We start from the raw sequence: 111,865 nt of genomic DNA, 5'->3' as shown, positions 1-111,865 counted from the left end.
GCCATGCACTTCCGGGCCGGCTCGGTGGGCATCGCCTTCATGGGCACCACCCTCCTCCAGCTCGTCGACGAGGGCGTGGTCGGCCTCGACGACCCGGTCTCCCGCTGGCTGCCCGACCTCCCGCACGGCGACGAGATCACCCTGCGGATGCTGGGCAGCTCCACCACCGGGATCGCCGACTACGTCACCGACCCGGACTTCCTCGCCGCGCTCTACGCGGCCCCCTTCCGGCAGTGGACGCCGCAGGAGCTGGTCGACATCGCGCTCGCCAGGCCGCGCTGGTACGACCCGGGCACCAACTGGAGCTACTCGCACGCCAACTTCGTGCTGCTCGGCGAAGCCCTGGAGAAGATCACCGGGATCCCGCTCGACCGCCTGCTCCAGCAGCGGATCTACCGCCCGCTCGGCCTGCACGAGACCTTCGACGGCACCACCCCCGAGATCCCGGCGCCCGTCCAGCACGCCTTCACCTCCGACCGGGGCATCTACGAGGAGTCCACCTTCTGGAACCCGTCCTGGACCACCGTCCCCGGGGCCGTCATCACCACCGACATCTGCGACCTGGCCCGCTCGGCGGTGGGCATCGGCGCCGGTGAGCTGCTCTCGCCGCACTCCTACCAGGAACTGCTGAACCCCGGCACGGTGGGCCTCGGCGGTGCGACCAAGACCTGCCCGGCGGACATCTGCCTGGAGAACACCGAACAGAGGCACTTCGGGTTCACCGCGATCGTCGTGAACGACTGGGTCCTCCAGAACCCCTCCTTCACCGGCTTCGCGGCCATCCAGGCCTACCTGCCCTGCGAGCGGCTGGCCATCGCGGTCTCCGTGACCAAGGGCCCGAACGCGCCGGACGTCAACTCCGCGGACACCATCGCGAGCCGCATCTCCGAGGCGCTCGCCCCGGACCACCCACTGCAGTTCGGCTGAGCACCCCCGGCGCGGGTGCCGCACCCCGGCACCCGCGCCCACCGAGAACCGGTGGCCCCCGGTGGCACCCGCCGCCAGGATGCCGGTATGCCGCAACCCGCCGAGCCGTCGCCCAGGCAGGGCGGTCAAGGGACGGCTACTCGCCGGGGTCCGGTCCGGTGTAAGCCGATGAGCGGAAGAGACGCGGGAACGCTCGGGAGCCGTGGCGCTGGTCGAGCCATGCCGTAAGTCCGCTCAGGTCTCCGCCGACCATGGCCGCGACTATCAGCCCGTGGAGCGTGTCCGCTGCTGTCCCGCCGATTTCCGTGAGGAACGTCAGGTACCGAGCACCGACCCCACGTTCATAGCCGGCCATGGCCAGGTTGAAGCGGGAGGCGACACCGGATGTAAAAGGGGCGAAGTCGGCAGCTTCCAGCTGTCCCGTGGTGTCGCGGAAGGCGAGCCGATCAGCCGGTTCGACGCGGTCGGCAAGACCGAGCCGCGCAGCCACTGTGTGAGCGAGTGTCCGGGCCTCCCGGTCCGTCGCTCCCTCCATCACGATGCCGAGGTTGCGAGTCGTCCCCGCGTCCGCCTGGTCCGGGGCCGAGTAGGTCCGGCCGTTGCCGTCCCGCCGGTTGATCCCGTACCGGTTGCGGATCACCTGGCCCTGGTGAAGCCGGTACTCGCGGAACGAGCCGAAGTGCAGGCAGTCATGGGCGTAGGACCGCAGCAGGTCGAGCGCCACCAGCTCCGGAGAGGACAGCCGGGCGTCACTCAGCCTGCCGTACCGGGTGATGACGGAGGCGAGTTGAAGGTGCCGGTATCCCTGGTCGGGGTGGTGGAAACCCCCGAAGGCATCGGGTCGAGTCGAGCGGACACCCACCCACACCCGGTCGATGGGCAGCAGCTGACCCAGGCCGAGCTGACGGTACCGGTCCGCCAGCAGGGCAGCGCCCTGCCGGAAGACCTCCCGCGCGGCCTCGTCAGCCCACGTGTCGAGCACCCAGTGCAGCAGCGAGAACGTGATGTTCGGATGAGCCTGACTCAGCGCAGCCGTGGCCCGCTGCGCCGCCAGTCGCTGAGCCAACTCGGAACGCTCGGCCACGCCGCCGGCCAGGTGCTCGTTCGGCCCCAGGCACGAGGGGGTGAGCGAGCGGCCGAGGTTCAGAGCCGCTGACGGCTGATCAACTGCCGGTGCGAGTCCTGAACTCCCTCGGGGAGATTGTCCGGTGAGAACCATCGAGCCTCCAAGACCTCGAACGAAGCGACCTTGATCCGTCCACTGACGTACAGCGCCTCGTAGGCGACTTCGACGCGCAGCTTGTAACCGCTCTTCAGGTGCGCCAGCTCGCACACCTTCACCACGAGCCCGGTCTCCTCCTGGACCTCACGGATGATCGTGTCCTCGAAGGACTCGCCCTTGTTCGCGTAGCCGGTCGGCAGGCCCCATTGCCGCCCCTCCGGCCACAGTCGGTGCTTCAGCAGCAGCACCCGGCCGTCCCGGTCGCGGACGACGCCCGTCACGCCGACCATGAACTTCGAGTGCCACAACCACAGAACGCGCCACTGCATCGGACCCCTGATGATCCGCCAGAGCTTGGCAACGATCTTCTTCATGGGTTAGCCCCTTCATCGGTCGGGCCACTCCCGCGCGCCGCTCGCGCGGTCGGCCCACGATCCCGCATCGCAGGCCACCAACACCAAGCCTGTGATCATTCGATCACTCTGGGTGTCCTCGGCGGTGGTGGTGTCGGTGGCGCCCGCGCTCCGCGTTCGGCGCCGCCTGGCGGGCCCGGCATCACGGCGCGCGGCTCAGCCCGGCCGGGCTGGCTTTCCACTGCTACGGACATGCCTGGCTCCCCTTCGCTCGGCTTTGTGGACGAAAGGCCAAGCTAGGGGAATTCCGGCTGACCGATCAATGAAATTCCCGTCAGCGACTAAAGATCTCGACGGAACATATCTGCCCACTCCGTCAGCTTCCCGCGCGCCTGTTCATCGAACAGTGCGTGGCCCTCGTACATGGCGAACATGTCCCGGTACTGCTGCACGTCCCTCGGGTCTCTCAGTACGATGATCCCCGTCTCGGTCTCGACGGTGGCGAGACTTCTGTCATAGACCGTGAACGTGTTGAGTGGGCAGTCGGGAATGTACTTGCCAAGCGGGATCACGCCGAGGCGAATGTTCGGCAGCCTGGACAGCGACATAAGCCGGTCGAGTTGAAGCGTCATCGCACGGGGCGGCAGGACAGCCCAGCGTGCGGCTTGTTCTGTGAGAATGAAGGTAAACGTCTTCGACTCGTCATAAATAACGGTCTGCCGGTCCAGCTTCTTGGCTACGGCCTTACTGGCGTCTCCCGGAACGTGGGCCAGGCTTGCCCGGATGTATTCAGGGGTGGCCAGTAGGGTCGTCAGCATTGAGAGCAGGAAATACCGAATCTCGGTGGACGACGCATCAAGCGCCGCGAGCTCGACCTGCTTCTTGTCCAGGCCCTTCTGTCGCAACGCACGGACGTCTTGCCACTCGGTGTTCGCCACCCTGGCCAGGTCCAACACTCGCCGAGCCAGCTCGGCCGGCACTTCGAGCGCCCGTAGGATCAGTTCCACATCCACCAGAGACGGAACCGATCGGCCGGTCTCGATCTTGCTGATTTTGGATTGCGTCATGCCACAACGCCGGGCAAGCCGGTCCCCTGAGAGACCGGCTTGATCCCGGAGTTCTTTGAGCGCCTTCGCCAGGTCGGATTTGCTCTGCCCAAGCTCGGCCGGATCTATTGCCACCCATGCTCTTTCACGTAGTCCGCAAAGGACACGGACTCGACTACCGCCAGCCGCTGCCATTCCCGATACTGCTGCACGTCACCGTCGAAGAGAACGCGATCGGTCTGCGTTCCGTCCGGCTCGTAGTTCATCAGGACCACGCTGGCGTCGTCGAACAACCAGAAGTCCTGATCAGGAAGTCCGGGATTCGGCCTGTCCGTCAGGTCGAGAATCCGGATATCCTCGCCCGCCTTTGCGTGCGGCTCGTAGTACATGAACTCGTACCGAAGATAGTCACTCAGCGGACGGGTAACGATGTGCACCCGTTGCACGGTACGACCGGCCGCGGTGTGAGCCCTGAGCCTGTCCGTCCACCCGGACGTGTAGGCGTCCGGGTCGATTCGATTCCCGGCCAGGAATTCCTCGATCTCTTCGGCCTCCCCCGCCACCTTGTAGGCGGGGAGAGTCTCAAGTCGGAACGCCGACTGGGAGAACCCGTGCAGGAGCTGCTGCCAGCTCTCACCATCCAAGGACACGAATGGCCTCCTTCACAACTGCCTCCGGCAGCTCCACGGCACCCTCGTGCGTCGGCACGGTCAGGTCGGCGTACTGGTCGCCCTGGAAGACGAGAGTGCCCCGGTCGGTGATGTAGACGTTGGGGCAGTCACCGTCCTTGCAGTCCCCGTTGCCGTCGCCCGTGATCCTCGTGTGAGCCATGGCCAACCCCCTTGAGTGCGGCCCCGGTTTGGGCCGGTGCGGGAAACGCTAGGGAAGGCTGGTGCCGCCTGTCCACGTACCGAGGGCACTATTCCCGTCCCGGACTAATGATCATGATCTGAAGTCTGGCCGAACAGGCCCTCTTGCGACGGCGTCGTTTCATCCGCCTCGCTCCCGTCAGCCACGGTGCTCAGGGGCCGAACGCGCCGGACGTCAGCTCCGCGGACACCATCGCGAGCCGCGTCTCCGAGGCGCTCGCCCCGGACCACCCGCCGCAGTTCGGCGGAGCACCCCCGGTCGCCGGCGCGGGTGCCGCACCCCGGCACCCGCGCCCACCGAAAACCGGTGGCCCCCGGTGGCCCCCGCCGCCAGGATGCCGGTATGCCGCAACCCGCCGAGCCGCCGCCCGCCGCACCGCAACCCGCCGGGCCGTTGCCTGCCGAGCTGCGGTCCTTGCTGCCGCTCCTGTTCCTGGACGTCGACGGTCCGCTGAACCCCTACGCCGCGAAGCCGCACAGGCGGCCCGAGGGCTACCTGACGCACCGGGTCAAGCCGGATTCCTGGGTCGCCCGATTCCCCCGCAGGCCGGGCCTGTACGTGCGCCCGCTGCGACTGTGGCTCAACCCGCGACACGGCCCGGAACTGCTCTCACTGCCCTGCGAGTTGGTCTGGGCGACCACATGGATGGACGAGGCGAACACCTGGATCGCCCCACTGCTCGGGCTGCCGCGCCTCCCGTTCGTCGACTGGCCGCAGCTGCACCAGGAGGACCCGGAGGGGCTGCACTGGAAGACCCGCCACCTGGTCGCCCGGGCGGCGGGGCGGCGCTTCGTCTGGGTGGACGACGAGTTGGGTCCGCAGGACGTCGAGTGGATCGCGGCGAACCATCCGGGGGAGGCGCTGGCCCTGCGGATCGACGCCCGACTCGGGTTGCGGGAGGGGGACTTCGCGACGGTGCGGGAGTGGGTGGCATGAGGGTCGGGGTGGTGGAGCGGCTGTGGCGGTACCCGGTGAAGTCGATGCTCGGGGAGGAGCTGCGGACGGCCGGGGTGTCGGAGCGCGGGATCGACGGGGACCGCGGCCGGGCGCTGGTGGACGTGGCCGGCGGGCGGGTGGTGAGTGCCAAGAACCCGCGGCTGTGGGCCGGGATGCTCGGGTTCACCGCCGTGCTGACGGCGGACGGGGTCGCCGTCAGTGGCCCCGACGGCCGGGCGGTCGGCGAGCGGGAGCTCTCCGAACTGCTGGGCCGGTTGGTCCGGTTGGTGGACGAGCCGCCACCCGGGGCGCTGCTGGAACGGGCCGTCCCGGAGGAGGTGCTGGCCCACGGCGTCGAGGCGGAGGTCGCCGTCACCGTCAACGGTCTCGGCCGGGCGGCCCCCGGCGGGACGTTCTTCGACTTCGCGCCGCTGCACCTGGTGACCACCTCGACCCTGGACGCCGTGCCGGCCGAGGCCGAGCGCTACCGCCCCAACCTGGTGATCCGTACCGAGGGGGAGGGCTTCGTCGAGAACGCCTGGGTGGGCCGCGAGGTACGGATCGGCCCGGACCTGCGGATCCGCGTGCTGGTCCCCACCCCGCGCTGCGCCGTCCCCACCCTCGCTCATGGCGAACTGCCGCGTAGCATGGCGGCGCTGAAGGCCCTCGCCGAGCAGAACCGGCTGGTCCCGATGGAGGGGATGCCCGCGCTGCCCTGCGCGGGCGTGTACGCGCAGGTGGTGGAGCCGGGAGCGGTGACGGTGGGGGACGCGGTCGAGCTGTGCTGATCACCGCGGCGGCGTCCGACGCCGGTCGAGGGCGGTCTCGGACCAGCTGAGGCCCCGGAGGAACGAGGCTGCGAGCGTCGTCCACCAGACGACGCCGGCGGTGCCGCGCTGGCCGGGGCCGACCAGCGCGGCCGCACCGAAGGCGAGCGCGATGCTGACGGCGAGGACGAGCGCGGCGACGGTCACTTCGAGGGGTGTCGGCCGGTTCACCGGTCCGTCCCTCGTCGGATGAGTGCGGCGAGCCGGATGACCACGTCGGGCCGGGCCCGGCCGAGTTCCACCAGTACCTCACCGGTGAAGAGGGACGGGCTGTCCACGCCGACTGACGGCAGGACGATGCTCGCGGACGCCAGGGCGTCGGTCAGCTCGGCGACGGCCGCCCTGGCGTCCTCGTGCCGCTGTCGGGCGTGACGGCCCGTACGGGATTGCATCGGTGCTCAACTCCGGTGCGGTGAGTACGGGTTCTGGTCGTCGTCGAGCAGGACGCGTACCCAGACGCGCTTGCCCGTACCGCGCCGTATGACCACCCCGAAGTCGAAGGCCAGCTCGCGGACGAGCTCGATCCCACGCCCGCCCTCGCTGAAGCGACGGGGGCGTCGGTCCCGGAGCGGGAGGTCGAAACGCGGATCCCACACTTCGAGCCGGCAGTCGCCCGCGAACTCCTGGAGGTGGAGCCGGACTTCGCCGACGCCCTGGCAGGCATGGACGATGGCATTGGTGACCAGCTCGGAGGTGATGAGTACGAGGTCGTCCACGCGGTCGCCGTCCCACCCCCATGCGGCGAGTTGGTGGCGGACCAGGTGGCGCGCGGTCCGTACGGAAGAGCTGTGCTCGGTGAGGGTGCCTTCCCACCTGTGGAGGGTCGGTCTGCTGAAGACGGTCACGGTCGGCCCTTCGTCCTCGCGTTGACAGAAGGGGGCCACCGGCCCCTGCGACTGACAGTAGGCGAGTGACTACAGGTGAATATGAATGGGTGGAATACGGTCTATCCGTCCAGCCGGAAGCGGTCCGACATGCGTCGCAACCTCTCACGGGTGGTGGCGCGTTCGGCGTAGACAATCTTGCGGAGGGTGGCTCGCGCGATCGGGTGGTTGCGGACGAGTTGAGGCGCGATCCGCTCGGCCGTCTCCAGATCTGCGAGGGCCCGGTCGCGGTTGCCGTCCCACAGCCAGGCCCGAGCCAGGTCCATGTGGTGATGGCCCCGCCGGGACTTGGGGAGCGCCGACACGTGCTGCGGGTCGGCGCGCTCGTTCAGCAGCAACGCCTTGGCGTGGTCCCCCATCTCCAACTGCACCGACACGGCGTGGATCTGCACATTTCCCAGGGAAAACGTCAGCGAGTGCCGGTCGAAGGTCGTCCTTCTGAGCGGCTCCATGCGCTGCGCAGCCCGACGGGCCTCCGCGACGCGGTCCTCGACCTGCTGTGCGTCACCCGCCCGGGCGGCCGACACCGCCGCCCGCAGATGCAGGCTTCCCCAGGCTCGGACGGCCAGCGGGTCGCCCGCCTGGTTCGGTTCCTCGATCGACCGCAGGGCTTTGTCCGACAGCGCGATCGCGTCGGACCAGTCGGCCGTGGCCCACATGTCCCAGACCCGCATCCAGTCGGCCACGGCGGGGAGCACGGCATCGCCGGACCTGGCGGCGGCCCAGGAGGCCCGCTCGCAAGCCATGGCCACGAGTTCGGGGTGTCCGAGCGCGTGGGCGGCGGTATGTGCGAATTTGCAGCAGACGGCGTAGAGGGAGAACGCCTCCTCCCGCTCGCGCCCGGTGGATACCTCTGCGAGCGCCCGCGACTCCCGCAGCAGATCCGGCAACATGCCGAGGATGGCGGTACTCGCCGCCTCGTCCCGCAGTCGGTGCAGCTGCTCGGTATCCCGCCACAGCTCACGGGAGGCGCGTGGAGGGCCGTCGAACACCGGCGCGAGGTCGTAGCGGCGCAACTCGCGCAGAATCGCCGCCGCGGAGATCTGCCATTGGTTCTCCGAGGAGTTCTCCGCGATGTATGGGCGCTCGATCAGGTCGTTCGGATGGCAATGCAGGGCGGAGGCCAGCTGATTGATGACCCCGGCCCGATCCAGCTCGATCCGCCCGGCCTCGACCTTCGAGACCCAGCCCTGGGTCCGACCGACTGCGGCTGCCAGATCCGCCTGTGGCATGCCGAGCCTCAGACGGGCGCGCCGGATGCGGTTTCCGATGGTCTCCTGCTCATCGAGCACTGCAGCCTCCCCATGTCGAACCGGGTCCGAGGGCGTCCCTCGAAGGGAAAGGTATCTGCCATGGGCGGTGGGGGCACAGTGGTTGAGAGCCGGGTTGCCGGTCCGTGCGGTTTCGGGCCCTGAGGGGTGCGGCCTGGTGTGTTTTGTGGTCTCAGTGACCATTCTTGATCGTGCTATCTGGCGAATCGGGCCGATGCTGCCTCCGGGCGGAGGATCGAGCAAGGAATCATCAAGGATCAGACGCCGGGGACGGCGTCCTTGGCGCTGGTGTGCCAGTTGGTGACGACCGGCTTGTCGACCCTGAGGGCGCCGACGGGAATGCTCACCGGGTTCGGGTCCCCCTTGCCGATGCCGATGATGACGTCCTTGAACTCGATGGCCTGGTTGGTGTTGGTGCTCTTCGGGTTGATCCCCGCGTAGGCGACGGTGGAGCCGCTGAGGGTGATCGGCGTGCCGACGGTCTGCTCGGCGTTGGCTGCCTCGATGCCGCCCGAGCCGAAGGCGATGACGGGGTGCTCGCCGGACAGGATGCAGGTGATGCCGGGCTTGGCCTTGGCGGAGATCTGGACGTAGCCGCCGGCCTGGGTCTCCAGCTTGGCGCTGAAGGTGAGGTCGTTGGCGCGGCAGGCCTGGCCCGAGCCGGTCTTGTCGCCCGCGCCCGGGGCGGGGGTCGACGGCTTCGCCGACTTGGAGGGTGCGGCGGAGGTCGGCGCGGCAGCAGGGGGAGCGGTGGTCGGAGCGGCGGAGGTCGGGGCGGCAGCCGGGGCGGCGGTCGTCGGGGCGCCGCCCACGGCCGCCGGCCCGTCGCTGTTGTCGGGGCCGCAGGCGGTGGCGGTGGCCGCGAGAGCGGTGACGGCAAGAGCGGCGAGGGCGATTCGCGAGCGCATGGAGGTCCCAACTTCCGTCTGTCCGGGGTGGATCGCTGTCTGCCTCCACGGTAGGTCGAGCTTGATCACCGGCTGGTGCTTGAAATGTCCCGGTCCTGTCCCAGGGGTTCAGGCGTCGGTCCGGGAGGTGCGCGGACTCGCGCCCAGCACCGCGTCGAGCGCCGCCAGGAAGCGGTCCGTCGTCGCGGGGTCCCGGACGGCGATGCGCAGCCAGTCCGGCCCCAGCCCGGGGAAGGTGTCGCCGCGCCGGACGGCGAAACCGTGCTCACGCAGCCGGGTGCGGACGGCTGCGGCCTCCGACAGTTCGACGAGGACGAAGGAGGCGGCGGGTTCGCCGTGCACCCGGACGGCGGGGAAGGCGGCGAGGCCCTTCAGCAGGTGGTCGCGGTGCCCGGCGAGGTCCCGGGCCGCCTGCTCGGCCTCGGCGAGGGCGGCCGGGGTGCTGCAGGCCTCGGCGGCGACGAGGGCCGGGGTGGAGACCGGCCAGAGCGGCTGGGCGGCGGCGAGCCCGGCGATCAGGGCGGCCGGGCCGAGCACGTAGCCGATCCGCAGGCCGGCCAGGCCCCAGGTCTTGGTGAGGCTGCGCAGCACGACCACCTGACCGGGCAAGTCCCGTACGGCGGCGAGGGATTCGGTTTCGCCGGGCACGGTGTCCATGAACGCTTCGTCGATCACCAGGGTGCGTCCGGGCCGGGCCAGGGCGGCGACGGCGGCGGCCGGGTGCAGGACGGAGGTCGGGTTGGTGGGGTTGCCGAGGACCACCAGGTCGGCCTCCTCCGGGACGGCCGCCAGTCGGAAGCCGTCCGCGGGGGAGAGCAGCACCCGGTGGACGGTGTGCCCGGCGTCCCGCAGGGCCGCCTCCGGCTCGGTGAACTGCGGGTGCACCACCGAGATGTGACGAGGCGTCAGAACGCGGGCGAGCAGCACGAAAGCCTCGGCCGCACCGGCCGTGAGCAGGACCTCCTCCACCGGCCGCCGGTGCCGGACCGCGACGGCCGCGCGGGCGGCGGCGGGGTCGGGGTAGACCGCGAGATCGCCGAGGGTGGCCGCGAGGCGCTCGCGCAGCCACGGCGGGGGCGTGCCGGTGCGGACGTTCACGGCCAGGTCGACCAGGCCGGCGGAGCGCACCTCCGCGTCGCCGTGGTGGCGCAGGTCGGGCTCGGTCCGGGGGGTGGCGCTGGTCACGAGGGATCTCCTGCACGGGGGAGGGGCGGGGCGGGGACGCGGACGAGGTCGTAGGGGCCGGGCTCCACCGGCGGGGCGGAGGCGTCCCCGGGGACGGCGAGGACGACGGCCTGCCCCTGGGTGGCGAGCGCGACGGCGGTGTCGAGGTGGTCCTCCGCGGTGAGCCGGCGGGCGGTCGGCCGCAGCACGGGGGCGAGGCGGTCGAGTACGCCGGGCGCACCGACCACCAGCGACGCGCGCCGCAGCTCCGCCGCACCGCGCCCGTCGAGCCGGCCGGGCCCGTCGAACCGGTCGGGCCCTTCAAGCCGGCCGGGCCCGTCGAACCGGTCGAACCGGTCGGGTTCGTCGAGGTGGAGGCCGACCACCGCCAGCCGCCCGTGAGTGGTCGCCGCGCGGGCGATCGCGGCCGTGGCCGCCCCCGACTTCCGCTTGGGCGCGACGAGCCGGCCACCGGGCGCGCCGAGCAGCGCCGCCGCCTCGGCGACGCTCGCGGTGCCGACGGCCGCCCGGACCCCGGCCGAGGGGTTGGGCACGCGCACCGCCGCCAGCGCGGCGGCCGGGTGGCCGACCACCGGCACGTCCAGCAGGGACGCGGCCCGGCGCACCGCCGGGTGGTCGGCCTTGCCGTCCACGGTGGCCAGCCGGGCGACGGACGCGGGGGCCAGCCCGGCGGCGGCCAGCGCCTCCAGGACCAGGTCGAGCACCTCGTCGGGCCGGGCCGCGCTCCCGGCGCCGACCCCGACGGTCAGGGTGCGCGGGTGCACCACCGGCGCGCCCCCGGCGGCGGCCAGGTCGGTGAACCGCGGCAGCCACCCGCCCGCAGGCTCCCCGGCGCCGACCGGCCGGGTGCCCAGGGCCGCCGACACCTCCGCGGCCAGCGCACGGGCCTCCTCGGCGCCCCCGGCCAGGGCGACGGCCCGGCGCCGCTCCGGATCCACGCAGACCAGAGCGGGCCGCCCCGCCAGGTCGGGCGGGCCCGCCGGAGCAGGCAGCCCCACGAGGTCGGGCGGGCCCGCACAGAGCAGCCCCACGACGGCCGGGACGGGCGCGAGACAGACCACCCGGCGGAACCGGCCCAGCGCCAGGCCCAGCACAGGCCCCAGCCCAGGCTCCAGCCGCTCCAGCGCCGACCCCAGCCCAGCCCCCAGGCCCTCCGGCAGCCGCTCGCCGCCGTCGGGCCCCGCCAGAGCCACCAGAGCCGCCGGGGTCACGGGCCCCGCCAGAGCCGCCGGCCACGCCGCCCGCAGCTCCGCGGCGAGCGTGCGGCCCGCCGTGTCGACGGCGACCAGACCGATCACGTTCCGCTCCCTCGGCGGCACAGCCGCTTTCCATCCGAAAGCCGCACGGTCAGGAGGCGGCGGCCGGGAAATCCCACCATGGTGGTGACGGACGGGTCAATCGGGACACCTGTGACATCCGCCGCCGCCCGGAGCCCCCGACACCGACGACGGGAGGGCCGCTGTTCGCCTGTTCTTCACTTTCCTTGCGCGGTCCACGCCACCGCCGCCCTCCTACTGTTTGCGGCGCTCTGAATCCCGCAGCCCCCCGACGCACGGAGGACACCCATGCCCTTCGCACGAATCCGCGACGCCGTCGCGCCCCGCTCCCGCCGCCCGCTGACCGCGCTCGCCGCCGGCCTCGGCCTGATGGCCGGCTCGCTCGGCCTCTGGGCCGCCACCGGCAGCACCGCGCAGGCCGCCGCCCTGCCGGCGCCCGACCACGTGGTCGTGGTGGTCCTGGAGAACCACGCCTACTCGCAGGTCATCGGCAGCTCCAGCGCGCCGTACATCAACGGCACGCTCAAGGCCGGCGGCGCCACCCTCACCCAGTCGTTCGGGCTGACGCACCCGAGCGAGCCCAACTACTACATGCTGTTCTCCGGCGCCACCCAGGGCCGCACCGACGACAGCTGCGTGCCGGTCGGCTCGATCAACAAGCCCAACCTGGCCTCCGAGCTGATCGCCGCCGGCAAGACCTGGGCCAGCTACAACGAGGGCCTGCCGAGCCAGGGTTCGACGACCTGCAGCAGCGGCAAGTACGCGCAGAAGCACAACCCCTGGTTCGGCTTCAGCAACGTGCCGACCAGCACCGCGTTCACCTTCACCCAGTTCCCCACCGACTACACCACGCTGCCGAAGGTCTCCTTCGTGGTGCCGGACCTCTGCAACGACATGCACGACTGCTCGGTCGGCACCGGCGACACCTGGGTGAAGAACAAGCTCGGCGCCTACGCGACCTGGGCCAAGACCCACAACAGCATCCTGGTCGTCACCTTCGACGAGGACAACAAGCTCTCCGGCAACCGCATCCCGACGGTCCTCTACGGCGAGCACGTCACGCCCGGCAGCACCACCGCCACCACCTACAACCACTACAACGTGCTGCGCACCGTGGAGGACCTCGCGGGGCTCACCAGCCACGCGGGCAACGCCGCCACCGCCGCCACCATCACCGGCATCTGGAACTGACGCCCGTGTACCTCGCGGACTCCCGCAGCTCGAAGGCCCCCGCCGCCCCGGCTCAGAAGCCGGGGCGGCGGGTGGCCGCCGCCGTCCCCGGAACCGTGCTGGTGCTGGGCACCGTCAGCCTGATCACCGACGTGTCCTCCGAGATGGTCAGCGCCGTCCTGCCGCTCTACCTGCTCACCGGGCTCGGCCTGTCCCCGCTCGGCTTCGGGCTGCTGGACGGCATCCAGAACGGCTTCAGCGCGCTGGTCCGGCTCACCGGCGGCCACCTCGCCGACCGGCGCGGCGCGGACGGCGCGGCGCGGCACAAGGCGGTCGCGGCGGTCGGCTACGGGCTGTCGGCACTCTGCAAACCGCTGCTGCTGCTCGTCCACACCGTGCCGCTGATCGGCGCCGTGATCGCGGTCGACCGCACCGGGAAGGGGCTGCGCACCGCACCCCGGGACGCGATGATCTCGCTGGCGACCGAACCCGAGCACCGCGGGCGGGCGTTCGGCGTGCATCGGGCGATGGACACCGCCGGCGCGCTGCTCGGACCGCTCACCGCCTTCCTGGTGCTGCGCCTCGCGGGCGGGCCGATGCTCGCTGACGACGGCGAACGGCACGGCTACGACGCGGTGTTCACGGTCAGCGCGTGCGTCGCGGTGCTCGGCGTCCTGGTGCTGCTGCTGTTCGTGCCGAGCCGGCTGCGGGCCGACGAGCCGCCGCGGACGGCCCCGTCGCTGCGGGACGGGCTCGCCCTGCTGCGGCGCCCGGAGCTGCGCCGACTCGCGCTCTGCGCGGTGCTGCTCGGTCTGACCACCGTCAGCGACTCCTTCCTCTACCTGCTCGTCCAGCGCAGGTTCGGCCTCGCCACCCACCTGTTCCCGCTGCTGCCGCTCGGCACCGCCGCCGCCTTCCTGCTGCTCGCCGTCCCGCTCGGCGCGCTCGCCGACCGGATCGGCCGCCGACGGCTGTTCCTGGCCGGGCACGGTCTGCTGCTGCTGGCCTACGGACTGCTGCTGTCGCCGCTGGGCGGCCTGCCGGCGGTGGTCTGCGTGCTGGTGCTGCACGGCGCGTTCTACGCGGCGACGGACGGCGTGCTCGCCGCCGCCGCGGCCGACGCGGTGCCCGCCGAGCAGCGCGGTGCCGGGCTCGCCCTGGTCGGGACGGGGCAGGCGCTCGCCCGGTTCGCCTGCTCGCTGGTCTTCGGTGCGCTGTGGAGCGCCGTCGGCGGTACCACCGCCCTGGCCTGGTCGGCCGCCGCGCTGGCCGGCTGCGTCATCGGGGCGTCCTTCGTCCTTCGCCCGGCTCCGGAGGGTCCGCAGTGAACCAGTCGCTCCAGACGCGCGGCCGGGTGGTGATCCTGCTGGTCGCCGTCCTGCTGCTGGGCTCGGTCGGCACCGGCGCGGTGCTGTACGCGTCCGACCGGTCGGCCCGCAAGGACCAGGTGCAGCCGGGCGGCCCGGTGGTCACCCGCGGCCCGGTCTCGCTGCAGGCCTCCGCCACCGGCCGTCAGCTGGTCTTCCGCAACATGGCCTGGGGCCCGCACCGCGACGAGCTGGCCACCGTGCCAGCCGACCACCCGGACGGCCCGCGGACCGCGTCCGGCGTGCAGTGCCTGCGGTTCCACGCGGCGGCGGGGACGGGCGTCTGCCTGCAGGCCGAGCGCGGGGCGCTGCAGGACAGCTACCGGGCGGTCGTCCTGGACGACCGGCTGCGCGAGCTGCGCTCCTTCCCGGCCGCCGGCATCCCGACCCGCTCCCGGGTCTCCCCCTCCGGGCACCTCGCCGCCTGGACGGTCTTCGTCAGCGGCGACTCCTACGCGGGCACGGCCTTCTCCACCCGGACCTCCATCGTGGACGTCCGGGACTGGAACCTCCGGGACAACCTGGAGGCCTTCGACGTGATCAAGGACGGCCGCCCGTACCAGGCGCCCGACCTCAACATCTGGGGCGTCACCTTCGCCGACGACAACGTTTTCTACGCGACCGTGGCCACCGGTGGCCAGACCTACCTGGTCCGCGGCGACCTCGGCGCGCGCACGCTGACCACGCTGCACCAGAACGTCGAGTGCCCCTCGCTGTCGCCGGACGGCACCCGGATCGCGTACAAGAAGCGGGTGCCCGGACTCCCGGACGACTCGCCCTGGCGGCTGTACGTGCTGGACCTCGCCACCATGACCGAGACCGCCACCGGGGAGCAGCGCAACATCGACGACCAGGCGGTCTGGTCCGACGCCTCGACCCTGCTCTACGCGCTGCCGGGCGACTTCGGGGCGGACCTCTGGACCGTCCCGGCGGCCGGCGGCGGGGAGCCGCGGCGGCTGCTGGAGGCGGCCGTGGCACCGGCATTCCTGGGCTGACCGGTCCGCGTCGCGCCGGGTGTGGGAGGCTGCGGGGGTGCCGCGGTCCGTGGACCGACGGTGCGTGTGGGCACCGGTACCCCGGGGGGAGCGGCCCACGCCGAGCAGAGCGAGGGCACCGGGGGTGCCGACTGACGGGGGAGCAGGACGGTGAAGGTGAGGGAGCCGGGCGGAGCGCGCGGGGGCGGCGGGCCGGCGGGGGAGCGGACACCGAGCGACTCCTGGCCGGCGCTGCACGGCCGGCCGGTGCTGCGGCGCTCGATCGCGGTGGGGCTGGTGCTCTGTGTGGCGTTCATGGGGGTGCTGCTGGTCCGGGGCGTGAACGCGCTGACGGTCGGGCGCGCGGTGCCCGAGACCGACCGGGACCGTGCCGAGCTGCTGGCGGGCCTGCACCCGTCGCAGCACCCGGGGGCGGGGCGGTACTACGTGCCGGTCGGCGCGGTGTACACGCGCACCCCGGAGGGCGTGCCGGTGGCCTATCTGCACTACCGGCTGGGCGGTGGGCGGCCCGTCGACGTCGCCGACTTCCTGCGCACCTACGACCTGCCCGCGCCCGGCCCGCGAGCCCCGCTGCCGCCCGACCTGACGGCGGCCCTCGGCGGGGACGAGCCGTCCGAGGCCCCGGAGCTGCCGGAGGTGGGGGCGGCGGCCGGGCTCGGTGAGTCGCCCTGGGCCTCGCCCTCGCCCGCGCTCCCGGAGCCGCCGGGACCGACGGCGAGCCCGAGCCCGACGGCGAACCCGAACCCGAATCCGAACCCGAACCCGAGTCCGAGTCCGAGCCCGACGCCGACCGCGCAGGCGGACCGGCAGCCCTCGCCCGAGGTCTCGCCGTCCTCCGCCCCGTGCACCCGCTCCGCGAAGCCGGCCCCGGACTCCCCGGACTCCGCGGAGGGCGACGAGGAGGAGGACGAGGAGGGGGACGACGAGGAGACGCGGACGCCGACCGCGGAGCCCCAGGCCGACGGGACACCCACCCCGACCGCGACCCCGACCGGGCCCCCGTCCCCGTCCGTGACCCCGTCCCCGGTGTTCGTACCGGCCGCAGCCGTGGCCGAGCCCGAGCCCGTACCGACGGCCGCGCCGAGCCCCTCGCCCACGGCCACCCGCACCGCGACCGCCGGCCGCCGGATCTACGTCTCGACCACCTCGGGCGGTCTCACCGGCGCCACCGACATCTACGTGCGCGCCTCCGGCTGAAACCCCCGGAAGTCCTCCCGGTTGAACCGAGTCCTCCCGCCGGGCCGGGTCACTCCACCGTGACGTCCACCTTCATCTCGTCCGCACCCGCCGTGCCGGCCACCGTGACGGTGACGCCGGTCCAGTGCCCGTCCGGCATGTTGAGCGCGGGGTTGGTCGTCTGGCCGACGCTGCGGTTGCTGCCGAAGGGGTAGAGGTCGTCGGCGTCGCCGCGGTTGCCCTGGCGGAAGATCGCCGCGAGGTCGCGCCGGCCGTCGGCCTGCAGGAGTTCGATGGCGAGGTTCTCCTCGTCCTCGACGTTGAGGATGTCCTCGTCGACCACGTAGACGGCGAGGCCCTCGTCCGGCAGGAACGCGTCCTGGCCCTTCTTGCGCCGGTACTCGACGACGATGTACTGCTTCTCCTTCATCGTCCGGGCGTTCTGGATGAACAGCATGCCGCCGCCCTCGGCGGCGGGCCGCAGGGTGATGTCGGGGGTGGTCCGGGTGATGCGCTGGGGGCTGGTCCAGCCGTGGAACATCCGGAGCATGCCGTTGGCGAAGACCGGGGTCTGGCCGTTGTCGCCCCAGTTGCCGGAGGCCATCAGGCAGTAGTCCCCGAGCCCGGCCGACTTGGTCAGGTCGAAGTCGCCGATGTCGTAGTAGTCGTCCCAACGGGCGGCCAGGTGGCCCCACTCATGGGCGCAGAGGCCGACGCTGCAGTCCTCGGGCACCGTGAGGAAGGTGCCCACCCGCAGGCCGGGGGCGACCTCCACACCCTCCGGGCCGGGGGGATCCAGGAACGGCGGGGGCGGCGGGACGTTCCACTTGAGGCTCCAGAAGTTGTTCTTGTTCCCCTTGGTGGCCTCGGCGCCGCGGCCCGCGTGGACGATGAACAGCGCGGTGACGAACCCCTCCTTGAGCGCGTCGAAGGGCCTGAAGTCGATGCCCTGGGCGACCGCGGCCGCGATGGTGTCCCGGGCCATGCCCTGGGAGTTGCGCGGGAAGTCGCCCTGGCCGGTCTGGCCGTCGACGTAGAAGGAGATCGGCTGCGGCAGCCGCAGCCAGCCGTGCACCTCGCCCACGACGTCGATGCCGTGGTCGCCGTCCGGGTCGAAACCGCTCAACTGCCGGTAGTAGTCGCGCAGACTGCCGCTGGGGAAGGTGTGGTTCTTGCTGAACAGCAGCTGCTCGTAGTGGCCCGGGGTGAACTCGCTCTGGTGCGGCTTGTCGGGGAAGTCCACCAGCAGGACGAGGGTGTGGACCTCGCCCTTCAGCTCCGTCTCGGGACGGGAGATCAGCTGCGCGCCGGCGGCCGGGGTGGTGCTGGTGGCGCCGTCGTCGAGGCCGACCATGCCGCCGCCGCGCCGTTCGGCCCGCCAGACCACGTAGAACTGGTCGAAGGTGACATCGGGCGGCAGCCGCCGGGACTGTTTGAGATTCAGGTACTCGGCATAGAGCTGCCCCAGCGACTTCGGGGAGAGAGGCGCGAGGCAGGGTTGGTCGGCGGGGTGAGGGTGGTGATGCAGCGGGGTTAAGGTGTGACGCATGGTGACGGCTCCCTAGGGCCGGCTCACGGGCGGGGCGTGTCCGCACGCTCCACAGGGTCCGCGGGCCGTCGGCGACCGGTCGGCACGCCGGGAGGCGGTCGGGTCACCGACACCGGTTGCGGCTGGAGCGATTTGCGGCTGTCTGTCCCTATTCTGACGCTCCGGACGGTGATAACACCAGACCCTTCGCCTGCCTACTGCAGGGGGATCGCGGCGGCCGCCGCCACGAACGAGGCCGCGAGCTGCGGTGATCCTGCCCAGTGAAGGTGCAGATACGAAGCGTGAACACCGCCGGCGGTGAAACCCTCGGTCCGCGACCCGGTCGGCAGCCGCCAGCCCCAGGCGGGCTGTTCGCCCGCACCGGGCTCGCAGACCGTCCGGTGGAACTCGTGGCCGCGGACCCGGGTGCCGGCCGGGCCCAGCGGCGAGTCGTGCAGGGCGACGGCCTCCCGGTACCCGAGGGTCAGCCGCTCGGTCATCCGGGCCGTGGTGTCCAGCACGCCGCACATCGGCAGGCCGTCCAACTCCCGCCCGAGGTAGAGCAGTCCGGCGCACTCGGCGGCGATTGGGGCACCCCGGCCGGCGAGCGCGGCGATCGCGCTGCGCAACCCCGCGTTCGCACTGAGCTCCCGGACGTACAGCTCGGGGAAGCCGCCGCCGATCACCAGGCCCGCGGTGCCCTCGGGCAGCGCGTCGGCGTGCAGCGGGTCGAACGGCACCACCTCGGCCCCGGCCGCCGCCAGCAGTTCGGCGTTCTCGGCGTACGAGAACGAGAACGCGGCGCCGCCGGCCATCGCGATCCGGGGCGCGCCGGCCACCGCGGCGACCTCGGCGGCCGGGTCCCAGGGCGCGCCGTCCAGCGGGGGAGCGGTCCGGGCCAGCGCCAGCAGCGCGTCCAGGTCCACCGAGGAGGCGACCAGTTCGCCCATGTCCCGGACGGCCTGCAGCGCCTGCGCGGAGCGCTCCACGGCGGGGATCAGGCCCAGGTGGCGGGACGGCGTGGCAACCGCCGCCGAGCGGCGCACGGCGCCCAGCACCGGCACCCCGGAGCCCTCCTCCAGGGCCTCGCGCAGCAGCTGCTCGTGCCGGTCGGAGGCGACCCGGTTGAGGATCACCCCGGCGAGCCGCACCTGCGGGTCCCAGGAGGCGAAGCCGTGCACCAGCGCGGCCACCGAGCGGGACTGCGAGGAGGCGTCCACCACCAGCACCACGGGCGCCTTCAGCAGCTTGGCGACGTGGGCGGTGGAGGCCAGCTCGCCGCGCCCCGACGCCCCGTCGAACAGCCCCATCACGCCCTCGACCACCGCCACGTCGGCCCCGGCCGCGCCGTGCAGGAACAGCGGCGCGATCCGCTCCGGCCCGCACATGAAGGAGTCCAGGTTGCGGCCCGGGCGCCCGGCGGCCAGCGCGTGGTAGCCCGGATCGATGTAGTCCGGGCCCACCTTGTGCGGCGACACCGCCAGACCGCGGGCGGCGAGCGCCGCGATCAGGCCGGTGGCGACGGTGGTCTTGCCGGAGCCGGAGGACGGCGCGGCGATGACGAGACGGGGGATGTTCACGTGTTCCGACTTACCACTCGATACCGCGCTGGCCCTTGCGGCCGGCGTCCATGGGGTGCTTCACCTTGGTCATCTCGGTGACCAGGTCGGCGAGTTCGGTGAGCGGCTCCTTGGCGTAGCGGCCGGTGATCACCACGTGCTGGCTGCCCGGGCGGTCCCTGAGCACGGCCACCACCTCGTCCACGTCGACCCAGCCCCAGTGCATCGGGTAGGTGAACTCGTCCAGCACGTAGAAGCGGTAGGTCTCGGCGGCCAGGTCGCGCTTGACCTGCTCCCAGCCCTCCTTGGCCGCCTCCTCGCTGGACTGCTCCATCTCGGTGGACCGCTGCACCCAGGACCAGCCCTCGCCCATCTTGTGCCAGTCCACCGTGCCGCCCTCACCGGAGGCGCCGAGCACGCGCAGCGCGTTCTCCTCGCCCACCTTCCACTTGGCGGACTTGACGAACTGGAACACCCCGATCGGCCAGCCCTGGTTCCAGGCCCGCAGCGCCATGCCGAAGGCGGCCGTGGACTTGCCCTTGCCCGGGCCGGTGTGCACGGCGGTGATCGGCAGCGTACGGCGCTGGCGGGTGGTCAGGCCGTCGTCGGGAACGTTCTCGGCTACGCCCTTGGGCATGGGGATCAGGCCGCCTTTCGGTGGAGGTCGGTGGTGCGGTGGGCCTGGACGAGCGCCGCCACGCCCTCGGCGCGCAGCTCCGCCAGGGAGACGGCGGAGGCGCCCAGACGGGCCGCCAGCTTGTGGGCGAGGCCGAGCCGCACCGGCCCGGACTCGCAGTCGAGCACCACGCTCGCGACACCCTGCGCGGCCAGCAGTCCGGCCGCCCGGTCGGCGGCGGGCAGCGCGTCGCGGCCGCCGGTGGCCCGGCCGTCGGTGACCACGACCAGCAGCGGGCGGCGGTGCGGATCGCGCATCCGCTCCACCCGCAGCACCTCGTGGGCGCGCAGCAGACCGGCCGCCAGCGGCGTCCGCCCGCCGGTCGGCAGGGACTCCAGCCGGGCCGCGCCCACCTCCACCGAGGAGGTCGGCGGCAGCGCCAGCTCGGCGCCGCTGCCGCGGAAGGTGACCAGGCCGACCTTGTCGCGCCGCTGGTAGGCGTCCATCAGCAGGGACAGCACCGCGCCCTTGACGGCGCCCATCCGCTGCCGGGCGGCCATCGAACCGGAGGCGTCCACCACGAACAGCACCAGGTTGGACTCCCGGCCCTGGCGCACCTGCTCGCGGAAGTCGTCCGGGCGCAGCTCCAGCGCCCGGCCGCTGCGCCCGCGCGCCGCCTGGTACGGGGCGGCGGCCTGCAGGGTGGCGCTCAGGTGCAGCCGGGCGAGCCGGCCCTGCGGGCGGCGGGCGCGGATGGTGTGCCCGCCGTCGGTCTCCGCGGGGGAGCGGCGGCCCTGGGCGCCCCGGCCGGTGCCGGGCACCTTGAACAGCCTGGTCCGGTACGGCTCGCCGGCCGCGACCGGGGCCGACTCGCGGGCGCCGCCCTGGCCCTGGCGGGGGAGCGGCTCCGCGTCGGCCGGCTGCTCCTGCTCCGGCTCGGAGGCGGCGGAGCCGTCGGGGGCGCCGGGGGCGTCCGCGGGCTCGGGTGCGCCGCCGCCCCCGCCGTTGTCGGGGCCGCCGCCGTCCGGGCCGGGCCCCTCGTCCTCGGGGCCGCCGCCGTCGGGTCCGTTGCCCTCGGGTCCGTTGCCCTCGGGGCCGTTGTCGGGCTCGGGCTGCTCCGGCTGCTCGGGCTCCGCGTGCTCCTCCAGCGTGCGGTCCAGCTGCTCCTCGTCCAGGCCGGGCGCGTCGAAGGGGTTGCGGCGGCGGCGGTGCGGCAGGGCCAGCTGGGCGGCCTTGCGGACGTCCTCCTCCAGCACCTCGGTGCGGCCCGCCCAGGCGGCCAGCGCGACGGCGGTGCGGGCCATCACGATGTCCGCGCGCAGCCCGTCCACCTCGAACGCCGCGCAGACGGCGGTGAGCTGGCGCAGCGCCGCGTCGGGCAGCTCGACCTTGGGCAGCAACTCCCGTGCGGTGGTGATCCGTTCGGCGAGCTCCCGCTCGTCCCCGGCGAACCGGGCGGCGAAGCCGGCCGGGTCGGCGTCGTACGCCAGCCGGCGGCGGACCACCTCGGCGCGCTCCGCCGGATCCCGGGTGGCGGCGATCTCCACGGTCAGACCGAACCGGTCGAGCAGCTGCGGACGCAGCTCGCCCTCCTCCGGGTTCATCGTGCCGACCAGCAGGAACCGCGCCGCGTGCCGGACCGAGACGCCCTCGCGCTCGACGTAGGAGCGGCCCATCGCGGCGGCGTCCAGCAGCAGGTCCACCACGTGGTCCTGGAGCAGGTTGACCTCGTCGATGTAGAGCACGCCGCGGTGGGCGCGGGCCAGCAGCCCCGGCTCGTACGCCTTGACGCCCTCGGACAGCGCCCGCTCCAGGTCCAGCGAGCCGACGATCCGGTCCTCGGTGACGCCGACCGGCAGCTCGACCAGCCGGGCGGGGCGCTCGGAGCCGACGGCGGCGTGCGCGCCGTCCGGGCACTGCGGGTCCGGCCCGGCCGGGTCGCAGGCGAAGCGGCAGCCGTCCACGGTGGCGATGGACGGCAGCAGGCCGGCCAGCGCGCGCACCATGGTGGACTTGGCGGTGCCCTTCTCGCCCCGGACCAGCACCCCGCCGACGGCCGGCGAGACGGCGTTGAGCAGCAGCCCGAGCCGCAGGTCGGCCATGCCGACGATGGCCGTGAAGGGATAGCGGACGTCACTCATGATTCTCCAAGAGGGCTCCGGGCGGGAGGAACGGCAGCGACCCCGCCGCCGGTACCCCGCCCTCGATCAGCTTCCACAGCGCGTCGGTGTCCGCGTGCTCCTCGATCAGGTCGCCCAGCCGGTCCAGCCGGGCCTCGCGCGCCTCGGCGAACGAGGTGTCCGGCGCGGGCACGAACGCCCGGCCCGCGGACCGCGCCACCTCGCGCAGCAGTTCGCGCCGGAAGCCGTCGTTCTCCAGCGCGCCGTGCCAGGTCGTGCCCCACACCGCCCCCACCCGGCAGCCGTCCAGGAAGGCGTCTCCCCCCTCGACGGCCACCACACCGTGGTGGATCTCGTACCCCTCGACCCGCTGCCCGTACGCCTCGCCGACCGGTCGGCCGAGCACCTTCTCGGCGCCGAAGCGGACCCGGGTCGGCAGCAGGCCCAGTCCGTCGACGGACCCGGCCTTCGACTCGACCTCGTCCACGATCGTGCGGGCCAGCATCTGGTAGCCGCCGCAGACGCCGAGGACCGGCAGCCCGGCCGCCGCCCGCGCCGCGAGGGCCGGCTCCAGGCCGCGCTCGCGCAGCCAGGCCAGGTCGGCGACGGTGGCCCGGGTGCCGGGCAGGATCACCAGGTCGGCGTCGGCCAGCTCCTCGGGCCGGGTGGCCCAGCGGACCAGGACGCCCGGCTCCTGGGCCAGCGCGTCCATGTCGGTGAAGTTGGACAGCCGCGGGAAGCGCAGCACGGCCACCCGCAGCACGTCCGCGCCGAGCGGCCCGCGGCCCTCGGTGCGGTCCACCACGGTGGTCAGGTCCAGCGAGTCCTCGGCGTCCAGCCAGAGCCCGGACAGCATCGGCAGGGTGCCGAGCACCGGTCGGCCGGTGAGCCGGTACAGCATGTCGAGGCCGGGGGCGAGCAGCCGCCCGTCGCCCCGGAACTTGTTGACGAACCAGCCCGCCACGTGCCGCTGGTCCTCGGCCGACAGCAGCGCCAGCGTCCCGTACATCGCGGCGAACACCCCGCCGCGGTCGATGTCGCCGACCACCACCACCGGCAGCCCGGCGGCGGTGGCCAGGCCCATGTTGGCGATGTCCCGGTCCCGCAGGTTGATCTCGGCGGGCGAGCCGGCGCCCTCGCAGACCACCACGTCGTAGCGGCTGCGCAGGTCCGCCAGGCACTCCAGGGCCCGCTCCAGCAGCAGGGGCTTGCGGTCGCGGTAGTCCAGCGCGCCGACCTCGGCGACCGCCCGGCCCAGCAGCACCACCTGGCTGCGGCCGTCCGCGCCCGGCTTGAGCAGCACCGGGTTCATCGCCGCCTCGGGCTCCACCCGGGCCGCCTGCGCCTGCATCGCCTGCGCGCGGCCGATCTCGGCGCCGTCGGCGGTGACGAAGGAGTTCAGCGACATGTTCTGGGCCTTGAACGGCGCCACCGCGACGCCCTGTCGGGCCAGCCAGCGGCAGATGCCCGCGGTGACCACGCTCTTGCCCGCGTCCGAGGTCGTCCCGGCGACCAGCAGCGCGTTGCTCATGCGCTCCCCCTCCGCTTCCGTGCCGTGAGCCCCGGCAGAAGTCCTGCCGCGGGTGTCGTCGTCCGGGCCGGCGGGCGTCCCGCCGTCAGCCCCGCCCGGAGGGCCTGCCCGAGGGCGTGCCCGGCGACGGCCGTCCCCAGGGCCAGCAGCCCCACCCGGCGGGAGAGCCGGCAGGCCCGCTCGATGTCGTCCACCGTCACCGGCCGCAGCTCGCCGCCCAGGACGGGCCGGTGCTCGACCCGGGAGCCGTAGGCCAGGGTGCCGCCCAGCCGCACGCCGACCGCCCCCGCGAAGGCCGACTCGGCCTGGCCCGCGTTGGGGCTGGGGTGCGCGGAGCCGTCCCGGCGCCAGACCCGCCAGGCGGTCCGGGGCTCCGGCGAGGCGGCGACGGTCAGCAGCGCGGTCAGCCGGGCGCCCGGCCAGCCCGCCACGTCGTCCAGCCGGGCCGAGGCCCAGCCGAACCGGGCGTAGCGCGGCGAGCGGTGACCGACCATCGCGTCCAGGGTGTTGACGGCGCGGAACGCCAGCAGCCCGGGCGTGCCCGCGAGCGCGCCCCAGACCAGGGCGTTCACCACGGCGTCGGCGGTGTTCTCGGCGACCGACTCGACCACCGCGCGGGCGATCTGCTGCTCGTCCAGCGCGCTCGGGTCGCGTCCGCACAGGTGCGGCAGCCGCCTGCGGGCCGCCGCGAGGTCGCCCGCGGACAGCGAGCGGCCGATGGTGCGGGCCTCCCGGGTCAGCGAGGTGCCGCCGAGGACCGTCCAGGTCGCGGCGGCGGTGAGCGCGGCCCGGCCGAGCGGCCGGCGGCCGAGCGTCCGGTCGGCGGCCACCGCGCCGGCCGCGACGGCGCCCACGCAGAGCGCGGTGTAGGCGGCGCCGGCGCCGCGGTGGTCGCGCCAGAGCGGCCGCTCCAGCCGGCCCGCCGCGGTGCCGAAGGCGGCCACCGGGTGGCCGCGCCGGGGATCGGCGAAGCGGGCGTCGGCGAGATGGCCGGCCACGGCGCCCAGCGCGAAGGCGGCGGCGCGGGTCAGCGGGCGCACGGCGGCGGGCAGCCGGGGGCTCGGTCGGTCGGGGCAGCCTGCATCGCGTGCGTGTCCTCACTCAGGGTCCGCGCCCTGGATCGACGTACCGGCGGCGAGAGTCTCCTGGCTTCCGGGTCCGAACGCACCCCCGGGCCTCCCAGCGGCTTCTGACGGCCTGCCGGCGGCTCCCCCTGCCCCGCTGACGGGTGCGGAGGTGACTCTCCGAACGTGCTCCCCGGTGACAGTGGCGGGACCGCGCCGGACTCGCACCGGCTTCCTCTGCATGCCTCCGTATTGGCTGAAGGATCCCATCACGCGGCCGAACCGGGAGTCAACCAAGGTCACGGAGGGTTTGGTCACACGCCCCGGAGGTTTCCCGCCCCCGTCGCTACCTCCGAGTCACGCCCCCCGCAGGGGCATGACAGCCTGTGTGATCGTCCAGCGCCCTGGAGACGCCTCCAGTCGCGCTTCGTGTGTTCGGCGGCTGGGGCACCGATGCACCAAGGCCTACCGTCTGGTCCCATGCGACGCAGACGGCCCCCGGCCGTGCCCCCGGTGCCCTTCTCGCCCACGGCCGCCCGCGCGCACCGCGCCGGGCTCGGGCTGACCCCGGCCCAGGTCGCCGAGGGCATGGCGGCGCACGGCGTCCGGCTGCTGCCCACCCACGTGCTCGGCTGGGAGAGCGGCGAGCTGCGCCCCACCGAGCAGGAGTTCATCGCGCTGGCCAGGGCGCTCTGGTGCCCGCCCGCCCAGCTGATGGGCACCCGCCCGGCCCGGCTGCGGGACTTCCGGGTCGCCCGGGAGCTCGACCAGGAGGCCGCCGCCCGGCGGATCGGCGTCCCGCTGCGGCACTACCAGGACGCCGAGGCCACCGGCCGCTGGGACGGCGACGAGGAGCAGACGTACGCGCTGGCACAGGTGCTCGGCCTGACGCTGCGCGAGCTGGTCGCGGTGACGGACCGCCGGGAGGAGCTGGACCGGCGGCTGCGACAGTGCGTGGACGGCCGCTGGCAGGCGCACACCCGGGCGATCGGCCGGATCGTGCCGGTGCCGGAGGACGACCTCGCCGCGGTGCTGACGGTGCTGCAGGGCGAGTACCAGGTCGCCTCGCACTGGGGCGCCGGCAGCTGGGGCTCCCCGGCCCCGGCGGCCCGCCCGGCGCAGCCGCGGGACCGCCCGGTCGACGAGCGGTTCTGGGAGCTGCTCGGGCGGCGGCGGACCGGCATCCCGGTCTGAGGCCTCCCGGTCCGAGGTCTCCCGGTCCGAGGTCTATCCGGGTCAAAGGTGTCCGGGTCCGAGGCCGGGACCGGTCCGACCCCGGGTGACCCGGACGGCCCTGTCCGGTGGCCGTCGCCCTCCCCCGCGAGTGGACTGGGGCTGATCCGACCGACTCCCGCCGGGCGTGCGACGCCGGGAGGCGACCGGTCCAGTCCGCGACCAACAGAGCGGGGAGCGAGTATGCGTTGGGGAACCGCAGCCGTCGTGGCGGCCGCCGTCGTCGGGACCGGGGCGGCCGTCCTGGTGATCGGCCGGAAGGCGTCCGAGCGGATGGTCCACCCGGCGGCCGCGCGGCGGCCGGCGGGCCCCGTGCTGGTGCAGAGCCTCGCCGCCGGGCGGGCCACCTTCACCCGCAGCCAGGCCAGCGCCCGCCCCGGCCGCTGGGCCGTCGAGTGGGGCGAGGACGGCCACGCGGTGGTCGGCGAGATCCTGCACCAGGACGGGCAGGGCGTCACCCGGCGGCTGGAGCGCGCCGAACGGGGCACCCTGAAGGCCGGCACCGCCGTCCGCTTCACCCCCGACGTCTACCGCGGCGACCCGACGAGCGCGCTCGGCCTGGACTTCACCGAGACCGCCGCCGAGGGCGAGCTGGGCGCCCTGCCCGCCTGGTGGCTGGACGGCAAGCGCGGTACCTGGGTGCTGCTGGTGCACGGCCCGGACACCGACCGCCGGCAGACCCTCCCGGTACTGCCCGTGCTGCACCGGTTCGGCCTGCCCGCCCTCGCCGTCACCTACCGCGGCGACCGGGGCGCACCCGCCTCCCCCGACGGCCTAGGGCACTTCGGCGAGACCGAGTGGCGCGACGTCGAGGCGGCGCTGCGGCTGGCGCTGGACGCCGGCGCGGGCCGGGTCATCCTCTACGGCTGGTCGCTGGGCGCCACGATGGTCCTGCAGACCGCCGCCCGCTCGGCCTGGGCCTCCGCGATCAGCGGTCTGATCCTGGACTCGCCGGTCCTCGACCTGCCGGCCACCGCGCGCCGCGGCGCCGCCCGGGCCGGGTTCGGCCCCCAGGCCGCCGAACTGGGCGCGCTGGCCGCCGAGGGCCGCACCGGCGTGGATCTGGCCGACTTCGCCCGGATCGCCGACGGTACCGACCTGCGGGTGCCCACTCTCGTCCTGCACAGCCCGGACGACCCGGTGGCCCCCTGGCGGTCCGCCGCCCGCCTCGCCGACCGCCGCGGCGACGTGGTCGGCCTCCAGGCCTTCCCCGGCGCCGACCACGCGGCCCTCTGGAACGCGGACCCCGACCACTACACCGAACTCCTGCGCCGCTGGCTCACCCCGCTGCTCTAGGGCCCGTCCTCGGCGCTGCTCCAGGGTCCGTCCTCGGCCCCGACGGGACCCGGCCCGAGCGGGCGGGGCCGAACCGGAGCGGGTCCGTCCGGGGCGGTGGCCGAACCGCTCCGGGACCGGGCGGACCGGGCCCGGCCCGCTGACCTGGCGTGCTCGTGTCACAAAGATCCGGCCAGGCGGTTTGGCCTCTGTTGCCCGATCTTGTGGACCCGCCGCGGCCCCCGCCCGAAGCCGGTGGCCGAGCGGATGTGACAGAAGGCCGGTACAAGGGGAAGACTGCTCGACGTGACGTCTCGGAACCCGCGCGACCGTGATGCCCCGCTCCCGCCGACGATCGGTACCGGTGCGACGGTGACCCGTCTCCCCGGTACGGCCCACCGACCCGCAGGCGCCAGGCCGGGCGGGTCCGGCGTACCCCGCCGACGAGGCCCCGCACCCGCCCCCGGCCGCGGCCGGGTCCCGGTGCCCGAGGGCTTCCCCGCCCCCGCCGAACTCGCCCCGCTGGCCCGCCGCATGCTGGTCGACGCCGTCCGGATCGCCCGCTGGGCCGGCGAGCTCGGCGAGGTCGACAAGCGCGGCGAACTGCTCCCCGAGGACGCCCGCGCGGCCGGCCGCGCACTCGCCATGACGGTGGGCGCCGCGGCCAGGGCCTGGGGCCAGGCCCTGCTGGTCGGCCTGGTCGAGGCCCGGGACGGCGGCGCCGCCCCCGGCTGGCGCCTGCACGCCTGGGAGCACGACGACGAGGCCGTGGTCCGCGGCTGGTCCGCGCTCTTCGACGCCTGGACGCTGCTCGCCCCGGTGCCGCCCGCCGCACTGCGCGGGGTCTTCGCGGTGCTCGCCGGGCAGGCCGTGGACCAGGCGCCGCAGCTGCTCTCCTTCCTGCACCTGGTGGCCGGCCCGGTCCCCGACAGCGAGCTGCTGGAGCTGCTCCGCCGCGGCCTGGACGAGCGCCGGGTCGGCGGCGGCACCGGGGCGCTGGGCCTGTCGCCCGTCCCGCACGCCGCCTCCGCCGTGTCGGCCGTCCGCGGCACCTGCCGCGAGCCGCAGATCGACACCCCGGCCGCGTCCGCCGACGTGGCCGCCGTCCTCGACTGGATGCTGGACGGCCTCGCCGCCGTCGGCGCGGTGGTCCGCGAGGACGACGCCGCCGAGCTGTCCCCGCTCGGGCACTGGGCGGTGCGGGCCAAGCTGGAGGAGATCTGCACCGTCGCCCAGACCGCCGCGGGGCACATCGAGCAGAGCGCCCTGGAACTGCTCAACGCCTGCGCCGACTACTCCCCGGGCCCGGCCCGCGCCGAGTACCGCGCCTGGGTGGCCGCCCGACCGGCCGACCGGGCCGTCGCCGAGCTGCTGGACGCCGCCCAGGGCGACGACGCGCTGGTGCGCGGCCTGGCCTTCGAGGCGCTGCGGGTGGCCGGCGGTACCGCCGAGCAGGCCGTCCGGGCCGCCGTGGACGAGCCGGTGCTGCGCCCGTACGCGCTGCTCTGGCTGGCCGAGCAGTCGGACGAGGGGGTCTCCCCGGCCGACGTGCTGGGCGCGGAGGACGCCGCCTGGCTCTGGGTGGACACCGCCGCCGCCGTCCTGGACCACGGTGAGACGGAGCTGCTGGTTGGCCACGTCGAGGGCGCCTCGGCCGGCGACCCGGTGCGGCTGTTCGCCCGCGCCCGGCAGTCCGGTCACCCCCGGGCCGCCTCGGTGCTGACCGCCGTCTCCGGCGTCCACCCCGACCCGGCCGTGGCCCGCGCGGCGCGCCGCTCGGCGTTCAGCGTCCACCGCGGCGGGGCCTGACCCACGGCATGACGAAGGGCCCGGATCCGTTCGAACGGATCCGGGCCCTTCGTCATGCCCCGGCGTGCTGCCCGGGCGGTGTGCTCCGGCGGGTCAGCCGACCCGCGACTCCGCGCGGCGGGCCCGCACGTCGCCGACCTTCTGGCCGACCTTGCGGCGGATGACCAGCAGCGGGGCCATGGCGGCCAGCGCGATCTGCGCGAAGGCACCGACGTGCAGCAGCATGTCGCCGCCCGGCAGACCGGTCGCCCAGGCCGCCAGGCAGCCGATGGAGACCACGATCCAGCAGAGCGTGGCGGTGGCCAGCAGCCCCTGCGGCTTCGGGTACTCGATCCGGCTCATCATCAGGTACGCGGTGCCGGCGATGGCGAGCAGACCCGGCAGGAACGGCGGGTCGAGCAGCACGATGGCGATCACCGTCATCGCGCCCATCGGGCAGGGCATGCCCTGGAACACCCCGGGCCGCATCTTCACGGCCGAGAAGCGGGCCAGCCGCAGCACCACGGACAGCAGCACCGTGAGCGCGATCAGCGCCGAGAGCCGGCTGTCGGAGCCCGGCGAGACCATGCCCCAGACCGCGACGAAGTAGGCCGGCGCGATACCGAAGCTGATCAGGTCGGCCAGGTTGTCGAGCTCGGCCCCGAGGGCGGAGGAGCGCAGCTTGCGCGCCACCAGCCCGTCGAAGAGGTCGCACATCGAGCCGATCAGCAGCAGCGTCACCGCGGTGGCGGCGCTGTGCCGGTCCGGCGCGACGTCCGGGTTGGTGATGTGCGGGACGAGCACCCCGGTGGTGATCGAGTAGATCGCCAGGAAGCCGCAGACGGCGTTCCCCAGGGTCAGGAAGTCGGCGGTGGACAGGTGCTGGGGAGAGCGCGGAGCACGGAGCTCGCGGTCGCGCGCCCAGCGGCGCCGGCGCAGGGCCGTCTCCTCGTCGTCCAGGCCGACGATCGTCTCAGGTTCAGTCACGGTCAAGGCGCGTCACCCCGGCTGTGGTCTTCTGGCCGACCTCGACGCCGACCTCGACGCCGGCCGGCAGGTAGGTGTCGACCCGGGACCCGAAGCGGATCAGACCGATCCGTTCGCCCTGCTCGACCTTGGTTCCGGCGTCCACGTACGGCACGATGCGACGGGCCACGGCCCCCGCGATCTGCACCATCTCGATGTCGCCGAGCTCGGTGTCGAAATGCCAGACGACCCGCTCGTTCTGGTCGCTGTCCTTGTTGAACGCGGGCACGAAACCGCCCGCGACGTGCTCGACGGACGTCACCGTGCCGGACAGCGGCGCCCGGTTGACGTGCACGTTGAGCGGGCTCATGAAGACCGCCACCCGGGTGCGGCCGTCCGGCCAGGCGTCGATGCTCTGCACCACGCCGTCAGCGGGGCAGATCACCGAGCCGGTGCCGATCTCACGCTCGGGGTCGCGGAAGAACCACAGCATGCCCGCGCTGAGCGCACAGGCGGGTACCGCCGCCAGGGCCCACTTGCCGCTGCGCCGGGTGAGGGCGGTGGTCACGGCGGCCGTGGCGAGGGTGGGGACGAACCAGGGGGTGGCTCCGCGCGCGATGGTCACGCGGGGTCGCCGACCGGCCGTCGTGGCTGCGAGGGCATCGCGGTCCGTGACGGAGGTGTGAGGGGACGGGCTGATGGGCATCGAAGACCTTTGTCGCGGGGGATCATGGCCGCTGGACGGGGGCCACCGCGGGGATCGAGTAATAAAGGGACGGCTGCTGTCCCGGTGGATGCTATCGGGAGCACACGGTGGGTGGGCAACCCGCCTGCACGTTCATGTGTCCTGTGCGAGGCGCCGATGCGCCTCCTGTGTATACGACCGTAGCTCGGCCTCGTCCCGTTCCCAAGGGTCCGGACAGACCTGGTGACACTTGTCTCAACGGGCGTGTCGGAGGAACCGCGCGCGCCGCAGGGCGCGCCGGGGCGGTGCTCGGGCATGTGGGAGCGGCCGCAGGGCGCGTCTCAGCAGCTACGCGCCCTGCGGCCGCTCCTCGGTGGCCGTACCGGGCCCAGGCGGACCAGGCCGGGCCCCAGCGGCACGGCACCGCGCCGGGACGGGCCCGCACGCCCGTCGACCGGCCGTCCTCCGGGGACCGCCTACTCGGCGATCCGGTACTCCTCCAGCAGACGACGACCGACGATCATCTTCTGGATCTCCGCAGTACCTTCACCGATGAGCAGCATCGGGGCCTCCCGGTAGAGGCGCTCGATCTCGTACTCCTTGGAGAAGCCGTAGCCGCCGTGGATCCGGAAGGAGTCCTCGACGACCTCCTTGCAGTACTCCGAGGCGAGGTACTTGGCCATGCCGGCCTCAAGGTCGTTGCGCTCGCCGCCGTCCTTCTTGCGGGCGGCCATCACCATCATCTGGTGGGCGGCCTCGACCTTGGTGGCCATCTCGGCGAGCTTGAACTGGATGGCCTGGTGCTCGGCGATCTTCTTGCCGAAGGTGGAGCGCTGCTGGGCGTAGGAGATGCCCAGCTCGAAGGCGCGCCGGGCGACACCGCAGCCGCGGGCGGCCACGTTGACCCGGCCGACCTCGACGCCGTCCATCATCTGGTAGAAGCCCTTGCCGGGGACGCCGCCGAGGACGCGGTCGGCCGGGATGCGGACGTCCTGCAGGACCAGCTCGGTGGTGTCGACGCCCTTGTAGCCCATCTTCTCGATCTTCCCCGGCACGGTGAGGCCGGGGACGGTCGGGTTCGGGCCGAAGCCGGCCGTCTTCTCGATCAGGAAGGTGGTCATGTTCTTGTACGGGCTGCTGCCGCCCTCGTCGGTCTTGCAGAGCACCGCGACGAGGGTGGAGGTGCCGCCGTTGGTGAGCCACATCTTCTGGCCGTTGAGGACGTAGTGGTCGCCGTCCTTCACACCCTTGGTGGAGATCGCCGAGACATCGGAGCCGAGGCCCGGCTCGGACATCGAGAAGGCGCCGCGGATTTCGCCGGCCGCCATCTTCGGCAGGAAGTAGTCCTTCTGTTCCTGGGTGCCGTGCGCGCTGATCATGTGCGCCACGATGAAGTGGGTGTTGACGATGCCGGAGACGGACATCCAGCCGCGGGCGATCTCCTCCACCACCAGGGCGTAGGTGAGCAGCGACTCGCCGAGGCCGCCGTACTCCTCGGGGATGGTCAGGCCGAAGAGGCCCAGCTGCTTCATCCCCTCGACGATGGCGGTCGGGTACTCGTCCTTGTGCTCCAGCTCCGTGGCGACCGGAATGATCTCCTTGTCGACGAAATCCCGCACGGTGGCGAGGATGTCCCGCTGGATCTCGGTGAGGCCGTCGGTCTGTGCGAGGCGTCCCATCGTGCGGCTCCTGTGGAGAAGAGAAGAGGGTGGGGGAGAGAGTGAGGGAGAGGGTGGGGCGAGCGGGGAAAGGCGGGGGGGGGGGTATTGCCGGGGGCCCTGCCGGCGTGGCTGCGGCAGCAGGGCCCCCGTTCCGGAGTGGGATCGGCCGATGACGGCGGCCTACCCGTCCGGGGTCCTGGAGGGGGGTTACGACAGCGGGACGGGACGGCCGGGCTGCTCCCCGCCGCGCTCCTTGATGTACGTCGCGGTCGGCACCATCACCTTGCGGCGGAAGATGCAGACGACCGTGCCGTCCTGCTTGTAGCCCTTGGTCTCGACGTAGACGATGCCCCGGTCGTCCTTGGACTTGGAGGGCCACTTGTCGAGCACGGTCGTTTCGCCGTAGAGGGTGTCGCCGTGGAAGGTCGGCGCGATGTGGCGCAGCGACTCGATCTCCAGGTTGGCGATCGCCTTGCCGGAGACGTCCGGGACGGACATGCCGAGCAGCAGCGAGTAGATGTAGTTGCCCACCACGACGTTCTTGCCGAAGTCCGTCGTCTTCTCCGCATAGTTGGTGTCCATGTGGAGCGGGTGGTGGTTCATGGTGAGCAGACAGAAGAGGTGGTCGTCGTACTCGGTGACCGTCTTGCCGGGCCAGTGCTTGTAGACCGCGCCGACCTCGAACTCTTCGTAGGTGCGTCCGAACTGCATCTCAGTGGTCCTTAGGAGGGGAGGTCAGGCCTGCGGGGGCTCGAACTTGGAGGTGCGCTGGAACCCGGCGGCGCGGCCCTTGCCGGCGATGACCAGGGCCATCTTGCGGCTGGCCTCGTCGATCATCTCGTCGCCGAGCATCGCGGAGCCCTTGGCGCCGCCCGCCGCGGAGGTGCACCAGTCGTAGGCGTCGAGGATCAGCTCGGAGTGGTCGTAGTCCTCCTGCGAGGGCGAGAAGATCTCGTTCGCGGCGCCGACCTGGTCCGGGTGGAGCACCCACTTGCCGTCGAAGCCGAGCGCGGCGGCGCGGCCGGCCACCTCGCGGTAGCCCTCCTGGTTGCGGATCTGCAGGTAGGGGCCGTCGATCGCCTGGAGGTCGTTGGCGCGGGCGGCCATCAGGATGCGCATCAGGATGTAGTGGTACGCGTCGGCCGGGTAGCCGGCCGGCTGCTCGCCGACCACCAGGGACTTCATGTTGATCGAGGCCATGAAGTCGGCCGGGCCGAAGATGATGGTCTCCAGGCGGGGGGAGGCCTCGGCGATCGCGTCGACGTTGATCAGGCCCTTGGCGTTCTCGATCTGCGCCTCGATGCCGATCTTGCCGACCTCGAAGCCCATGGTCTTCTCGATCTGGGTGAGCAGCAGGTCGAGCGCCTTGACCTGCCCGGCGTCCTGGACCTTGGGCAGCATGATGCAGTCGAGGTTCGGGCCGGCGCCCTCGACGACGGTGATCACGTCGCGGTAGGTCCAGTGGGTCGTCCAGTCGTTCACGCGGACGACCTTGGTCTTCTTGCCCCAGTCGCCGTTGTTCAGCGCGTCGACGATGTGGTGCCGGGCGCTCTCCTTGACCAGGGGGGCGCAGGCGTCCTCCAGGTCGAGGAAGACCTGGTCGGCGGGCAGGCCCTGGGCCTTCTCCAGGAAGCGCGGGTTGGAGCCCGGCACGGCGAGGCAGGAGCGGCGGGGGCGGAGCCTGTTGACGTTGGCCATGAGGGTGGGTCAGTCCTTCCGGGTCAGCTGGTGGTCGTCGCGGCGGGGGCGGGCGTCCACGGCTGGAGCCTGTTGGCGAGCCGGATCTCGTCCACGATCCGGCCGATGATGGTCGTGATGCCGAAGTCCTTCGGGGTGAACACGGCAGCGACGCCGGCGGCCTTGAGAGCCTCGCCGTCCGCTGCCGGGATGATGCCACCAACGATCACTGGCACATCCTCCACCCCGGCCCGGCGCAGCCGGTGCAGGACGTCGGGGACCAGCTCGGGGTGGGCCCCGGAGAGGATCGACAGGCCGACGCAGTGCACGTCCTCCGCGACGGCCGCGGAGACGATCTGCTCGGGCGTCAGCCGGATGCCCTGGTAGACCACCTCGAACCCGGCGTCGCGGGCCCGGACGGCGATCTGCTCGGCGCCGTTGGAGTGCCCGTCCAGGCCGGGCTTGCCGACCAGCAGGCGCAGCTTGCCGGTGCCCAGCTCGGCGGCGGTCGCGGTGACCGCCTCGCGGACGGCCGCCAGCTCGCCGCCGGGCTCGGCCGCCACCGCGACCGGGGCGCCGCCGACGCCGGTGGGCGCGCGGTACTCGCCGAAGACCTCGCGCAGGGCGAAGGACCACTCGCCGGTGGTGACCCCGGCGCGGGCGCAGGCGAGCGTGGCGGGCATCAGGTTGGCCTCGGTGACCGCGACGGTCTTGAGCTCGTCGAGGGCCAGTTGGGCGGCGGCCTCGTCGCGGCCTCCGCGCCACTGCTCCAGGGCGGCGAGCACGGACTGCTCGGAGGCCGGGTCGACCACCATGATCGCGGTGTCGAGGTCGGCCGTGAGCGGGCTCTCCTCGGTGGTGTCGAAGCAGTTCACCCCGATGATCTTGTCCTCGCCGGACTCGATCCGGGCCCGGCGGGCGGCGTGCGAGGCGACCAGGTTGGACTTGAGGTAGCCGGACTCGACGGCCGGGATGACCCCGCCCATCCCCAGCACCTTGGCGATCTCGGCCTCCGCGCCGGCCAGCAGCGCGGCGGTCTTGGTCTCGATCACCTCGGAGCCGTTGAAGATGTCCCCGTACTCCAGCAGGTCGGACTCGTAGGCGAGCACCTGCTGGATGCGCAGCGACCACTGCTGGTCCCACGGGCGGGGCAGGCCGAGCGCCTCGTTCCAGGCGGGCAGCTGGACGGCCCGGGCGCGGGCGTCCTTGGAGAGCGTGACGGCGAGCATCTCCAGCACGATCCGCTGGACGTTGTTCTCCGGCTGCGCCTCGGTCAGGCCCAGCGAGTTGACCTGGACGCCGTAGCGGAAGCGGCGCTGCTTGGCGTCCTGGATGCCGTAGCGCTCCAGCGTGACCTTCTCCCAGAGCTGGGCGAAGGCGCGCATCTTGCACATCTCCTCGACGAAGCGCACGCCGGCGTTCACGAAGAAGGAGATCCGGGCGACCACCTCGCCCATCCGCTCGGCCGGCACCTGGCCGGAGTCGCGGACGGCGTCCAGCACCGAGATCGCGGTGCACATCGCGTAGGCGATCTCCTGGACCGGGGTGGCCCCGGCCTCCTGGAGGTGGTAGCTGCAGATGTTGATCGGGTTCCACTTGGGGATGTTCCCGACCGTGTAGGCGATCATGTCGGTGATCAGGCGGACCGACGGCCCGGGCGGGAAGACGTGCGTCCCGCGCGAGAGGTACTCCTTGACGATGTCGTTCTGGGTGGTGCCGGTGAGCTTGGCGATGTCGGCGCCCTGCTCCTCGGCGACCACCTGGTAGAGCGCCAGCAGCCACATCGCGGTGGCGTTGATCGTCATGGAGGTGTTGGTCTGTTCGAGCGGGATGCCGTCGAACAGGGTGCGCATGTCCCCGACGTGGCCGACCGGCACGCCGACCCGGCCGACCTCGCCGCGGGCGAGGATGTGGTCGGAGTCGTAGCCCGTCTGGGTCGGCAGGTCGAACGCCACCGAGAGGCCGGTCTGGCCCTTGGCGAGGTTCTTCCGGTACAGCGCGTTGGAGTCGCTCGCGGTCGAGTGCCCCGCGTAGGTCCGCATCAGCCAGGGCCGATCACGCTTCTGATCAGTCATCGGATCGCCTTAGATGTCACGGCTGGGCCGGTCGGCCCGCTCGGAGGCCTCGCGGAACAGGTTGATCGCGGGCAGGTGCTTCGCGCGCAGCTCGGCGTCGCGCACGCCCAGACCCTCGGTGGGGGCCAGGCAGAGCACGCCGACCTTGCCCTGGTGCTTGTTCTGGTGGACGTCGAGCGCGGCCTGGCCGGACTGGTCGAGGGTGTAGACCTTGGACACCGTCGGGTGGATCTTGCCCTTGGCCACCAGGCGGTTGGCCTCCCAGGCCTCGCGGTAGTTGGCGAAGTGGGAGCCGACGATCTTCTTCAGCGACATCCACAGGTAGCGGTTGTCGTACTGGTGCATGTAGCCGGAGGTCGAGGCGCAGGTCACGATGGTGCCGCCCTTGCGGGTGACGTACACCGAGGCGCCGAAGGTCTCGCGGCCCGGGTGCTCGAAGACGATGTCCACGTCCTCGCCGCCGGTCAGCTCGCGGATCCGGCCGCCCAGGCGCTTCCACTCGCGCGGGTCCTGGGTGTGCTCGTCCTTCCAGAACCGGTAGCCCTCGGCGGAGCGGTCGATGATCGCCTCGGCGCCCATCGCCCGGCAGATCTCGGCCTTCTGGTCGTTGGAGACCACGCAGATCGGGGTGGCGCCGCCGGCCAGCGCGTACTGGGTGGCGTAGGAGCCGAGGCCGCCGCTGGCGCCCCAGATCAGCACGTTGTCGCCCTGCTTCATGCCCGCGCCGTTGCGCGAGACCAGCTGGCGGTAGGCGGTGGAGTTGACCAGGCCGGGGGAGGCGGCCTCCTCCCAGGTCAGGTGGGCGGGCTTGGGCATCAGCTGGTTGGTCTTCACCAGGGCCAGCTGGGCCAGGCCGCCGAAGTTGGTCTCGAAGCCCCAGATCCGCTGCTCCGGGTCCATCATCGTGTCGTTGTGGCCGTCGGAGGACTCCAGCTCGACCGACAGGCAGTGGGCGACCACCTCGTCGCCCGGCTTCCAGGCGTTGACGCCGGCGCCGGTGCGCAGCACCACGCCCGCGAGGTCCGAGCCGAGCACGTGGTACGGCAGGTCGTGGCGCTTGGTGAGCGGCGACAGCCGCCCGTAGCGCTCCAGGAACCCGAAGGTGGAGACCGGCTCGAAGATCGAGCTCCACACGGTGTTGTAGTTCACGGCGCTGGCCATGACGGCGACCAGCGCCTCGCCCGGGCCCAGCTCGGGCAGGGCGACCTCGTCGAGGTGGAGGGACTTGCGGGGGTCCTTGTCGCGGCTGTCGAGGCCGGCGAACATCTGCTCCTCGTCCTTGTGGAGCGTCACGGCCCGGTAGGACTCCGGCAGCTTGAGCGCGGCGAAGTCCGCGGAGCTGCTGTCGGAGCTGAGGATCGCGTCGAGGATTTCCTTCATGGCTGCCTCCGAAGGCGTACCTGTGTGAGGGGCACAGGGCGTCTGGGGGAGCCGGGAGCGGACACCGGCTTCGCTGAGATGGGTGGTGGGTGGGTTCGGCTGTGGGCCTGGCTGCTGCTCGCCCCCGGGGTGTGGGAGCGCCGGACGACGGCGCGCCGAGGTGGGGAGCCGCGGCGCCGCGACTGGTGGGTAACAAGGTAGTGGCACCCTGTGCCACTCGTAAAGACACCGGGTGTCATCAATTCAGGTGAATCAAATCCCCGTTCGACCGCCCCGGCGCGGGCCTCGCACGGGCATGGGAAGGGCCCGTACCGGCACTCCGGTACGGGCCCTGAAAAACTGCTCCGACCTGCGGAAACGCTCCCGATCAGGCCTCTCGCGCGCCACTCAGCGCGGCTCTGATGCTGTCCACCACCACGTCCAGCGGGGCGTCGGTTCGGGCCACTGTGATGAGTACCTCACCTCCGGGGCTGGCACTCAGTGCGCTCATGGCGGCGGCCTCCATCGGCGTCACACTGGCACCGGGTGCCACCAGGGACCCACGCCGGCGGGCGCCGGGTGCGGCGGACGCCCAGAAGGTGCCCCGGATCACCTCGAAGGAGTGGTCCAGCTGCGCCTCCACGTCGCCCCGGCCGCCGGCCCGCAGCCAGCGCCGCAGCACGTGGTTGTGCGCCGCCACGACCGCCGCCGCCGACACCTCGGCCAGCATCGAGTCGTCCTCGCCGCCGCGCTGCCAGCCCGGCGGGATCTCCTCCGCGGTGTCGAAGCGACCGAGCAGGTAGCGGGTGAACAGCCGCTCGTAGCGGGCCACCACCGCGATCTCCCGCTCGCGCAGCGCCGGGACCTGACGGATCAACTGGTACCGCGCCACCGACACCGCGGGGGTGGAGGCGTACATCCGCAGCACCTCCTTGATGCCCCGGCAGACCACGTCCAGCGGGTGCTCCTCGGACTCGGCGCTGGCCAGCAGGTCGGCCACCCGGACCAGGGTGTCGTCGTGGTCCGGGAAGATCGCCTCCTCCTTGGACCGGAAGTACCGGAAGAAGGTCCGCCGGGCCACTCCGGCGGCGGCCGCGATCTGGTCGACCGTGGTCTCCTCGTAGCCCTGCGAGGCGAACAGCTCCATCGCCGCGGTGGCCAGGTCCTGGCGCATCTGCTGGCGCTGTGCGGCCGCCCGGCGGTTGCCCGGGCCCGGCTCGGAGGCGGCGGGCGCGGCACCGGCCGGCCGGTCGGTGCCGCGCGGTACGGCGGAGTGCTGCGGGGAGGCTGACTGAACCCGATCCATGGCCGGAACGCTACACGCCCCCGACCCCGGCGCCGCGGGCCTTCCTCGGCGGACCGGCGCGACGGGGCCGGTCACGGCCGGTCTCGGCCACCGGGCGGACACCGCCCCGGGGCTCCAGCCGGTCCGCGGCTGGCCGGGCGGCACCGCACCGGCCGGCACCGCGCCGGGCGGCAGGGCGCTCCCGCCCACCGGGCCCGCGGCGGGCCCGCCCGCCGACGACGTGGTCACCGGCGTGCGTGGTCGCGGAAGCCGCGGCCGGTCTTGCGGCCCAGGCAGCCCGCCGCCACCAGGTGCTCCAGCAGCGGCGCCGCCGCCAGTCCCGGCTCGCGGAACTCCTGGTGCAGCACCTGCTCGATGGTCAGCGAGACGTCCAGGCCGACCACGTCCAGCAGCTCGAACGGGCCCATCGGGTAGCCGCAGCCGAGCTTCATCGCGGTGTCGATGTCGTCCACCGTCGCGTAGTGCTCCTGCAGCATCCGCACCGCGTCGTTCAGGTACGGGAAGAGCAGCGCGTTGACGATGAACCCGGCCCGGTCGCCGCACTCCACCGGGTGCTTGCGCACCTCGGCGCACAGCTCCAGCGCGGTCGCGGTGACGTCCGGGGCGGTCAGCACGGTGGAGACCACCTCGACCAGCTTCATGGCCGGCGCCGGGTTGAAGAAGTGCATGCCGATCACGTCCTGCGGCCGCGAGGTGGCCGCGGCGCAGCTGATCACCGGCAGCGAGGAGGTGGTGGTGGCGAGCACCGCACCCGGCTTGACGATCTTGTCCAGGGTGGCGAACAGCTCCTGCTTGACCGCGAGGTCCTCGGCGACCGCCTCGACCACCAGGTCCACCTGGGCCAGCTCGCCGTACTGCCCGACCGGCGTCACCAGGGCCAGCGCCGCGTCGCGCTGCGCCTCGGTCAGCCGGCCCTTGGCCACCGAGCGGTCCAGCGACTTCGCCAGCTGGGCCTTGGCCCGGTCCGCCTTCTCCTGGCTGCGGGCGGCCAGCAGCACCGGGTGGCCGGCCTTGGCGAACACCTCGACGATGCCGGTCGCCATGGTGCCCGAGCCGCAGACGCCGATGCTGCGCACCGTGCGGCCCGGCACCCGGGCCGTGGCGCCGGCGGCGGCCGTGTCGACCGCCCTGGAGGAGCCCGGCGCCTCGTACGTGTAGAAGCCCCGGCCCGACTTGCGGCCCAGCAGCCCGGCCGCCACCAGCTGGCCGAGGATCGGCGCGGGCGCGTGCAGACGGTCCCGGGACTGCTCGTACATCGCCTCCAGCACCGTGCGGGCGGTGTCCACGCCGATCAGGTCGAGCAGCGCCAGCGGGCCCATCGGCAGGCCGCAGCCGAGCCGCATCGCGGCATCGATGTCCTCGCGGGTGGCGTACCGGGACTCGTACATCGCGGCGGCCTGGTTCAGGTACGCGAAGAGCAGGCCGTTCACCACGAAGCCGGCCCGGTCGCCGGCCGCCACCGGCTCCTTGCCGAGGTCCCGGGCGAAGGCCGAGGCGTCCACGGCCACCTGCGGGGCGGTCAGCACGGTGCGGACCACCTCGACCAGCTTCATGGTGTGCACCGGGTTGAAGAAGTGCAGGCCCAGCACCCGCTCGGGGCGGGCGGTGGCGGCGGCGATCCGGGTCACCGACAGCGCGGTGGTCCCGGTCGCCAGCACCGTCTGCGGCGGGCAGATCCGGTCCAGCTCGGCGAAGAGCTCCCGCTTCAGTTCCAGCTGCTCGGGGACCTCCTCGATCACCAGATCCGCCTCGGCGGCGGCCTCCAGCGAGGTGCCCACCGTGATCAGCGCGAGGGCCGCGGCCCGGTCCTCGGCGGTGATCCGCTCACGCGCCACGGCGTGCGCGGTCGCCTCCTCGATCCGGGCGAGCGCCCGGGCGGCGGAGTCCTCGTTGGCCTCGATGCCGATCACCCGGCGGCCGCTCTGCGCGACCGCCACGGCGACGCCGGCGCCCATCGTGCCGAGACCGACCACGGCGACCGTGGGGAAGGGACGCTTCATTGTCCTGACTCCTTGTCATGGGAGGCCCGCGCGCGCTCCGGCGGGCGCGCCGCCGCGCCCGTACGCCGGGGGCGGCCGCCGCCGGAGGAGGGTTCGCGCGCGGGGGCTTGGGAGATGACGGTTGCGGCGCACGCGCGCAGCCGCCGGTCCGCTCCGGCCGTGCTGCGGGTGTGCCGTGGTACTCAGGCGCTCTGGGTGAAAGGAAGCGGCTCTGATACGAGGAGAGAATCCGGCCCGCCGCGATCCGCGGCACCGACCGGTGAAGGACGCACTCGACCGCCGCCCGCCACGCGCGAATCCCGCGCGCCGACGAACGACCCCGCCGGTGCGGCTCCCGAAGCCCGGCGGTGGTGCGTGCGGTCACTGTAGCGAAGCTACCGGCGAGTAGGAAGAGGGCGGCGGTACCTATTAACAAGTCCCACGGCGACGATCTCCCAAGCCGCGCACCGGGCCGACCGGCCCGCCGGACCGGATCCTCCGGGCACGAGGCCCGCGGAAATTCGTTCGGTGCGCCGAGCGGGCTTCGCTAGGGTGTGCGGTGCGGGGGCGGCTCCGCGGCGTGCTTCCTTCTCTCATCTCCAAAATGACCCGAGTGCGCCCACTCTCCGCCCCCGCTTCGTCGTATCTCCGGGGGATCCACCAGTGAAGAAGCAGAGCACCGCCGCGCCCGACACCCGCCTCGACGCCTACCTGCTGCGCCGGCTCGGCGCCGTCGCCGTCCAGGGCGGCGGGACGGGGGAGCCCGATCCGTGGAGCGCCCGCGGGCTGCTCGCGCTGGAGGCGGACCTCGCGCAGCGCGGATACCTGCTGACCGGTCCGCTGCGCGCCGCGCTCGGGCGGCTGCGGCCGGCCGGGCTGGCCGACGCGGGGCAGACGCTGCTGCGCCAGATCGACGAGTCGACCGGCGCCGACCGCAAGCACCAGGCGCTGTTCCGGCGCTTCCCCGACGGCGTGCCCAACCACGCGCACAGCTACTACTCCGCGCACGTGCGCGCCTTCCTGCTCAACCAGCCGAACCAGATCTGCGCCGCCTGCGAGTGCGTCGGCGCCGAGTCCGGCATCGGCGCCCTCGCGCCCTGCGCCCACCTGCTCTGCGGCGACTGCTACGACGAGCTCACGAGCTCCGGCCCGGCCGGCCGGGCCTGCCCGCTCTGCGGTACCCCGATCGCCGCGGAGCGCCACCTGCCGCTGGACGCCAAGTCGGTGCGCAACGCCGCCCGCGAGCACGGCCCGGACACCGTGCTGCGCCCGCTGCGGCTGGCCGCGGGCGCCGACCCGGCCGCCGCCGCGGCCACCGAGCTCGGCCGACTGCTGGGCCGCCGCACCCCGCTGAACCCGCAGGACCGCGAGGACCTCGCCCTGCTGCTCGACCACGCCCCCGCCGACCCGGCCGACTGGCTGCCCGCCGACATCCCCGTCCGGGAGAGCCGGGCCACCGTCCTCGCCGTGCTGCTCCGCCGCGACCAGGCCACCGCCCGGCCGCTGCTCGCCGCCCACCTCACCACCGCCACCGACGTGCTGCGGCTGATCTGGGCCTGGTCCGGCGCCGAACCCGACCTGCTGCCCGCCACCGCCAAGGGCCTGCGGCTGCGCAACCTGCCCCGCCCGCTGCGCCGCGAACTGCTCGCCGTCCTGGACGCGTTCCCGCTCGGCACCCTCGCCGAGGACCTCGGCCGGCACCGCGCCGCCTGGCTGCGCGCCGGCGAGCTGCTGCACCCGTACGAGCACCGGGCCCGGTTCCCGTACGCCACCGCCGCGTTCGCCGTGCTCCGGCAGAGCGACCTCGACCTGCACGGCCTCGGCCCCGAGCTGCGCGCCGCCCCCGCCCCGCTGCGGGTCAGCGAGACCCCGGGCGGCCACACCCGGCTGGTCGTCAGCACCTTCGCCGCACGGGTCGAGCAGGCCCTCGCGGGCGGCGACGTCTCCGCCGCCGTCGCCCTGCTGGCCCGCCGCCCCGGCGAGCTGGTCCGCCGACTGCACCACCTGCTGCGGGTGCACGCCTCCTGGAGCCCCGGCGAGCCGCTGCCCGCCGCGCTCGCCGAGGCCCTGCCCGCCGCCCTGCGCAAGGTCGCGCCCGGCCCGCTGCTCGGCGCGTACGGGCGGCTGCGCGGCCCGCGCGAGGTCGGCGAGCGCCGGCTGTACTTCCCGCGCGGGCGGGTCTCGCTGGCGCACGCCCGCGACGACTGGGGCACCGAGGTCCCGGCCGCGCTCAGCGCCCCCGTCTGCACGCTGATCGAGGCGGAGCTGCTGCGCCGCGCCGGGAAGCACGAGCGCTTCGACGTCGCCGTCCTCGACGAGGGCCTGGCCGACCTGGTGGTCCCGTTCGCCGAGCGGGCCGTCGCCAAGTCGCTGGTCGCCGTGCCGCGCGGCAGCGTCCAGCGGCTGCCCGACGGCGGCCGGGTCCGGCTCTTCCTGCACTGGATGCAGACCCCGCGCCAGCGGGTGGACCTCGACCTCTCGGTGGCGCTGTACGACGAGCGGTGGGAGCCGGTCGGCCTGTGCGACTACACCCGCCTGGTGCACGGCAAGCGCGCCGCCGTGCACTCCGGTGACTTCACCTCGGCCCCGCCCCCGCACGGCGCCACCGAGTACGTCGACCTCGACCTGCCCGCGCTGGCCGAGGGGGGCGCCCGGTACGCGGTCGTCATCGTCTTCAGCTACAACGACGTCCCGTTCGAGGACCTGGCCGACGCATTCGCCGGGTTCATGGAGCTGGACGCCCCGGAGGCGGCCCGCCACCGCACCGGCCACTTCCACCCGGCGGCCGTCCGCCAGCGGCTGGACCTGAGCGGGGACGCCAAGGTCTGCGTCCCGATGATCGTCGACCTCGGCCGGCGCGCGTACACCTGGACCGACCTCAACACCGGTGCCTCCGGCGGCTTCCACAGCGTCTGGCGCTACCGGGACCGGATCGGCGCCCTGGCCTCGGACGTGCTGGCGCACTTCGCCGAGGGCTCCCGCGCCACGCTCTGGGACCTCGCCTGCGCCACCGCCGCCGCCCGCACCGACGAGGTGCTGGTCCGGGACCGCTCCGGCGGCGTGCTCAGCAGCTACCGCCGGGCCGCCGACGAACCGGTGGCGGCCTTCGCCGAGCGGCTGCGCGAGCGGCGCGGGAACGACGGCGAGCTGACGGGCCCGGTCCTCGACCGGGTGCTGGCCGAGCAGCTCGCCCACCGCAGGGTGTTCACCGCGCTGGTGCACGCCGACGTCCCGGCGCCCGCCCCCGTCTCGGGCGCGCTCTACCGGCTCTACCCCGGCCCGCTGGACGCCGCTCCCGACACCCTGGAGCGGCTCACCGCGGGGGACTTGGTGGCCCTGTTCGACCCGGAGGGGTGAACGGGCGGACAGGCGTCCGCCCGAACCACCCGATAGGGGAATTCCCCCTGGTCAGCGGGCGCGGCAGCATGGAGGCATGAGCACCGGAACCGTCGCGTCCGCCGGCCTCGCCGACCCCTCCGAGCCGCCCGCGGGCCCCGTCGACGCCGCAGGCCCCGCCGGCCCCGCCGCCGCCGTGGCGCTGCCACCGCGCGCCGAGCGGGCCGAGCGGGCACAGGAGGCCGTCGAGCGGCTGCGCGCGGGCGGGGTGGAGGCGGTGGCCGTCACCTGGGTGGACAACGCCGGCATCGCCCGGGCCAAGGCGGTACCGCTGGGCGGCCTGGTGCACGCCGCCCAGTGGGGCGTCGGCGCCGCGCCCTGCTTCGACGTCTTCCTGGCCGACGACTCCATCACCACCAGCCGGCTCAGCGGCGGACCGACGGGCGATCTGCGGCTCTACCCGGATCTCGACCGGGTCGTCCCGCTGGCCGCCCAGCCCGGCTGGGCCTGGGCGCCGGGGGAGCGGTACACCCAGACCGGCGGCCCGCACCCGGGCTGCCAGCGGCTGTTCGCCCGCCGGATGGAGGCCGCCGCGGCCACCCGCGGGATCGGCGTCAAGGCCGGCATCGAGGTCGAGTGGACGGTCGCCCTCGCCGGTCCGCCCCAGCAGGAGCCGCAGTACCCGACGTACGGCCCGGCCTACGGCATGCAGCGGCTGACCGACCTCTCCGACTACCTCCGGGACGTCCTGCGCGCGCTCGGCGAGCAGGGGCTGAAGGTCCTCCAGATCCACCCCGAGTACGCACCGGGCCAGTTCGAGGTGTCCCTCGCCCCCGAGGGCCCGGTCGGCGCCGCCGACACCTCGGTCCTGGTCCGGCACACCGTCCGGGCGGTCGGCGCCCGGCACGGGCTGCGGGCCTCCTTCGCCCCCGTCGTCGAGGCCGGCGCGGTCGGCAACGGCGGCCACCTCCATCTGAGCCTGTGGCGCGACGGGCGGAACCTGGGCCGCGGCGGCCCCGGCCCGCACGGGCTGACGGCCGAGGCCGAGGGCTTCCTCGCCGGGGTGCTCGGCGCGCTGCCCGAGCTGCTGGTGCTCGGCTGCTCCAGCCCCGCCGGGTACCTGCGGCTGGTGCCCTCGCACTGGGCCGGCGCCTACCAGTGCTGGGGCCTGGAGAACCGGGAGGCCGCGCTGCGGCTGGTCACCGGCTCCTCGGGGGAGCGCTCGACCGCCGCCAACGCCGAGGTCAAGTGCTTCGACGCCACCGCCAACCCCTACCTCGCGGTCGGCGCGGTGCTCGCCGCCGGCCTCGCCGGGCTGGACCAACGGCTCGCGCTGCCACCGGAGTTCACCGGGGATCCGGCCGAGGCCGCGCCCGGGACGGTGCCCCGGCTGCCCACGGGCCCGGCCGAGGCGCTCGCGGCCTACCGGAAGTCCGCGGTGCTCCGCGAGGCGCTCGGCGACCGGCTGTACGAGGCGGTGCTGGCCGTCCGGCAGGCCGAGAGCGAGCAGTACGCCTCGGCCACCCCCGAGCAGCTGGTGGCGGCCACCCGCTGGCGGTACTGACCGGTGCCCCCGCTGGACGTCCCCGCCCTGGTCGACCACCACTGCCACAGCGTGGTGGCGGCCGAGCTGGCCGACGACGTCCTGGCCGGGCTGCTCACCGAGTCCGACCGCCCGCCCGCGCCCGGCTGCTCGCCGTTCGACAGTGCGCTCGGCCTCGCCGTCCGCCGCTGGTGCCCGCCGGCGCTGGGGCTCCCGGCGCACGCCCCGGCCGCCGACTACCTGGCCCGCCGACGCGAGCTCGGCGCCGCCGAGGCCACCCGGCGGCTGCTCGCGGCCGCCGCCCTGGACACCTGTCTGGTGGACACCGGGCTGACCGGGGCGGGCGGCCACCCGTTGCTGCCGCTGGGCGAGTTCGCCGAGGTGTCGGGCGCCCGGGTGCGCGAGGTGGTCCGGCTGGAGGCCGTCGTCGAGTCGCTCGCCCCGGCGGCCGCCGACTGGCCGGCCGCGGTGTGCGCGGCGCTGGCGTCGGCGGCCGCCGGCGCGGTGGCGGTCAAGTCGGTGCTGGCCTACCGCAGCGGCCTGGCGGTGCCCCCCGAGCGGCCCGCCACCCGGGAGGTGGTGGCCGCCGCCGGGGCGCGGCTGCGGGCCGGCCACGGGCGGCTGACCGACCCCGTGCTGCTGCACCACCTGCTCTGGACGGCCCTGGACGTCTGTGCCGGGCTGGGCCTGCCGCTCCAGCTGCACACCGGTTTCGGGGATCCGGACCTGACCCTGCACCGGGCCGACCCCTCGCTGCTGACCGGGTTCGTCCGGGCGGCGGAGCCGAGCGGCGTGCCGCTGGTGCTGCTGCACTGCTACCCGTACCACCGGCAGGCCGGCTGGCTGGCCCAGGCCTTCCCGCAGGTGTACACCGACCTCGGGCTGACGGCCTCCTACGTCGGCCCCCGGGCAGCCGCCGTGCTCGGCGAGATGCTGGAGCTGGCGCCGTTCGGCAAGCTGCTGTTCTCGACCGACGCCTACGGCCTGCCGGAGCTGTACCTGGTCGGCGCGGCCCAGTTCCGGCACGGCCTGGGCAGCCTACTGGACGGCTGGCGGGCCGACGGCGCCTGTACGGCGGCCGACGCGCAGCGCCTGGCCCGGCAGGTGGCCGCCGGCAACGCCCGACGCCTGTACCGGCTCTGAGCGGTCCGCCGGCCCGGTTCTGAGGGGCCCGCAGGCCCGGCCCGGCCCGGGGGAATCGGCCGCGGGTACGCTGCCGTCACCCGTCTGCGCGGGTTGTTCGAGGTGGATCGTCTGCGCTCGGCCGAATTGACGGCACGGAAGCCATTTTATTCACCGTATGGATTGACATCCCGTCCGTGGCCTGGAGTCATCGACCTCGCAAGTGTTCGAACTGTGTCGATTAGATGACTACCTCTTGCGGATTGCAACGCATGTTCACTAGCGTCCCGATCATTCCAGTGCACCTGCCAACCGCAGTTGTGCATGACGACTCGGGAGGGCCAACCCCTATGAGTGTTCCTCGGATCAGCCGGACCCGGTACGCCGCGGTGGGCCTCGTCCTCGCCACGGCCGGCGCTCTGGTGCTGCCGGCCGGTACCGCCGTCGCGGCCGCCGGGGCCGAGCCGACGACCGGGCCGCTGCTCAGCTACGTCGTGAACACCCAGGCCAACCACGGCCAGGTGCAGAAGGTCGAGAAGGCCATCACCACCCTCGGTGGCTCGGTGGTGTACTCGTACGAGCAGATCGGCGTGGTGATCGCCCGCTCGACCGACACCAAGTTCGCCGCCAAGCTGCGGCAGGCGAAGGGTGTCCAGTCGGTCGGCGCCAGCCGCACCAAGGGCATCACCGCCGCCGACACCCGGAAGGCCGAGGTCGCCGCCGAGCCGACCGCCGCCGCCGCTGCCGCGGCCGCCGCCGCCGGCGAGGAGCCCAACTGGGCCAACCAGTGGGACATGCGCCAGATCGGCGTGGACAAGGCGCACAAGCTGTCGCTCGGCAGCAACAAGGTCACCGTCGGCGTGCTGGACTCCGGCATCGATGCCAACCACGAGGACCTCAAGGCCAACGTCGACGCCTCGCAGTCGGTCTCCTGCATAGACGGCGGCAAGCCGAACACCGCCTTCGAGGCCTGGCAGCCGGGCGTCGACGGCGACCACGGCACCCACGTGGCCGGCACCATCGCCGCCGCCAAGAACGGCAAGGGCATCGAGGGCATCGCCCCGAACGTCAAGCTGGCCGCCGTCAAGGTGGTCGACGACGGCGGGTTCATCTACCCGGAGTACGCGGTCTGCGGCTTCGTCTGGGCCGGTGAGCACCACTTCAAGGTGACGAACAACAGCTACTTCGTCGACCCGTGGATGTTCAACTGCCAGAACGACGCGGACCAGGCGGCGATCACCACCGCCGTCCGCCGCGCGGTCGAGTTCTCGCAGCGCAAGGGCGTCCTCAACGTGGCCGCGGCGGGCAACGAGAACATCGACCTCGCCCACAAGACCAAGGACGTCGCCAGCCCGGACGACACCACCCCGGGCGAGCGTCCGATCACCCAGGACTGCCTGAACCTGCCGACCGAGCTGGACGGCGTCATCTCGGTCTCCTCGGTGGGCGTGAACGGCGACAAGTCGTACTACTCCAGCTACGGCAAGGGCAAGGTCACCGTGGCCGCCCCCGGTGGCGACCGCCGCTACCAGATCCCGGACACCCCGGACAAGAACGGCCGCACCCTGTCCACCATCCCGGGTGGCAAGTACGGCTACATGCAGGGCACCTCGATGGCCTCGCCGCACGCCGCCGGCGTGCTCGCCCTGCTCGCCAGCACCTTCCCGTGGGCGAGCCCGGAGGAGCTGACCGAGATGCTGACCAGCCAGGCCGAGTCGCACGCCTGCCCGACCTCCCCGTTCAACCCGGGCGGTGCCGGTGAGTGGACCGCCAACTGCGAGGGTGGCGCGGACGACAACGGCTTCTACGGCGCGGGCATCATCAACGCCGAGAAGGCGGTCCAGTGGTGGCGCTGAGCCGCTGACCCGGCGTCGGACCGGGCCGGACCGGGCGTAGCCCGGCACTGAACGACCACAGGGTGGGGAGTGGGACTCAGGTCCCGCTCCCCACCTTTTTGAGTACCGGTACTCAGGTGGGGGCACCGGCCGGATCGCCAGAATGGACCAAGGGGGTGTTTGCAAAGTCCCACCCGGACCGGGTGGGACTTTGCAAACACCCCTGGCAGGCGCGACCGGGCACGTCTTCGAGGAGCAGAGCGGCATGGCACAGACCTTCACCGGATGGCAGCCCCCGGTCCGTCAGAGCGGCGGGCGGAGCTGGCCGTGGCTGGTGCTGGGGATCGCCCAGCTGCTCGCCGCCGGCCCGATGCTGGGCCTGATGGTCGGCGGCGGCCTGGTGGTCACCGTGATGGGGCTCGCCTCCGGCGGGAGCGTCGGCGAGGTGCTGCCGGTGCTGCTGCAGCTGTCCGCGGGCCCCCTGGCGGGCCTGGCGGTACCGGCCCTGGCGCTGCTCTCCCCCTCGGTGCGCCGGGTGAACCGGGCCGCGCTCTTCGCGCTGCACTGCCTCGGCCTGCTGGTCGGCACGGCGGTCGCGTACATCGGCTGGGTCCGCCCGGCGATGGGCTGACCGCAGGCGCGCGGGACCGCGGGACGGCGCGAGCCTCGGCCCGTGTCACCCCGGCCCGCCGGGCCCGTCACTCCACGTGCCGGCCCCACTCCGTCCCGACGGACGGCTTGCCGTGCAGGTCCGGGACCTCCTGGAGCCAGGCGGGCCGGCCGGCCCTGGCCCGGGCCGCCCGGCGGGCCTCGGCCTCGCGCAGCTGCTCGGTGGTGGCGAACCCCTCCGGCAGCCACTGCGGCGAGCGGGCCGCCCGGGCGGCCAGATGGGCGACGTACGCGCGGCGCAGCGCGTCCACCGAGTCGAAGCCGGGCTCGTCGGCCAGCCACTCCTCGGGGACCAGGGCGACCACCTCCTCCAGCAGCCCGGCGGTGACCAGCGGGCCGAGCTCCTCGTCGGCCAGCCGGACGTCCGGCCGGTAGCCGCCGAGGGCGTGGGCGCTGAGGTCGTAGCGCTTGCCGACGGCCGCCTCGGCACCGGCCCAGCGGTGGTGGAAGATCAGCGCGGCGCCGTTGTCGATCAGCCAGAGCCGGTGGTGCCAGACCATCAGGTTGGGGTTGTGCACGGTGCGGTCGACGTTGCCGGTGAGGGCGTCCAGCCAGACCACCCGCCCGGCCTCGGCCGGGTCGACGGGGATCATGCCGGGCTTGAAGTCGACGGCACCGGGCAGCAGGTCCATCCCGAGGTTGATCCCGCTGCTGGCCCGGAGGATGTCCTGGATCTCGGCGTCGGGCTCGCCGTCGGCGATCGCCGGGTCGAAGTCGACCAGCCGCAGCTCCGGGACCCGCAGTCCGAGCCGGCGGGCGAGCTCGCCGACGATCACCTCGGCCACCAGCGCCTTGCGGCCCTGCGCGGCGCCGGTGAACTTCACCACGTAGGTGCCCAGGTCGTCGGTCTCCACGACGCCTGGCACCGAGCCGCCGGCCCGCAGCGGGTCGACATAGCGCACTGCTGTCACCTGATCGAGCACATCGGCCACCCTAACGCGACTGTCCTACCGGACCCGACCCGCCACCTCGCGGGCGTCCGCCAGTGCCTGCCGGACGGCGCCGGGGATGTCGGTGACGGGGAAGACGGCCCGGCGCACCACCCGTTCGCGGTCCAGCACCAGGACCGCCCGCTTGAGCCGCAGCCCCTGGCCGACGTGGAAGGTGGGCAGCCGCAGCGCGGCCGCCAGCCGGACGTCGAGGTCCGACAGCAGGGGGAAGGGGATCTCCTCGGCCTCGGCGAACTCCCGCTGCTCGTCCGGCCGCTGGGTGGAGACCCCGCGCAGCGCCAGCCCGGCCGCGCGGAACTCCGGGTAGGCCTCGCGGAACAGCCGGTTCTCCAGCGTGCAGCCGACGGCCCCGGGGATGGCGCCCCAGGAGGCGGGCAGCGGTGCGGGCCGGCCGGTGGCGGGGTAGCAGAACAGCACGGTGGCGCCGGCCGCCGGGTCGACCGGGTCGAGCTCGCCGCCGGTGTGCGCGGGCAGCGTGAGGGCGGGCAGCCGGGTGCCGGGGAGCGCGGCCATCCGGGCGCTCTCGGCGCTGTCGGGCGCGGCGGAGCCGGAGAGCGAGCCGTCGCCGAGCAGCCAGCGGTCGGCCCAGTCCTGCATGGCGACCAGGACCGGCAGCAGCGCCCGCCCGGACTCGGTCAGCCGGTACTCGTAGCGCACCGGGCCCTGCTGGTACGGCACCCGTTCCAGGACGCCGGACCCGGTGAGGTGGCCGAGCCGCTCGGTGAGCACCTTGCGGGAGATGCCCAGCTCGTGCTGGAGCTCGTCGAAGCGCAGCCGCCCGCGCGCCGACTCACGGACGATCAGGATGCTCCACCAGTCGCCGATCACCGCCGCCGACTGGGCGATCGCGCAGTGCGCATCGTGTGCGGGCACGTCTCTGAGCACCGTTGATCCTCCTCACCGACCGAGCGGCCCATCCTCGCACCCCCTTGCGGGTTCCGAAAGGGAACTTGTAAGTTCCTCATCGGAACTCATTGAGAGATCGGGGGGAAACGGATGCCTGTCGCCTGGGCGACCCTGCGCCGGACCTGGACCATGACCAGCCGGGCCTACCCGTGGTCGTACGCCGTCGGCTGCCTGCTGATCGGCGTGTTCACCATCGGACTGTCCTACCTGGGCCTGCACGCCATCGGCGGCGGCTCGGTGGCCGAGGACTTCACGGCCCGGGCCGGCGGCGCCGACTACCTCGGCTACATCGCCGTCGGCGCGGGCGGCTACATGTTCACCGTGCGGATGCTGCTCTGGAGCAGCAAGGCGCTGATCACCGAACAGCGCCAGGGCACCCTCGGCGCCCTGCTGATCGCCCCGGCCACCCGGCTGCCGTACCTGCTCGGCTTCACCGGCTTCGCGCTGCTCAACACCGCCGTCGAGGTCGGCCTGCTCGGCGGCTTCGCCGCGGTGCTCGGCATCACCCTGCCCGCCTGGCACCCGCTGGCCGCCCTCGCCGGGGTGCTCGCGCTCAGCGCCGCCGTGTTCGGCGCCGCCGTGCTGCTCGGCGCCCTGATGATCGTCGCCGGCGAGGCGCACATCTCGCAGAACACCGTCTTCCTCGCGGTCTCGCTGCTCTGCGGCATCACCTTCCCCAACAGCTACCTGCCCGCGCCCGCCCGGTGGCTGGCCGAACTGCTGCCCGTGACCTCCGCGATGGACGTGCTGCGCGGCGCCCTCGGCGAGGGGCGGCCGCTCGCCGACCTCCTCCCGCGGCTGGTCACCTGCCTCGCGCTCAGCGCCGGCTACCTGCTGCTCGGCCTGCGGCTGCTGCCCGCCGCCGAGCGCCGCGCCATCGAACGGAGCTTCTGACCGTGAACCGGACGACCCCGCACCCGGAGCCGCTGACATGATCCGCACCCACGCCCTGCGCAAGACCTTCCGGACCAGGGAGAAGGGCCTGTTCGGCCCGCGCGCCGTGAAGACCGCCGTCGACGGCCTCGACCTGGAGATCCCGCGCGGCCGGGTCACCGGCCTGCTCGGCCTCAACGGCGCCGGAAAGACCTCCACCATCAAGATCCTCGCCACCCTGCTCCGCCCGACCTCCGGCAGCGTCACCCTGGACGGCCTGGACGTGGTCGAGCACGCCCGCGAGGCCCGCCGCCGGATCAACCTGATCGCCGGCGGCGAGCGGATGGTCTACGGCAGGCTCACCGGCGCCGAGAACCTGCGCTACTTCGGCCGCCTCTACGACGTCCCCACCGCCGTGCTGCGGGTGCGGATCGGCGAGCTGCTGGAGCTGGTCGGCCTCACCGACGCCGCCGACACCCCGGTCGAGCGGTACTCGCGCGGCATGACCCAGCGGCTCTCCATCGCCCGCGGCCTGATCAACGACCCGGCCTACCTGCTGCTGGACGAGCCCACCCTCGGGCTGGACGCGCCGATCGCCCGCGACCTGCGCCGGGTGGTCGCCGAACTCGCCGCCGAGGGCCGGGGGGTGCTGCTCACCTCGCACTACCTGGCCGAGGTCGAGGAGCTGTGCGAGCACGTCTACGTGATCTCCGGCGGCCGCCACCTGGCCGCGGGAAGCCCGGCCGGGCTCAAGGCGGCGACCGGCAGCCACCGCAGCGTCCGGGTCACCGTCACCAACCCCTCGCCGGAGCTCTCGGACCGGATCACCGCGTTCACCCGCGGACTCGGCGGCCGCACGGAGCTCGACAGCACCGGGGAGGGCGCGCTGCTGGTCACCGTCCGGCACCCGGAGGACGTCGCCGGACCGCTGGCCGGCGCGATCGTGGCCGCCGGCGGGTCGATCGGCGGTCTGGAGGTCACCGAGGCCACCCTGGAGGACGCCGTCCTCGCACTGACCGACGCGCCCCTGGCGGTGGCCGGATGACCGGCCCGACGCCCGTCGACGCGCCGCTGTTCGCCCTGGCCGACCGCGCCCTCCCGCCGCCGCTCCCCGCGGGCCCGCCCGCACCGTCGCCGTCGCCATTGCCGCCATCGCCGCGCACCGCGCGCCCCGGCCGGGCGCTGCGGCACGCCGCCAAGGTGTTCGCCGCCGAGGCGCTCAAGCAGCACCGCACCCTGTTCGGCCAGCCGCTGGTGCTCGCGTCGATGCTGCTCTGGCCGCTGCTGCAGCTCGCCGCCACCTACTACACCCTGCACCCGATCGCCGCCGGCGCGGCCGCCGCCGCCCGCTGGCCGCTCGCCGCCGACCCGGCCCGGCTGCTCGGCTTCCTCGCCACCGGCGCACTGGCCTGGGCGTTCTTCTTCTCGCTCGTCCAGTCCGCGTGGAACCTCACCTACGAGCGCACCACCGGCACCCTCGAACTGCTCTTCCTCTCGCCCGCCGACCGGCTCGTCCTGATGATCGCCAACGGCGCCGGCGCGCTGCTGCAGAACGCCTGGCTGCTCACCTGCTTCCTGGGCGCCGCCGGGTTCGGCTTCGGCGCCCTGGACGTGGCCGGGCCGTGGATGTACCCGGTGGTGCTGCTCGCCCTGCTGCTGCCGGCGGTCGCCTGGGGCGCGCTGCTCAACAGCCTGATGGTGTTCTCCCGGGACTCCGCCTTCGTCTACACCGTGCTGGACGACCCGATGTGGTTCGTCGCCGGGGTCCGGCTGCCGACCTTCGCGCTGCCGGGCGTGCTGCGCGCGCTCGGTGCGGCGCTGCCGCTCACCGGCAGCCTCACGGTGGTGCGCGGGGCGCTGCTGGAGGGGCGGGGCCTCGGCGAGCTGGCCCCGGACCTCGGCCGGCTGGCGGTCCTGTGCGCGCTGCTGCTGGCCGGCGCGGCGCTGGCGCTGCGCCTCGGCGAGGCCCGGGCGCAGCGCACCGGAGGCCTCCGGCTGGCGTGAGCGTCCCGCTGTGGTTGGCTTGCCGGTGAAACCGGACGTCTTCACGAGGAGAGCAGGACATGGGACAGGTGCTGGCCACCACCGAGCGGGAGTACGACGCCGCTCCGGAGCGGGTCTACGAGGCGCTCGCCGACTACCAGGTGACCCGTCCGAAGCTGCTGCCCGCCCAGTACAGCGAGTACGAGGTGCGGGCCGGCGGCACCGGCGCGGGGACGCAGGTGCACTGGCGGCTGCAGGCCACCGAGAAGCGGGTGCGGGACTGCCTGTTCACCGTCTCGGCGCCGGCGCCCGACCAGCTGGTGGAGAAGGACGCCAACTCCAGCATGGTGATCACCTGGACGGTCTCGGCGGCCGGCGAGGGCCGGTCGAAGGTGACCGTCTCGGCGACCTGGCAGGGCGCGGGCGGCATCGGCGGCTTCTTCGAGCGGACCTTCGCGCCGAAGGGCCTCAACCGGATCCACGACCAGGTGCTGGCCAACCTCGCCGCCGAGGTCCGCTGATCCCCTGCTCGGCGCGCCGCCCGACTCGTAAGCGGATTCGATGAGTTCGGACACCCGTACGAGCCGAACGCCGTACGGGTGGACGGCCGCCACCTGAGGGTGACGGTAGCGGCCCGGCCCGGTGGTGCCACCCTAGGCTCGCCGCCGTGCATATGACGATCCTTCACATTTCACAGCCGGTGGACGGCGGAGTCGCCCGCGTGGTCACCGACCTGGTCCGCGGCCAGCGCGAGGCAGGCCACCGGGTGCTGGTGGCCTGCCCGCAGGGCGGCCGGCTGGCCGAGGGCGCCGCCGCGGTCGGCGCGCTGGTCCAGGACTGGCCCGCCGACCGCTCGCCCGGCCCGGCCGTCGCCGCCGAGGCCTGGCGGCTGCGCCGGATCGTCCGGGCCGCCGCGCCCGACATGGTCCATCTGCACAGCGCCAAGGCCGGGTTGGCGGGCCGTCTGGCCATCCGGGGCGCGGTGCCGACCGTCTTCCAGCCGCACGCCTGGTCGTTCGCCGCGGTCGACGGCGGGCTGGCCGCCGCCACCCTGCGCTGGGAGCGGTACGCGACCCGCTGGGCGCACCGGCTGCTCTGTGTCAGCGTCCAGGAGCGGGCCGACGGCGTGGCGGCCGGTCTGCACGCCGACTGGGCGGTGGTGCCCAACGGTGTCGACGTCCGGCACTACGCGCCCGCCGAGCGCCGGGCCGCCCGGATCGCCCTCGGGCTGGACCTGGACGCCCCGCTGGCCGTCTGCGTGGGGCGGCTGTGCCGGCAGAAGGGCCAGGACGTGCTGCTCGCCGCCTGGCCGGAGGTGCTGCGCCGGGTGCCGCAGGCCCGCCTGGCGCTGGTCGGCGGCGGACCGGACGAGGCCCGGCTGGCCGACACGGTCCGGGAGTCGGCCGAGCCCTCCCGGGTCCGCCTCGCGGGGGACGTGCCGGATCCGCGGCCCTGGCTGGCGGCGGCCGACCTGGTGGTGCTGCCCTCGCGCTGGGAGGGGATGGCGCTGGCGCCGCTGGAGGCGATGGCGGCCGGCCGGCCGGTGCTGCTGACCGATGTGCCCGGGGCCCGGGAATGCCTGCCGCCGACCGAGCGGGAACGCGCCGTGGTGCCGCCCGAGGACGTGTCCGCGCTGATCACCCGAATGGCCGAAGCGCTGTCCGATCCGATCGAATGCGAGCGACGCGGCGCACGGCTGCGGGAGCATGCCGTCGCACGCCATGACGTGCGTTCGGTGGTCGAACAGGTGGACGCTCTCTATCGCGATCTGCTGGGCGCCGGTCCGGCGGTCGGACGCCGCCGGGCCCGTGTCCCAGAGCGGATCTGATCGTTTCACATGCCGTGAATGCCCGCCGCTCTGGCGCTGTCGTATTCGCACCTCAACCGGATGTGGGTGAGGCGTCAAGTCGGAAATACCTATTAATGGGCGGCTGGAATGAAATGGCAAGTCGACTTCCAGCATTCAACCCGACGCTCGGTATTGTCTGATTTCGCCTGCTTCGTTTCGATTTCACTCCGGGAATTCGTGAGAAAACCGAATGCCGCCAGCGGCAGCAGGTGCTGTCAGGACCGCGCCCACCGGGCCGGGACGGCCGCCCCGGGCCAACCGGTGCCGGAGCGCCGTCACCCCGGGCACACAGCAGGGGAGTTCGTGCGCTGATGACCATTGACCACGACAGCGTGCCACGGCCGGGACGGCCCCTGGCGGGCCCCCGGCGGCCCGCCACCGGCCTGCTGGACCGCCCGGCCAGGACCGCCCAGGCCCGCAGCGCACCGCCGACCCGTCGGCACCGCCGACCGGTCCGCTCCCGGCTCGCCCTGCCCGCCGCCCTGATCGCGGTCGACGCCGTCGCCCTGTGCACCGCCACCGGCCTCGCCAACCGGGCCCTGGACCCGGCCCTGCGGGTCGACCCGCTGCTCGGCGTCGCCGCCCTGCTGCCGCTGCTGCTCGTGCTCAACCTCGCCGGCGGCCTCTACCGCACCCGGCTCACCCTCTCGGTCCTCGACGAGCTCCCCGCGCTGACCGTCCGCGCCGTCGTCGCCACCGCCTTCGCCGTCACCCTGGCCGGATGCCTCGACGGCCGCTGGCCCGACTGCGGCCCCGCCACCCCGGCCCGGCTGACCGCCCTGCTCGGCGCCCAGCTGCTGCTCGCCGTCTGCGGCCGGGCCCTCGCCTACCACCTGGTCCGCCGGATCCGGCGCAGCCGCCCCAGCCCCGTCCTGGTCCTCGGCGCCGGCCGGCTCGGCCGCCGGGTCGCCGCCGCCCTCAGCGAGCGCGGCGAGTACGGGATGCGCCCGGTCGGCTTCCTCGACCCCGACCCGCCGCTGCTGGCCGGCGACACCGACCTGCCGGTGCTCGGCGGCCGCGAGGTGCTGGAGCGCGAGGTCCGCCGCCACCGCGTCCACCACGTGGTCGCCACCGCCGGCGCCGCCGACGAGGCCGAGACCGCCGCCGCCCTGCGGGACGCCGCCCGGCTCGGCTGCCAGGTCTGGCTGGTGCCCGCGCTGCGCGAGTACGGCTCGCTGGAGACCGGCCGGACCGCCGGCGGCGACCACCTCTGGGGCTTCCCCTGCCTGCGGGTGGGCCGCGCCGCGATGCGCCGCCCCGGCTGGGCCGCCAAGCGCACGCTGGACGTCACCGCCGCCGCCCTCGGCCTGCTCGCCCTCGCCCCCGTGCTCGCCCTGTGCGCGCTCGCCGTCCGCTTCGACACCGGCCCCGGCGTGCTCTTCCGCCAGCAGCGCACCGGGCTCGACGGCCGGGTCTTCACCGTCCTCAAGTTCCGCACCCTGCGGCCCAGCAACGAGCACGAGTCGGCGACCCGCTGGAACATCTCCCAGGACCACCGGATGGGCGCCGTCGGCAAGCTGATGCGCCGCAGCTCCCTGGACGAGCTGCCGCAGCTGTGGAACGTGCTGCGCGGCGACATGAGCCTGGTCGGCCCCCGCCCCGAGCGCCCCTACTTCGTCATGCGGTTCAGCCAGGCCTACCCCGAGTACGCCGACCGCCACCGGGTCCCGGTCGGCCTCACCGGCCTCGCCCAGGTCAACGGCCTGCGCGGCGACACCTCGATCGAGGACCGGGCCCGGTTCGACAACCGCTACATCGAGAGCTGGAGCCTCTGGCAGGACGTCAAGATCCTGTTCCGCACCGCGGCCCTGATGCTCCACCCGGACGGGAGCTGACACCAGCGTGGCCCTCACCCTCGACCTCGGCCCCCACCCCGCCCGGGCGTTACACCGGGCGGGCGCCGCCCTGGCCGCCCGGCCCAGCCTGCTCGCCGCCGCCACCGTGCTGCTGGTCTGCGTGCCCACCGGCGAGAAGGACGTGAGCGCCGCCGTCCACATCACCGCCGCCGACCTCGCCTCGCTCGCCCTGGTCGCGCTCACCGCCGTGGACCTGCTGCGCGGCCGGCTGCCCGCGATCGACCGCGGCACCTGCGCCCTGTTCGGCGCGATCGTGCTCTCCGCCGCCGTCGCCACCATCGGCTCGATCGACCCGGCCACCAGCCTCACCGGCTTCGTCCGGCTCACCCAGGTGTTCGTCCTGGTGCCCGCCGGCGTGCTCTGCGCCCTGCGCGACCGCACCGACCAGCGGCTGATCCTCGGCTCCTTCGTCGCCGCCGCGCTGATCCAGGGCGTGGTCGGCGCCCACCAGTACCTCACCCGCACCGGCGCCTCCTACACCGGCCAGCCGATCCGGGCCGTCGGCACCTTCGGCGCGCTCGACATCATGGCGATGTCCACCGTGGTCAGCTACGGACTGCTGGCCGCCCTCGCCCTCGCCCTCGGCGAACGCGGCCCCGGCGGCGACCGGCGGCTGCGCCGGGCGATGTACGCGGCCGCCGCCTTCCTCGCCTTCCCGCTCGCGGTCTCCTTCAGCCGGGGCAGCTGGATCGCCACCGGAGCCGCCGCCGCCGTCCTGCTGCTGCGCGCCGACGCCCGGCTCGCCGTCCGCAGCGCCGTCCTCGGTCTCGCCGCCGTCGTCGTCCTGGTCGGCGGCCTCGGCCTCGGCGCCTCCGGCGTCACCGCCCGGATCGGCAGCATCGGCTCCGTCTCCGCGGCCCCCGACCAGTCCGTCTCCGACCGCTACGACCTGTGGGGCACCGCCGAGCGGATCTGGCAGGACCACCCGGTGAGCGGCGCCGGCCCCAAGGCCTTCCAGCAGCTGCGCGACAGCCACGCCCCGCTGCGGCTGTCCTCCGGCAGCGACGCCGCCGACGCCACCATCGGCTTCCAGCGCGAACCACTGCTCTCCCCGCACAACATGTACTTCCTGGTGCTCAGCGAACAGGGACTGATCGGCATCGTCGCCTACGCCGCGCTCTTCTTCGGCCTCTTCCTCGGGTGCCTGCGGCACGCCCCCGCCGGACAGGGGCTGGCCGCCCTCGCCCTGCTGACCTGGGTCCTGGTCGACTTCCTCTACGCGGACATCGGCGGCACCACCACCGTGCTGACCTCCGTCGTCCTCGGCCTCGCCGCCCGCACCGCCCGGCCCGCGAGGGGACACGCCCGGTGACCACCGACCAGCCCGCGCTCGTTCCCGTCCCTGTCCCTGTCCCTGTCCCCGTCCCGGCCGCCCCTGTCCCGGCGCCCGCGCCCGTGCCCGCGCCGAACCGAAGGGGCGCGCCCGGTCCGGGCGCCCCGGAGGCGACCGGCCGGGCGGCGGGCGGCTTCCTCGTCAAGGCCTTCGGCGTCACCGCCGTGCTCAGCGCCGCCGGCTCCGCCCTCGGGCTGCTGCGCGACCTGCTGCTGGCCCGCTACTTCGGCGCCAACCAGGGCACCGACGCCTTCCTGGTCGCCTGGACCGTCCCCGAGAGCGCCGCGCCGCTGCTGATCGAGGACGCCATGTCCTTCCTCATGGTGCCCGCCTTCGCCCTGGCCCTCGTCCTGCGCGAGGAGCACCCCGACGGCCCCGACCCGGTCCGCCAGCTGGTCCGCGCCACCCTGCCCTGGCTGCTGCTCGTCCTCGGCGCCCTCTCGCTCGGAGCGGCCCTCGGCGCCCCCCAGCTGGTCGACCTGCTCGCCCCGGGCCTCGCCAACCCCCAGCTCGCCGTCACCTGCACCCGGATCACCGCGCTCACCGTGCTGCCGTTCGGCGTGGCCGGCTACCTGGCCGCCGCCCTGCGCGCCCACCACCGCTTCACCGCCCCCGCCGGGATCTACGTCGCCTACAACGTCGGCATCCTCGGCGTCCTGCTCAGCGCCCACGCCCTGTGGGGCGTGCGGTCCGCCGCGATCGGGGTCGCCGTCGGCAGCCTGCTGATGGCCGGCCTGCTGGTCGTCCCCTTCCTGCGCCGGCTGCGCACCGGCCGGCGCGCCCGGGGCCACCGCTCCCGCAACTCCCTGGTGCTGATCCCGCTCGCCCTGCTGCCGGTCGCCGCGTTCACGCTGACCCGGCAGGCCCAGGTCTTCATCGAGCGCTTTCTCGGCTCCGCGCTGCCGCCCGGCACCATCTCGCACCTCAACTACGCCGCCAAGGTCTCCCAACTCGCCATGACGGCCGCGATCCTGATCTGCACCGTCACCTTCCCGCTGGTCGCCCGGGCGCTCGCCGCCGGAGACCTCACCGCCGCCCGCGACCGGGTCGAGAAGGACCTCGGCCAGGCCGCCGCGGTCGTCCTGTTCGGCACCGCCTTCCTGCTGGCCTGCGCCCCCTCCGTGGTCGCCCTGCTCTTCGAACGCGGCGCCTTCGGCCCGCGGGACACCGCCGCCACCGCCGCCGTCATCCGGGTCTACAGCTTCGGCCTGCCCGCCCAGGCCCTGATCGGCGTGATGATCCGCCCGTACTTCTCGCTGCGCCCGGTGGTCCGCCGGGCCGGCGACCCGCGCCCCGAGGACGGCGGGCGCCGACTGCTCGACTGGTACCCCGCCGCCGCGATGGTCCTCGGCCTGGTCGTCACCGTCACCGTCGGCCTCCTCGCCACCCCCCGCTTCGGCGCCCTCGGCCTGGCCGCCGGCAACGCGGCCGGCATCACCGCCACCGCCGTCCTGCTGCTGCGCGGACTGGTCCTGCGCGGCATCGCGCTGCGCCTGCGCCGGGTGCTCGGCGGCCACGCCCGACTGCTCGCCGCCGCCGCCGGCGCCGCGGCCCTCGGCACCCCCGCCGCCGGGCTGCCCGCCGACCCCCTGCTCTCGACCCTGCTCGGCGGCGCCACCGTGGCGCTGGCCTTCGCGGCCCTCGGTACCGGCCTCGGCGCCCGCGAGGTGCGCGGCCCGGTCCTCGCCGCAGTCCGGGCCCTGTGCCCGCCACCTGTAGCCGATGAAGGGAAGGTTCCCCATGGACGCTGAACGGGGATCGGTCCGTTCGGTCCTGTCGGGCGTACGCCGCTCCGTGGTGCCGACGGCGACCGGACCGCGCGCCGACGCGCCGCGCACCGAGGTCCGCCGCCCGCAGGCACGGCTGCCGAGGAGCCGCCGGCCCGTGTCCGGCGCCGCGCTCCCGGGGGCGGGCCCCGCCTCGCCGTGGATCCTGATGTACCACTCGGTGGCCGTCGAGCAGGAGGACCCGTACCTGCTGACCGTCAGCCCCGAGCGGTTCGCCGACCAGATGGCCTGGTTGCACCGCTGCGGCCGGCGCGGCGTCTCGGTCCGCGACCTGATGCGCGCCCGGGCCGCCGGACGGGACGCCAAGCTGGTCGGTCTGACCTTCGACGACGGTTACGCCGACTTCGCCCGGCACGCCGTCCCGATCCTGCAGGAGTACGGCTTCACCGCCACCGCCTACGTGGTCGCCGATCTGCTCGGCCGGGCCAACGACTGGGACGCCGAGGGCCCGCGCAAGAAGCTGCTGACCGTCGACCAGGTCACCGAACTCGCAGCCGCCGGCTGGGAGATCGGCTCGCACGGCCTCGGCCACCAGGCCCTTCCCGGCCTGCCCGCCGACGTGCTCGCCACCCAGACCAGGGAGAGCCGCCGGGCCCTGGAGGAGGTCGTCGGCGGGCCCGTCACCGGCTTCTGCTACCCGTACGGCGCCGTCGACCTGCCCGCCACCCTGGCCGTGCGCGACGCCGGCTACGACTACGCCTGCGCCATCGCCCACTCCCCGCTCACCGGCCGGTTCGCCATGCCCCGCTGCTACGTCGGCGACCGCGACGGCGCCTGGCGGCTGCGCGCCAAGCGCGGCCGCCACCGGCTGCGCGACACCGTCACCGAACTGCGCCAGGGCCGCCTCGCCGGCCGTCCCCGCCCCGAACCCAAGGGACACGCCGCCGCCGAGGGCGAGGACCGGCGGGGGAGCGCGGCCCCGGCCGGCGAGCGGGGTACCGGCGGGCCGGAGCGCCCGGGAGGCAAGCGGACGGGCAGGAAGGCGCGTCGATGAGGGTGCTGCACATCGTCACCGGCCTCGCCTCCGGCGGCGCCGAGCGCCAGCTCCTGCTGCTGCTGCGCCACCTGCCCGCGCACCAGCAGTGCGAGGTGGTGGCGCTGACCAACCCCGGCACGGTCGCCGCCGCGCTGCGCGCCGACGGGGTGACCGTCCACCACCTGGCCATGCGCGGCAACCGGGACCTCGGCGCACTGCCCCGGCTGGTCCGGCTGATCCGCGGGGGCGGCTACGACCTGGTGCACACCCACCTCTACCGCGCGGGGCTCTACGGCCGGCTGGCCGCCCGGCTGGCCGGGGTCCGGGCGGTGGTCGCCACCGAGCACTCGCTGCACCCCGGAGTGATCGAGGGCCGCCCGGTCACCCGCGGCGTCAAGGGCCTCTACCTGGCCGCCGAACGCCTCGGCAGCACCACCGTCGCGGTCTCCCGGCAGGTGGCCCAGACCCTGCACTCCTGGGGCGTGCCACCGGGCCGGGTGGAGCTCATCCCCAACGGCATCGACGCCGCCCGCTACACCCGGACCGACGCGGACCGCGCCGCCGTCCGCCACCGGCTGCGCGCCGAGCTGGGCCTGCCACCGGAGAGCTGGGTGGTCGGCGCGGTCGGCCGACTGGTGCCCGGCAAGCGCTTCCACGTCCTGCTGGAGGCGCTGGCCGACCTCGACCAGGGCGCCAGGCTGGTGCTGATCGGGGAGGGCCCCGAGCGCGCCGCCCTGGAGCGCCGGGCCGACGCCCTCGGCGTCCGGGACCGCCTGGTGCTCACCGGCGAACGCGACGACGTCCCCGAACTCCTCGCCGCCGTGGACGTGCTGGCCGCGCCCTCGACCGAGGAGACCTTCGGCCTGGGCGTGCTGGAGGGCCTGGCGGCAGGCCTGCCGGTGCGGCACAGCGCCTGCCCGGCCCTGGACGAACTGCCGCCCGCCGCGGCCCCGCAGGCCCGCCGGATCCCCTCCGAGGCCGGCGCCTACACCGCCGCCCTGCGCGAACTGCGCCATCTGAACGACCACAGCACCGACCCGCTGCCCCGACCCCCGGCGGTCGGCCACTACGACATCGTCCGGGTGGCCGCCGATCTGGGAGCCCTCTACGACCGCCTGGCACCCGCTTGAGCGGCCGGCAGCCCGCGCCCGGCCGGGTCGCCCACCGGTCGGCCCTCATATCCAAGGAGCACCGCATGTCCGAACCGCGCCGAAGCGCCCGTACCCTGGCCCGTCGCTGGTGGCCGGTGGCCCTGGCGGTGCCGCTGGGCGCCGTGGCCGGCGCCGGGTACGCCGTCGTCGCACACCCGTCGTACGCCGCCAACTCCTATGTGATCGTGGTGCCGCAGACCACGGGGGAGAGCGCCACCGCGATCAACTTCGCCCAGGCCTACGGCCGGCTGGCCGGGCAGCCGCAGGTGCTCGCGGCGGCCGCCGCCGAGACCGGCCACACCCGGACGGAGCTGGAGTCCCTGGTGCACGGCACCACCTCCCCGGACGCCCCGATGATCGAGATCACCGGCACCGGGGCCCGGCCGCAGGAGGCCGTCCAGGCCGCCGACGCGGTGGCCCGCTCGCTGGTGGCCTTCGCCAACGCCAGCAGCAAGGAGACCGGCGTCCGACTGGTCCCGCTGGCCCCGGCCGCGGAGCCGGACAAGCCGACCACGCCGTCGGCCCAGCTGGACGTCGCGGTCGGCGGCGCGGCCGGGCTGCTGATCGGCGCGCTGGTGATGATGACCCGCCGCCGGGGCTCCGCGGCCGCCCCGCAGTCCGCTCCCGTGCCGGCCTCCGGGGCTCCCGCGGCCCCGGACGGCCCTGCGACCCCCGCGGCGGCGCCCGCGACCCCGCGCCCGAGGTCCGAGGAGGCCCCCGCGAGCACCGCCGGGGGCACCGCGGACGGCAGCGAGCCCCGGGACGCCAAGGACGCCAAGGCCGCCAAGGACCCCAAGGACCCCAAGGAGGCCGGCAGGGCCGCCGGCAAGGAGAAGACCGTCACCGCCGGGGGCGGCCGATGAGCACCGAGGCCGACACCGGGACGGGTGCCATCGCCCTCCCCGCCCAGGCGGGCCGCCCGCGCTGGACCACCGAGCTGCGCCGCGAGGACGACGCCCTGGACGTCCTCGCCGAGGAGTGGGACGACCTGGTCGCCCGCTGCCGCACGGCCACCTTCTTCCAGGCCGCCGTCTGGCAGCGCTCCTGGTGGCGCCAGTACGGTCGGCCGGGCGAGCTGGTGGTGGTGCTGGTGCGCCGCTCCGGCCTGCTGGTCGGCGCGGGCGCCTTCCAGCGCCGCGGGCCGCTCGGCGGCCTGACCGGGCTCGGCGACGGGCTGATCGACTTCACCGACGTCCTGCTCGACGACGGCTGCGCCGACCGTGCCGCCGCCGAGTTCGCCGCCGCCCTCCCGCTCACCCGCCCCTGGCACAGCCTGGACCTGCGCGAGGTGCACCCCGAGGCGGCGGTGCAGCGGGTGTTCGAGCACTGGCGGGGCCGGCGCCGCCGCTTCACCGACTCGCTCTGCCAGTACCTGCCCGCGGTCCCGATGGAGGAGCTGCTCAAGCGGGTGCCCGGCAAGACCGCGCAGCGCAGCCGGGTGAAGCTCCGCAAGATCGCCGAGGCCGGGGTGGAGGTCCGCCCGACCGCCCCCGAGGAGGTTCCGGAGGCGCTGGAGGGCCTGCTGCGGCTGCACTTCCTGCAGTGGCAGGACCGCGGGGTCACCCCGGAGCACCGCACCGAGCGGTTCGCCCGCCACCTCGCCGAGTCCACCACCGGCCTGGTCGCCACCGGCCGCGCCGCCGTCCACCAGTACTGGCTGAACGGCGAGCTGGTCGCGGTGAACCTGCTGCTGCTCTGCCCGTCCTTCGGTGGCCTCTACCTGTACGGGGCGCACCCGGAGCTGCGGGAGCGGCTGGACATCGCCGGGCTGCTGTTCGGCGCCGCGCTGGACGAGACGGTCGGTGCGGGCATCCCCCAGCTCAGCCTGCTGCGCGGGCAGGAGCCCTACAAGCAGCGCTGGCGGCCGGACCGGCTGCCCAACCAGCGGCTGCTGTTCGGCCCGCGCGGTCCGGCCCCGGCGGCCGCCTGCCGGGGCGGTACGGTCCGGGCCCGGCAGGCGGCGGTGCACGTGCTGAAGACCCGGCTGCCGAGGCTCAAGGAGGCGCTAGCGGCTCGCCGCCGGAGCTGACCGGGCCGCCGTCGGGCTCGCCGCGGAGGAGCCGGCCGCGGTCGGTGTGCCGCCCGGGGCCGCTGTGCTGCCCGGGGTCGGTGCGCTGCCCTGGGTTGCTGCGCCGGGCGACGGCACCGCCTCCGGACCCGCCGAGGGGGACGCGGTCGGCGAGGCGGCCGGGGAGGCGCCCGGGCCCGCGGTGGCCTTCGGGGACGGCGTGGCGGTGGCCTTCGGCGAGGGCTCCGGCGGGGGCGTCGACGCCCCCGCCGGAGCCCCCTTGGACCCGGACATCAGCTGCTTGTAGCGCGCACCGGACCTCGGGTTCTTGTCGCACTGCCAGAAGCCGTGCGGGCAGTAGTCGGTGACGGTCTGGTAGCTGGTGTCGTGGGTGCGGATCCACTCGACCATCCGCTGGACGAAGTCGGGGTTGTCCCCGTTGTGGAACAGCCCCCACTCCGGGTACGAGACGGGCTTGCCGCGCTTGGCGGCGAACTCGACCTGGTCCTGCAGCCCGTACGGCTCCCGCACGTAGTCGTCGAAGGTGGCGCCGGCCGGCTGGTCGTAGCTGTCCATGCCGATGATGTCGACCACGTCGTCGCCGGGGTAGCACTTGGTCCAGGGGATGGCGTCCAGGCCCCGGTTCGGGGCGAAGTCGAAGCGGAACCGCTGGCCGGGCACCGAGCGCATCACCCCGACGATCCGCCGCCAGTAGGCCTTCCAGGCGGTCGGGTCGGGCTTGCAGCGGTGGGTGTAGGTGACCCCGTTCATCTCCCAGCCGAGGGTGAGCACGGTGTCCGCGCCGCCGAGCGCGACCAGGCGGCGGGCGAGCTTGAGGAAGTGCCGGTCGAAGTCCCCGCGGACGCCCTGGCCGAGCAGCTTGGCGACCTCGCCGTCCGGCACGTTCGCCTCGTTGGGCACCAGCATCGGCACACCGAGGACGAGCATCCGGTTCGGGTCGGCGAGCCGCCACTGCGACCACAGGCCGAGCACCACCGGCTCGCCCTCGATGTCGGCCCAGCCGTTTCCGGCCAGATAGGTGTGGCCGACCTGCATGTTGGCGTTGTTCAGCCACTGGGCGTAGCGGCCGATCTGGGGGATGTAGTTGTCCCAGGAGCCGACGAAGGCGCCGAAGGGCGGCTCGTGCCGGGGCCGCTGGACGGTCGGGCGGGGCGCGGCGCCGCGCGGCTCGAAGGCGTCCGAGGAGAGGGTGTGCCGTTCGGTCTGGCTGAGCGGGGTCCCCGCGGGGACCCCGGCGGTGGTCAGCAGCAGAAGCGCGGCGGCGGCCAGCGTCAGGCGGCCGTATCGCATGGGTCTCTCTCCTCCGGGCGAAGCTGAGCGGGAGGCAGGGCGGACGGACCGTGGTGCCCTGCTCGCCGACAGTAGGCCCAGTGGGCGTCGGAAAAGCCGAATGTCACCCTAAAGTGGGCGATATTCGAACGCCGTCTGCCGCAATGCGCCGTGTATCACCTCTGTAACAGTCCGGGAGGCCCCGGAGGCCCTACCGGGCGGGTCCGCGGCGGCGGCCGTCCGGGCGGCCCGGGCCGTGACGGCGCAGGTCGGCGGGCGGGTGGGGGCGAACGGCGCAAACCGGCCACCCGGACGTCCACCGTTCGGACGCGCGGCCGAGTCCGGCTGACTCGCGCGGGTGGTGAAAGGTACGCTCCGCCCGTGTCCTGGAAGCCGCTGCGTGTTCTCACCCCCCGATCGATCCTCCCTGCCCTGGCCGTGCTGCTGGTCCTTGTGGCGGGCGCGGCCGCGCATGCCAACAAGCCGGTGCCGTTCGGGGACCGGGTGGCCGAGCCGGGTGGCGCGGACGCCAGCCCGATCAACGCGCAGTCGCTGGACACGGGCGGCCTGGAGCTGAAGGTGGGCCCGGGCCTGGAGGCGTACAACCGCACGAGCGGGGAGCACGCCTGGTCCTACCGCCGGGAGGGCGCCACCGCGCTGTACCTGTCGATGGCGGGCGAGAACGCCGTGGTGCTCTGGGACGACGGCCTGATCACCTCGGTGCGGCCGAGCGACCACGAGGTGCGCTGGCACCGGGCCGTGCCCGGCCTGGCGGAGTGGCTCAAGGGCGAGGACGAGCCGGGCGCGGACAAGCGCACCGAGGCGCAGCGCAAGCAGACCTCGCTGGAGCGCGCCGCCTCGGCGCTGCACACCGTCCGGGACTCCTCGCCGTGGGTGGCGGTCGTCACACCCGGTCTGACGATGGGCTTCCGGGACGCCGACGGTGACCTCCGCTACAACTCCAAGCCGGCCGGCAACTGCGTCTACGACCCGACCCGCACGGTCGGGACGGACTACGCGGTGCTGGTGCCGCGCAGCTGCACCAACAGCAGCGGCCAGGCGATGTCGGGCGGCATCAGCGGGTACCGGCTGGACAGCACCGGCTGGCAGCTGAACGCCGGTCCCGCGGTGGCACTGAAGGTGCTGGACGGCCAGCGGGTGCTGATCTCGGACGGCCCGATCGTCGGCACCAAGGTCTTCGACACCCGGGCGGCCGCCCCCGAGGCGGCCTGCGGCAGCCCGGTCGAGCCCTTCGCCGCGGTCCGCCCGCAGGGCTCCTGCCCGGTTCCGGAGGCCGACCCGCAGCCGTGAGGACGGGTCCCGGGGCCTTGGACGGACCCCCGGCGGGTACCCCACCGCGGTAATTGCCCCGGGCGTTCCCGCGGGGCCCGGTAGACTTGCCGTCATGGCTGTTCTCTCCGGGCATTAGCGGGCGAGCGGTGCCGCCCTGCGCGGCGCACCGGTCGACGTACGACGCCCTTCCCGCTGTCCCGGCCCTGTGCCATGTCCAGGCGCCCGCCCACGTCCCAGGAGTACCCCAGCCATGATTTCCGCCAACGCCCTTGAGCTGCGCGCCGGCGCCCGTGTCCTGATCGAGTCCGCGAGCTTCCGGATCGCCCCCGGCGACCGGATCGGCCTGGTCGGGCGCAACGGCGCCGGCAAGACCACGCTCACCAAGGTGCTGGCCGGTGAGGGCATCCCGGCCGGCGGCACGGTCACCAACTCCGGCCAGGTCGGCTACCTCCCGCAGGACCCGCGCACCGGCGACCTCGACGTGCTGGCCCGCGACCGCATCCTCTCCGCGCGCGGCCTCGACACCGTGCTGAAGAAGATGCGCGAGAACGAGGAGCGGATGGCCAACGGCAAGGGCGCCACCCGCGACAAGGCGATGAAGAAGTACGCCAACCTGGAGACCGAGTTCCTCACCAAGGGCGGGTACGCCGCCGAGGCCGAGGCCGCGACCATCGCCGCCGCCCTCGGGCTGCCGGACCGCATCCTCGGCCAGGAGCTGCACACCCTCTCCGGCGGTCAGCGCCGCCGGGTGGAGCTGGCCCGGATCCTCTTCTCGGACGCCGACATCCTGCTGCTCGACGAGCCCACCAACCACCTCGACGCCGACTCGATCGCCTGGCTGCGGGACTTCCTGAAGACGTACAAGGGCGGCTTCATCGTGATCTCGCACGATGTCGAGCTGGTCGAGACGGTCGTCAACAAGGTGTTCTACCTGGACGCCAACCGCTCCGCGATCGACATCTACAACATGGGCTGGAAGCAGTACCGGCAGCAGCGCGAGGACGACGAGAAGCGCCGCAAGCGCGAGCGCGCCAACGCGGAGAAGAAGGCCGCGACCCTCAACTCGCAGGCCGACAAGATGCGGGCCAAGGCGACCAAGACGGTGGCCGCGCAGAACATGGCCCGCCGCGCGGAGAAGCTGCTGGCCGGCCTGGAGCAGGTGCGGGTCTCGGACAAGGTCGCCAAGCTGCGCTTCCCGGACCCGGCCCCCTGCGGCAAGACCCCGCTGACGGCCGAGGGCCTCTCCAAGTCCTACGGCTCGCTGGAGATCTTCACCGACGTAGGCCTGGCGATCGACCGGGGCTCGCGGGTGGTCATCCTCGGGCTCAACGGCGCCGGCAAGACCACCCTGCTGCGGATGCTCGCGGGCGTCGAGCAGCCTGACTCCGGCGAGGTGACGCCGGGGCACGGTCTGAAGATCGGCTACTACGCCCAGGAGCACGAGACCCTGGACCCGGAGCGCACGGTGCTGGAGAACATGCGCTCCTCGGCCCCGGACACCGACCTGGTGCAGATCCGCAAGATCCTCGGCTCGTTCCTGTTCTCCGGCGACGACGTCGACAAGCCGGCCGGGGTGCTCTCCGGCGGTGAGAAGACCAGGCTCGCGCTGGCCTCGCTGGTGGTCTCCAGCGCCAACGTGCTGCTGCTCGACGAGCCCACCAACAACCTCGACCCGGCCAGCCGCGAGGAGATCCTCGGCGCGCTGCGCGAGTTCTCCGGCGCGGTCGTGCTGGTCACCCACGACGAGGGCGCGGTCGACGCGCTCCAGCCGGAGCGGATCATCCTGCTGCCGGACGGGATCGAGGACCTGTGGAGCCCGGCGTACGCCGATCTGGTCTCGCTCGCCTGACCCGGTCCCGGCTTTCCGTCTGCCCTGGAGTAGACACCTCGTCCGTTCTTCGCACCAGAAAAACTAGTCCTTACGGCGTGTCCGGGAATGAAGAGGTCCGGGATTCCGTTTGAGGAGCTTCCGTCGGCCCGCCATTCGATCGTGGTCGGGCCGACGCTGCTGATCAGCCCTTTCGCCCCGGATGGCGGTATCACCCCCGGGGGCGTGCACTCTGCGTGAGCGCCCTTGTGCGCTCGGATCACCACCGGCGGACCACGCATTCCCGACATCGACCTTGCCGAATGGGTGGCCAGGACGCGGTGGATGGGTGATCATGGGAATCTGACCGAGCAACGCTACGAGGAGGCACGGGTGGCCGAGACTCTGAAAAAGGGCAGCCGGGTGACCGGTGCCGCGCGTGAGAAGCTCGCGGCCGATCTCAAGAAGAAGTACGACTCCGGGGCGAGCATTCGCGCTCTCGCGGAGGAGACCGGTCGCTCGTACGGCTTCGTGCACCGGATGCTGAGCGAGTCCGGAGTGATCCTCCGGGGTCGCGGTGGTGCCACGCGGGGCAAGAACAAAGCTACTGCTGGGACTGGTTCCTGACGGTCCGTCAGTTCCTTCGACGGATGACTCGGCGGCAGGGCGCCGGCTGGGGAGACGACAGTTGATCGTCTGTTCCCGGTCCGGACGAACCGGCCGCCGATCGTCATGTCGACCCCATGCCGACCGGGTGCCTTCCGGGCCCGTTCCGGATGTCGGCCCGTTTCCGGCGACAGCCCCTGCCGCCGCGTCCACAACTTTGTTACTCTCCGGTAGCCAAGCACCCTCGCCACCGGAGGTCCCCGCATGACCGCCCCCGCCACCGATCCGCAGGCCCCGAGCTGGGAGCAGGACGGCGTCCGTCTGGAGGTCGACGGCGAACTCGCCGTCGTCACCCTCTGTCAGCCCAAACGGCGCAACGCCCAGTCGCCCGCGATGTGGCGTGCGCTGACCGCCGCCGGCCGCGAACTGCCGGGCGGCGTCCGGGTGGTGCTGCTGCGCGCCGAGGGTGTCTCGTTCTCCGCCGGGCTCGACCGCGCGATGTTCACGCCCGAGGGGATCCCCGGGGAGCGCAACTTCCTCCAGCTGGCCGCCGCCGAGGACAAGGACCTCGACGACACCATCGCCTCCTACCAGGAGGCCTTCACCTGGTGGCGGCGCCCGGACCTGGTCTCCATCGCCGCCGTCCAGGGCCACGCCGTCGGCGCCGGCTTCCAGCTCGCCCTCGGCTGTGACCTCCGGGTGGTCGCCGACGACGTCCAGTTCGCCATGAAGGAGACCTCGCTCGGTCTCGTCCCCGACCTGGCCGGCACCAAGCCGCTCACCGAACTCGTCGGCTTTGCCCGGGCGCTGGAGATCTGCGCCACCGGCCGCTGGGTCGGTGCCGAGGAGGCGGCCGCGACCGGTCTGGCCAACCTGGCCGTCCCCGCCGCCGAGCTGGACGCCGCCGCCCGGGACCTCGCGGCCGCACTGCTGGCCGCCCCGCGCAACGCCGTGATCGAGACCAAGGCCCTGCTCCAGGGCGCGGGCGGGCGCTCGTTCGACGAGCAGCGCTCGGCCGAACGGGTGGCGCAGGCACGTCGGCTGCGCGACCTGGCCGGCATCGGCGACTGACGCCGGTCCGTGCCGCTGGGCCCGACTCCCCGACGGGGGGTCGAGCCCTCGGCGTTCCCGCACACCCTCCGGGCCGTCCCCGCCCTGTCGGGCACTGCTCCGAGGGGCAGGAATCGTGGCGAAATGCCAGAGTTGGAGCGATTTGCGATATAGCTGGAGCCGTACGACGGGAGAAGCGCCCATGCCTGACACTCCGACGCCCGCCACCCTGCACAAGAACCCCTCCTCCGGCGCCACGGCGGCGGCCGCGACGCCGTCCGCCGGCGACAGCACCAAGCCGCTGGCCGAGCGCGGCCGCACCGCGCTGGCCGTCGGCGTGGTCGAGAAGATCGCCGGGATGGCCGCCCGCGAGGTCGTCGGCATCCACGCCCTCGGCTCCGGACTCTCCCGCACCTTCGGTGCGATGCGGGACCGGGTGCCCGGGGGGAAGTCCAGCATCGGGCGCGGGATCAAGGCCGAGGTCGGGGAGAAGCAGACCGCCATCGACATCGCCCTGGTCGTCGAGTACGGCGTGGTGATCCCCGAACTGGCCCGTCAGGTCCGGGAGAACATCATCGACGCGGTCGAGCGGATGACCGGGCTCGAGGTCGTCGAGGTCAACATCGCCGTCAACGACGTCCACCTGCCCGACGAGCCGGATGTCGAGGAGGAGGAAGAGGAGGTCCCCTCCTCTGGGCAGCGGCCCAAGCTGAAGTAGCGCCACCCGGCCGCAAGAGCCGGACCGACCGCCCGGCGCCGGGCCGGTACAGACGAGGAGGAGCGGATGAACCTGGCCATCGTCGGCCTGGTGGTGGGTATGGCGTTGGGCTTCGCCGGGTATTTCGGCGGGTTCGCGGCCTTCCTGCTGGTGGCCGCGCTCGGAGTGGTCGGCTTCGTGGTCGGACGGCTGCTGGAGGGCGACATCGAGCTCGGGGACCTCGGCGAACTGCTGCGCGGCCGCGACCGGCGCCGTTGATGGCGGCCGTCGCGGCCGGCCGACGTGAGCCCGGTGCCCGGGGCCGGCTGCGGGTCGCGGACCGGGTCTACGCCCGGATCGCCGCCCGGGCCGCCCGTGAGGCGCTCGACGACGCGTGGAGCGGCCGGGCGGAGCGCGGCCGTCCGCCCAAGGTGTCGGTCTCCGCGCCGGGCAGCACCGTCACCGTCCGGGTGGCCGTCGAGCTGCCCTTCCCGGCCGATCTCGCGCGGCTCGCGGGTGCCGTGCGGGACCGGATCGCCGAGCAGGTCGGAGGCCTGACCGGGACCCGGGTCGCCGAGGTGGTGGTGGTCGTCGAGCGGCTGGTGACCGGGGGAGCGGCGTGACCGGGCAGCCCTCGCAGGGCCCGCCGGCCCAGGAGCCGGAGCCGTCTTCGGGGCCGCGGTCGGGGCTTTCCTCGGGGCTTTCCTCGGGGCCGCCGTCGGGGCCGCCGGAGCCGGAGGCGTTGCCGGGGCCGCCGTCGGAGTCGGAGGCCGGGCTGCTGCCGGAGCCGGAGCAGGTCGCCGTGAAGGTACCCCGGCTGCGGGCCCCGCGCACCGTGGCCGCCGGGGTGGTCGCCACCGTCGCCCTGGTGATCGCCGCGGCGCTGCTCTACGACGTGATCGCCGTCCGGACCGGCCACCCCGCCCGCCGCTGGCGTGCCGAGATCGCCGACGAACTGGCCACCCGGCACCTCGACGACCTCGGGGTGCTGATCGGAGCCGGGGCGGCCACCGCGCTCGGCGGCTGGCTGCTCTGGCTCGCGCTCGCCCCCGGCCTGCGCCGCTGGCTCCCGCTGCGCCCGCACGGCGACACCGCCGCCGCGATCGACCGCGGCGGGGTCGCCACCCTCCTGGTCGACCGCGCCGCGGGCCTGCCGGGCGTGGACCGCACGGCCGTCCGGGTCAACCGCCGCAGGGTCAAGATCGCCCTGACCGGCCCGGCCGACCCGGCCTCCGTCCAGCGCACGCTGCGCGAGGAACTGGCCCGGGTGACCCTGGCCCGCCCGCTGACCCTGGAGGTCCGCACGGCCCGCCGCCGGTCCGGCCGCCGGGCGGCGACGGCGGGTGGGACGGCGGAGGGCGCCCCGGGCGGCCCGCCGGGCGGCACGTCGGGCGGCGCCGAGGCGGGCTGGTGAGCCGGGCCCGGCGCGGGCGGCGGGCTTCGAGGGACGAGCCGGGAAGACGAGCGGACCGAGGGAGGGCGCGGTGAGCCGATCCACCGTCAACCGTTTGCTGCTGGGGGTGGCCGGACTGGTGCTGCTGGTCGCCGGGGTGCTGGTGCTCGCGGGAGGCCTCGACCTGTACCGGCGGCTGGGGGTGGAACCACCGAGCGGGTGGCCGCTCACCGCACCGGACCAGCCGGTGTTCGGCACCCGCTCCCGCACGCGCTGGGTGGACCGGTCCTGGTGGTGGCCCGCCGTCATCGGCGGGCTGGTCCTGGTGGTGGCCGGCACGCTCTGGTGGCTCTTCGCCCAGCTGCGCCGCAACGGCCCGGCGAGCATCGCCGTCCCGACGCCGGGCGTGCCCGGCCTGCGGCTGCGCCTGCGCACCCGAGCCCTGGAGGACGCGCTGGAGACGGGCACCGTGGAGCTTCCCGAGGTCGAACGCGTGGGCATCCGGCTGGTGCGCGGGCCGAAGCACCCGCGTCTTCGCGGCACCGTCCGGCTGACCCCGGGCGGCGACCCGGCGGCGCTGGTCGAGCACTTCGAGACCGGCCCGCGCGCCGCCGCCCGGAGCAGCCTCGGCCTGGCCGGGCTGCCGGCCGACCTCCGGATGCGGGTGGTGGCCGCGAAGCCGGCCGCGCCGAGCCGGCGGAGCCGGCGCAAGCACCCGCGCGTGCACTAGTGCCGCGTCAGGCAACCTTCGCCCCGTCGCGACGCCCGGCACGCACTCTCGCCGCACCGGCCGAAAGCCCAAGTACGTCCAGTACGAGGGCTTCCGGCCGGCACGCCGATAGCACGCACCGGACGCCGCTCCTTGACGGGCAAAAGTTGCCTGACGCGGCACTAGGGCGTGTTTGCAAAGTCGCGGCGGACCCGGCGGGACTTTGCAAACACGCCCTAGGCGAGGCGTCCGCCTGTGCCCACCGCACACGCGGGTGCGCGTGCGTCGCGCTGTCAGAGGCCGCGCAGGGCGCCGCCGTCGACCGGGACCATCACGCCGGTCAGGTAGGACGCGGCGGGGGAGAGGAGGAAGGCGGCGACCTTGCCGAACTCCTCCGGGGTGCCGTAGCGGCCGAGTGGGATCGCGGCGCTCTGCTGGGCGCGGGCGGCGTCCGGGTCCCCGGCGAGGGCGTCGAGCTCGCGGACCCGGTCGGTGTCGATCCGGGCCGGGAGCAGGCCGACCACCCGGATCCCGCGCGGGCCCAGCTCGTCGGCCAGCGACTTGGCGGCCATCGCCAGGCCCGGCCGCAGGCCGTTGGAGATGCCGAGGCCGGGGATGGGCTGGCGGACCGAGCCGGAGAGCACGAACCCGATCGCCCCGCCCTCGCCCAGCGCCCCGGCCGCCGCGCGGGCGATCCGCAGGGCGCCGAGGAAGACCGCCTCGAAGGCGTCGCGCCAGGCCTCCTCGGGGGCGGTGGAGACCGGGCCGGCCGAGGGGCCGCCGACGCTGATCAGCACACCGTCCAGCCGGCCGAAGCGCTCGACGGCCTCGGCCATCAGCCGCGCGGCCGTGCCCGGATCGGCGTTGTCGGCCACCAGGCCGTGCGCCGCCCCGCCGCCACCGAGGGCGGAGAGCTCGGCGACGGCCGCGTCCACCGACTCCTTGCCGCGTCCGCTGACCAGCACCCGGGCGCCGTCGGCGGCCAGTTCGCGGGCGGCCGCGAAGCCCAGGCCCCGGGTGGCGCCGGTGACCACGTACACCTTGTCCTGCAGTCCAAGATCCATGGACCCATCCTGCCGGGTGGCGGGAGCGTCCGGGTAGTGCCGCGGGACGCGCGGCGGCGTGCGCCGCCGCGACCGTGCTGGCCTTGACGTCGGCGTCAAGGTCTACCGTCGGTCCCGGCGGCGTTCGACGGCGCCCGGGACGGCCGGAAGGGGCCGGAAGGAGCTGAGCGGGCATGCGGATCGGTGAGCTGGCGGAGCGGGCGGGCACGACCACCCGGACGCTGCGGTACTACGAGCAGGTCGGGCTGCTGCCCGCGCGGCGGTCCGGCAACGGCTACCGCGCGTACGGGGAGGACGACCTGCGGCTGCTCCGGCAGATCCGGATGCTGCAGGACTTCGGCTTCGGCCTGGAGGAGACCCGGCCGTTCGTGGAGTGCCTGCAGGCGGGGCACCCCGAGGGCGACTCCTGCCCCGCCTCGCTGGAGGTCTACCGGCGCAAGCTGGCGGAGCTCGACGAGTGCATCACCCGGCTCCAGGAGGTCCGCGTGCAGGTGGGCGCCCAGTTCGCCCGGGCGCAGGCCGCCCGGGACGAGCTCGCCTCCGGGGGAGCCGGCGAACAGCCGCAGTGTGAATTGGCGATCGAGTGGGAGGAGACGTAGGCGATGGTGCAGATCACAGGGGTGCCGGCGGTCACGGACGAGACCTTCGCCGCCGAGGTGCTGGCGGCCGAGGGACCGGTGCTGGTGGACTTCACGGCCGACTGGTGCCCGCCGTGCCGGATGATGGCGCCGGTGCTGGCGGACATCGCGCGGGAGGAGGCGCACCGGCTGACCGTCGTCCAGCTGGACGTGGACACCAACCCGCAGACCCAGGCTGCGTACGGGGTGCTGTCGATGCCGACGCTGATGGTGTTCCGGGGCGGCGAGCCGGTCCGGTCGGTGGTCGGTGCCCGGGCGAAGGCGCGGCTGCTGCGCGAGCTGGCGGACGTGCTGTAGCGGCCGGGCCGGGCCGGGGCAGAGCCGGCCGGGCCGGGGAGGGTCAGACCGGGAGGGGCTCCGGCTCCGTCGACACCGCGGCCTCGGCGGCCTCCTTGGCCCGGTCCCTGGCCTCGCGGCGGATCAGCACCCACAGGCCCACCGGGATCATCGCGGTGAACAGCCACCACTGGATCGCGTACGCCATGTGCGGGCCGATGTCGGAGTGGTTGGGCTCGGGCAGCAGCTCCGGCTGGTCGGCGGGGGCCGGTGCGGTGCCGGTGAGCTCCAGGTAGCCGCCGAGCAGGGCGGCGCCGCTCTCCCTGGCCTGCTGCCCGGTGCTGATCAGGTTGAACTGCCGGTCCGGCAGCCCGGCCCGGTCACGGATCCCGCTGCCGGCCGAGGTCTCGTCGGCCCGCAGCCGGCCGGTGAGGACCACCTCGCCGGAGGGTGCGGCCGGGACCGCCGGGTAGGCGGTGGCGGAGTCGCCGGAGGCCACCCAGCCGCGGTTGACCAGGACGGTGCCCCGCCCGTCGGACAGCTTCAGCGGGGTCACCACGAAGTAGCCGATCTTGTCCCCGCTGGAGTCGGTCCGCTTGCGGACCACGAACTCGTGCTCGGGGTCGTACTGCCCGGTGGCCGTCACCGCACGCCAGGTCAGGTCCTTGGGCACCGTGGACCCGGGGGCCGTCGACAGGGTGTCGTACGGCACCGGCTGCGCGGTCAGGGCCTGGGTGATCAGCTCGTTGCGGGCCACCCGCGCCTCGTGGCGGTGCAGCTGCCAGAACCCCAGCCTGATCGTGGCGGGGATCAGCAGCAGGGCGATCAGGACGGTGATCAGCCAGCGCCGGGAGAGCAGAAAACGGTACACATGGGCACGGTACGCCCACCTCACAACCCGATCACGCACCGGGGTGCGGGGCGACCTCGCGCAGCAGCTGGAGGAAGGCGTCCTCGCCGACCACGGGGGTGCCGAGCTCGCGGGCCCGGCGGGCCTTGCCGCTCCAGCTGCCCGGTTCGTTGGTCACCAGCAGGCTGGTGAGGCGGCTCACCGACCCGGCGATGTGCAGCCCGGCCTCCACCGCGCGGTCCTCCAGCAGCTCGCGGTCGGTCGCGGTGTCGCCGGTGAACGCCACCCGCATGCCCTGGACCAGCGGCTTGCCGTCCTCCCAGCGCCCCGGGTTCGGGTACGGGCACGGCGGGCGCTTCTTCGCCTGGCGGTAGGAGGAGCCCGTCCAGGAGCTGCGGGCGGGCGAGGCGGGCTCCTCCTCGCCGAGGTCGGTGACGGCGACACAGGACTGCAGCGGCAGCGGGACGCCCCCCTGGCGGGCCAGGTGCAGGCTGGGACGGAACGCCTCCGCGAGCACCCGGGCGTCGTCCAGCGCGTTGTGCGCCCGGCGCTGCTGGACCCCGAAGTAGGCGGCGAGCGTGGACAGCTTGCCGTTGGGCAGCGGAAGCCGCAGGTCGCGGGAGAGCACCATGGTGCACAGCCGCTGCTCCACCGGGGCGCGCAGACCGGCCCGGGAGAACTCGCGGGAGATCATGTTCCAGTCGAAGAGCGCGTTGTGCGCGACCATCACCCGGCCGCGCAGCCGCTCGGCGAGGTCCTCGGCGATCTGGGGGAAGGTCGGTGCGCCGGAGAGCAGGTCGTCGGTCAGGCCGTGGATCCAGACCGGGCCGGGATCCCGCTCGGGGTTGACCAGGGTGTACCAGTGGTCGGTGACCTCGCCGTCGGCGTCCAGCTGGTAGACACCCGCCGAGATGACACGGTCCGAGCGGCCGAGGCCGGTGGTCTCGACGTCCACCACGGCGAACCCCTCGGCGGGGGCGGCGGAGCGCTGGGCCGGGACGGGGACGGTCCGCGGTGCGCCGTACGTCTCGGGCTGGATCGCATGCATGGTCAAACAGAATAAGCGCCGCGGCGACCGGTCTCGGTCGAAATGTTCGAGCGGGCGGGCCGGAATAGAGTGGTCGACGTATTCGTCGTACATCCAGTCGAATATTTCCTGGCTGCCCCCCACCCCTCAGGCGGCCGTCTCCCCGAAGGACGAACCCCCATGCGCGCCACCGTGATCCACGGCCCCAACGACATCCGGATCGAGGACGTACCGGACCCGGTGATCCAGCATCCGACGGACGTCGTGGTCCGGGTGGTGAACGCCTGCATCTGCGGCAGCGACCTGTGGGCGTACCGGGGCGTGGCGGCCCGCGAGGCCGGCCAGCGGATCGGCCACGAGTTCCTCGGCGTGGTCGAGGAGGCCGGGGCCGCGGTCCGCGACTTCAAGCCGGGCGACCTGGTGGTCGCGCCGTTCGTCTGGTCGGACGGCACGTGTGACTTCTGTCTCGAAGGCCTGCAGACCTCCTGCCCGCACGGCGGTTTCTGGGGCCAGGTCGGCTCGGACGGCGGCCAGGGCGAGGCGGTGCGCGTCCCGTTCGCCGACGGCACGCTCGTCCGGCTGCCCAAGGAGGCGGCGGGCGACGAGAAGCTGCTGACCAACCTGCTCGCGCTCTCCGACGTGATGGCCACCGGCCACCACGCGGCCGTCACCGCGGGCGTCCGCCAGGGCGCCACCGTCGCGGTGGTCGGCGACGGCGCGGTGGGCCTGTGCGGCGTGCTGGCCGCGCACCGCCTCGGCGCGGGCCGGATCATCGCGCTCGGCCGGCACACCGCCCGCACCGACCTGGCCCGCCGCTTCGGCGCCACCGACGTGGTCGCCGAGCGCGGCGAGGCCGCGATCGAGGCGGTGAAGGAGCTGACCGGCGGCCAGGGCGCGCACGCCGTCCTGGAGGCCGTCGGCACCGAGGAGTCGATGCGCACGGCCGTCTCGATCACCCGCGACGGCGGCTCGGTCGGGTACGTGGGCGTCCCGCACGGCGGCAGCGCGGGCGTGGACATCGGCCAGATGTTCGGCCGGAACGTCTCGCTCCGGGGCGGTGTCGCCCCGGCCCGCGCCTACATCCCCGAGCTGCTCCCCGACGTCCTGTCCGGCGCCATCGAGCCCGGCCTGGTCTTCGACCGCACGGTCGGCCTGGAGGGCGTTCCGGACGGCTACCGCGCGATGGACGACCGCTCGGCCCTGAAGGTCCGCATCGCGTTCTGACCCGCCCGCGGCGACGGCAGCGGCCCGTGTCCCCTTTCGGGGTGGCACGGGCCGCTGCCGTTGTGGCCGGAGCCCCGGTGACGGTTTCAGCCCGGCCTCGTTGTCCGGAAAGTGACGGACCGCCGGATCGTGAAGCGGGCGTGTGGGTAAAAGTATGAACTCATGAAGATCGCATGAGTGGCTGGAGATTGTCACCGGGAAACGAGGCCTCGGAGGGGGGTCGGTCGTACCCGACGAAGCCCACCGGACTGGTCTGATTTCAGCCAATTGACTACTGCGTGGGGGTGAACGGCTGGCTGGTCGCGGTCAACCCCTTCCGGGGCGGGCGCAGCACTCCTAGCATTGCGCGGCGCGCATCCGGACTGTGACGCCGCTCACGTCCGGTCGTTCCCCTGGTGCGACCGCTACGCCGAAGGAGTGAGGAGACAGAGTGGAATCGCCGTCGATCACCACTGGCCCTACGGAAGTGCAACTCATCGAGGAGGGCGAGGAGTTCCGAACGCTGCGGAGCTCGTTCCGCAACTTCGCCTTCCCCGTCACCATCGGCTTCGTGCTCTGGTACCTGCTCTACATCCTGCTCTCCAGCTACGCCCCGGGCCTGATGGGGACCAAGGTGGTCGGGCACGTCAACGTCGCCCTGGTGCTGGGGCTGCTGCAGTTCGCCACCACCTTCGCCATCGCCGCCTGGTACGCGCGCTACGCGGACCGGCGGCTCGACCCGCCCGCCGCCGTGATCCGCGAACGCCAGGGCGCCGTGGTCCACGCCCCCCGGGAGGCCGCCGAATGACCCTGCTCGCCAGCTCCGCCACCGAGCACCGCGGCCTGACGATGAGCCTGTTCGGGTTCTTCGTCCTCGCCACCCTGGCCATCACCGTCTGGGCCGGGCGGCAGACCAAGGACGCCGCCGACTTCTACGCCGGCGGCCGCAGCTTCACCGGCTTCCAGAACGGCCTGGCCATCTCCGGCGACTACATGTCCGCCGCGTCCTTCCTCGGCATCGCCGGGGCCATCGCGCTCTCCGGCTACGACGGCTTCCTCTACTCGATCGGCTTCCTGGTCGCCTGGCTGGTGGCGCTGCTCCTGGTGGCCGAGCCGCTGCGCAACTCCGGCCGGTACACGATGGCCGACGTGCTCGCCTTCCGGATGCGCCAGCGCCCGGTGCGCACCGCCGCCGGCGTCTCCACCATCGTGGTGTCGATCTTCTACCTGCTCGCCCAGATGGTCGGCGCGGGGACGCTGGTGGCACTGCTGCTCGGCGTCAGCGGCGACGGCGCCAAGCGGCTGACCATCGTCGCGGTCGGCGCGCTGATGGTGGTCTACGTGGTGATAGGGGGAATGAAGGGCACCACCTGGGTGCAGATCGTCAAGGCCGTGCTGCTGATCGCGGGCACCGCGCTGATGACCGTCCTGGTCCTCGCCAGGTACCACTTCAACCCCTCCGCGCTGCTCGGCGCCGCCGCCGACGCCAGCGGCAAGGGAGCCGCGTTCCTCGAACCGGGGCTGAAGTACGGCGCCAGCGGCACCAGCAAGCTCGACTTCATCAGCCTCGGGATCGCGCTGGTCCTCGGCACCGCCGGACTGCCGCACATCCTGGTCCGCTTCTACACCGTGCCCACCGCCAAGGCCGCGCGGAAGTCGGTGCTCTGGGCGATCGGCATCATCGGCGGCTTCTACCTGATGACCCTGGCGCTCGGGTTCGGCGCGGCCGCCATCGTCGGCCACAAGGCGATCGAGGACACCAAGTCGTCCGGCAACACCGCCGCCCCGCTGCTCGCCGAACAGCTCGGCGGCGGCGCGGGCTCCACCGGGGGCGCGGTCCTGCTGGCGGTGATCTCCGCCGTGGCCTTCGCCACCATCCTCGCCGTGGTGGCCGGGCTGACCCTGGCCTCCTCGGCCTCCTTCGCCCATGACCTGTACGCCAACGTCATCCGGCGCGGCCGGGCCAGCGAGAAGGAGGAGGTGCGCTCGGCGAAGTGGGCCGCCGTCGCGATCGGCGCGATCGCGATCGTGCTCAGTCTGTTCGCGGGCAAGCTCAACACCGCCGCCCTGGTCGCCCTGGCCTTCGCGGTGGCCGCCTCCGCCAACCTGCCCACCCTGCTCTACTCGCTGTTCTGGAAGCGGTTCACCACCGTCGGCGCGGTCAGCTCGGTCTACGCCGGCCTGATCACCTCGGTGGTGCTGGTGGCCTTCTCGCCGGTCGTCTCGGGCGGCAAGAACTCGCTCTTCCCGGACGCGGACTTCCACTGGTTCCCGCTGGAGAACCCGGGCCTGGTCTCGATCCCGGTCGGCTTCCTGGCGGGCTGGATCGCCACCCTGCTGTCCAGGGATCCGGCCGACCCGGCGAAGTACGCTGAACTGGAGGTCCGCTCGCTGACCGGACTGGGCGCCCACTGACCTCGGGGCAGTAGCTAAGCTGGCCCGGCCCCGCCGTGACGGTGGCCGGGCCGGCCGCGTTTTTCGGGAAGGAACCGCCGTGCTCCTCGACACCTTCGGCCGGCAGGCGGTGGACCTGCGGGTCTCCCTCACCGACCGGTGCAATCTGCGCTGCACCTACTGCATGCCCGAGGAGGGCCTGCAGTGGCTGGCCAGACCGGATCTGCTGACCGACGAGGAGATCGTCCGGCTGGTCTCGATCGCCGTCCGCGACCTGGGCGTGCGCGAGGTCCGCTTCACCGGCGGAGAGCCGCTGCTGCGACCCGGACTGGTCGCCGTCGTCGCGGCCTGCTCCGAACTCGAACCGCGCCCGGAGCTGTCCCTCACCACCAACGGGATAGGCCTCACCCGCACCGCCGAGGCGCTGCGCACCGCAGGGCTGGACCGGGTCAACGTCTCGCTGGACACCCTCGACCCGGACACCTTCCACACCCTCACCCGCCGCCGGCGCCACCAGGACGTGCTCGACGGGCTGGCCGCCGCCGAGGCCGCCGGACTGGCGCCGGTCAAGCTGAACGCCGTGCTGATGCGGGGGGTCAACGACCACGAGGCGCCCGAACTGCTCGCCTGGTGCCTGGAGCGCGGGTACGAGCTGCGGTTCATCGAGCAGATGCCGCTGGACGCCCAGCACGGCTGGGACCGCTCCTCGATGATCACCGCCGAGGAGATCCTGGAGCGGCTCGCCACCCGCTTCACGCTCACCCCCGAGCCCTCGGCCCGCCGGGGCGCGGCGCCCGCCGAGCGCTGGCTGGTGGACGGCGGGCCGGCGGGGGTCGGCGTGATCGCCTCCGTCACCCGCCCGTTCTGCCGCGCCTGCGACCGCACCCGGCTGACCGCCGACGGCCAGGTCCGCAACTGCCTGTTCGCCACCGGTGAGACGGACCTGCGGACGGCGCTGCGCTCGGGCGGCAGTGACGCCGAGATCGCCGCGCTGTGGCGTGCGGCGATGTGGGGCAAGAAGGCCGGGGCCGGAATCGACGACCCGGAGTTCCTCCAGCCCGAGCGGCCGATGTCGGCGATCGGCGGCTAGGGCCGGTCCGGTCCCGCCGGGGCCTACGAGGCCTCGGCGTCCTCGGGGGTCCAGTCGGCGAGGGCGACGACCTCCTTGAGGAAGCCGCGCACCCCGAGGAACTGGGACAGGTGCTCCCGGTGCTCCTCGCAGGCCGCCCAGGTCTTGCGGCGGTCCGGGGTGTGCAGCTTGGGGTTGTTCCAGACCAGCACCCAGCTGGCGTCCGCCCGGCAGCCCTTGGCGGAGCACGTCGGGGTCTGCGGGGAGTCCATCGGGCCGTCCTCGAAGCATTGGCGGGTGGTCTGCACCGCCAGTCTCGCACGCGCCCGGGCCTCACCCGGATCCGGGCATGGCGACGCCGGGCAGCCACGGGGGGAGCCGCCCGGCGTCGGTCCGTCGCTCCGACGGGGGATGCGGAGCGCGTACGCAGTATGTCACGGTCGGACCCGCGTTTGGGGAGGTCTTGCATGATTAATCTGAGCTTCTTTTGAGCTTTCTGCTAGCCAGATCGCATGAAACCACTGCAAAGTAGACAGTCAGCTTGAGCTCTGTGAAGAATCGGTGGCCGCACCCTTCGCCTCACCGGCACCGGACGGCGCGCCCGCCCCGCCCGTACCGCCGGGGCCGAGCATCAGCGGGACGTCCGGCGGCATGTCGAAGGTGCTCGGCAGCCCCGGGGCCCGCTCCCGGCCCGCGTTGGCGATCAGCACCGCGAAATAGGGCAGCAGCACCGCGCCCCCGAGGGCGATGAAGGCCAGCACCCGCTGGACGTCCCACAGCACCACCGCGAGCAGCACGCAGACGGTGCGGAACAGCATCGAGACCACGTAGCGGCGCTGCCGCCCCCGGACGTCCTCGGAGAGGCTGCTGCGCGCCCCCGTGATCCGGTGGACCTGTCCACCGCCGGCGCTCTTGCCCATGTCCTACCGCCCTCGTCCCAGCACCCGCGCCTCGCCGCGCGGCCTCCTCACGGTACGCCGCGCGGAGGGCGGCGACGAGACCGGGTCGGGCGGGACACGCCCTCAGGGCTGAGCGAGGTACTCCGGCGGCACGGCGTCGGTGAGCCAGACGCCGTTGGCGCTGACCCGGAACTCGTGGCCGGCCGCGGCCATCGCGGCGGCGTCCACCGCCAGGACCACCGGGCGGCCGTGCCGGGAGCCCACCCGCACGGCCGTCCCGGTGTCCGCGGAGAGGTGGACGTCCTGCCGGGCCATCGGCCGCAGGCCCTCGCGGAATATCGCGTCCAGGTTCCGGGTGGCGGTGCCGTGGAACAGCACCGCCGGGGGCTCGGCGGCGGCCAGGCCGAGGTCGACCGCCACCGTGTGCCCCTGGCTGGCCCGGATCGAGAGACCGTCCTCGGAGTAGGCGAACCGGCGCTTGTTGTTGGTCTCCACCACGTGGTCCAGCTCGGCCCTGGTCAGCCGGCCGCCCTTCGCCGCCAGCGCGGCGAGCAGGACGTCCACCCGGACCCAGCCCGCCGGGTCCAGGGTGATCCCGACCCGGCCGGGGTCGTGCCGCAGGATGCGGGACAGCATCTTGCTGGTCCTGACCGTGCGCTCCTCGTCCACGCTCTCTCGATTCCCCCCGGGCCGGTGCGGCTACGAGGCTTGGCTGACCGAACTCATGTTGAAGTCCGCGACCCGCACCGGCGGCATCGCGGCCCGGGTGAACCAGTCGCTCCACTCGCGCGGCAGGCATCGCTCGGTGCGGCCCACCTCGGTGATCCGGCCGAGCAGGTCGACCGGGGACTCGTTGAACCGGAAGTTGTTCACCGCGCCGACGACCTCGCCGTTCTCCACGAGGTACACGCCGTCCCGGGTGAGGCCGGTGAGCAGCAGCGTCGCCGGGTCCACCTCGCGGATGTACCAGAGGCAGGTGAGCAGCAGTCCGCGCTCGGTGCGGGCGATCATCTCGTCCAGGGTCGGCGCGGCGGCCTGGTCGGCCGTCTCCAGGACGAGATTGTCGACGGCCGGGCGCAGCGACAGGCCGGTGAGCCCGGCGGAGTGCCGGGTGGTGATCAGCTCGGCCAGCGCGCCGTCCCGGATCCACTCGGTGGCGGACAGCTCCAGACCGTTGTCGAAGACCGAGGTGTCCCCGCCGGTGGAGTGCGCCAGGACGAACGGCGCCGCCTCCAGGCCCGGCTCGGCCGGGTCGGAGCGCAGCGTCAGCGGCAGTTCGGTCAGCTTCTCGCCGATCCTGGTGCCCCCGCCGGGCTTGGAGAACACCGTCCGGCCCTCGGCCGCGTCCCGGCCGCCGGCGGACCAGCTCAGGTAGACCATGAGGTCGGCGACGGCCGCGGGCGGCAGCAGCGTCTCGTACCGGCCGGCCGGCAGGTCGATCCTGCGGGCGCCCCAGGCGAGGCGCCGGGTGGCCTCGGCGTGCAGCGCGCTGACGTCCACGTCGGTGAAGTCCCGGGTACCGGCGCCGGCCCAGGCCGAGCCGGACAGGTCGGCCGTCTTGGCGTTCAGGTCGACCGTGCCGGTCGGCTGGTCGTGGCGCAGCCGCAGGCCGGTGGAGGTGCCCAGGTAGCTGGAGACCAGCTCGTGCCGGGCGAAGCCGTACAGCAGCTCGCCCTGCGCGGCGGCCCGGGCGAAGGCCTCGCCGAGGGCGGGCGCGAAGGCGGCGAACACCTCGACGGAGGTCTCGGCGGGCGGCTCGGTGAAGGCGGGCGAGGCCGGCCGGTCGGCGACCAGCGGCTGGGCGTCCTCGGCCGGGCCGGCCGCCCGGGCGGCGTCCTCGGCGGCCCGGACCAGGCTCTCCACCTCGTCGGCGGTGACGGCCTCGCGGGAGACCACGCCGGAGGCGGTGCCCTCGGCGCCCGCCACCGTGGCGATCACGGTGAGTCGGCGGCCGCGGGTGACGCCGTTGGTGGTCAGCGAGTTGCCCGCCCAGCGCAGGTTGGCGGTCGACTCCTCGTCGGCGATCACCACGCAGCCGTCCGCGCGGGAGAGGCCGAGCGCCAGCTCGACGAGTTCGTGGGGCTGCGTCGCGGCCATCAGTGACCCGCCTCCTGCTGGGTGTTGAGCACGTTGACGTTGCGGAACAGTGCCGAGGGGCAGCCGTGGCTGACCGCCGCGACCTGGCCGGGCTGCGCCTTGCCGCAGTTGAAGGCGCCGCCGAGGACGTAGGTCTGCGGGCCGCCGACGGCCGCCATCGAGCCCCAGAAGTCGGTGGTGGTGGCCTGGTAGGCGAAGTCCTTCACCTGGCCGGCGAGTTCGCCGTTCCTGATGGCGTACGCGCGCTGGCCGGTGAACTGGAAGTTGTAGCGCTGCATGTCGATCGACCAGGAGCGGTCGCCGACGATGTACAGGCCGTTCTCCACGCCCGCGAACAGGCCCTCGGTGTCGGGGCCGTCGGCGGCCGGCTGGAGCGAGACGTTGGCCATCCGCTGCACCGGGACGTGGTCCGGGGAGTCGGCGAAGGCGCAGCCGTTGGAACGGTCGAAGCCCTTCAGCTTCGCCATCCCGCGGTCGAGCTGGTAGCCGACCAGGACGCCGTCCTTGACGAGGTCCCAGGACTGGGTGGCGACGCCCTCGTCGTCGTAGCCGGTGGTGGACAGGCCGTGCTCGGCGGTGCGGTCGCCGGTGACGTGCATCAGCTCGGAGCCGTACCTGAGCGAGCCCAGCTTGTCGAAGGTGGCGAAGGAGGTACCGGCGTAGGCGGCCTCGTAGCCGAGCGCGCGGTCCAGCTCGGTGGCGTGGCCGATCGACTCGTGGATGGTCAGCCAGAGGTTGGACGGGTCGACGACCAGGTCGTAGCGGCCGGACTCGACGCTCGGCGCCTTCATCTTCTCGGCCAGCAGGACGGGCAGTTCGGCCAGCTCGGCGTCCCAGTCCCACCCGGTGCCGGTCAGGTACTCGAAGCCGCGCCCGACCGGTGGGGCCAGAGTGCGCATCGAGTCGAAGGCGCCGGTGCGCTCGTCGACCGAGGTGGCCTCCACGGTGGGGTGCAACCGGATCCGCTGCTGGGTGGTGACGGTGCCGGAGGTGTCCGCGTAGAACTTGTTCTCCTGGACCGTCAGCAGCGTGGCCTGGACGTGCGAGACGCCCTCGGCGCGCAGCAGCCGGCCGCTCCAGTCGGCGAGCAGGGCCGTCTTCTCGGCGTCCGGCACGTCGAAGGGGTTGACCTCGTACGCGGAGACCCAGGTGGCGTCCGGGTACACCGGCTCGGCGGCCAGCTCGACGTGCTCCGTGGACCCGGCCGCCCGACTGATCCCGCCGGACATCCGGGCCACCGCGACGGCCTGCTCGGCGACCCGCGCCGCCGCGTCCGCGGTCAGGTCCACCCCGGCCGCGAAGCCCCAGGCGCCGTCGAGCAGCACCCGGACGGCGAAGCCGAGCTGGAGGCTGTCGGAGGTGCCGGCCGGGCGCGCGTCGCGCAGCCGCCAGGAGGCGCTGCGGACCCGCTCCAGCCGGAAGTCGGCGTGCGCGGCGCCGAGTTCCCGGGCCCGGGTGAGCGCCGCGTCGGCCAGCGCGCGCAGCGGGTAGGCGAGGAACAGCGGGTCGACGGCGCGCCCGCGCGGGGCGCGGGCGGTGGTCGCCGGGGGCATCGGAGGCAAGCGGGCTCCCTGGTCGGGGATCGGCATGTGGTGCGGGCGCCCCCGCACAGGGGGCCCCGCACCGCATCATTTCCCGTCCAGGGGCTTTCGGCCAGCGCATTTACCGCGTGACACGCGGGCCGGGGAGGCGTCAGGCGACGGTCTCCCACCAGCCGTCCAGCTCCGGCGGGCTGTCGACGTCCACCCGCTCGCCCGGCCGCGGCACCGCGAGCGGCACGGCCTGGGCCTTGGCCTCGGCGAGCAGCCGCTCGATCGGCTCGGACCACGGGTGCAGGCCCAGGTTGAAGGTGCACCAGTGGACCGGCACCAACAGGCCCGCGTCCAGGTCGCGGTGGGCGCGGACGGCGTCCTCCGGCGTCATGTGGATGTCCGCCCAGGCCGCGTCGTACGCGCCGATCTGCACCAGCGCGGCGTCGAACGGGCCGTGCTGCGCGCCGATCCGGGCGTAGCCCTCGAAGTAGCCGGAGTCCCCGGTGTAGAAGACCTTGCGGGTCGGGCCGGCTATCACCCAGGAGCCCCACAGGGTGGTGTTGCGGGTCAGGCCGCGGCCGGAGAAGTGGTGCGCGGAGGTCAGGGTGAGCACCAGCTCGCCGAGGGTGCAGGTCTCGTCCCAGTCGAGCTCGATGATCCGGTGCTCCGGGACGCCCCAGCGGCGCAGGTGCCCGCCGATGCCGAGCGGCACCGCGAAGGGCGCGGACTGGCTGCGCACCAGGCGCTTGACCGTCGCCATGTCGAGGTGGTCGTAGTGGTCGTGCGAGATCAGCACGGCGTCGACCTGCGGGAGCTCCTCCAGCTCCACCGGCACCGGGTGCAGCCGCCGGGGGCCGACGTGCGCGGAGGGGGAGCAGCGGTCGCTCCAGACCGGGTCGAGCAGGACCCGGGAGCCCTCGATCTCGACCAGTGCGGAGGCGTGCCCGTACCAGGTGATCTCCACGCCCTCGGCGGCCGGGCGCGGGCCGCCGGCCGGGCGGACGGTCGGCACCGGGTGGGCCGGCACCCGGCCCTCGCGTTGGAACAGCATCCGGCGCACGGTGTCCCGGTCGAAGTCCGGTGTGGGCGTGGCCCGGGCCAGCGTGGAGGGCGCGTTGTGGAACACGCCGTCGCGGTACTGCGGCGAGTCGCGGACCCGCTCCTCCCGCTCGCCGTCCGGCCTGCGCCCGAACGCCGCCGGCAGGTCCCGCAGCGACCAGGCGGCGGCCCCCGCGCCGGCCGCCAGGGCGGCCAGGGCCAGCAGTCGTCCGCGCCGGTGGGTGGTACCGGGCTGTGCCTCGCTCATCCGTGCTCTGCCTTCGCTCGTCTTCGCTCGTCTTCGGGACGTGTCCACAGGGTGGTGCGGCCGGCCCCGGGTCGTCGCGCACCACCGGGGCAACGGGCACGCCCGTCCGTGTTGTTCCCGTCCGAGGGTGCCACGATCGCCCGGGCACGGATTGTCGGATTGCGACAGTTCCACCGGTACGGCGCTGTGGGAGCTCGATTCGTCGCAGCTGCGGGCCGACCGATAGCGTCACACTGCGTGCGCATTTCCGCCGTACGCGCCGACTACGGAGAGAGGTGGATCGTTGAGCCGCTCGGTTCTCGTCACCGGAGGAAACCGGGGCATCGGCCTCGCGATCGCCCTGGCCTTCGCCGAGGCGGGCGACAAGGTCGCCATCACCAGCCGTTCGGGCGAGGTGCCCGAGGCGCTGGAGAAGTACGACGTCCTCGCCGTGCGCTGTGACATCACGGACACCGCCCAGGTGGACGCCGCCTTCACCGAGATCGAGGAGAAGCACGGCGCCGTGCAGGTGCTGGTCGCGAACGCGGGCATCACCAACGACACCCTGCTGCTGCGCATGTCGGAGGAGGACTTCACCTCCGTCGTGGACACCAACCTGACCGGTGCGTTCCGGGTGGTGAAGCGCGCGTCCAAGCTGATGATGCGCGCCCGTACCGGCCGTGTCGTGCTGATCTCCTCGGTGGTCGGCCTGTCAGGCTCGCCGGGCCAGTCCAACTACGCCGCCTCCAAGGCCGGCCTGGTGGGCTTCGCCCGTTCGCTGGCGCGCGAGCTCGGCCCGCGCAACATCACCGTCAACGTGGTCGCCCCCGGCTTCGTCGACACCGACATGACCGCAGTGCTCAGCGACGAGCGCCGCGCGGAGATCGTCTCGGGCGTGCCGCTTGGCCGCTACGCGGCGCCCGCCGAGGTCGCCAACACCGTGCGGTTCCTCGGTTCGGACGAGGCCGCGTACATCACCGGAGCCGTCATTCCCGTCGACGGCGGATTGGGCATGGGTCACTGAACCATGAGTGGAATCCTTGAGGGCAAGCGGATCCTGATCACCGGAGTGCTGATGGAGTCCTCCATCGCCTTCCACACCGCCCGGCTCGCGCAGGAGCAGGGTGCGGAGATCATCCTCACCGCCTTCCCTCGGCCCAGCCTGACCGAGCGGATCGCCAAGAAGCTGCCGAAGCCCGTCAAGGTGCTGGAGCTGGACGTCTCCAGCGAGGAGCAGCTGGCCGGCATCGCCGACCAGGTCCGTGAGCACCTGCCGACCCTGGACGGCATCGTCCACTCGATCGGCTTCGCTCCGCAGGACGCCCTGGGCGGCAACTTCCTGAACACGCCGTGGGAGTCCGTGGCGACCGCGATGCACGTCTCGGCCTTCTCGCTGAAGTCGCTCACCACGGCGCTGCTGCCGCTGATGCAGGACGGCGGCTCGGTGGTCGGTCTGACCTTCGACGCCCAGTTCGCCTGGCCGAAGTACGACTGGATGGGTCCGGCCAAGGCCGCGCTGGAGGCCACCTCCCGCTACATGGCCCGCGACCTCGGGGCCCGCAACATCCGGGTCAACCTGGTCTCGGCCGGTCCGATCGGCTCGATGGCCGCCAAGTCGATCCCGGGCTTCGCGGACCTCGCCGCCACCTGGGACACCCGCTCCCCGCTGAAGTGGGACCTGGCCGACCCGGAGCCGGCCGGCCGCGGCGTCGTCGCGCTGCTCTCCGACTGGTTCCCCAAGACCACCGGTGAGATCGTCCACGTCGACGGCGGTCTGCACGCCATCGGCGCCTGACGCCGGGCGGTCGCACGCGCCCGTCACACCACCGCCCGGTACCCCTCCTCGCGAGGGGTACCGGGCGGTTCGGCGTGCGGAGCCGTCCGGGTCGGGCCCGCGGGCCCGACCCGGACGATCCGGCTAGCTGTCGGCGGAGCCGTGCCGGCCGAGGGCGATCATGGCCTCGGAGTAGCCGCGGCTGTGACCGTCGCGCAGACCGCGGTTGACCTCGTTGGCGAGCTCGCCCTTGGTGTCGACGTGGTTCTGGTCGGCCCAGCCGATGACCATCTGGGTGCCCTGGTCGAGGTTGGAGTCGTGGGCGGTGGAGGCCTCGTTGTTCGCCTTGTCGGCGGCCTCCTTCTTGACGTTGTCCGTCCACTGGTCGACGCCCATCTCGGCCAGCGAGCCGGCCAGGTCGCCGACCTCCGGGATGTAGCCGGTGGCCAGACCGGTGCCGCCGGTGATGAGCTTGCCGGTCTTGTCGGCCCACTCCTTCTTGTCGTCCCGCTCGTCCAGCAGGACGTCGCTGCGGATGGCGTCGAGCGTGCCGAGCGCCGAGCCGGCCCGGTCGGCGGGGCCGACCCGGTCGTGGTCCGGGCGGCTCGCGTCGGCCGGCAGGCCGGCGACGACCTGCGCGGACTTGGCCTTCTCCGCCTCGTAGAGGGCGGCGTAGCCCTCCGGGTCCTCCGAGACACCGCGCATGACGCGGGTGAGCGAGGAGGCCTTGTCGGCGAGGTGGGTGTTGCCGCCCTCCGTCCAGACGCCGTCCTTGTGCTTGGCGGTGTCCAGTTCGGCGCCGAGGATGTTGTGGGTGTCGTCGACGTAGTCGGTGAGCGCCCCGGCGATCGGCTTGCGGAGGTTCTCCGGGATGTCGGCGCCCTTGCCGTCCTTGTCGAGGGCGTCGATGGTGCCCTGCATGACCCGGGCCTGGGCCTCGGTGTGCGCGTCGCCCTTGTGCTGGGTGCCGGTCGGGTCGCCGGTGGTGGCGGCCTCGACGGCGGCGCCGAGGCCGGCCCGCTGGAACGGGTCGTCCATCTTCTGCGGCGCGCCGTACAGGGTGTTGAAGTAGTTCTCCGGCCACTTGCGGTCGCGCATCAGGTAGTTCAGGCGGTCGTCGCCGCCGGGACCCTTGGGGTCGAGGAACTGGGTGGCCGCCTCGGGGTTCTTGCCCATCTGCTTGAGGACGCCGTCCAGCGGGTCGGAGACCAGCCCGGGGCGCGGCCCGTCGAACTGGTGGTCCCAGATGTGCGGGTTCTTCTTCTCGGTGTCGATGATGTCGGCGCCGAGGTCGTTCAGGAAGACGCTGGAGTACTGGGCGTCGCCCTTGTCCATCAGGGTGGCGAGCGCCTGGTAGCCGTAGACCGGGTCCAGCTTGCCGCCGTGGTCGTCGTTGATGTTCTTGGCGCCGAGGTCCTGCAGGCCCTTGCGCCAGTCCTTGTAGAACTGGCTGTTCGGGTCGCGGGTGGCACCGGCGACGGTGTTGGCGAGGTTCTTCTGCAGCTCGCCGTACGCGCCCTTGTCCTTGCCGTCCTTGCCCTCGACCTGCTTCTCCAGCTCGTCGGCGAGCTGCAGGGTGTGCTCGGGGCCGAGGGTGTTGAGCAGGGTCTGGCTGTACTGCGGGCTGTTGCTGTTGGCCTTCATCAGGTTGTTGAGCTCGTCGAGCTCGGCCGGCGACAGCTTGCCGTCCTTGCGCATCTTCTCGGCGAGATCGGCGGCGCGCCTGGCGTCGGCCGCGTCGCCGCCGCCGATGGCCTGGCCGTTGAAGGTGTTGAAGGCGTCGCCCACCTTGGCCGCCCGGTTCAGCGCGCGCGAGGCCCGCTGGTCGGCGGCGGTGGCCTCCTGGATGGCGGCCTGGATCACCTCGGACCACTTGCCGGCGGCCTCGTTGCACTGGCGCTGGTAGTCGGGGTCGTGGCGGTAGTCGTGCTTGGTCGCCTCGTCCAGCTTGGAGACGTCGAACATGACGGAGCCGGTGCCGGTGACCTTCATGCCCGCGGCGGTGGCGCCCTCGCTCGCCTCCCGCAGCTTCTTCTGCGCCGCCTCGAAGTCGCCGTGCGCGTCGGTGATGATCGACGCGACGGCGTTGGCCTCGGTCTGGGCGTCGATGGTCTGCTGCTTGGTCGCGTTGATGTGCTGGTTGGCCGCGAAGGCGGTGGACCCCATCCACATGCCCTGGTTGCCGGTGACCGCGAGCACCTCGTTGTCCAGCCGCTGCTGGACCGCTGAGTACTTGCGGGCCATCTCGGTCCAGTCGGAGGCGGCCTTGGTCATCGCCGACAGGTCGGCGTGCAGGATGTCCTCGTACCCGAGCATGCTCACGCCCCCTTGCCGAACGAGGCCGCGACGCCGTGCTCGACGTTCACGTAGTTCAGGTGGGTCTGGCGCATCATCCCGGCCTCCTGGTTGAGGCGGCCGTTGAGCTGCGCGACCTGCTCGTGCCACTCCTGGAGCGCGCCGCGCAGGGCGCCGGCGCTCTCCCAGCCGCTCAGCTTGCCCGCCGCGGCGGCGGTGGACTCGTCGGCGGTCTTGCCGGCAGCAGTGCTGTCATTGGCTATGCCGTCCAGTGCGGTGGCGGCCTTGTCGAGCGCGGTGGGCGCCACCCCGGTCTGAGAGCCGCCTCCCTTGGCGTCCGGATCAGCCATCGATTCTCCCCGTGTTCCATGCAGCCAGGGGCATTTGACGCCCCCCGAGATTTTTACGGGACGTTAGCACGTGGGAGGCGGCGCCGGGCGGCACGGTGTCCGGGCCCCGGGCGGCGCTTAGCCCTCGGCGGGGGTGCAGGCGCCGATCGCGCGCCCGGCCTCCACGGAGGCCCGCTGGGCGTCGCCGGCCCGGATCGCGACCAGGATCTCGTCGTGGCCGAGGTAGCGCTCGGCGATCAGCTCCGGGCCCACGTCGTGCCGCAGGTGGGCGCGGGTGACCTCGCCGAGGTCCGCGTAGACGGCGGCGAGCACGTCGTTGTGCGCGGCCGCGACGACGGCCTGGTGGAAGGCGGCGTCGGCCTGGATGAAGTCCTCCGCGTCGCCGGAGCGCCAGGCGTCCTCGCGGCGGGCCAGGGCGGCCTCCAGCAGGACGAGGTCGCGCTCGGTGCGCCGGGTGGCGGCCAGGCCGGCCGCCGAGGTCTCCAGGGCGGTCCGCAGTTCGGCCACCTGCGCCTGGTCGGCGTCGGCGAAGCGGCGGTGCATCACCCCGGCGAGCTCGCTGGTGGCGAGCACGTAGGTGCCGGAGCCCTGGCGGATGTCCAGCAGCCCGTTGTGGGCGAGGGCGCGGACGGCCTCGCGGACGGTGTTTCGGGCCACGCCGAGCTGCTCGACGAGGGCGGCCTCGGTCGGGATGCGCGAGCCGACGGGCCACTCCCCGGAGGTGATCTGGGCGCGCAGCTGCGCGATCACCTGGTCGGACAGCGGGGTGCGCCTCGGCGAGGACAGCGCCACGGGGACTCCTTGCGGCTTCGGGGTCGGCGGGGGCCCGCGGCCGAAGGGCTCGGCCGCCGGGCGGGTCGGGACATCATGCCAATTCGAGGATGCACTAATTCATCCCATCATTCTATGATGGCTCGCATGCCTCCCGCAGCAGACACCACCACCCCACCCCTGGCCGGGGTCCGGCCGCAGACCGAGCGGCCCGCGGCCGACCGCGGCACGTACCTCGGCTGGCTGTTCGCCGCCGCGATCGCCGCCGCCGCGTTCAACCTCCGACCCGTCGTCACCAGCCTCGGGCCGCTGCTCAAGCAGGTCACGGCCGACCTCGGGATGAGCCCGACGACGGCCGGCCTGCTCGCCGCCCTCCCCTCCCTCTGCTTCGCCGTCTTCGGCTTCACGGCGCCGGGCATGGCCCGCAGACTCGGCCCGATCGCGGTGGTCACCGCGGGCATGGGCGCGATCACCGCGGGCGTCCTGGCCCGCTCCTTCGCCGGCGGCACCGCGGTGTTCCTGCTGCTCACCGCGCTCGCGCTGGCCGGGGTGGCGGTCTCCAACGTGCTGATCCCGGTGGTGATCAAGCGGTACTTCCCGGAGCGGGTCGGTCCGATGATCGGTCTGTACTCGATGGCGCTGTCGGCCGGCACCGCGCTGGCCGCCGCCGTCACCGTCCCGATGACCACCGCGCTCGGCGGCGACTGGCGGGTCGGGCTCGGCGTCTGGGCCGCGCTCGGCGCGGTCGCCCTGGTGCTCTGGCTGGTCGTCGCGGCGGTCAGGCGCGAGCGCGGCGACAGGGCGTCCGGCACGGCCGCCGACCGGCTGCCGATCACCCGCAGCCGCACCGCCTGGGCGCTGGCCTGCTTCTTCGGCCTGCAGGCCACCGGCGCCTACGTGGTGATGGGCTTCCTGCCGATGATCTTCCAGGACGCCGGGGTCTCCAAGGGCACCTCCGGGGTGCTGCTGGCGCTCACCATGGCGATCGGCGTGCCGGTCTCCTTCGTGCTGCCCAACCTCGCCGCCCGCCGGGGCGACCAGCGGCTGTTCGTCGTCGTCCTGGCCTCCTGCGGCATCGTCGGCTACGCCGGACTGGCGCTGGCCCCGGCCGGCGCCTCCTGGCTCTGGGCCACCCTGGTGGGCCTGTCCAACTGCGCGTTCCCGCTGGTGCTCACCATGATCGGCCTGCGCGCCCGGACGGCCGGCGGGGTCGCCCAGCTCTCCGCCTTCGCCCAGGGCGTCGGCTACCTGATCTCCATCCCTGGCCCGATCCTGATCGGCCGGCTCTACCAGGCCACCGGCGAGTGGTACCTGCCGCTGGGCTTCCTCGCGCTGCTGCTGGTGCCGCAGATGATGTTCGGCCTGCGGGCGGCGAGGGCCCGGCACATCGAGGACGAGGCGCTGCGCCCCGCGTAGGTCCTGTCCGGCCGAGGGCGCGGCCGTCCGGCCCATCCCCGGCGGTCCCCGTCGGTCCCGCCGGACCGACGGGGACCGACCGCCTTCCCGAGGGCCGGTGCCCGGCGGGCCCGGCCGGGATGGGAGGATCGGGGCATGCCCGTACTCGACCCGAACCCCACCGACGGCCACAAGAAGCTCGGCCAGATCGCCGCCGTGATCGTCGGAATCGTCGTCCTGCTGGCGGTCGTCGCCAGCGTCGCCCAGAACCTCGGCTGACCACCGTCCGTCCACCGGGCGTCGCCCGGGCGAACGGCGCATGATGGCACCCTCCACTCCTGAGGGTGGCCGCATCAGGGAGCATCGCGCCGCGGAGCGGCTTTTCTGCCAAGCTTGCTGGGTATGAGCGCCGACACGCCCCGCAGGATCATCGTTCTCCGCCATGCCAAGGCCGACTGGCCCGACGGCGTCGACGACCACGAGCGGCCGCTGGCCGACCGGGGCCGCCACCAGGCCCCCGATTCCGGCCGCTGGCTCGCCGACTCCGGCATCAACCCCGACTACGTGCTCTGCTCCACCGCCCTGCGCACCCGGGAGACCTGGAAGCTCGCCGTGCACGAGCTGCCCAAGCGGCCCCGCAAGACCGTGTACGAGGACCGGATCTACGAGGCCAGCCCCGGCGAGATCATCACGGTGCTCCAGGAGACCCCGGACGACTTCGCCGACCTCGTCCTGGTCGGCCACAACCCCGGCGTCCTCGGGCTGACCCAGGTGCTGGCCGGCGACGAGGGCGACCGCGAGGCGCTGGAGCGGCTGCGGCTCGGGGGCTTCCCGACCGCCGCCGTCGCGGTGCTGAGCTTCAGCGGCTCCTGGAAGGCCGTGGAGCCGGGCGTGGCCGAGCTGGTCTCGTACTTCACGCCACAGGACTGACCGCACGGCGAAGGGGCGCGGGGAGTGGTCCCCACGCCCCTTCGGCGGTGCGTTGCGGCCGGGCGGCGGGCCTACTCGGTCGGCGTGCCGTCCAGCGCGTCGGCCGCCTCGACCTCCTCGCGGGTGATGCCCAGCAGGTAGAGCACGGTGTCCAGGAACGGCACGTTCACCGCGGTGTCGGCGGCCTCCCGCACCACCGGCTTGGCGTTGAAGGCCACCCCGAGCCCGGCCGCGTTCAGCATGTCCAGGTCGTTGGCGCCGTCGCCGATCGCCACCGTCTGCTCCAGCGGCACCTTCGCCTGCTCGGCGAAGCGGGCCAGCCAGCGGGCCTTGCCGGCCCGGTCCACGATCTCGCCGACCACCCGGCCGGTGAACCTGCCGTCCACCACCTCCAGGGTGTTGGCCGCCGCGTAGTCCAGCCCCAGCTCCTCCACCAGGTGGTCGGTGACCTGGGTGAACCCGCCGGACACCACGGCCACCTGGCAGCCGAGCCGCTGCAGGGTACGGATCAGGGTGCGCGCGCCCGGGGTGAACCGGACCTCCGAGCGGACCTTGTCGGTCACCGAGGCGTCCAGCCCGGCCAGCAGCGCCACCCGGGCGTGCAGCGACTCGGCGAAGTCCAGCTCGCCGCGCATCGCCGCGGCCGTCACCTCGGCGACCTTCTCCTCGCAGCCCGCGTGCGCGGCGAAGAGCTCGATCACCTCGTCCTGGATCAGCGTCGAGTCGACGTCCATCACCACCAGGCGCTTGGCCCGGCGCTCCAGCCCGGCCCGGACCACCGCGATGTCCACCCGCTGAGAGGCGGCCTCCTGGGCCAGCTCGGCGCGCAGGTCCTCGGTGGCGACGCCGGAGACGAACAGCTCCACGGCCGTCACCGGGTACTTGGCCAGGCGGAACACCCGGTCGATGTTGCCGCCCGAGGCGGTGATCCGGGAGGTCAGCGCGGAGACGGCGCCGGCGGTCAGCGGGTGGCCCAGCACGGTGACGTGCGAGCGGCCCTCCCGGCGCGGCCGGTTGTCGCCGGTACCGGAGATGATCTCGGCCTGGAGCTTCTGCTCCTCGGCCCAGCGGTGCACGGTGGCCCGCAGTCCGCCCTCGGCGCCGGGCGTGCCGCCGGCCGGGGGAGTGACGAGGGCACAGAGCGTTATCCGGCCCCGGGTGACCATCTGTTCGATGTCGATCACGTCGACGCCGAACTCGGCCAGGGTGGCGAAGAGGCCGGCGGTGATGCCGGGGCGGTCCTTGCCGAACACCTTGACGAGCAGGGTGCGCTCGTCCTCGGTCCGGGGCTGCGGGGCGGGGAGGGGCTCAGCGGCCAAGGGCGATGCGTTCATGGTGCCTCCCACGCTACCCGCCGGCCGGCTGCGCCAGGGCACCCGTCCACGAGGCGGACGTACGGGCGGGCGGTGTGCGTACCACCCCCGCCATGGGCGGATGGTGTGCGGAGTCGGTGTCGGGCGGGCCACAGGGCCGTCCGCGAATCGTTTCCGCCTGGTCACGGTCACCGGGGGTGACTTTCGTCAACGGGCGGCGGGCTGGAATGATTCCCCCGTCAGATTCAGGACCATCGCACCCCCGCCCGGGGGCCAAAATCGGGGGACCGAGAGAGCGGGGCAGGCGGAGCAGTGCCGCAACTCGTCATTGAGATCAACGGACAGCAGCGGACTCTGGAGCCGGGGCGGTCCTACAGCATCGGGCGCAACCCGCAGTCGGACTTCCCGTTCGACGATGCCAGGGTCTCCTGGCACCACGCCACCATGTCCTTCAACGGGGCCGGTTGGCAGCTGGACGACCACGGGAGCACCAACGGCACCTACACCGGCGGCGCCCGCACGCTGCAGGCCCCGCTGTTCCCGGGCGCGGTGGTCAACCTCGGCAACGCCGAGAACGGCCCCCGGCTGAGCTTCTCCGCGCCCGCCCAGGCCGCCGCTCCGGCCCCCGCCTGGCACGAGGCCGCCACCAGCCGCAGCAACACCCCGGCCCCGCCGCAGCAGATGCAGCAGCAGTGGGCCCCGCAGCCGGTCCAGCAGGCCCCGGCGCAGCAGGCCTACCAGCCGCCGGCCGACCCGCAGTGGGGCGCGCCGCAGCCGCCGTTCCCCCAGCAGCACGGCGCCCCCCAGCACGGAGCCGCCCAGCACGGCGGTTTCCCGCAGCAGGGCTTCCCCGAGCAGGGCTTCCCGCAGGAGGGCTTCGCCCAGCAGCAGGCGCCGCAGCACGGCGGCCCGCAGCCGACGATGATCCGCAGCCTGGCCTCGATGACGCGCACCCTGCGCATCGGCCGCGCGCTCGACAACGACATCGTGGTCTCCGACCTCCAGGTCTCCCGCCACCACGCCGAGCTGCGCCAGCTGCCGGACGGCCGCTACGAGATCGTCGACCTCGGCAGCCACAACGGCATCTTCCTCAACGGCCAGCCCGTCCAGCGCCAGCTGATGGGCCCGCAGGACCGCCTGACCGTCGGCCACTCCACCTTCGTCCTGGTCGGCGACCAGCTCCAGGAGTTCGTCGACACCGGCGCCGTCTCCTTCTCCGCCCGCCACCTGACCGTCGAGGTCGACTTCAAGGGCGGCAAGAAGGTCCTGCTCAACGACGTCAGCTTCGGCGTTCCGGAGAAGTCCCTGGTCGCGGTCATCGGCCCGTCCGGATCCGGCAAGTCGACCCTGCTGCGCGCGCTCACCGGCTACCGCCCGGCCGACCGCGGCGACGTCCTCTACGACGGCCGCAACCTCTACAAGCAGTTCGCCGAGCTGCGTTCGCGCATCGGCCTGGTGCCGCAGTCGGAGATCCTGCACAAGGAGCTGACCGTCCGCACCGGCCTCAAGTACGCGGCCCGGCTGCGGTTCCCCGGTGACACCGAGCCGCGCGAGCGCGAGGCGCGGATCGACGAGGTGCTCTACGAGCTGCGCCTGGACAAGCGCGCCGACAACCGCATCACCGCGCTCTCCGGCGGCCAGCAGAAGCGCGTCTCGGTCGCCCTGGAGCTGCTCACCAAGCCCTCGCTGATCTTCCTGGACGAGCCCACCTCGGGCCTCGACCCGGGCATGGACCGCGAGGTCATGCAGATGCTGCGCGGCCTCGCCGACGACGGCCGCACCATCCTGGTCGTCACCCACTCGGTGGCCGAACTCGCGCTCTGCGACCGGCTGCTGGTGATGGCGCCGGGCGGCTCGGTGGCCTACTTCGGCCCGCCGGACGAGGCGCTGCACTTCTTCGGGTACGAGACCTGGGCCGACGTCTTCCAGGCCTTCGAGAACTACCCGGACCACGACTGGGCCGGCCGCTACCGGGGCTCGGTGCACTACCAGCAGTACTCCGCCGACGTGGACGCCGGCGCCGTGCAGTCGGCCCAGATCGTCCAGGAGGCGATCAGGCCGCCGAAGCCGCAGAGCTGGGGCTCGCAGCTGTGGACGCTGATCCGCCGCTACCTGTCCGTCCTCGCCTCGGACCGCGGCTTCCTGGCCCTGTCGGTGCTGCTGCCCGCGGTCATCGGCGCGGTCAGTGTGCTGATCCCCAACGAACCGGGGCTCGCGGCCAACCCGAAGACGCAGCTCCACCTCAACAGCGGGGCCGCGACGATCATGCTGATCCTGGCGATCGGCGCGTGCTTCTCGGGATCGGCCAACTCGGTCCGAGAGTTGATCAAGGAGCGGGCGATCTACGAGCGAGAACGAGCCACCGGGCTCTCCCGCTCGGCGTACATGATGTCCAAGATCATCGTGCTGGGCTTCTTCAGCGTGATCCAGGGCGCCATCATCTCCGCCGTCGGCTTCCTGCCGCGCAAGCTCCCCGAGCACGGTCTGATCGTCAAGGACCTGCCGGTGATCGAGATGACCATCGGCATGATCCTGCTCAGCTTCGCCGCGATGATGTTCGGTCTGATGATCTCCGCGCTGGTCAAGACCGCCGAGAAGACCATGCCGCTGCTGGTCATGTTCGCCATCGTCCAGGTCGTCTTCACCGGCTGCCTCTTCCAGATCTTCGGCAAGCCCGGCCTGGAGCAGGCCGCCTGGCTGATGCCGGCCCGCTGGGGCACCGGCATGGTGGCCACCACGCTCGACCTGTCGCACCTCATGGGCCCCTGGAACAAGGACTTCCAGAACCCGGACTACGACCCGCTGTGGGACAGCACCGTCGCCCAGTGGTCGATCGACGCGGCCATGCTGATCGTGATGTCCGTCGTCATCGGCGTCATCGTGACCCGCCTGCAGCGGCGCCACGAGCCCGAGGTCATGCAGAAGGGCTGAGCCCCTCCGCCCGCTCCACCGGGGCGGCCCTCCCCACACCGGGGAGGGCCGCCCCTCGGCGTTCCGGCCCGTAGCCGTAGCCGTAGCCGTAGCCGTAGCCGTACGCGTACCCGGCGGCCTAGGACCTCGGACCCGCTCCCCGCGCGCCCCCGGACCGACGCGTCGGCGGGCCCGTCGGCGGTAGTTTGGCGGTATGCCCACCGCGTCCAGCGACCGCCGGCCCCCGACCGGTCTGCTCCCCGTCGACCGGATACCGATCGGCCCCCCGCCGGCCGGCCCGCTGCCCGCCTGCGAGCCCTGCCTCGCCGGCATCGAGGCCGTCAGCCAGGCGCTGCTCGCGATGAGCCGACACCTGGAGGTGCGCGAGGTGCTGCGCCGGATCACCGCCTCCGCCCGCTCCCTGCTGGGCGCCGAGTACGCCGCCCTCGGGGTGCCCGACGACCACGGCGGCTTCGCCCAGTTCGTCGTCGACGGCGTCACCGACGAGCAGTGGCGGGCCATCGGCCCGCTGCCCCGCCAGCACGGCGTCCTCGCCACGATGCTGCACGAGACCGGCCCCACCCGGCTCGCCGACGTCCGCCGGGCCCCCTCCTTCGGCGGCTGGCCCGCCGCCCACCCGGACATGGACGCCTTCCTCGGCATGCCGATCCTGGACACCGACGCCGCCGAGGACGAGCCGCAGGTCATGGGCGTCATCTTCCTCGCCAACAAGAGCGCCGGCGGCGGCTTCACCGACCACGACGAGGAGCTGCTGCGGATACTCGCGGCCCACGCCGCCCTCGCCCTCTCCAACGCCCGCCTCTACGAGCGCAGCCGCGAACTCACCCTGGCCGGCGAGCGCGCCCGGATCGCCCACGACCTGCACGACGCAGTCGCCCAGAAGCTCTTCTCACTGCGCCTCACCGCCAAGGCCGCCGCCACCCTGGTCGACCGCGACCCGGCCCGCGCCCGCGCCGAACTCGCCGAGGTCGCCCGGCTCGCCGCCGAGGCCGCCGACGAGCTGCGCGCCGTCGTCGTCGAGCTGCGCCCCGCCGCACTGGAGGAGGACGGCCTGAGCGCCACCCTGGCCTCCCAGGTCCAGGTCCTCGACCGCGCCCACAGCGCCGACGTGGCCTTCACCGCGGACGGCGTCCGCGCCCTGCCGCCCGCCCAGGAGGCCGCGCTGCTGCGGGTCGCCCAGGAGGCACTGCACAACGCGCTGCGGCACTCCGACGCCGGGCGGGTGACGGTCACCCTGGCCGGCACCCCCGAGCGCGGCGCCGTCCTGCGGGTCCGCGACGACGGCCGGGGCTTCGACCCCGAGTCCGTCCGCCGGGCCGGCCGCCACCTGGGCCTGGCCTCGATGCGCGACCGCGCCGCCGCCGTCGGCGGCACACTCACCCTGGACTCGGCCCCCGGAAAGGGAACGGTCGTCGAGATGGAGGTCCCCGGTGCCTGACACCACGCCAGCGATCCGCGTCCTGCTGGTGGACGACCACCAGGTGGTCCGCCGGGGCCTGCGCACCTTCCTGGAGGTCCAGGACGACATCGAGGTGGTCGGCGAGGCCGCCGACGGAGCCGAGGGCGTCGACCGGGCCCGGGAGCTCGACCCCGACGTCGTCCTGATGGACCTCAAGATGCCCGGCGTCGACGGCATCGAGGCGCTGCGCACCCTCAAGGGCGAGGGCAGCCGGGCCCGGATCCTGATCGTCACCAGCTTCACCGAGCACCGCACCATGGTCCCCGCCCTGCGGGCCGGCGCGGCCGGCTACGTGTACAAGGACGTCGACCCGGAGGCGCTGGCCGGCGCGATCCGCTCGGTCCACGCCGGCCACGTGCTGCTCCAGCCCGAGCTCGCCGAGGCCCTGCTCGCCGACGACGGCCCCCGCCCCCCGCAGGGACGCGGCGGCACCCTCACCGAGCGCGAGCGCGAGGTGCTCGGCCACATCGCCGACGGCCGCTCCAACCGGGAGATCGCCCGCACCCTGCACCTGTCCGAGAAGACGGTCAAGACGCACGTCTCCAACATCCTGATGAAGCTGGACCTCGCCGACCGCACCCAGGCCGCGCTCTGGGCCGTCCGCAACGGCGAGGCCCGGGAGGGCTGACGGGCCCGCCCGGGCCCTCCCGTCAGCGGCCGTCGCGCTCGTCCACCAGGGCGTTGTACGCCGCCACCTGGGCCCGGCGGGCGGTGCGCCACAGGGGGGCCAGCGCGGCCTGCCGGGCGGCCATCTCGGAGGCGCTCACCGCCGCGCCGTGCCCGCCGGAGGCGATCGACAGCAGCGCCGCCACCTGGCGGGCCGACTCCAGCACCCGGACGGCGCGCGGCGGGTAGCCGGGGGCGAGCAGTTCGACGTGGCCGCGCCGGCGGAACGCCTCCAGCGCCCGCAGTGCCTCCGGACCGGCCCCGGCGACGTCCAGCCGGGCGAGCACCGCGGTCGCCTCGCGCAGCCCGTCCGCCAGCTCCCGCTCGGCCTCGTGCAGCGACGGCACGTCGGCCGGCGGCGCGTCGTTCACCTCGGAGCAGTGCCACAGCACGGTGGCCGAGCGGTCCCCGACCGGGCCGAACACCTCGACCTGCGGGACCAGCCCGAGCGGCGCCCCGACCGCCAGCACCGCCTCGCCGGCGCCCAGCGCCGCTGCGTTGAACGCCGCCGGACCGGTCAGCCCCAGCGGGTGCCCGGCGCTCGGCAGGGACAGCCGCAGGCCCTGCACGCCCAGCACCCGCAGCCGCCCCAGCGCCCAGGTGAGCCCGTGCCGCTCGCCGGGCGCGTCCCCGGGGAGCCCGGTCACCCGATGGCTCTCGTCCGCGCCGAGAACGGCCGCGGCGGCGTCGTCGGGCGCCGCGAGGCCGCTCAGCAGAGCGTTGCCCCAGGCGGTCAACCGCCCCGAACGGGGCTCTTCGTACGGATTGTCGGCAGGAGTCGCGAGCATCCGGCCAGCCTACGGAATCGGCGGTCATCCGCGTGGCGTAGGTTTGCCCATGCGTGTGCGGCGCACCCACTCCGTGCCAACCGGCCGCAGGGGTAGGCTGCCCGCCCGCACCGACGGCCGAATTTCTGTATTGGGGAAGGCGTAGGCATGAGCGACGTGCTGGAGCTGGTGGACGTATCCGTGGTCCGGGAGGGGCGCGCGCTGGTCGACCAGGTCTCGTGGTCCATCTCCGAGGGTGAGCGCTGGGTCATCCTGGGCCCCAACGGCGCCGGCAAGACCACCCTGCTGCAGATCGCCTCCACGTACCTCTTCCCGACCGCCGGCAAGGTGTCCGTCCTGGGCGAGAAGCTCGGCGAGGTCGACGTCTTCGAGCTGCGCTCCCGGATCGGCCTGGCCGGCGCCGCCATGTTCGACAAGCTGCCCGCCGAGCAGACCGTCCTGCAGACGGTGCTCACCGCCGCGTACGGCATGACGGTCAGCTGGCAGGAGCAGTACGAGCAGTCCGACGAGTCGCGCGCGCTCGCGCTGCTGGACCGGCTCGGCATGGCCGGCCTGACCGCCCGCAAGTTCGGCACCCTCTCCGAGGGCGAGCGCAAGCGCACCCTGATCGCCCGCGCGCTGATGACCGACCCCGAGCTGCTGCTGCTGGACGAGCCCGCCGCGGGCCTCGACCTCGGCGGGCGCGAGGACCTGGTGCGCCGCCTGGGCGCCCTCGCCCAGGACGAGTTCGCGCCGGCGATGGCGATGGTCACCCACCACGTCGAGGAGATCGCCCCGGGCTTCACCCACGTGCTGATGATCCGGCAGGGCAAGGTGCTCACCGCCGGGCCGATCGACACCGAGCTGACCGCGCGCAACCTCTCGCTCTGCTTCGGCCTGCCGCTGACCCTGGAGCGGCACGGCGACCGCTGGTCGGCGCAGGGCCTGCCGCTGGGCTGAGGGCCGCCCCGCGCCGGACACCGGCCGGGGCTCCGCGGGCCTTCGCCGGGCCCCGGCCGAGCACCGCGGAGCACCCCGGAACAGCAACGGAACCGTCCTGAACCGCGCTGAACCGGAGCCGGTCGCACGTGCGACCGGTTTCCGCCCCTCCACCTGCGGGAACTGTCCGCCTCGAAGCCCTTCGCTCCCTAGGATGGTCACGTGGACAGCTGGATCTGGTGGCTCCTGGCCGCCGTCGGCCTCGGCATACCGCTGGTGATCACCGCGATGCCGGAGTTCGCCATGTTCGCGGTCGGCGCGCTCGCCGCGGCCGGTGTGGCCGGGCTCGGGGCGGGGGTGGTCTGGCAGGTCCTGGCCTTCGTCGCCGTCTCGGTCGCGCTGCTGGCCGTGGTCCGCCCGATCGCGTACCGGCAGCTCAGGAAGGGCCCGCAGATCAAGATGGGCATCGAGGCGCTGCACGGCGCCACCGCGGTCGTCGCGGAAAAGGTCGACGGGGAGGGCGGGCGGATCAAGTTGAACGGCGAGATCTGGTCGGCCCGCGCGCTGAACCCCGGCAGTGTGTACCAGCCGGGGCAGCAGGTCGACGTCGTCGAAATCCAGGGCGCGACCGCCCTGGTCGTCTAGGGGAGAGTCCGTGGAACCCGTCCTTATCGTCCTGGTCGTCCTGGTCGTGGTGGCATTCATCGCGCTGATCAAGACGATTCAGGTCATCCCGCAGGCCAGCGCCGCGATCGTGGAGCGCTTCGGCCGCTACACCCGGACGCTCAACGCCGGCCTGAACATCGTCGTCCCGTTCATCGACCGGGTCCGCAACCGAATCGACCTGCGCGAGCAGGTCGTGCCGTTCCCGCCGCAGCCGGTGATCACCCAGGACAACCTGGTGGTCAACATCGACACGGTGATCTACTACCAGGTCACCGACGCGCGGGCCGCCACCTACGAGGTCGCCAGCTACATCCAGGCGATCGAGCAGCTGACCGTCACCACGCTGCGCAACATCATCGGCTCGATGGACCTGGAGTCCACCCTGACCTCGCGCGAGGTCATCAACGCCGGTCTGCGCGGGGTGCTGGACGAGGCCACCGGCAAGTGGGGCATCCGGGTCAACCGCGTCGAGCTCAAGGCGATCGAGCCGCCGACCTCCATCCAGGACTCGATGGAGAAGCAGATGCGCGCCGACCGTGACAAGCGCGCCGCGATCCTCACCGCCGAGGGTGCCCGGCAGGCCCAGATCCTGCGGGCCGAGGGCGAGAAGCAGGCCGAGGTGCTCAAGGCCGAGGGTGAGGCGCAGGCCGCGGTCCTGCGCGCCGACGGTGAGGCGGCCGCGATCCGCACGGTGTTCGAGGCGATCCACGACGGCGACGCCGACCAGAAGCTGCTCGCCTACCAGTACCTGCAGACCCTGCCGGAGCTGGCCAAGGGCGACTCCAACAAGCTCTGGATCATCCCGAGCGAGGTCGGCGACGCGCTCAAGGGCCTCGGCGGCGCGTTCACCGGTCTGACCGGCGGCGTGAACGGCGGCGCGGTCGCCGCTCCGAGCGTCCCCGCGGCGGCGCCGGCCGCCACCCAGGTGCCGATCGACCCGGCGAGCGGCCCGCGCCCGCTGGACACCGACACCAAGGGCGCCGCCCGCCCCCGGGTCGACCCGGCCCGCGAGTACCGGAAGATCGACCCCGAGTGACCTGCCGGACCCCGGCTCACGTGGGCCCGCCTCCCCGGGAGGCGGGCCCACGGCCGTCCCCGGCGCGGTGGCCGATACCGGACCCCTCGGGTGTGGCGTGCGTCCCGAATCGTGGTCCGCTCTGGTAGGCCCGGCACACCGTCCGGCATGATCGCCTCGGACAGGACCGAGACGAGAGGTGACCCATGACGCTCTGGGAGGCGATCGCCGTCCTGGTGGCGGGCGTCGGAGCCGGGATGATCAATGTGATCGTCGGCTCCGGGACCTTGATCACCTTCCCCGTCCTGCTCGCCGTCGGCATCCCGCCGGTGACCGCCAACGTCTCCAACTCCTTCGGCCTGGTGCCCGGTTCGCTCAGCGGCGTGATCGGCTACCGCAAGGAGCTGGCCGACCAGGGGCGGCGGCTGCTGCGCCTGGGCACCGCCTCGCTGCTCGGCGGGCTGCTCGGCGCCGCCCTGCTGATCCAGCTGCCCAGCAGCGCCTTCGACACGATCGTCCCGGTGCTGATCCTGCTGGCCCTCGTCCTTGTGGTGATCCAGCCCCGGGTGGCCAAGGCCGTCGCCGCCCGCCGCCGGCCCGACGGGGACCCGGACGGCGGCCTGGCGCTGCTCGCCGGGGTGTTCCTCACCGGCGTCTACGGCGGCTACTTCGGGGCCGCCCAGGGCGTCCTGCTGATGGCGCTGATGGGCATGCTGCTCCAGGAGGACCTGCAGCGGATCAACGGGGTGAAGAACGCGCTGGCGCTGATCGTCAACGCCGTCGCCGCCCTGTTCTTCCTCTTCACCTCGACGGTCGACTGGGCCGCCGCCGGCCTGATCGCGATCGGCTCGCTCTTCGGCGGCATGCTCGGCGCCAAGGTCGGCCGCAGGCTGCCGCCGCCCGCCCTGCGCGGGGTCATCGTCGTGGTCGGCCTGGCGGCCGTCATCAAGCTGCTGATCGGCTGATCGGCCGTCGGTTATCGGCCGTCGACTACCGGCTTGGTCATCGGCCGTCGGCGCCACGAGTCACCCGGAGGAATCCATGGCACTGGAGATGCGCGAGATCTGCGAGCGCTGCGAGGTGTCGCTGACCGCGGACGGCCCGGCCTCCCTATGCTCCTACGAGTGCACCTTCTGCCCGGACTGCACCGCGGCCATGGCCGGCACCTGCCCCAACTGCGGCGGCGAGCTGGTGGCCCGTCCGCGTCGGAAGGCCTGACCCCTCACCCCCGACGCACCGGAGCGGTTCGATGAGCAGCAGAGCACGCCTGACCGAGGACGAGATCGCGGCCGCCCTGTCCGGCCTGCCGCAGTGGTCCAGGGACGGCGACACGATCGTCCGCACCGCCGACGCGGCGGACTTCCCGGCGGCGATCCGGGTGGTGGTGGCGATCGCGGAGACGGCCGAGGCGATGGACCACCACCCCGACATCGACATCCGCTGGCGCACCCTGCACTTCGCCCTGTCCACCCACAGCGCCGGGGGCCTCACCGACCTCGACCTCGCGCTCGCCGCCCGGATCGACGAGGCGCTGCGCGCGGAGTCCGCCTGACGTCTGACGACCCGTCCCCCGGGGCTCCGACGCCCCGGGGAGACGGCCTCGCGCGTGTGCGGACCCAGCGGTCTCCGGTCCCGGCGGACCCAGCGTTCCGGTCGCGACCGGGGTGCGCCCGCGGGCCCGGCCGAGGCCGGAACGGCCCGCTCCGCCCGGCGTGAGATGCTGACAGCCGCACTGCAGCCGGTCGGGAGGGACGGAACGGATGGCTCAGGACCCCCTCGGAGACGACCGGCAGCAGCCGTGGCACCCCCGGCCGCCGCAGGAGTGGCAGGCCGCCGGGTACCCCGACCAGTGGCAGGACCAGGGGTCCGGCGGGCCGGGCCCGGCCGGGTACGGGACCGCCAGGTACGGGACCGCGGAGACGGGATACGCGGAGACCGGCTACGGGACGGCCGGGTACGGAACGGCCGCGTACGGGACCGGCGAGTACGGCACCGGTGGGTACGGGACCGGCGCGTACGGGACGGCCGGGTACGGCGAGACGGGATACGGCCAGGGCGGGTACGTCCAGGGCGGACACGTCGAGGGCGGCCAGTACCAGGAGGCCCAGTACCCCGAGAGCCAGTTCTCGGACGGCCAGTACCAGCCGTACTACCAGTACTCCGACTACGAGCAGCAGCAGTACGCCCCGTACGCCGCTCCGCAGCAGCCGAGCGGTGAGGAGCTCTACGCGCCGGCCGGTGCCGAGTACACCGCCGACGGCTATCTGCACCTCGAACCGGAGGCCGAACCGGCACCCGAACCCGAACCCAAACCGGAGCCCGCTGCGCCCGCCGGACCCACCGCGACCGCGGTGACCGCCGCGCCGTCCTCGCGCGCGGCGGACCGCCGCGGCGGAGCCGGCGCCCGGCCCTCGCTCGGCGCCAAGGCCCGGGCCGCCGCCGACGCGGTCGTCTCGGCCGATCACGGACCCGGCCGGCGAACGCTGCTGATCCGGACCGGCGCCGGGGTCGCCGCGCTCGGCGTGCTGCTCGCGGCCGGTCTGACGGTCGGCGGCGAGGGCGGTGGCCGCGCCGCCGCCGACAGCGGGGGCGAACCCGGTTTCACCGTCGCCCACGCCAAGGTCTGGTCGGCCCAGCCCGCGGCCGCCCTCCAGCCGGGCGCCGACGACACACTGGTCGGCAGCTGGCTGCTCGCCGACGCGGTGGTCCGCGTCGACGCGGCGGGCGTGCACGCCTACGACCTGGCGGCCGGCAAGGCCACCTGGTCCATCGAGCCCCCGGCCGCCGGCGCCGTCCCGTGCGGTATCTCACCGGGCGTCAACGGCGCCGGGCTGGGCGCCGTGCTGTTCCGGACCCAGGCCGACCCGAAGAGCCCGTGCACCCTGGTGGCGGCCGTCGACACCAAGGCCGGCAGGACCGCCTGGTCCAAGAGCCTCTCCGAGGCCAAGGACACCTACAACGCCCACGTCGGCGTCACCGAGGACAAGGTGATCGCGGTCGGCGACGACCGCGCGGTCGCCTGGGAGGCGGCCGACGGCCAGGACGTCTGGCAGTACACCGGGCAGGGCAAGTTCTGCACGCTCTCCGGCGGGGTCACCGGCAAGACGGTGATGGTCGCCAGCTCGTGCGCCGACTCCACCCCGGTCGACCAGGCCGTCTCGCTGAACACCGCCGACGGCAAGGTGAGCTGGTGGCGCGGCCTGAACAACCAGCCGAAGACGGTGACGGTGCTCTCGGCCGAGCCCTCCGTGGTGCTCACCACCGGGGAGAAGCCCGGTGACGACCGGGTCTTCGCCTGGGGCCCGACCGGGGACCCGGCGGCCGAGATCCCCGTCGCCGCGGAGGACGGCCGGCTGGACACGGCCCACGGCACCTTCTCGGCCACCCCGGGCGTGTTCTTCCAGGGCCGGACGATGGTCACCACCGTGGCCCCGGCGACCGCCGGGGGACCGGTTTCGGCCGTCGGCTACGACCTGGACAGCGGCAAGCAGGTCTGGAAGGCGGCCGCTGCGGAGAAGGGCGTCGTCCGGGCGGTGGCGCTCGACGGCGGCGCGCTGGTGCTCGCCGCCGACGAACGCCTCGAACAGCCCGCCCACCTCAGCCGCTTCGCCCTGGCCGGCGGCCAGGAGACGGTCGGCGGCAACTTCCCCCAGGGCACCGGGTCGCTGCTGGTCTCCGGCCGGGTGCTGATCGGGGGCGGCCAGGTCGTCGCGATACCCGAGCACTCGGCCAACTTCGGCATAGCGTCCGGGTACCAGGCGAAGGGCTGACGACCGGCCGCCCGGGCCGGGCCCGGTTCAGGCCTGGGTCAGCCCCGGCTCAGGCCGCCGACGGCGCGGCCGGGGCGGGCAACCAGGCCGCGAGGTCCCGCGCGTCCGAGGCACGCAGGCCCAGCGCCAGCATGAGCGTGGCCTGCGGGGTCGGCACGAAGGGCGTGCGCAGCAGCTTCATCCCGGCCTGCTCCGGCGTCCGGTCCGCCTTGCGCTGGTTGTCCTCCGGACAGGCGGCCACGGTGTTCATCCAACTGTCTGCCCCGCCGCGCGACTTGGGCTGCAGGTGATCCACGGTGCTGGCCCGGCGCCCGCAGTAGGCGCACAGGTGCTGGTCACGGGCCAGCACACCGCGCCGCGACCACGGAGCCTGTTGTCGGAACGGCACCCTTACGTACCGTTGCAGTCTGATCACCCGGGGCACCGGGACGGTGACGCCCGTACCGCGCACCGTGCGCAGTGGATGGGCCTGCTCCACCACGGCCTTGTCCTGGAGCACCAGCACCACGGCGCGCTGGAGCGACACCGTTGTCAGGGGCTCGTAGCTTGCGTTCAGAACCAGCGTGTTGCGCACGTCGGCACACCCTTCCCGCGGGCGTGCCACGGCGGCACGACCGTCTCCACACACGTCACTGCCGCCGCACGGCGGTGGGACCACTGTGAAGGGGCCCGGGGCCGACGAACAACGGAATTTCCGGCGTCGGGGCGGGGCACGGCCCGGGCGGGGGCGGCCGTCGGCGCGGGGGCCGATCGGTGGAGGAAGCGCGGCTCGGCCGAAACCCGCTGGCCGGGACCGCGTAGTCTCTACCACGCTGGAGTCGTTCCGTACCGGGGCCCGACCGACCGGGCCGGCACCGGGCGGACGCCGGACCGAAGGAGAAGCGTGACCGTGACGGACATCGTCGACGAGCTGCGGTGGCGAGGGCTGATCGCCCTGTCCACCGACGAGGACGCACTGCGCAAGGCGTTCGCGGACGGCCCGGTCACGTTCTATTGCGGCTTCGACCCGACGGCCCCCAGCCTGCACCTCGGCAACCTCGTGCAGATCCTGACCATGCGCCGCATCCAGCAGGCGGGGAACCTCCCGCTGGGCCTGGTCGGCGGCGCCACCGGCCTGATCGGCGACCCCAAGCCCACCGCCGAGCGCGTCCTGAACGACCCCGAGACGGTGGCCGCCTGGGTCGACCGCCTGCGCGGCCAGATCTCCCGGTTCCTCGACTTCGACGGACCGTACGCGGCCCGCATGGTCAACAACCTGGACTGGACGTCCGGGATGTCGGCGATCAGCCTGCTGCGCGACGTGGGCAAGTACTTCCGCGTCAACAACATGATCGCCAAGGAGGCCGTCTCCCGGCGGCTCAACTCCGACGCGGGCATCAGCTACACCGAGTTCAGCTACCAGATCCTCCAGGGCATGGACTACCTGGAGCTGAACCGCCGCTACGGCTGCTCCCTGCAGACCGGTGGCAGCGACCAGTGGGGCAACCTCACGGCCGGTACGGACCTGATCCGCAAGGCCGACGGGAAGTCCGTGCACGCGCTGGCCACGCCGCTGATCGTCAAGGCGGACGGCACCAAGTTCGGCAAGACGGAGTCCGGCACGGTCTGGCTCGACCCCGAGCTGACCACCCCGTACGCCTTCTACCAGTTCTGGCTGAACGCGGACGACCGCGACGTCTCCAACTTCCTGCGGATCTTCAGCTTCCGCTCGAAGGAGGAGATCGAGGAGCTGGAGCGCGAGACCGGCGAGCGCCCCGCGGCCCGCCTCGCGCAGCGCGCCCTCGCGGAGGAGCTCACCACCCTGGTCCACGGCGCCGAGCAGTACGAGCGCGCGGTGGCCGCCTCCAAGGCACTGTTCGGCCAGGGCGACCTCGGTGACCTGGAGGCCCCGACCCTGGCCGCGGCCCTGGCCGAGGTTCCGAAGGCCGAGGTCACCGAGCTGCTGTCGATCGTCGACCTGCTGGTCGCCGTCGGCCTGGCCCCGAGTCGGTCGGCCGCCCGCCGGACGGTCAAGGAGGGCGGCGCCTACCTCAACAACGTCAAGGTGACGGACGAGGAGGCGGTGCCGGCCGAGTCGGACCTGCTGCACGGTCGCTGGCTGGTCCTGCGCCGGGGCAAGCGCAACCTGGCCGCCGCCGAGCTGGTCCCGGTCGGCTGAAAACGCGTCGGCTGAAAACGTACGGCCGCTGAGCTGCGGTTTTGAGCCCCGAGGGCCGGATCTGGACAGATCCGGCCCTCGGGTGTTTGACGGGGCCGTCCGGCTGGCGTAGTGTCGAACGAGTCGCTGAAGCGGGCGGGTGCACGGGAGACCGAGAGGTCAACCCGGACCGGCCGAAGCGGCCATCACATTCGGCTAGTCCTACTTTCACCTGAAGCCCATTCACTTGGGTTGATCGGCGTTTTCGCCGACAGGCGGGAGCGGGGAATTTCGGATCACTCCGGAAATGCGCTAATGTGGGGGTCGCCGCAGAAAAGCGGAACTGGCCAGCCAGGGTCGGATGAATGAAACTCCGGAAAACGGAGCGGAAAACATCTGATAAGCTGGAAACACGAAAGAACGAAGCGCCCGGAGGGCCTGCTGGAAGGCAGACCGAAGGAAGTGTCCGTTCCTTGAGAACTCAACAGCGTGCCA

The 111,865-nt window shown here is 73.5% G+C and carries 103 protein-coding genes and 1 riboswitch (1 of these 104 cut by a window edge); of the genes, 58 read left to right on the top strand and 45 right to left on the bottom strand.

Annotated features, from left to right (window positions below; genetic code table 11):
* Positions 1-927, top strand: the 3' portion of a protein-coding gene (locus ACFVVX_RS05055) for a serine hydrolase domain-containing protein (protein ID WP_387941518.1). Its footprint begins 315 nt before the window's first position; the window shows 927 of its 1,242 coding nt (coding positions 316-1,242); the start codon falls outside the window, past its left edge; its stop codon occupies positions 925-927.
* Between the two features lie 136 nt (positions 928-1,063).
* Here ACFVVX_RS05055 and ACFVVX_RS05050 read toward each other — a convergent pair whose 3' ends face one another.
* From ACFVVX_RS05050 to ACFVVX_RS05030, 5 genes are all read right to left on the bottom strand, one after another.
* Positions 1,064-1,993, bottom strand: coding sequence for a hypothetical protein (locus tag ACFVVX_RS05050; protein ID WP_387941516.1), 930 nt, complete (start codon positions 1,991-1,993; stop codon positions 1,064-1,066).
* A gap of 77 nt (positions 1,994-2,070) precedes the next feature.
* Positions 2,071-2,523: an NUDIX domain-containing protein gene (locus ACFVVX_RS05045; RefSeq protein ID WP_387941514.1), complete on the bottom strand. Its 453-nt coding sequence runs from the start codon at positions 2,521-2,523 to the stop codon at positions 2,071-2,073.
* Positions 2,524-2,843: 320 nt separating this feature from the next.
* Positions 2,844-3,683 (bottom strand): helix-turn-helix domain-containing protein, encoded by an 840-nt coding sequence (locus tag ACFVVX_RS05040; RefSeq protein WP_387941512.1) that lies wholly within the window; start codon positions 3,681-3,683, stop codon positions 2,844-2,846.
* Entirely contained in the window at positions 3,674-4,198 is a 525-nt protein-coding gene (locus ACFVVX_RS05035; RefSeq protein ID WP_387941510.1) for a DUF6879 family protein, read from the bottom strand. The genes ACFVVX_RS05040 and ACFVVX_RS05035 overlap by 10 nt, the downstream gene beginning before the upstream one ends.
* Positions 4,182-4,379, bottom strand: a complete 198-nt coding sequence (locus ACFVVX_RS05030) for a hypothetical protein (protein WP_387941508.1) — start codon at positions 4,377-4,379, stop codon at positions 4,182-4,184. The genes ACFVVX_RS05035 and ACFVVX_RS05030 overlap by 17 nt, the downstream gene beginning before the upstream one ends.
* 444 nt (positions 4,380-4,823) lie before the next feature.
* On the opposite strand from ACFVVX_RS05030, the gene ACFVVX_RS05025 reads away from it, so the two are divergent.
* Both ACFVVX_RS05025 and ACFVVX_RS05020 read left to right on the top strand, forming a co-directional pair.
* Entirely contained in the window at positions 4,824-5,354 is a 531-nt protein-coding gene (locus tag ACFVVX_RS05025) for an HAD domain-containing protein (RefSeq protein ID WP_387941912.1), read from the top strand.
* Positions 5,351-6,142 carry an MOSC domain-containing protein gene (locus ACFVVX_RS05020; protein ID WP_387941506.1) on the top strand — a complete coding sequence of 264 codons (792 nt, stop codon included), beginning with the start codon at positions 5,351-5,353 and terminating at the stop codon, positions 6,140-6,142. The genes ACFVVX_RS05025 and ACFVVX_RS05020 overlap by 4 nt, the downstream gene beginning before the upstream one ends.
* Here ACFVVX_RS05020 and ACFVVX_RS05015 read toward each other — a convergent pair whose 3' ends face one another.
* From ACFVVX_RS05015 to ACFVVX_RS04985, 7 genes are all read right to left on the bottom strand, one after another.
* Positions 6,143-6,328, bottom strand: a complete 186-nt coding sequence (locus ACFVVX_RS05015) for a hypothetical protein (protein WP_387941504.1) — start codon at positions 6,326-6,328, stop codon at positions 6,143-6,145.
* Positions 6,329-6,348: 20 nt separating this feature from the next.
* Entirely contained in the window at positions 6,349-6,573 is a 225-nt protein-coding gene (locus ACFVVX_RS05010) for a hypothetical protein (RefSeq protein WP_387941502.1), read from the bottom strand.
* 6 nt (positions 6,574-6,579) lie between these two features.
* Positions 6,580-7,026: an ATP-binding protein gene (locus ACFVVX_RS05005; protein WP_387941500.1), complete on the bottom strand. Its 447-nt coding sequence runs from the start codon at positions 7,024-7,026 to the stop codon at positions 6,580-6,582.
* A 101-nt stretch (positions 7,027-7,127) separates the two neighbouring features.
* Positions 7,128-8,357 (bottom strand): helix-turn-helix domain-containing protein, encoded by a 1,230-nt coding sequence (locus ACFVVX_RS05000; protein WP_387941498.1) that lies wholly within the window; start codon positions 8,355-8,357, stop codon positions 7,128-7,130.
* A 236-nt stretch (positions 8,358-8,593) separates the two neighbouring features.
* The gene (locus ACFVVX_RS04995; protein WP_387941496.1) at positions 8,594-9,244 is read right to left on the bottom strand and encodes a hypothetical protein; all 651 of its coding nucleotides are present in this window, start codon (positions 9,242-9,244) and stop codon (positions 8,594-8,596) included.
* Between the two features lie 108 nt (positions 9,245-9,352).
* A complete protein-coding gene (gene cobC / locus ACFVVX_RS04990; RefSeq protein ID WP_387941494.1) occupies positions 9,353-10,429 on the bottom strand; it encodes an Rv2231c family pyridoxal phosphate-dependent protein CobC in 1,077 nt (358 codons plus the stop codon).
* Complete coding sequence (locus tag ACFVVX_RS04985; protein ID WP_387941492.1) at positions 10,426-11,727, bottom strand: cobalamin biosynthesis protein; 1,302 nt, start codon at positions 11,725-11,727, stop codon at positions 10,426-10,428. The genes cobC and ACFVVX_RS04985 overlap by 4 nt, the downstream gene beginning before the upstream one ends.
* 267 nt (positions 11,728-11,994) lie before the next feature.
* On the opposite strand from ACFVVX_RS04985, the gene ACFVVX_RS04980 reads away from it, so the two are divergent.
* The 4 genes from ACFVVX_RS04980 to ACFVVX_RS04965 all read left to right on the top strand — a co-directional run bounded on the left by ACFVVX_RS04980 (position 11,995) and on the right by ACFVVX_RS04965 (position 16,435).
* A complete protein-coding gene (locus ACFVVX_RS04980; RefSeq protein WP_387941490.1) occupies positions 11,995-12,897 on the top strand; it encodes an alkaline phosphatase family protein in 903 nt (300 codons plus the stop codon).
* Positions 12,898-12,902: 5 nt separating this feature from the next.
* Positions 12,903-14,204, top strand: coding sequence for an MFS transporter (locus ACFVVX_RS04975; protein WP_387941488.1), 1,302 nt, complete (start codon positions 12,903-12,905; stop codon positions 14,202-14,204).
* A complete protein-coding gene (locus ACFVVX_RS04970; RefSeq protein WP_387941486.1) occupies positions 14,201-15,238 on the top strand; it encodes a TolB family protein in 1,038 nt (345 codons plus the stop codon). The genes ACFVVX_RS04975 and ACFVVX_RS04970 overlap by 4 nt, the downstream gene beginning before the upstream one ends.
* Positions 15,239-15,388: 150 nt before the next feature.
* Complete coding sequence (locus ACFVVX_RS04965; RefSeq protein ID WP_387941484.1) at positions 15,389-16,435, top strand: hypothetical protein; 1,047 nt, start codon at positions 15,389-15,391, stop codon at positions 16,433-16,435.
* Positions 16,436-16,484: 49 nt separating this feature from the next.
* On the opposite strand, the gene ACFVVX_RS04960 is transcribed toward ACFVVX_RS04965, so the two are convergent.
* From ACFVVX_RS04960 to ACFVVX_RS04935, 6 genes are all read right to left on the bottom strand, one after another.
* Entirely contained in the window at positions 16,485-17,963 is a 1,479-nt protein-coding gene (locus ACFVVX_RS04960) for a M6 family metalloprotease domain-containing protein (protein ID WP_387941482.1), read from the bottom strand.
* A 194-nt stretch (positions 17,964-18,157) separates the two neighbouring features.
* Positions 18,158-19,522 (bottom strand): cobyrinate a,c-diamide synthase, encoded by a 1,365-nt coding sequence (locus ACFVVX_RS04955; protein WP_387941480.1) that lies wholly within the window; start codon positions 19,520-19,522, stop codon positions 18,158-18,160.
* A 10-nt stretch (positions 19,523-19,532) separates the two neighbouring features.
* Positions 19,533-20,138: a cob(I)yrinic acid a,c-diamide adenosyltransferase gene (cobO, locus tag ACFVVX_RS04950; protein ID WP_387941478.1), complete on the bottom strand. Its 606-nt coding sequence runs from the start codon at positions 20,136-20,138 to the stop codon at positions 19,533-19,535.
* A 5-nt stretch (positions 20,139-20,143) separates the two neighbouring features.
* Positions 20,144-22,258, bottom strand: a complete 2,115-nt coding sequence (locus ACFVVX_RS04945) for a putative cobaltochelatase (RefSeq protein WP_387941476.1) — start codon at positions 22,256-22,258, stop codon at positions 20,144-20,146.
* A complete protein-coding gene (locus ACFVVX_RS04940; RefSeq protein ID WP_387941474.1) occupies positions 22,251-23,768 on the bottom strand; it encodes a cobyric acid synthase in 1,518 nt (505 codons plus the stop codon). Before ACFVVX_RS04940 ends, ACFVVX_RS04945 begins: the two co-directional genes overlap by 8 nt.
* Positions 23,765-24,799 carry a cobalamin biosynthesis protein gene (locus ACFVVX_RS04935; RefSeq protein ID WP_387941910.1) on the bottom strand — a complete coding sequence of 345 codons (1,035 nt, stop codon included), beginning with the start codon at positions 24,797-24,799 and terminating at the stop codon, positions 23,765-23,767. The genes ACFVVX_RS04940 and ACFVVX_RS04935 overlap by 4 nt, the downstream gene beginning before the upstream one ends.
* A 107-nt stretch (positions 24,800-24,906) precedes the next feature.
* Positions 24,907-25,071: riboswitch (cobalamin riboswitch) on the bottom strand.
* A gap of 241 nt (positions 25,072-25,312) precedes the next feature.
* Here ACFVVX_RS04935 and ACFVVX_RS04930 point away from each other — a divergent pair.
* From ACFVVX_RS04930 to ACFVVX_RS04920, 3 genes are all read left to right on the top strand, one after another.
* Complete coding sequence (locus tag ACFVVX_RS04930; protein WP_387941472.1) at positions 25,313-26,026, top strand: helix-turn-helix domain-containing protein; 714 nt, start codon at positions 25,313-25,315, stop codon at positions 26,024-26,026.
* Between the two features lie 222 nt (positions 26,027-26,248).
* Positions 26,249-27,361 carry an alpha/beta hydrolase family protein gene (locus ACFVVX_RS04925; RefSeq protein WP_387941470.1) on the top strand — a complete coding sequence of 371 codons (1,113 nt, stop codon included), beginning with the start codon at positions 26,249-26,251 and terminating at the stop codon, positions 27,359-27,361.
* Positions 27,362-27,646: 285 nt separating this feature from the next.
* On the top strand, positions 27,647-29,149 hold the full coding sequence (locus tag ACFVVX_RS04920) for a hypothetical protein (RefSeq protein ID WP_387941468.1): 1,503 nt from the start codon (positions 27,647-27,649) through the stop codon (positions 29,147-29,149).
* A gap of 93 nt (positions 29,150-29,242) precedes the next feature.
* Here the strand turns inward: ACFVVX_RS04920 and ACFVVX_RS04915 are convergent, their stop codons facing one another.
* From ACFVVX_RS04915 to ACFVVX_RS04875, 9 genes are all read right to left on the bottom strand, one after another.
* Complete coding sequence (locus ACFVVX_RS04915; protein ID WP_387941466.1) at positions 29,243-30,121, bottom strand: CDP-alcohol phosphatidyltransferase family protein; 879 nt, start codon at positions 30,119-30,121, stop codon at positions 29,243-29,245.
* Entirely contained in the window at positions 30,108-30,800 is a 693-nt protein-coding gene (locus ACFVVX_RS04910; protein ID WP_387941464.1) for a phosphatidylserine decarboxylase, read from the bottom strand. The genes ACFVVX_RS04915 and ACFVVX_RS04910 overlap by 14 nt, the downstream gene beginning before the upstream one ends.
* A gap of 455 nt (positions 30,801-31,255) precedes the next feature.
* Positions 31,256-32,458 carry an acyl-CoA dehydrogenase family protein gene (locus ACFVVX_RS04905; RefSeq protein WP_387941462.1) on the bottom strand — a complete coding sequence of 401 codons (1,203 nt, stop codon included), beginning with the start codon at positions 32,456-32,458 and terminating at the stop codon, positions 31,256-31,258.
* Positions 32,459-32,647: 189 nt separating this feature from the next.
* A complete protein-coding gene (locus tag ACFVVX_RS04900; RefSeq protein ID WP_387941460.1) occupies positions 32,648-33,151 on the bottom strand; it encodes a MaoC family dehydratase in 504 nt (167 codons plus the stop codon).
* Positions 33,152-33,175: 24 nt separating this feature from the next.
* A complete protein-coding gene (locus ACFVVX_RS04895; protein WP_387941458.1) occupies positions 33,176-34,138 on the bottom strand; it encodes an HpcH/HpaI aldolase/citrate lyase family protein in 963 nt (320 codons plus the stop codon).
* 23 nt (positions 34,139-34,161) lie between these two features.
* A complete protein-coding gene (locus tag ACFVVX_RS04890; protein WP_387941456.1) occupies positions 34,162-36,192 on the bottom strand; it encodes a protein meaA in 2,031 nt (676 codons plus the stop codon).
* 9 nt (positions 36,193-36,201) lie between these two features.
* Complete coding sequence (gene ccrA / locus ACFVVX_RS04885) at positions 36,202-37,572, bottom strand: crotonyl-CoA carboxylase/reductase (RefSeq protein ID WP_387941454.1); 1,371 nt, start codon at positions 37,570-37,572, stop codon at positions 36,202-36,204.
* A 367-nt stretch (positions 37,573-37,939) separates the two neighbouring features.
* Positions 37,940-38,857: a TetR family transcriptional regulator gene (locus ACFVVX_RS04880; RefSeq protein ID WP_387941452.1), complete on the bottom strand. Its 918-nt coding sequence runs from the start codon at positions 38,855-38,857 to the stop codon at positions 37,940-37,942.
* A 224-nt stretch (positions 38,858-39,081) separates the two neighbouring features.
* Positions 39,082-40,857, bottom strand: a complete 1,776-nt coding sequence (locus ACFVVX_RS04875) for a 3-hydroxyacyl-CoA dehydrogenase family protein (RefSeq protein ID WP_387941450.1) — start codon at positions 40,855-40,857, stop codon at positions 39,082-39,084.
* A gap of 642 nt (positions 40,858-41,499) precedes the next feature.
* On the opposite strand from ACFVVX_RS04875, the gene ACFVVX_RS04870 reads away from it, so the two are divergent.
* The 5 genes from ACFVVX_RS04870 (at position 41,500) to ACFVVX_RS04850 (ending at position 49,303) form a co-directional block, all read left to right on the top strand.
* Positions 41,500-44,193 (top strand): MXAN_6230/SCO0854 family RING domain-containing protein, encoded by a 2,694-nt coding sequence (locus ACFVVX_RS04870; protein WP_387941448.1) that lies wholly within the window; start codon positions 41,500-41,502, stop codon positions 44,191-44,193.
* Positions 44,194-44,269: 76 nt separating this feature from the next.
* Entirely contained in the window at positions 44,270-45,736 is a 1,467-nt protein-coding gene (locus ACFVVX_RS04865) for a glutamine synthetase (protein WP_387941446.1), read from the top strand.
* 3 nt (positions 45,737-45,739) lie between these two features.
* Positions 45,740-46,858, top strand: a complete 1,119-nt coding sequence (locus tag ACFVVX_RS04860; RefSeq protein WP_387941444.1) for an amidohydrolase family protein — start codon at positions 45,740-45,742, stop codon at positions 46,856-46,858.
* A gap of 329 nt (positions 46,859-47,187) precedes the next feature.
* Positions 47,188-48,693, top strand: coding sequence for a S8 family serine peptidase (locus ACFVVX_RS04855; RefSeq protein WP_387941442.1), 1,506 nt, complete (start codon positions 47,188-47,190; stop codon positions 48,691-48,693).
* Between the two features lie 244 nt (positions 48,694-48,937).
* Positions 48,938-49,303 carry a hypothetical protein gene (locus ACFVVX_RS04850; protein ID WP_387941440.1) on the top strand — a complete coding sequence of 122 codons (366 nt, stop codon included), beginning with the start codon at positions 48,938-48,940 and terminating at the stop codon, positions 49,301-49,303.
* Between the two features lie 67 nt (positions 49,304-49,370).
* Here ACFVVX_RS04850 and ACFVVX_RS04845 read toward each other — a convergent pair whose 3' ends face one another.
* Positions 49,371-50,264 (bottom strand): HipA family kinase, encoded by an 894-nt coding sequence (locus ACFVVX_RS04845; RefSeq protein WP_387941438.1) that lies wholly within the window; start codon positions 50,262-50,264, stop codon positions 49,371-49,373.
* A gap of 24 nt (positions 50,265-50,288) precedes the next feature.
* Positions 50,289-51,164 carry a winged helix-turn-helix transcriptional regulator gene (locus ACFVVX_RS04840; RefSeq protein WP_387941436.1) on the bottom strand — a complete coding sequence of 292 codons (876 nt, stop codon included), beginning with the start codon at positions 51,162-51,164 and terminating at the stop codon, positions 50,289-50,291.
* A 123-nt stretch (positions 51,165-51,287) separates the two neighbouring features.
* Here ACFVVX_RS04840 and ACFVVX_RS04835 point away from each other — a divergent pair, with 123 nt between their 5' ends.
* The 12 genes from ACFVVX_RS04835 to ACFVVX_RS04780 all read left to right on the top strand — a co-directional run bounded on the left by ACFVVX_RS04835 (position 51,288) and on the right by ACFVVX_RS04780 (position 65,034).
* Positions 51,288-52,091 carry an ABC transporter permease gene (locus ACFVVX_RS04835; protein ID WP_387941434.1) on the top strand — a complete coding sequence of 268 codons (804 nt, stop codon included), beginning with the start codon at positions 51,288-51,290 and terminating at the stop codon, positions 52,089-52,091.
* A gap of 37 nt (positions 52,092-52,128) precedes the next feature.
* Positions 52,129-53,115 carry an ABC transporter ATP-binding protein gene (locus ACFVVX_RS04830; RefSeq protein WP_387941432.1) on the top strand — a complete coding sequence of 329 codons (987 nt, stop codon included), beginning with the start codon at positions 52,129-52,131 and terminating at the stop codon, positions 53,113-53,115.
* Positions 53,112-54,074, top strand: coding sequence for an ABC transporter permease (locus tag ACFVVX_RS04825; RefSeq protein WP_387941430.1), 963 nt, complete (start codon positions 53,112-53,114; stop codon positions 54,072-54,074). The genes ACFVVX_RS04830 and ACFVVX_RS04825 overlap by 4 nt, the downstream gene beginning before the upstream one ends.
* 59 nt (positions 54,075-54,133) lie before the next feature.
* Positions 54,134-54,574, top strand: coding sequence for an SRPBCC family protein (locus tag ACFVVX_RS04820; protein ID WP_387941428.1), 441 nt, complete (start codon positions 54,134-54,136; stop codon positions 54,572-54,574).
* Between the two features lie 152 nt (positions 54,575-54,726).
* Positions 54,727-55,881, top strand: coding sequence for a glycosyltransferase (locus tag ACFVVX_RS04815; RefSeq protein WP_387941426.1), 1,155 nt, complete (start codon positions 54,727-54,729; stop codon positions 55,879-55,881).
* A gap of 332 nt (positions 55,882-56,213) precedes the next feature.
* Positions 56,214-57,737, top strand: coding sequence for an exopolysaccharide biosynthesis polyprenyl glycosylphosphotransferase (locus tag ACFVVX_RS04810; protein ID WP_387941424.1), 1,524 nt, complete (start codon positions 56,214-56,216; stop codon positions 57,735-57,737).
* Positions 57,738-57,744: 7 nt separating this feature from the next.
* Positions 57,745-59,070 carry an O-antigen ligase family protein gene (locus ACFVVX_RS04805; RefSeq protein ID WP_387941422.1) on the top strand — a complete coding sequence of 442 codons (1,326 nt, stop codon included), beginning with the start codon at positions 57,745-57,747 and terminating at the stop codon, positions 59,068-59,070.
* An 83-nt stretch (positions 59,071-59,153) separates the two neighbouring features.
* The gene (locus tag ACFVVX_RS04800) at positions 59,154-60,842 is read left to right on the top strand and encodes a lipid II flippase MurJ (protein WP_387941420.1); all 1,689 of its coding nucleotides are present in this window, start codon (positions 59,154-59,156) and stop codon (positions 60,840-60,842) included.
* Entirely contained in the window at positions 60,832-61,872 is a 1,041-nt protein-coding gene (locus ACFVVX_RS04795; protein ID WP_387941418.1) for a polysaccharide deacetylase family protein, read from the top strand. Before ACFVVX_RS04800 ends, ACFVVX_RS04795 begins: the two co-directional genes overlap by 11 nt.
* Entirely contained in the window at positions 61,869-62,984 is a 1,116-nt protein-coding gene (locus ACFVVX_RS04790; RefSeq protein ID WP_387941416.1) for a glycosyltransferase, read from the top strand. Before ACFVVX_RS04795 ends, ACFVVX_RS04790 begins: the two co-directional genes overlap by 4 nt.
* A gap of 65 nt (positions 62,985-63,049) precedes the next feature.
* The gene (locus ACFVVX_RS04785; RefSeq protein ID WP_387941415.1) at positions 63,050-63,868 is read left to right on the top strand and encodes a hypothetical protein; all 819 of its coding nucleotides are present in this window, start codon (positions 63,050-63,052) and stop codon (positions 63,866-63,868) included.
* On the top strand, positions 63,865-65,034 hold the full coding sequence (locus ACFVVX_RS04780; RefSeq protein ID WP_387941413.1) for a GNAT family N-acetyltransferase: 1,170 nt from the start codon (positions 63,865-63,867) through the stop codon (positions 65,032-65,034). The genes ACFVVX_RS04785 and ACFVVX_RS04780 overlap by 4 nt, the downstream gene beginning before the upstream one ends.
* On the opposite strand, the gene ACFVVX_RS04775 is transcribed toward ACFVVX_RS04780, so the two are convergent.
* Positions 65,011-66,324 carry a glycosyl hydrolase gene (locus tag ACFVVX_RS04775; RefSeq protein ID WP_387941411.1) on the bottom strand — a complete coding sequence of 438 codons (1,314 nt, stop codon included), beginning with the start codon at positions 66,322-66,324 and terminating at the stop codon, positions 65,011-65,013. The two genes, ACFVVX_RS04780 and ACFVVX_RS04775, sit on opposite strands and share 24 nt — an antisense overlap.
* Positions 66,325-66,684: 360 nt before the next feature.
* On the opposite strand from ACFVVX_RS04775, the gene ACFVVX_RS04770 reads away from it, so the two are divergent.
* From ACFVVX_RS04770 to ACFVVX_RS04730, 9 genes are all read left to right on the top strand, one after another.
* Positions 66,685-67,614: a hypothetical protein gene (locus tag ACFVVX_RS04770; protein ID WP_387941409.1), complete on the top strand. Its 930-nt coding sequence runs from the start codon at positions 66,685-66,687 to the stop codon at positions 67,612-67,614.
* A gap of 232 nt (positions 67,615-67,846) precedes the next feature.
* A complete protein-coding gene (locus tag ACFVVX_RS04765; protein ID WP_387941407.1) occupies positions 67,847-69,445 on the top strand; it encodes an ABC-F family ATP-binding cassette domain-containing protein in 1,599 nt (532 codons plus the stop codon).
* 351 nt (positions 69,446-69,796) lie between these two features.
* A complete protein-coding gene (locus ACFVVX_RS04760) occupies positions 69,797-70,030 on the top strand; it encodes a helix-turn-helix domain-containing protein (protein ID WP_387941908.1) in 234 nt (77 codons plus the stop codon).
* A gap of 243 nt (positions 70,031-70,273) precedes the next feature.
* Complete coding sequence (locus tag ACFVVX_RS04755) at positions 70,274-71,080, top strand: enoyl-CoA hydratase/isomerase family protein (RefSeq protein ID WP_387941405.1); 807 nt, start codon at positions 70,274-70,276, stop codon at positions 71,078-71,080.
* 181 nt (positions 71,081-71,261) lie between these two features.
* Positions 71,262-71,777, top strand: a complete 516-nt coding sequence (locus ACFVVX_RS04750; RefSeq protein WP_387941403.1) for an Asp23/Gls24 family envelope stress response protein — start codon at positions 71,262-71,264, stop codon at positions 71,775-71,777.
* Between the two features lie 66 nt (positions 71,778-71,843).
* On the top strand, positions 71,844-72,035 hold the full coding sequence (locus ACFVVX_RS04745) for a hypothetical protein (RefSeq protein ID WP_387941402.1): 192 nt from the start codon (positions 71,844-71,846) through the stop codon (positions 72,033-72,035).
* Entirely contained in the window at positions 72,035-72,379 is a 345-nt protein-coding gene (locus tag ACFVVX_RS04740; protein WP_387941400.1) for a hypothetical protein, read from the top strand. The genes ACFVVX_RS04745 and ACFVVX_RS04740 overlap by 1 nt, the downstream gene beginning before the upstream one ends.
* A 119-nt stretch (positions 72,380-72,498) precedes the next feature.
* Positions 72,499-73,170, top strand: a complete 672-nt coding sequence (locus tag ACFVVX_RS04735; RefSeq protein ID WP_387941398.1) for a DUF6286 domain-containing protein — start codon at positions 72,499-72,501, stop codon at positions 73,168-73,170.
* Positions 73,171-73,240: 70 nt separating this feature from the next.
* Positions 73,241-73,879 carry an alkaline shock response membrane anchor protein AmaP gene (locus tag ACFVVX_RS04730; RefSeq protein ID WP_387941396.1) on the top strand — a complete coding sequence of 213 codons (639 nt, stop codon included), beginning with the start codon at positions 73,241-73,243 and terminating at the stop codon, positions 73,877-73,879.
* 272 nt (positions 73,880-74,151) lie between these two features.
* Here the strand turns inward: ACFVVX_RS04730 and ACFVVX_RS04725 are convergent, their stop codons facing one another.
* Complete coding sequence (locus ACFVVX_RS04725; RefSeq protein ID WP_387941394.1) at positions 74,152-74,922, bottom strand: SDR family oxidoreductase; 771 nt, start codon at positions 74,920-74,922, stop codon at positions 74,152-74,154.
* A 173-nt stretch (positions 74,923-75,095) separates the two neighbouring features.
* Here ACFVVX_RS04725 and ACFVVX_RS04720 point away from each other — a divergent pair, with 173 nt between their 5' ends.
* Together ACFVVX_RS04720 and trxA are read left to right on the top strand one after the other, a co-directional pair.
* Positions 75,096-75,521: a MerR family transcriptional regulator gene (locus ACFVVX_RS04720; protein ID WP_387941392.1), complete on the top strand. Its 426-nt coding sequence runs from the start codon at positions 75,096-75,098 to the stop codon at positions 75,519-75,521.
* A 3-nt stretch (positions 75,522-75,524) separates the two neighbouring features.
* On the top strand, positions 75,525-75,857 hold the full coding sequence (gene trxA, locus ACFVVX_RS04715) for a thioredoxin (RefSeq protein ID WP_387941390.1): 333 nt from the start codon (positions 75,525-75,527) through the stop codon (positions 75,855-75,857).
* A 43-nt stretch (positions 75,858-75,900) separates the two neighbouring features.
* On the opposite strand, the gene ACFVVX_RS04710 is transcribed toward trxA, so the two are convergent.
* Complete coding sequence (locus ACFVVX_RS04710; protein ID WP_387941388.1) at positions 75,901-76,707, bottom strand: SURF1 family protein; 807 nt, start codon at positions 76,705-76,707, stop codon at positions 75,901-75,903.
* Between the two features lie 31 nt (positions 76,708-76,738).
* Positions 76,739-77,734, bottom strand: coding sequence for a DEDDh family exonuclease (locus ACFVVX_RS04705; RefSeq protein WP_387941386.1), 996 nt, complete (start codon positions 77,732-77,734; stop codon positions 76,739-76,741).
* Between the two features lie 159 nt (positions 77,735-77,893).
* Here ACFVVX_RS04705 and ACFVVX_RS04700 point away from each other — a divergent pair, with 159 nt between their 5' ends.
* The 4 genes from ACFVVX_RS04700 to moaA all read left to right on the top strand — a co-directional run bounded on the left by ACFVVX_RS04700 (position 77,894) and on the right by moaA (position 82,400).
* Positions 77,894-78,937 carry a zinc-dependent alcohol dehydrogenase family protein gene (locus ACFVVX_RS04700; RefSeq protein WP_387941384.1) on the top strand — a complete coding sequence of 348 codons (1,044 nt, stop codon included), beginning with the start codon at positions 77,894-77,896 and terminating at the stop codon, positions 78,935-78,937.
* Positions 78,938-79,403: 466 nt separating this feature from the next.
* On the top strand, positions 79,404-79,724 hold the full coding sequence (locus ACFVVX_RS04695; protein ID WP_387941382.1) for a DUF485 domain-containing protein: 321 nt from the start codon (positions 79,404-79,406) through the stop codon (positions 79,722-79,724).
* A complete protein-coding gene (locus tag ACFVVX_RS04690; protein ID WP_387941380.1) occupies positions 79,721-81,331 on the top strand; it encodes a cation acetate symporter in 1,611 nt (536 codons plus the stop codon). The genes ACFVVX_RS04695 and ACFVVX_RS04690 overlap by 4 nt, the downstream gene beginning before the upstream one ends.
* A 79-nt stretch (positions 81,332-81,410) precedes the next feature.
* Entirely contained in the window at positions 81,411-82,400 is a 990-nt protein-coding gene (gene moaA, locus ACFVVX_RS04685) for a GTP 3',8-cyclase MoaA (protein WP_387941378.1), read from the top strand.
* Positions 82,401-82,423: 23 nt separating this feature from the next.
* Here moaA and ACFVVX_RS04680 read toward each other — a convergent pair whose 3' ends face one another.
* The 6 genes from ACFVVX_RS04680 to ACFVVX_RS04655 form a co-directional block, all read right to left on the bottom strand.
* Positions 82,424-82,651, bottom strand: coding sequence for a hypothetical protein (locus ACFVVX_RS04680; protein ID WP_387941376.1), 228 nt, complete (start codon positions 82,649-82,651; stop codon positions 82,424-82,426).
* A gap of 264 nt (positions 82,652-82,915) precedes the next feature.
* On the bottom strand, positions 82,916-83,299 hold the full coding sequence (locus ACFVVX_RS04675; protein ID WP_387941374.1) for a DUF3099 domain-containing protein: 384 nt from the start codon (positions 83,297-83,299) through the stop codon (positions 82,916-82,918).
* Between the two features lie 102 nt (positions 83,300-83,401).
* Positions 83,402-83,947 (bottom strand): RNA 2'-phosphotransferase, encoded by a 546-nt coding sequence (locus tag ACFVVX_RS04670; RefSeq protein ID WP_387941372.1) that lies wholly within the window; start codon positions 83,945-83,947, stop codon positions 83,402-83,404.
* 30 nt (positions 83,948-83,977) lie between these two features.
* Complete coding sequence (locus tag ACFVVX_RS04665; RefSeq protein WP_387941370.1) at positions 83,978-85,375, bottom strand: metallopeptidase TldD-related protein; 1,398 nt, start codon at positions 85,373-85,375, stop codon at positions 83,978-83,980.
* On the bottom strand, positions 85,375-86,928 hold the full coding sequence (locus ACFVVX_RS04660; RefSeq protein WP_387941906.1) for a TldD/PmbA family protein: 1,554 nt from the start codon (positions 86,926-86,928) through the stop codon (positions 85,375-85,377). Before ACFVVX_RS04660 ends, ACFVVX_RS04665 begins: the two co-directional genes overlap by 1 nt.
* A 139-nt stretch (positions 86,929-87,067) precedes the next feature.
* On the bottom strand, positions 87,068-88,213 hold the full coding sequence (locus tag ACFVVX_RS04655; RefSeq protein ID WP_387941367.1) for an MBL fold metallo-hydrolase: 1,146 nt from the start codon (positions 88,211-88,213) through the stop codon (positions 87,068-87,070).
* Between the two features lie 283 nt (positions 88,214-88,496).
* On the opposite strand from ACFVVX_RS04655, the gene fabG reads away from it, so the two are divergent.
* Together fabG and fabI are read left to right on the top strand one after the other, a co-directional pair.
* The gene (gene fabG / locus ACFVVX_RS04650; RefSeq protein ID WP_387941365.1) at positions 88,497-89,216 is read left to right on the top strand and encodes a 3-oxoacyl-[acyl-carrier-protein] reductase; all 720 of its coding nucleotides are present in this window, start codon (positions 88,497-88,499) and stop codon (positions 89,214-89,216) included.
* 3 nt (positions 89,217-89,219) lie between these two features.
* On the top strand, positions 89,220-89,987 hold the full coding sequence (gene fabI / locus ACFVVX_RS04645; protein ID WP_387941363.1) for an enoyl-ACP reductase FabI: 768 nt from the start codon (positions 89,220-89,222) through the stop codon (positions 89,985-89,987).
* Positions 89,988-90,110: 123 nt separating this feature from the next.
* Here fabI and ACFVVX_RS04640 read toward each other — a convergent pair whose 3' ends face one another.
* The 3 genes from ACFVVX_RS04640 to ACFVVX_RS04630 all read right to left on the bottom strand — a co-directional run bounded on the left by ACFVVX_RS04640 (position 90,111) and on the right by ACFVVX_RS04630 (position 93,403).
* Complete coding sequence (locus ACFVVX_RS04640) at positions 90,111-92,282, bottom strand: DUF6571 family protein (protein ID WP_387941361.1); 2,172 nt, start codon at positions 92,280-92,282, stop codon at positions 90,111-90,113.
* A gap of 2 nt (positions 92,283-92,284) precedes the next feature.
* Complete coding sequence (locus ACFVVX_RS04635) at positions 92,285-92,611, bottom strand: hypothetical protein (RefSeq protein ID WP_387941360.1); 327 nt, start codon at positions 92,609-92,611, stop codon at positions 92,285-92,287.
* Between the two features lie 117 nt (positions 92,612-92,728).
* Positions 92,729-93,403 (bottom strand): FadR/GntR family transcriptional regulator, encoded by a 675-nt coding sequence (locus ACFVVX_RS04630; RefSeq protein WP_387941358.1) that lies wholly within the window; start codon positions 93,401-93,403, stop codon positions 92,729-92,731.
* A 126-nt stretch (positions 93,404-93,529) separates the two neighbouring features.
* On the opposite strand from ACFVVX_RS04630, the gene ACFVVX_RS04625 reads away from it, so the two are divergent.
* From ACFVVX_RS04625 to ACFVVX_RS04615, 3 genes are all read left to right on the top strand, one after another.
* The gene (locus ACFVVX_RS04625) at positions 93,530-94,798 is read left to right on the top strand and encodes a CynX/NimT family MFS transporter (protein WP_387941356.1); all 1,269 of its coding nucleotides are present in this window, start codon (positions 93,530-93,532) and stop codon (positions 94,796-94,798) included.
* A 135-nt stretch (positions 94,799-94,933) separates the two neighbouring features.
* Complete coding sequence (locus tag ACFVVX_RS04620; RefSeq protein WP_387941354.1) at positions 94,934-95,056, top strand: SGM_5486 family transporter-associated protein; 123 nt, start codon at positions 94,934-94,936, stop codon at positions 95,054-95,056.
* A 123-nt stretch (positions 95,057-95,179) separates the two neighbouring features.
* On the top strand, positions 95,180-95,707 hold the full coding sequence (locus ACFVVX_RS04615; RefSeq protein WP_387941352.1) for a SixA phosphatase family protein: 528 nt from the start codon (positions 95,180-95,182) through the stop codon (positions 95,705-95,707).
* Between the two features lie 71 nt (positions 95,708-95,778).
* Here ACFVVX_RS04615 and serB read toward each other — a convergent pair whose 3' ends face one another.
* Positions 95,779-97,041 carry a phosphoserine phosphatase SerB gene (gene serB / locus ACFVVX_RS04610; RefSeq protein ID WP_387941350.1) on the bottom strand — a complete coding sequence of 421 codons (1,263 nt, stop codon included), beginning with the start codon at positions 97,039-97,041 and terminating at the stop codon, positions 95,779-95,781.
* A 291-nt stretch (positions 97,042-97,332) separates the two neighbouring features.
* Here serB and ACFVVX_RS04605 point away from each other — a divergent pair, with 291 nt between their 5' ends.
* The 3 genes from ACFVVX_RS04605 to ACFVVX_RS04595 all read left to right on the top strand — a co-directional run bounded on the left by ACFVVX_RS04605 (position 97,333) and on the right by ACFVVX_RS04595 (position 102,038).
* Entirely contained in the window at positions 97,333-99,951 is a 2,619-nt protein-coding gene (locus tag ACFVVX_RS04605; RefSeq protein ID WP_387941348.1) for an FHA domain-containing protein, read from the top strand.
* Between the two features lie 340 nt (positions 99,952-100,291).
* Positions 100,292-101,389, top strand: coding sequence for a GAF domain-containing sensor histidine kinase (locus ACFVVX_RS04600; protein ID WP_387941905.1), 1,098 nt, complete (start codon positions 100,292-100,294; stop codon positions 101,387-101,389).
* Positions 101,382-102,038, top strand: coding sequence for a response regulator (locus ACFVVX_RS04595; RefSeq protein WP_387941346.1), 657 nt, complete (start codon positions 101,382-101,384; stop codon positions 102,036-102,038). The genes ACFVVX_RS04600 and ACFVVX_RS04595 overlap by 8 nt, the downstream gene beginning before the upstream one ends.
* A gap of 22 nt (positions 102,039-102,060) precedes the next feature.
* On the opposite strand, the gene ACFVVX_RS04590 is transcribed toward ACFVVX_RS04595, so the two are convergent.
* Complete coding sequence (locus tag ACFVVX_RS04590; RefSeq protein WP_387941344.1) at positions 102,061-102,864, bottom strand: hypothetical protein; 804 nt, start codon at positions 102,862-102,864, stop codon at positions 102,061-102,063.
* Positions 102,865-103,011: 147 nt separating this feature from the next.
* Between ACFVVX_RS04590 and ACFVVX_RS04585 the strand changes: the two genes are divergently transcribed.
* From ACFVVX_RS04585 to ACFVVX_RS04555, 7 genes are all read left to right on the top strand, one after another.
* Positions 103,012-103,803, top strand: a complete 792-nt coding sequence (locus ACFVVX_RS04585) for an ABC transporter ATP-binding protein (protein WP_387941342.1) — start codon at positions 103,012-103,014, stop codon at positions 103,801-103,803.
* Between the two features lie 201 nt (positions 103,804-104,004).
* Positions 104,005-104,427 (top strand): NfeD family protein, encoded by a 423-nt coding sequence (locus tag ACFVVX_RS04580; RefSeq protein WP_387941340.1) that lies wholly within the window; start codon positions 104,005-104,007, stop codon positions 104,425-104,427.
* 10 nt (positions 104,428-104,437) lie between these two features.
* Positions 104,438-105,484, top strand: a complete 1,047-nt coding sequence (locus tag ACFVVX_RS04575; protein WP_387941338.1) for an SPFH domain-containing protein — start codon at positions 104,438-104,440, stop codon at positions 105,482-105,484.
* Positions 105,485-105,669: 185 nt separating this feature from the next.
* Positions 105,670-106,428: a sulfite exporter TauE/SafE family protein gene (locus ACFVVX_RS04570; RefSeq protein ID WP_387941336.1), complete on the top strand. Its 759-nt coding sequence runs from the start codon at positions 105,670-105,672 to the stop codon at positions 106,426-106,428.
* Between the two features lie 76 nt (positions 106,429-106,504).
* On the top strand, positions 106,505-106,681 hold the full coding sequence (locus ACFVVX_RS04565; protein ID WP_387941334.1) for a DUF1272 domain-containing protein: 177 nt from the start codon (positions 106,505-106,507) through the stop codon (positions 106,679-106,681).
* A gap of 31 nt (positions 106,682-106,712) precedes the next feature.
* Complete coding sequence (locus ACFVVX_RS04560) at positions 106,713-107,015, top strand: 4a-hydroxytetrahydrobiopterin dehydratase (protein WP_387941332.1); 303 nt, start codon at positions 106,713-106,715, stop codon at positions 107,013-107,015.
* Between the two features lie 208 nt (positions 107,016-107,223).
* Positions 107,224-109,233: a PQQ-binding-like beta-propeller repeat protein gene (locus tag ACFVVX_RS04555; RefSeq protein ID WP_387941330.1), complete on the top strand. Its 2,010-nt coding sequence runs from the start codon at positions 107,224-107,226 to the stop codon at positions 109,231-109,233.
* 49 nt (positions 109,234-109,282) lie between these two features.
* Here ACFVVX_RS04555 and ACFVVX_RS04550 read toward each other — a convergent pair whose 3' ends face one another.
* Positions 109,283-109,807: an HNH endonuclease gene (locus ACFVVX_RS04550; RefSeq protein ID WP_387941328.1), complete on the bottom strand. Its 525-nt coding sequence runs from the start codon at positions 109,805-109,807 to the stop codon at positions 109,283-109,285.
* Positions 109,808-110,122: 315 nt separating this feature from the next.
* On the opposite strand from ACFVVX_RS04550, the gene tyrS reads away from it, so the two are divergent.
* Positions 110,123-111,391: a tyrosine--tRNA ligase gene (gene tyrS / locus ACFVVX_RS04545; protein WP_387941904.1), complete on the top strand. Its 1,269-nt coding sequence runs from the start codon at positions 110,123-110,125 to the stop codon at positions 111,389-111,391.
* Positions 111,392-111,865: the final 474 nt, after the last annotated feature.

Source organism: Kitasatospora sp. NPDC058170 (assembly GCF_042883905.1).
In the GTDB taxonomy this organism is placed as follows: domain Bacteria; phylum Actinomycetota; class Actinomycetes; order Streptomycetales; family Streptomycetaceae; genus Kitasatospora.
This window is presented reverse-complemented; position numbering and strand designations above follow the sequence as displayed.

What these genes read in the sequence shown, in the direction of transcription:
- ACFVVX_RS05045 (WP_387941514.1), bottom strand. Translation starts at nt 2,523, where the DNA reads ATGAAGAAGATCGTTGCCAAGCTCTGGCGGATCATCAGGGGTCCGATG.
- ACFVVX_RS05030 (WP_387941508.1), bottom strand. Translation starts at nt 4,379, where the DNA reads ATGGCTCACACGAGGATCACGGGCGACGGCAACGGGGACTGCAAGGAC.
- ACFVVX_RS05020 (WP_387941506.1), top strand. Translation starts at nt 5,351, where the DNA reads ATGAGGGTCGGGGTGGTGGAGCGGCTGTGGCGGTACCCGGTGAAGTCG.
- ACFVVX_RS05010 (WP_387941502.1), bottom strand. Translation starts at nt 6,573, where the DNA reads ATGCAATCCCGTACGGGCCGTCACGCCCGACAGCGGCACGAGGACGCC.
- ACFVVX_RS04995 (WP_387941496.1), bottom strand. Translation starts at nt 9,244, where the DNA reads ATGCGCTCGCGAATCGCCCTCGCCGCTCTTGCCGTCACCGCTCTCGCG.
- ACFVVX_RS04980 (WP_387941490.1), top strand. Translation starts at nt 11,995, where the DNA reads ATGCCCTTCGCACGAATCCGCGACGCCGTCGCGCCCCGCTCCCGCCGC.
- ACFVVX_RS04960 (WP_387941482.1), bottom strand. Translation starts at nt 17,963, where the DNA reads ATGCGTCACACCTTAACCCCGCTGCATCACCACCCTCACCCCGCCGAC.
- cobO (WP_387941478.1), bottom strand. Translation starts at nt 20,138, where the DNA reads ATGCCCAAGGGCGTAGCCGAGAACGTTCCCGACGACGGCCTGACCACC.
- ACFVVX_RS04945 (WP_387941476.1), bottom strand. Translation starts at nt 22,258, where the DNA reads ATGAGTGACGTCCGCTATCCCTTCACGGCCATCGTCGGCATGGCCGAC.
- ACFVVX_RS04940 (WP_387941474.1), bottom strand. Translation starts at nt 23,768, where the DNA reads ATGAGCAACGCGCTGCTGGTCGCCGGGACGACCTCGGACGCGGGCAAG.
- ACFVVX_RS04930 (WP_387941472.1), top strand. Translation starts at nt 25,313, where the DNA reads ATGCGACGCAGACGGCCCCCGGCCGTGCCCCCGGTGCCCTTCTCGCCC.
- ACFVVX_RS04925 (WP_387941470.1), top strand. Translation starts at nt 26,249, where the DNA reads ATGCGTTGGGGAACCGCAGCCGTCGTGGCGGCCGCCGTCGTCGGGACC.
- ACFVVX_RS04910 (WP_387941464.1), bottom strand. Translation starts at nt 30,800, where the DNA reads ATGCCCATCAGCCCGTCCCCTCACACCTCCGTCACGGACCGCGATGCC.
- ACFVVX_RS04905 (WP_387941462.1), bottom strand. Translation starts at nt 32,458, where the DNA reads ATGGGACGCCTCGCACAGACCGACGGCCTCACCGAGATCCAGCGGGAC.
- ACFVVX_RS04900 (WP_387941460.1), bottom strand. Translation starts at nt 33,151, where the DNA reads ATGCAGTTCGGACGCACCTACGAAGAGTTCGAGGTCGGCGCGGTCTAC.
- ACFVVX_RS04895 (WP_387941458.1), bottom strand. Translation starts at nt 34,138, where the DNA reads ATGGCCAACGTCAACAGGCTCCGCCCCCGCCGCTCCTGCCTCGCCGTG.
- ACFVVX_RS04890 (WP_387941456.1), bottom strand. Translation starts at nt 36,192, where the DNA reads ATGACTGATCAGAAGCGTGATCGGCCCTGGCTGATGCGGACCTACGCG.
- ccrA (WP_387941454.1), bottom strand. Translation starts at nt 37,572, where the DNA reads ATGAAGGAAATCCTCGACGCGATCCTCAGCTCCGACAGCAGCTCCGCG.
- ACFVVX_RS04880 (WP_387941452.1), bottom strand. Translation starts at nt 38,857, where the DNA reads ATGGATCGGGTTCAGTCAGCCTCCCCGCAGCACTCCGCCGTACCGCGC.
- ACFVVX_RS04875 (WP_387941450.1), bottom strand. Translation starts at nt 40,857, where the DNA reads ATGAAGCGTCCCTTCCCCACGGTCGCCGTGGTCGGTCTCGGCACGATG.
- ACFVVX_RS04865 (WP_387941446.1), top strand. Translation starts at nt 44,270, where the DNA reads ATGAGCACCGGAACCGTCGCGTCCGCCGGCCTCGCCGACCCCTCCGAG.
- ACFVVX_RS04855 (WP_387941442.1), top strand. Translation starts at nt 47,188, where the DNA reads ATGAGTGTTCCTCGGATCAGCCGGACCCGGTACGCCGCGGTGGGCCTC.
- ACFVVX_RS04850 (WP_387941440.1), top strand. Translation starts at nt 48,938, where the DNA reads ATGGCACAGACCTTCACCGGATGGCAGCCCCCGGTCCGTCAGAGCGGC.
- ACFVVX_RS04835 (WP_387941434.1), top strand. Translation starts at nt 51,288, where the DNA reads ATGCCTGTCGCCTGGGCGACCCTGCGCCGGACCTGGACCATGACCAGC.
- ACFVVX_RS04830 (WP_387941432.1), top strand. Translation starts at nt 52,129, where the DNA reads ATGATCCGCACCCACGCCCTGCGCAAGACCTTCCGGACCAGGGAGAAG.
- ACFVVX_RS04825 (WP_387941430.1), top strand. Translation starts at nt 53,112, where the DNA reads ATGACCGGCCCGACGCCCGTCGACGCGCCGCTGTTCGCCCTGGCCGAC.
- ACFVVX_RS04820 (WP_387941428.1), top strand. Translation starts at nt 54,134, where the DNA reads ATGGGACAGGTGCTGGCCACCACCGAGCGGGAGTACGACGCCGCTCCG.
- ACFVVX_RS04815 (WP_387941426.1), top strand. Translation starts at nt 54,727, where the DNA reads ATGACGATCCTTCACATTTCACAGCCGGTGGACGGCGGAGTCGCCCGC.
- ACFVVX_RS04810 (WP_387941424.1), top strand. Translation starts at nt 56,214, where the DNA reads ATGACCATTGACCACGACAGCGTGCCACGGCCGGGACGGCCCCTGGCG.
- ACFVVX_RS04795 (WP_387941418.1), top strand. Translation starts at nt 60,832, where the DNA reads ATGGACGCTGAACGGGGATCGGTCCGTTCGGTCCTGTCGGGCGTACGC.
- ACFVVX_RS04790 (WP_387941416.1), top strand. Translation starts at nt 61,869, where the DNA reads ATGAGGGTGCTGCACATCGTCACCGGCCTCGCCTCCGGCGGCGCCGAG.
- ACFVVX_RS04785 (WP_387941415.1), top strand. Translation starts at nt 63,050, where the DNA reads ATGTCCGAACCGCGCCGAAGCGCCCGTACCCTGGCCCGTCGCTGGTGG.
- ACFVVX_RS04780 (WP_387941413.1), top strand. Translation starts at nt 63,865, where the DNA reads ATGAGCACCGAGGCCGACACCGGGACGGGTGCCATCGCCCTCCCCGCC.
- ACFVVX_RS04775 (WP_387941411.1), bottom strand. Translation starts at nt 66,324, where the DNA reads ATGCGATACGGCCGCCTGACGCTGGCCGCCGCCGCGCTTCTGCTGCTG.
- ACFVVX_RS04765 (WP_387941407.1), top strand. Translation starts at nt 67,847, where the DNA reads ATGATTTCCGCCAACGCCCTTGAGCTGCGCGCCGGCGCCCGTGTCCTG.
- ACFVVX_RS04755 (WP_387941405.1), top strand. Translation starts at nt 70,274, where the DNA reads ATGACCGCCCCCGCCACCGATCCGCAGGCCCCGAGCTGGGAGCAGGAC.
- ACFVVX_RS04750 (WP_387941403.1), top strand. Translation starts at nt 71,262, where the DNA reads ATGCCTGACACTCCGACGCCCGCCACCCTGCACAAGAACCCCTCCTCC.
- ACFVVX_RS04745 (WP_387941402.1), top strand. Translation starts at nt 71,844, where the DNA reads ATGAACCTGGCCATCGTCGGCCTGGTGGTGGGTATGGCGTTGGGCTTC.
- ACFVVX_RS04740 (WP_387941400.1), top strand. Translation starts at nt 72,035, where the DNA reads ATGGCGGCCGTCGCGGCCGGCCGACGTGAGCCCGGTGCCCGGGGCCGG.
- ACFVVX_RS04725 (WP_387941394.1), bottom strand. Translation starts at nt 74,922, where the DNA reads ATGGATCTTGGACTGCAGGACAAGGTGTACGTGGTCACCGGCGCCACC.
- ACFVVX_RS04720 (WP_387941392.1), top strand. Translation starts at nt 75,096, where the DNA reads ATGCGGATCGGTGAGCTGGCGGAGCGGGCGGGCACGACCACCCGGACG.
- trxA (WP_387941390.1), top strand. Translation starts at nt 75,525, where the DNA reads ATGGTGCAGATCACAGGGGTGCCGGCGGTCACGGACGAGACCTTCGCC.
- ACFVVX_RS04705 (WP_387941386.1), bottom strand. Translation starts at nt 77,734, where the DNA reads ATGCATGCGATCCAGCCCGAGACGTACGGCGCACCGCGGACCGTCCCC.
- ACFVVX_RS04700 (WP_387941384.1), top strand. Translation starts at nt 77,894, where the DNA reads ATGCGCGCCACCGTGATCCACGGCCCCAACGACATCCGGATCGAGGAC.
- ACFVVX_RS04690 (WP_387941380.1), top strand. Translation starts at nt 79,721, where the DNA reads ATGACCCTGCTCGCCAGCTCCGCCACCGAGCACCGCGGCCTGACGATG.
- ACFVVX_RS04680 (WP_387941376.1), bottom strand. Translation starts at nt 82,651, where the DNA reads ATGGACTCCCCGCAGACCCCGACGTGCTCCGCCAAGGGCTGCCGGGCG.
- ACFVVX_RS04675 (WP_387941374.1), bottom strand. Translation starts at nt 83,299, where the DNA reads ATGGGCAAGAGCGCCGGCGGTGGACAGGTCCACCGGATCACGGGGGCG.
- ACFVVX_RS04665 (WP_387941370.1), bottom strand. Translation starts at nt 85,375, where the DNA reads ATGGCCGCGACGCAGCCCCACGAACTCGTCGAGCTGGCGCTCGGCCTC.
- ACFVVX_RS04660 (WP_387941906.1), bottom strand. Translation starts at nt 86,928, where the DNA reads ATGCCCCCGGCGACCACCGCCCGCGCCCCGCGCGGGCGCGCCGTCGAC.
- ACFVVX_RS04655 (WP_387941367.1), bottom strand. Translation starts at nt 88,213, where the DNA reads ATGAGCGAGGCACAGCCCGGTACCACCCACCGGCGCGGACGACTGCTG.
- fabI (WP_387941363.1), top strand. Translation starts at nt 89,220, where the DNA reads ATGAGTGGAATCCTTGAGGGCAAGCGGATCCTGATCACCGGAGTGCTG.
- ACFVVX_RS04640 (WP_387941361.1), bottom strand. Translation starts at nt 92,282, where the DNA reads ATGCTCGGGTACGAGGACATCCTGCACGCCGACCTGTCGGCGATGACC.
- ACFVVX_RS04635 (WP_387941360.1), bottom strand. Translation starts at nt 92,611, where the DNA reads ATGGCTGATCCGGACGCCAAGGGAGGCGGCTCTCAGACCGGGGTGGCG.
- ACFVVX_RS04625 (WP_387941356.1), top strand. Translation starts at nt 93,530, where the DNA reads ATGCCTCCCGCAGCAGACACCACCACCCCACCCCTGGCCGGGGTCCGG.
- ACFVVX_RS04620 (WP_387941354.1), top strand. Translation starts at nt 94,934, where the DNA reads ATGCCCGTACTCGACCCGAACCCCACCGACGGCCACAAGAAGCTCGGC.
- ACFVVX_RS04615 (WP_387941352.1), top strand. Translation starts at nt 95,180, where the DNA reads ATGAGCGCCGACACGCCCCGCAGGATCATCGTTCTCCGCCATGCCAAG.
- serB (WP_387941350.1), bottom strand. Translation starts at nt 97,041, where the DNA reads ATGAACGCATCGCCCTTGGCCGCTGAGCCCCTCCCCGCCCCGCAGCCC.
- ACFVVX_RS04600 (WP_387941905.1), top strand. Translation starts at nt 100,292, where the DNA reads ATGAGCCGACACCTGGAGGTGCGCGAGGTGCTGCGCCGGATCACCGCC.
- ACFVVX_RS04590 (WP_387941344.1), bottom strand. Translation starts at nt 102,864, where the DNA reads ATGCTCGCGACTCCTGCCGACAATCCGTACGAAGAGCCCCGTTCGGGG.
- ACFVVX_RS04585 (WP_387941342.1), top strand. Translation starts at nt 103,012, where the DNA reads ATGAGCGACGTGCTGGAGCTGGTGGACGTATCCGTGGTCCGGGAGGGG.
- ACFVVX_RS04570 (WP_387941336.1), top strand. Translation starts at nt 105,670, where the DNA reads ATGACGCTCTGGGAGGCGATCGCCGTCCTGGTGGCGGGCGTCGGAGCC.
- ACFVVX_RS04565 (WP_387941334.1), top strand. Translation starts at nt 106,505, where the DNA reads ATGGCACTGGAGATGCGCGAGATCTGCGAGCGCTGCGAGGTGTCGCTG.
- ACFVVX_RS04560 (WP_387941332.1), top strand. Translation starts at nt 106,713, where the DNA reads ATGAGCAGCAGAGCACGCCTGACCGAGGACGAGATCGCGGCCGCCCTG.
- ACFVVX_RS04555 (WP_387941330.1), top strand. Translation starts at nt 107,224, where the DNA reads ATGGCTCAGGACCCCCTCGGAGACGACCGGCAGCAGCCGTGGCACCCC.